Raw genomic sequence first — 115,343 nt, forward strand, 5'->3', positions numbered from 1 at the left:
TTTGGTCATGCAAATTATGAGATGTTAACAAAACCGTATATCGGCTTAACCGGAAAATGGCTAGCGCTAGAGATGAGTGCTGAGTTGTTGTCGTTACCATTAAACGTTCAATATCGAATGGTGGACGAAAGACTAGCAAAATATATTAAATCCGGTGCCCTTAACGACAATCAAAAGTTATTCCCGCTGCCATTGTTAGGCGTACCTAACTGGTATTCTGATAATGAACATCCTGATTTTTATTTAAATGAAGATTATTTTCAGCCAAAACGAAAATAATTAATTGCGATTTAAGTAACAGCGGTTGAATGTAGAGTTTATATCATTAGTGTTTGTCTGATAGAGCATAACCGATGGGCACTAATTGGTATTTTTTGTTAGAGTCATATGCCAAACATTGATGAGCTAATTTCATAACTATCTAGGAACCAATATGTTAAAAATGATTTTGAGTATGTTGGCTGTGGTTAGTATTTACAGTCATGCTGAATTCGACTTTAAAGTAGACGTATTAGCCGACGATTTGCAGCGGCCCTGGGGCATAAGTCACATAGGCAGTGGCAAAATGTTAATTACTGAACGAGATGGTGATGTGCGACTCTATGATGGCAAAACTATGCTGCCTGCACTTCAAGGTTTACCCTCCGTTTATAATGTTGGCCAAGGAGGCTTGTTAGATGTATATGCTCACCCTAATTATGCATCAAACAAGTACGTTTACTTTACATTTGGTGAAGGGACGGCGACGAAAAACTACACTAAACTTATCCGAACAAAATTTACGGGATCTGAGTTTGTCGACGTAAAAACACTTTTTATGGCTTCCCCGACTAAAAAACAAGCGTTGCACTACGCAGGGCGAATTAGCTTTTTAGCAGATAATTCAATGGTTTTTGGGGTTGGAGACGGTTACCTCTACAAAGAACAAGCTCAGGAACTAAACTCACACCTTGGTAAAATTATACGGCTTTATGACGATGGTTCTATTCCGGCAGATAATCCGTTTATTGGTAAAAAGAACACACTGCCTGAAATATATTCCTATGGGCACCGTAATCCACAGGGCATGTTTTTTGACAACAAACGCAAAATTCTATTTTCTAACGAACATGGCCCGAAAGGCGGTGATGAAATTAATATCATCCAGGCTGGGAAAAACTATGGCTGGCCTGCAATTACCTATGGTGTTGATTACTCTGGGGATATCATCAGTGATTTAACTCATAAAGCGGGGATGGAACAGCCTTTATTGCAATGGACACCGTCCATCGCGCCGTCATCTATGTTGGTTTATTATGGCGCAATGTTCCCTGATCTAAATGGCCATATATTGGCAACAGCGTTAAAGTTTACGCAGATGAGAGTTGTTAGATTAAACGATAAAAATGGTCAAGTGTCAGTAGTGAAACAAGAAGTGTATTTAAAAGACCGCGGCGAGCGAATTAGAGATATTGAATTGGATGACGTTGGCCGGATATATTTGATCACCGACAGTGGTAAGTTACTTCGCCTGACAAAACCTTAGTTAAATCAGTTTCACTAAACCCCTAGCAGGCAGTGGAACTGACTTTGCGACAAAATGTTCTTGATGATAAAAGGAGCGAATTAGGTAAACTCGCTCCGTTAACTATTAGGTTCTGATTGGAATATTGTTGCTAATTAAATACGATTTTAGCTCTTGAATGTCGATGATTTTTTATGGAATACTGACGCCGCAAGGGCTCCGTCGACACCAGCTTGTTGGTAAACGTCATAGAAATGCGACATTTCACCAGCGCCACCAGAAGCAATGAGAGGGACTTTGCATTTCTCACGAACTTTAGCGAGTTGTTCGATGTCATATCCTTTACGAACGCCATCTTGATTCATGCAATTTAATACAATTTCTCCTGCGCCTCTAGACTGCACTTCTTCTATCCAATCAAGTGTACGATAACCTGCTTTTTGAGTTCGAGATTCATCACCGGTAAATTTGTACACTTCGTACTCACCAGTTTCCGCATTAAAAACGAATCAATCCCGATTACAACGCATTGTTGACCATATCGGTCATGCAGCTCAGTGATTAAACTTGGGTTTAGCAAGGCTGGGGAGTTTATTGAGATTTTGTCTGCACCCATTGCCAAAATTTCACCGGCTTGCTCAACACTCTTAATTCCACCGGCAACACAAAATGGAATATCGATAACCTCAGCAATTCGAGAAACCCAACTTTTATCAACAACGCGAGCGTCACTAGAGGCGGTAATATCATAAAAGACAAGTTCGTCAGCGCCTTCGGCAGCATAACGTTCAGCTAATGGCACTATGTCGCCAATCGTTTCATGGTTTCTGAATTGAACACCTTTAACAACTTTACCGTCTTTAACGTCTAAACAAGGAATGATCCGTTTGGCTAACATATATACTTCAACTATGACAAATTCTGGACCGTAATGGTCGCTGACCACATGTTTAGTGTCAAGACTCTAGAATTTTATTTTCAGGAATTAATTATATTAAATGCTTAACATCCATAAAGTGCATACGTAGTCATCAGTAAATAGGTTCCCAAAACCCCCTGTGATCGGCTAAATTGACGTCACAACAACAGTGGATTTGGCTTTAAATTTATGACAAAACGATATTTAGGTATGAAAATACTTAGCATGGCAGCCGTGACAACTTCTCTTTTAATGTTAAGTGGTTGCGGTAAAAGCTCGATGGAAACATCAATAGACGCAAGCGATAAAATAAGCGCTACGGGCGATATAGAATTTTCAGAACATTATCTGACTCGGGATGTCCGTGATGATGTGTTTTATTTTGTTATGCCAGACAGATTTGATAACGGTGACCCGAGCAATGACTTAGGATCTAAAACCATCAAAATTAGCTCTGGTGGATTCGATCCAAAAAGCACTGGGCATTACCATGGTGGCGACATTAAGGGGCTTACTAAGCGTTTAGATTATTTAAAAGATTTAGGGATTTCGGCAATTTGGCTTACGCCTATCCTCCGTAATCAAGCAGTGCAGGGCGATTCGTCAGGTTATCATGGTTATTGGCCGTTAGATTTTACGGAAATTGACCCTCATTTGGGTACCAATGCGGATCTAAAAGAGTTTATAGACAAAGCCCACGCTAAAAATATAAAAGTGTTTTTTGACATCATCACAAACCACACCGCAGATGTGATTAAATTCAAAGAATGCCATGGCAGTGACCAACCTCAATTTAGTACTTCTACCGCATTATGTGATTATCGTTCAGTCGCCGATACAAAAGCTGGTAAGGGTTATACACCATATTTACCTGAGGGGACCGCTGAGTTAAAAAGCCCTGCATGGTTAAATGACCCTAAGTTTTACCACAATCAAGGTGATAGTACATGGCAGGGGAAAACTCTGTTTACGGTGACTTTATGGGACTTGATGATGTTGATACCGACAACCCTGAAGTTGTAAAAGGCATGATAGAAATATTCAATAATCTCATCAAAGAATTTAAACCAGACGGTTTTCGAATTGATACCGTCAAACACGTGAATATTGAATTTTGGCAGCAATTTACTCCCGCGATAACTGAGTTTGCTCAGTCTATTGGGATCCCACAATTTTTGTGTTTGGTGAAGTTTTCTCTGGTGATACCGACGTATTAAGTCATTACACAACTACAGGTGATATGCCTTCTGTTTTAGATTTTGCATTTCAATATCGAGTTAAGGATGTATTTGCCAGTCAAAAAGGCACTGACAATTTGGCGGACTTATTTAGCCATGATGTAAAATACGAAGATCATAATAGCTCTGCTGATCTGTTGATGAATTTTGTCAGTAACCATGATGTGGGACGACTTGCTTATACGCTTGACCAATCGTTGCCAAATGCAGATGAAGACGAAAAAATACAACGCTTTTTATTGTCCAATGCGATGATGTATTTTGCGCGCGGTATTCCTGTTATTTATTATGGTGATGAGCAGGGATTCACTGGCGACGGTGGGGACCGCGGTGCGCGCGAAGACATGATGCCTTCAGTGACGCCAGAGTATAATGATAATAATCTGTATGGCACGAGTAAAACCACAGCCGATGACAATTTTGACCCTTCGCATCCTATTTACCAGCAGTTTGCTAAATATGCTGAGTTATACCATGGGCACAAAGCACTTCGTCAGGGCAAACAAACGGTTTTACAAACAAGTGATGAACCAGGGATTTTTGCGATCAAACGTTCTTTTGCTAATAACGAAGACTATATCGTTGTTTTTAACTCTGCAACTGAGGAAAAAACTTTACCCAATCAATTGAAGGTCATTCAGCTGAATTAATTTATGGTAAAAAGGCGAATGTGAAAAACAGGGTTATTTCGACGACGTTACCTGCATTAAGTATGAGTATATACCGAATTGGTCGATAGTTTACGCTAACGCAAAAAAGCCCCGGACAAATAAATTGCTCGGGGCTTTTTTGTTTTAAAGGTGTTTTTAACTAAATTAAAATTAATTGCTATTAATACCGCTAAGTCTTTCACAAATGGCTAAAAATTACTAAAATAGGCAGATACCCGACAACAATAATAATTAGGAAAGTAATGATCCAGCCTGAGCCAAAAAGCGCACTGTATATTCACCACTCCGGTCCTGCACTGATTGAAACGCCGTTGTTAAACAAAGGCACAGCATTTAGTAAATTGGAACGAACTAATTTTAACTTGATGGGGTTGCTACCACCTCGTTATGAAACGATAGAAGAACAAGTCGATCGTGCTTACCGCCAGTTTTCAAGTTTTGACGATCCGATCAACAAACACATTTATTTACGTGCAATTCAGGACAATAACGAGACTTTATTTTTTAAATTGTTGCAGCGCAATATTGAAGAAATGATGCCGATTATATACACCCCGACGGTGGGCGATGCCTGTGAGAAATTCTCTGATATTTATCGCAGTAACCGGGGATTGTTTATCTCCTATACCGAACGCGATCAAATGGAAGATATCCTACGCAACGCAACTAAACAAAAAGTTAAGGTTATCGTAGTTACCGACGGCGAACGGATCTTAGGCTTAGGTGACCAAGGTATTGGTGGTATGGGGATCCCAATTGGTAAATTGAGTCTCTATACAGCCTGTGGTGGGATCAGCCCCGCATATACTATGCCTATCACATTAGACGTAGGCACAAATAACGAAAAGCTATTAAACGACCCAATGTATATGGGCGAACGTCACAAACGAGTTTCTCAACAGGAATATGATGCGTTTGTTGAACGGTTTATACGCGCGGCTCAAAAGCGTTGGTCTGGCGTTATGATCCAATTTGAAGATTTTGCACAGCCAAACGCAATGCCATTATTAAAACGTTATCGAGACGAAGTTTGTTGTTTTAATGACGATATTCAGGGAACCGCTGCGGTAACCGTTGGAACCTTGTTAGCCGCATGTCGCAAAAAAGGCGAAAAACTATCTGAACAAAAAGTCGTGTTTGTAGGTGCTGGTTCTGCCGGTTGTGGGATTGCTGAGCAAATCATTATGCAGATGAAGGCAGAGGGGTTGACGACAAAACTGCACGTAGCCAAGTCTTTATGATTGACCGCCACGGTTTGGTTTCAGAAGGTATGACGGACTTACGAGATTTTCAGCAAGTTTTGACTCAAAGTGCAGAAAATCTAAAAGACTGGCAGTACTCAGGTGACTACCCAAGTTTATTGGATGTTATGCATTGTGCCAAACCGGGAATTTTAATCGGGGTGTCTGGCGTACTAGGATTGTTTACCGAAGAAGTTGTTAAAGCCATGTCAAAAGGCACAGAACAACCGATTATATTCCCACTAAGTAATCCAATTAAACAAATAGAAGCCCGTCCGGAAGACATTCTGAAATGGACTAAAGGTCAAGCCATCGTTGCCACTGGCAGCCCATTTAGTAAAGTTGAAGTTGATGGAGAAACGTTTGAAATTGCCCAGTGTAATAATGCTTATATCTTCCTAGGTATTGGGTTAGGTGTGATTGCAGTCGGTGCTAAGTTGATTAGTGATGAAATGTTAATGGCCACAAGTGTTACCTTGGCTGACGCGAGTCCGGTTGTAGAAAATAATGATGGCGCGTTATTACCTAAGCTGGTGGATTTACCAGAGTTAAGTAAAACCATCGCATTTAATGTGGCTAAAGTTGCTATAGAGCAAGGTTTAGCGCTGCCGTTATCCGATGAACAATTACGCGATAAAATTAATAAAAACTTCTGGCAACCAGAATATAGACCGTATAAGCGGGTAAGTGTTTAATCGTACGTTTGTGGTTATAAACGCATTCGGATTTAAAGCTTGTTGCAAGCTCTAGCTGCATTAATGGTCAAGTAACATTCGATAACAAATGATTACATCATGGTGTTACTTGACCTGCTAGATTATGGACTGGATTAAATTAAGGACGAAAGAATGAATAAAATTACCACAATGTGTTTTGTATTGGCTTTGTTAGGAGGCTGTGGTGAAGTGGTTACTGAAAGTGCTGACTCCGATACAGAAATCGTCACAGAGACTCCCGTTGCTGATGGCACAGACAAAACAAGTGTCGATTCTGATGCTTTATGGTCTGGAGAAGTCAGCCCGTCTACCGGTACGGAAACCGAAATTCAAGCCGGCACATTAACGTCTGGCGATTATGACGACTTACTTAATCCTGCACTTTATTCAGATTATATAACCTCTATTTTACAGGGGTCAGAAGAATTTTCTGAATTTCCTACCTTTGATATTACTAATGCAATTAAATTGTCTGTTGTTGATATGGATGACAAACCATTCGGTGGTGCAACGATTTCAATACAGTCTAGTGATACTGGGTATTCACTTTCAACACCTAGCGCTGGTTGGGTTCACCTTTATCCTGCATTAGATAGCCTATCAGATACGGTTGATATTACGGTTACTTATGATACTTATTCAGTTTCAAAAACAATAAAAATTAGCGAATTAGGCGACCAACGTACTGTTGATTTCAAAATAGAAGACTTTGCAAATTCGCCGTCAATGTTAGACTTGATGGTGGTAATTGATACAACAGGAAGTATGGGGGACGAACTGGCTTATCTTAAAGTTGAACTGGCTTCGATACTGAATGAACTCTCAGTTTCATTAGGCGGCATTGACCTTAATTTAGGATTGGTTATGTACCGTGATGATGGCGATCTTTATGTTACTCGAGTCTTTGACCTATCAAGTGATGTCGACCAAATTCTCGATGACTTGTCAGAACAGAATTACGATGGTGGTGGTGATTACCCAGAGGCGATGGAACGAGGTATTGGCGAGGCATTACAACAACAATGGCGTGGACAGGCGACCAAAATGATGTTGTTAGTCGCTGACGCGCCACCACACGACGAAGCGTTAATAACAACCTGGGAACTTGGCCAACAGGCACGTGAACAGCAAATTCATATCATCCCGATCGCAGCCAGTGGTGTAGCGTTAAAAGCTGAGTTTGTAATGCGCGGTTTGGCGGCGCTAACACACAGTCGGTATATATTCCTAACCGATGATTCAGGCGTTGGTGGCACCCATGAAGAGCCAACAGCAGACTGTTATGTTGTGACACGTCTCGACAGTAATATCCGCCGAGTGATATTGGATTTGTTCACAGGCGCTCGTACTGAACCAACAGAAAACGAAATTGTTCGAACCAAAGGTAACTATCAAAATGGCATCTGTGGCGAATAGTGCGCAATCATTCATGTGATATCGCACTTTAGGTTTTAACTTTAGGATTAAATGATTAATCTTGGTTATACGATAAAGCGATGTAAAAAAGGCGCCCAATGTGATTGCAATGGGCGCCTTTTATCTAATAGAGACTGATTTTACAGTCGACTATTTTTATTTAACCTCTTCACCAGCTGCTTGTTTGTCCGCATGATAACTAGAGCGTACAAATGGACCAGAGGCCGCATGTTTAAAACCTAGGTTGTCAGCTTCAGCTTTAAAGATATCAAACTCAGCAGGCGGTACATAACGTTCTACTGGTAAGTGATGTTTACTTGGTTGTAAGTACTGGCCAATAGTTAACATGTCTACGTCGTGCTCGCGAAGATCTTTTAGTACTTCAATTATCTCTTCGTTTGTTTCACCAAGTCCAACCATCAGCCCTGATTTAGTATCAACCTCTGGATGTTGTGCTTTGAATTTTTGAAGTAATTCTAGTGACCACTTGTAGTTAGCACCTGGACGAGCTAAACGATACATACGAGGCGCTGTTTCTAAATTGTGGTTAAACACATCCGGTGGTGCGGTCCCTAAAATCTCCAGAGCAGTGTCCATTCTTCCACGGAAATCAGGAACCAAAATTTCAACTTTAATGCTAGGGTTATGTTTACGAATTTCAGTCACACAATCAGCAAAGTGTTGGGCACCGCCGTCACGCAAGTCATCACGGTCAACAGAGGTGATAACAACATATTTAAGGCCCATTTCTTTGATGGTTATGGCGAGCTTTTCTGGCTCTTGAGCACTTGGAGGCAATGGGCGTCCATGAGCAACGTCACAAAATGGACAACGGCGAGTACAAATGTCACCAAGAATCATGAAAGTTGCCGTGCCGTGGGTAAAACATTCTGGCAGGTTAGGGCATGACGCTTCTTCACATACAGAACTTAACCCTTGGCTACGCATCGCTTTTTTGATGTTGTCGATTTTTCGCTCGACTTAGGCAATCTGATCTTCAACCAATCAGGTTTTCTTAACATGGTTTCGCGTTCAGTCGGCATGATCTTTACCGGAATTAGCGCCATTTTGTCTGCATCACGTAATTTAACGCCTGCTTCTAATTGAGATGTTTTAATTCTGCTCATCGTTTTTTCAACTAACCTTTGTTCAAGATCCGTTATGCCTTGTGTGATTTCAATGTCCTTCGCATTAAGCGAAAGCGCCAGTATTTTTGTCAGTCTATCTGCAGCATCAGAAACGTGGGAAGGCCCGCCAATCTGATTAGACTGGACCATTTCAAGTCCAGCGTAGCCACATGGATTAATTCGCAAAAACGGTTCCATATCCATATCTACGTTTAACGCAAGGCCATGAAAACTGCAACCTTTACGAACCCGCAATCCTAGGGATGCGATCTTTTTCTGATCAACATAAACACTAGGAGCGTCTTTTTTGGATATGCTTCAATATCAAATTGTGCCAGTAAGTCGACAATTGATTGTTCAATTTGAGTAACTAATTCACGAACACCTATCTTACGGCGACGTAAATTAAGCAATAAGTAAACAACAAGTTGGCCGGGACCGTGATAAGTGACTTGACCACCACGGTCTACTTTAATGACCGGAATTCCACCGGTATTTAACAAATGTTCTTCTTTACCTGCTTGGCCTTGTGTAAATACCGGGTTGTGCTCGACCACCCATAATTCATCGACGGTGTCGTCGTTTCTGCGGTCAGTAAAGTCCTGCATTTTGTGCCATATTGGCTCGTAATCAGAACGACCAAGTTGACGAATAACAAGCTTGTCATTTAGGTTGGTCATGACGACTAAAGTACCACACGCACAAGTTCAAGTGCACCAAGTTCGTTATAAACAAGTTCCATATGGTCTTTGCTTGTCACAGTTACCGATATAGAAAGTGAATGGTAATTGCCTTTACTGCTCGGCTTTATTTTTGGGACGTAATCACCCGGAGCGAGCCTTTGTAAAACGGTTATGACGTGAACCGGTAAGTCGTCGTGCGCCACGCCCATGATTTTAAACGTTTGCTGACAAGGAAAATCCAATAACTCGTCAAATTTCGTATCTTTTACTGTCATGTTAAAACCTCATGTTTCGTAGGGGTAAGGTTTAATAAAACCGAAAAACCGATCTTTAGACCGGTTTTTTGTTACTCAACGTATTTATTATAGGTCGAGTTTCTTTTTGACGAAGTCTTTTATCTTTTTAAAGACACTGCCTTCATTCACTTCATCGAGTGAAACTAATGGATATTGGGTAATGAGTTCGTCTTCAATTTTTAACGTCAGAGTCCCAACAACAGCGCCTTTATTAATTGGGGCTTCTAACTCTTTATCAAGAGTGAAACTTGCTGTTAATTTTTCTCTATAACCACGAGGGATAGTAATTGGGGTGCTTTGGTTTATACCTAAACGTACTTCATCTTTGTCGCCCATGTAGATTTTTTGCTTGGCAAACTCAGTACCGGCTTCATAAGCGGTTAAAGTTTCAAAGAATCGGAATCCGTAATTTAATAGCTTTTTGCTTTCAACTTTACGCGCTCGCTTACTTGCGGTACCCATAACAACCGCGATAAGGCGCATTTCGCCTTTTGTTGCTGATGATACAAGTGAATAACCAGCAGCGTCTGTATGACCGGTTTTAATACCATCTACATTGAGGCTTTTATCCCATAACAAACTGTTACGATTAATTTGAGAAATGTTGTTAAACGTGAAGTCTTTTTCTTGGTAGATTGCGTATTCTTCAGGAACGTCGCGTATTAAAGCGGCACCAAGTTTAGCCATATCGCGGGCGGTAGTCATGTGGCCATCTGCAGTTAAGCCATGGCTATTCACAAAATGAGAATCATGTAGGCCAATTTTTTCAGCGTACAAGTTCATTAATTGTGCAAACTGATCTTCACTCCCGGCAATATGTTCTGCCATTGCCACACATGCGTCGTTACCTGATTGAATGATAATGCCCCGATTTAAGTCAGAAACAGAAACTTCTTTCCCGACTTCGATGAACATTTTTGATGATTCTGGGAAGTTCTTTGACTAAGGCTTTGTGACTAACAGTTACCATGTCCGTTAATGAAATTGTGCCGTTTTGAATTTCACGACCAATAACATAACTCGTCATCATTTTTGTCAAACTTGCAGGGTTAAGTTGCTCATCCGCATTTTTTTCAGCGAGAACCTTACCAGTGTCAAAGTCAATTAGAATGTAACCCTTGGCATTAACTAAAGGCGGGTTTGGGACTAAAAAGTTGGCGTTAACGTTCAGGGTGAAAACCGTGGCAGATACTAAGATAATTCGAGTTAATAATTTTTTCATGTTTTAAAATTGAATTCCAATAACAGTAGTTAAATACAAAAGGATGAGGCGTGTTATTTAGGGTCGATATTATCCACACGTTAGCTAAGCATGTCTAGCAGACCAGTGAAATAACCGACAATTTGTTTAATCTAATGGTATACCCCTAACAAGTGACAAATTAATGGCTATGGAGTTCAGGGTTTTACGAAATAAATAAGGTTTGAGATAAATTCATGCGGTGGCCTAAATGGACGCAAAAATTTGCCTATTGCCTAGCCCAGAGGAAGATTGCAACACAAATGTCGAGCGAAGGCGTGACTGTTTCTGGTCAAAGTAACTGTTTGTTGGTCGTCAAAGCGAATTTACGACAACGAATACGAAAACTAAAGTGGGTCCGTTTAGCTCTGCGACATGATAAATAGTATGTTCTTATTAAGAGTACTAAAAGTCGAGAACCCAAATGTAAGCAATCTAAAAGTCTGAAATCGGAAATTCGACTATTTTGAATAGGCTTCCAATGTTGCCTCTGGGTAACCAAAGTCATGTACTTTTTGTTTAAGCTGCTTGGCATCTTTTTCTGAGCCAAATGGGCCAATTATCAAGGTTTGGTGATGTGAGTCGTCAATAAACTTTGAGTCAATATGTAACATATGACTAAGCCCTACAGCGGTATCACGGACTTCATCACGAGATTGAAACCCAGAAACTCTTATTTGATACTGTGACGATTCAAGCGCAACAGTAGGCTTTTTAGGTTTGAGAGGGGTGGTAATATCGTTTCGATTTTCACATTGGCAGTACCGGTGTCAAAAACCCCAATTTTCACTGCCGCTGAATAGGATAAGTCAATGATACGACTTTCATGAAATGGCCCTCTGTCATTCACTCGGACCACTACGGTTTTATTATTTGAAAGGTTGGTTACTTTTACATAGCTAGGTAAAGGCAGAGTTTTATGCGCCGCCGACATGGCATACATGTCATAAACTTCGCCATTTGAGGTTAAGTGCCCATGGAATTTTTTGCCATACCAAGAAGCAATGCCTTGCTGTGAATAAGGTTTCCTATCTCGCATTGGTTTGTATTTTTTCCAAAAACGATGTAAGGATTATTGCCACGTCCCACAGGCTCGTGTACTACTTTTGCATCTTCGAGTTCCATTGCCGTTGGCGGGCGAACGGGTGCGCTATCGTGTTTGTGATCATATCGACCACTGGTACAAGACGCCAATAATAAGGCTACAAAGACAAATACAAACTTCATGTTAACTCGCTAATAAACGTTTATTGGTGCTAATTGCCATTAAAATACCAAAACTTGCCATTAACGTCACAATAGAGGTGCCGCCATAACTGACGAGTGGAAGCGGTACACCAACGACAGGGAGAAGGCCGGAAACCATTCCAATATTGACAAAGAGATAAACAAAAAAGGTTAAGATCAAACTGCCAGCCAGCAATTTAGCAAAGCCTTCTTGAGCCCGAGCCGCAATATAAATACCTCGGGCGATAATAAAGGCATATACAGACATCAGCATTAAAACCCCAATAAACCCAAACTCTTCACTAAAGACTGAAAAGATAAAGTCGGTGTGGCGTTCTGGTAAAAATTCCAGTTGCGACTGTGTCCCGTGTAAAAATCCTTTACCATTTGTGCCGCCTGAGCCAATGGCAATTTTTGATTGAATAATATGATAGCCAGAACCGAGTGGATCGCTTTCTGGGTTTAAGAAAGTAAGCACACGTTGCTTTTGATATCCATGCATCAAGAAGTTCCAGAGGATATAAAGGAAGGGCACAGATGCACTGAGCAAACCGATAATTATCCGAAACCTTAAACCCGCCAAAAACAACACAAAAAATCCACTGCTGGCAACTAATATGGCGGTGCCTAAATCAGGCTGTTTGGCAATAAGTAGCGTTGGAATAGCGATTATTATAAAGCTAAATAGCGTATTTTTACTCGAAGGGGGCAAGGTAAATACACTTAAAAACCACGCCATCATCATAGGTAAAGCGAGTTTCATTACTTCAGATGGTTGGAATTTAACGATTTTTAAATCGAGCCAACGTTGGGCTCCTTTACCCATATCGCCAAATAACAATACAGCGAGTAAAAACGCAACGCCAAGGATATACAAGTGGGGTGCCCATTTTTGGTAAGTAAATGGGGATATTTGTGCGACGACAATCATCACAACGATGCCAATGCCAAGTCTAACCGCTTGTCGAATAACCATATCCATGTTTTGACCGCCGGCACTATATACGACACACATACTCAGCGCCATTAGTGTCAATATTCCGAGCAATAACGGAATGTCGATATGAAAGCGAAAAAACAACGAACTACGACGTTTTTCGTGTTCAGTTTTTGCCATCTTATTCTCCGGCCTTAACTGTAGTTGAAACGGGCGCTACGATATCAATTAACGGAGCAACTTTTCGTTTACTCGGAATACCTAGTGCAAAATACAAATCCATCATTTGCCGTGCAATCGGCGCAGCGTTAGAACCACCACCGCCAGCATTCTCGACGGCAACCACGATAACAATTGACGGTGAATCAAAAGGCGCAAAACCAATATACATGGCGTTATCGCGCTGACGTTCAGCAACTTTTTCTACTTCATACTCTTCGTCTTCACCAAGAGAGAAAAGCTGCGCCGTTCCGGTTTTTCCCGCAGAACTATAAACTGACCCTACGAAGGCCGAACGGGCCGTACCGTTATCAGCATTTACAGTATCGTACATGGCCTTTAAAATGAGATCCCAATTTTCAGTTTCTACGTCATCAATTGGCTCACGGATTTTAACGGGGGTTGCTTGATATTCGCCTTGATTAGTGATCCCTGTGACGATCCTAGGCTCGATGACCGTACCTTTGTTGACCATAACCGATGTTGCCATCGCAAGTTGAATTGGCGTTGCTGTCCAATATCCTTGGCCTATACCAATAGAAATTGTATCGCCTTTGTACCAAGGTTGCTTAAATCGTTCTTTTTTCCATTCCCTCGAAGGCATATTGGCTTTGGATTCTTCTTTTAAGTCGATGCCAGTGTAATTGCCAAAGCCAAACCGATGCCCAAATTTACTAATTTCATCGATCCCTAGCCGATAGGCTAAATCATAGTAATAAATATCGCAGGATTGGCGGATAGATAATGACAAGTTAACATGGCCATGACCGGACGGTTTCCAATCTCTAAAACGACGTTTAACATCTAGGTTTGGAAATCGCCAATAGCTAGGGTCCCATATAGTGGTTTCGGGGGTAATCAATTTGTTATGCAAACCAAGTAATGCTAATTGTGGTTTAACGGTTGAAGCCGGTGGATATTGGCCCTGCGTTACCCGGTTTAACATAGGTTTGTCTTTAGAATTAACAATCTTAGAATAAAGTTTTTGGCTTATACCACTAACAAAGTAATTAGGGTTATAACTTGGATTACTGTACAGAGCTAATATTGAACCGTCGCGTGGATCCATTGCGACAATGGCTCCGCGATTCCCGTCTAAAATTTCTGGGCCTTTTTTGCATTTCAACATCAATGGACAAGTGTAAGTCGCTGCTAGGAATAGGCGGCGTGACACTAAGTTGTCTAATCACTCGACTACGGTGGTTAACTTCAACTTCTTCACTGCCAGTTATGCCGTGGAGTTGCGTCTCGTAGAAACGTTCAATTCCTAATTTTCCGATACTCCGTGTTGCGGCATAGTTTTGAATTTGACTGTTTTGTTCTAAGCGATGAATGTCTTTTTTATTTATTTTTCCGACATAACCTACTGCATGGGTCAGAAATGAATCATAGGGATAATAACGCGCTAAACGAGCTTCGATAGAAACACCTAAACTTGTGTTGGTGAACACTAAAGGATGCAACTTCTTTTTCAGTCAATTTTGTCTTAATCGGCATGCCTTTAAAGCGACGCTGGTATTTTATTGATTTTTTAAACGCGCTGATGTGCTCTTCTGAAAGTTCGATAACCTCACTAACCGCAGCGATAGTTTCATCCATATCGTCGACGAGTTCGGGAATGATCTCCAATGAAAACGTCGGCTCATTGGTTGCCAGCACATTGCCATTAATGTCTTTAATTACGCCACGATTAGGTGCAATCGGTTGGACTTTTATTCGATTGTCGTTAGACCGAGTTTGGTAAGATTGGTAAGAAGCGACTTGTAAATAATAGAGATTACCGATTAATACACCCATCATGCAAACCACAAAAACAAACGAGATTATAGCTCGACGCGCAAATAAATTTGCTTCAGCAGAATGGTCTTGGATTTGATAGGAGTTACGGCGCATATGATTGAATTATATAAAAATCATTCTCTATGATAAGGATGATTATTATTTAAACTCCAAGCTCGATATAGACTTTCCGCCACGATAACGCGAACCATCGGATGTGGCAAGGTTAAAGGTGATAGGGACCATTTTTGTTCTGAACGTTGAATACACTCAGGTGACAAACCTTCAGGGCCACCGACAAGTAGACTGACGTCTCTGCCGTCCATCTGCCAACGACTCAGTTGCTTAGACAGTTGGTGAGTATCCCAAGGTTTACCGGTAACTTCTAACGTTACTATGCGATTTGATTGAGGCACAGCCGCTAGCATTTTTTCGCCTTCGGCTTGCAAAATACGAGGTATGTCTGCGTTTTTACCGCGCTTCCCGGCGGCAATTTCGGTGAGGTCAAACTGGCAGTCTTTTGGAAATCGGCGCTGATATTCAGCAAAACCGATTTCTACCCACTTGGGCATTTTGGTGCCAACAGCAACTAACTGAATTTTCATTTGGTCAGTCGCAATTTATTCGTCATTTGAGCTGGAGGCTTGCCAAAGTTTTTCTAATTGGTAGAAGTCTCGAGTGGCATCTTGCATCACATGCAGAACAACGCCGCCTAAATCCACTAAAACCCATTCACCTTCAGTAAATCCTTCAATACCAATCGGTGGATTGTCAGAATGCTTAGCTTCAGTTAATGCGTGGTCTGCAATAGATTGCACATGTTTTTTAGAGTTGCCTGAACAAATTACCATGTAATCGGTAATCGAAGATGTTTTGCTGACATTTATAGTTTGAACATCACGAGCTTTAAGACTGTCTATATTTTCTAAAACAGCATTTAATATTTCTTTATTTAACAAAGTAAGTTTGGCCTATTTATAATTAAGGTTTGTAATTTTACGCGTCACAGCCCGATTTGTAAAAGTGTTCGCGGATTTAATCCCAAATTAATGGCACAAACCTTATTTTGAGGTGGATTTTGGAAGCTTTCCAAATAAAAAGTCTTTTAACATGACCCAATCACCAAGAAAACTATAGAAAGGATAGGTAAAAGTGGCGGGGCGGTTTTTCTCAATAAAAAAATGGGCGATCCAAGCAAAGCCATAACCAAGTAGTGGCAAATACCAAAATACATAATATTGGGATGTGAACAGACCATAAAACAAAGTTAACAGTACCAATGTTGAGCCAACGTAATGAAGGGCTCGGCACATTGGTTTGCTGTGTTCAGCAAGATAAAAAGGATAAAATTCAGCAAATGATGAAAATTTTTGAGGGGGGCATCGTTCATCTATTCATCTCCCTTTGTCGTTGTTACGCTTTTTCACTTTTGTTTCGAATTTACATTCAGTTTATCTAAAACATTATCAGACAATAAGGTTAACTTGTTTGCCGCTAAGTCTGTATTGAATGACGTTTTACTTCTCTCTAAACATGAGCGTACCGCAAACATCGCCGATGGTGATATCTTCTAGTTCTTTATAATTGCCACCGTCAAACAGAGGCTTGTTTTTTCTTTTGTAACAAAAACCGCTACACCTTTAGATAGGCTATTTTCATTAACAATTGAATCAACGGCTTTGATCAAATAATGGCCCAATCCTAAATGTTGATGGTCAGGGTGAACGGCAATAAATGTTAATAAATGATAGTGGTCAAATGGGATAGCAGCGGCGACACGTTTTTCTTTTTCGATCATGTTTTTAGTGCTTAAATAGCCTGCGTTGATCATCATTTTTAAGCGCCAGTGCCAAAAACGTTCTGGTTCCAATCCGGTTTGCGGTTCAATTAAACACGCAACAGCGAGTAAATGTTCATCAGAATAGAGGCCAATCATAGGCTGTTCAGTTTGCCAAAAAGCCGCAAGTTCTTCGCGGATCGCAGCACGAAGACGCTTATCGTAATCTGGACGCTCACTTTCGAAAATATGTTTAAATACAGGATCTTCGTGATAAGCAACATAAAGCAACGAGGCTGCGAGATTAATTTCTTCTGCCGTTAATAAAATTGCTTTAATTCCTAAGTCTTCCGAGTGTTCTTGTGTAGCAGACATTCGTTTACAATCCTTATTCATTTGAGTGAACATAACGTACCAATATATTTTCAAATCGCCAAGTATAAATATTCAACGATTCACTGAATTTACAATTTTTAGTTTAAAACGGCAAAATATTTCTGAAGATTGGTTCACAATATGCTTTCTGATTGATAGATGACTTTGCTCCGTTCTAATTTTTTTATAATGGAATGTTGGGATGTTATTTGGCAGTTACAACGAGGTATAAAGAGGTATAACGAGGGCTAGTGCAAAGGTCGATTTTAGGGCTGGCTTTTACAGGTGTGGCTGTCAAAACAAGAAGTGAGGTCAATTGAAAAGAATTGACCTCACGACTTAATGGTTTCACGCTAACCTAAATTCCTCAGGAGGGGTTAATCAACATAAAATTTTTGGTCAAATTTTAATTTTTCTGACCGGTCACCTAATTTGATATCAATATCAAACTTATAGATTTCTTCATTACTAAATTTCAGTTGTGCTAAATAATAAATAGCGTCTCCCTCTTTCACCTTGCTAAATGATAACGATTTAGTTTGGCCAAGTAGGTTCCTTGCTGTTCCGGTAACATAGACATTTTTTGCAGCGTCATTATTTTGATTGTCTAGAACGGAAATATTTACAACCCCCATATATCGACTACGCTGCAATTCGTAAGTTTTAGCTACCGTTGGGTTTAGAAAGGAGCTTGGAAAGGCGATGTAATGAATATCCCAATCACCTTTTACGACCTTTTGTTCTGCCGATACAGTCCATGACGTAAGGACCATAACGCAGATAAAACACAGTGTTTTTAAATTTATTTGACTGCTCATTAAAATACCATTTTTAACATTTCATTAACTAATATTTGAACAAACTGCAGTCCGATTAAAAATACAATTAGGCTTAAATCCAATCCACCAATTGGTGGAATGATTTTACGAATGGGCGCCAATATAGGGTCTGTTAGTTGGTGTAATAACGCTTCGACCGGATTATAACCCTGTGATATCCAACTCATGATGGCGCGGATAATAGTTACCCAGAAAACAATAGTGAATATTTCTTTAATCACAGTAAATAAACCAGCAATTAAAATTTCAGGAATTGGAAATCCGTTACTAAACAAGGCTTGGATTGCGACTATTTTTAGTGTCGCCACTAAGTAAACAAGTACAACGCCAGCCCAGTCGATACCGGCAACACCGGGAACAACTCGACGTAACGGAACTAAAAGCGGATTTGTCGCTTTAACTACAAATTGGCTAACAGGATTGTAAAAGTCTGCTCGAACCAACTGTAGCCAAACACGCAGAATGGCAACCATGAGATATAAATCAAATAAGGTTGAAATTAAAAAGTGAAACGCTTGCATATATAAAGTACCTTAATAATTATGATAATTGGCTAAGCTCTTTTGCTCTTGCGATATTTGCATCTAAAGCATCGGCAGATATGGCGGACAAATTATTCTGTTCATAACAACGGATCGCCTCTGCGGTTGTGCCACCGGGCGAAGTGACATTTTTCTCAGTTGCTCAACTTCAATCGTGGCTTGTTGCGCCATTGTTGTTGCGCCAATAGCCGTTTGCTTTACCATCAGTTTAGCTTCTTCGTCAGAGAATCCTAGCGATTTAGCTTTTTCAATTAGTCCTTCCATAAACAAGAAAAAATACGCCGGACCGGAGCCCGAAATCGCCGCTACAGCGTCAATTTGTGCTTCTTCATTTAGCCAAACCGTTTCGCCAACACATTTAAATACAGTCTCAGCAACCGCTTTGTCCTGTTCGATTACATCCTGATCAAACGTTGTTATGTCAGACGCTGAATAAATGCCCGTCATGCCAAGGCCTAATACTGACGGCGTATTTGGCATAGTGCGGATAAACCTAACATTGCCAATAATGTCTTTATAGCTTTGACTATTAAGACCTGCAGCAACGGTGACAACAAGTTTTGAACTAAAATCGACGCCGTCTGCCACCAACTCTTTAAGCATTTGCAACATCATTTGCGGTTTGACGCCAAGGATAACAACATCTGAGTGTTCGATAGCCTGACGGTTGCTGCAATTTGTAATAACACCGAGTTCCGCATGCAGTTTTTCGTTTTTCTCTTTGCTTCGATTGGTGGCATAAATTTGTGTGGCTGGGACGCCAGCGTTAACCATACCAGTTAAAATTGCGCCAGACATATTGCCTGCGCCAATAAATGCGAATGTTTGATTTAATGTCATAAATAGTTTCTTGTCTTTTTAGTTTCTTGAGCCAAAGATGGCAGTGCCAATTCTTACCATTGTGCTACCACTCGCGATTGCTAAATCCATATCACCAGACATTCCTAGCGACAAAGTGTCAACTGTAGGATATTGATGTTGCAATTGCATAAAACAAGTGTGCATTTGGATAAATTCATTTTTAAGTTGTTGTTTGTCGTCATGTTGATCGGGAATAGCCATCAGACCTTTTAGTGTCAAGTGCGGTAAATTGTTTATAACGTCTGCTAACTCTTCTACCTTTGTTATTAATACCCCCGACTTTTTGTCAGAGTTTGATATGTTCACCTATGGATCAAAATATTCAAATTTTTTTCCAGTTGTTGTGCGTGATTATTGAGTCGAATTGCGATTTTTTCACGGTCAACACTGTCTACCCAATTAGCGGCTTCTGCTACGATTTGCGTCTTATTACTTTGAATAGGGCCGATATAATGCCATTCAATGTCATTTAGATGTGCCAGAGCCTTACATTTTTCATTTAGTTCTTGGGCATAATTTTCGCCAAATATACGTTGCCCACATTCATATGCCGCTATAATGTTGGATAAGGGTTTGGTTTTACTTACCGCCATAAGTTTTACATTAGTTGCTGATTTTTCAGCTTTTTGAGCCGCCATTTGAATATTGTCGTGGGCAGTTGACAGGCTATTTGCTATGGTATTTATAAGTTCTTTTTCCGACATGATTTTTGACTTTAATTAACTCTAGGTTATTAGTATGGATATTACCGAATTATTAGCGTTTAGTGTGCAACATAAAGCATCCGATTTACATTTGTCAGCTGGCTCACCACCAATGATTAGGGTTGATGGCGACGTGAGGCGCGTAAATATTCCGGCATTGGACTCGAAAGAAGTTCAATCGCTTATTTACGATATTATGAATGATAAGCAACGTAAAGAATACGAAGAAAATTTAGAAACGGATTTTTCGTTTGAAGTTCCAGATCTGGCGCGCTTTCGTGTTAACGCATTTAACATGAATCGTGGTGCTGGTGCGGTATTTAGAACAATTCCGGCAGAAGTGTTGTCATTAGAAGAAGTTGGCGCTCCTGATATTTTCAGAGATATTGCTGATAACCCTCGTGGTCTAGTTCTAGTAACCGGCCCTACCGGCTCGGGTAAATCAACAACGTTAGCAGCAATTATTGATTATATTAATGCTAAACGTCACGACCATATTTTAACAATTGAAGACCCTATCGAATTTGTTCACAACAATAAGAGCAGTTTAATTAGTCAACGAGAAGTACATCGAGATACGCACAGTTTTAGTAATGCATTACGTTCGGCATTGCGTGAAGATCCAGATGTTATTTTAGTTGGTGAATTACGAGATCTTGAAACCATACGATTAGCAATGACTGCAGCAGAAACCGGCCATTTAGTCTTTGGTACTTTGCATACAACATCGGCCCCTAAAACAATAGACCGGATTATTGACGTATTTACAGGTGAAGAAAAAAGCATGGTTAGGTCGATGTTATCTGAATCTCTGCGCGCGGTAATTTCTCAAACCTTATGTAAGAAAGTCGGTGGTGGACGTGCCGCAGCTCATGAAATAATGATTGGTATTCCGGCAATACGTAACTTAATTCGTGAAGACAAAGTCGCGCAAATGTACTCTTCGATTCAGACTGGTGCAGCACATGGCATGCAAACAATGGATCAGTGTTTAATGAATCTCATTAATATGGGCTTGATTACACGAGATGAAGCATTAACAAAAGCGAATGACAAAAATATGTTTAGCCAAGGTTTTGGCGGCGGCGGATTCTAGGACGGAAATTATATGGATTCTATAGATAAAATTTTTGAAAAGATGGCGATGCAAAAAGCGTCAGACCTTTTCATCACGGTAGGTTTGCCAATAAGTGCGAAGATTAATGGCGAATTAACACCACTTGAAAGTGAGCCTTTGTCAAAAGACGAAGCTCAGGAACTTGTTTTTAGTTGCATGAGTAGCAAGCAACAAACTGAGTTTGAAACAACTAAAGAATGCAATTTCGCGGTGGCGAATGATGTCGGTCGATTTCGTATTTCGGCGTTTTGGCAGCGCGATCAAGTTGGTATGGTTGTAAGACGCATCGTAACCAAAATACCTGATGTGGATGAGTTAGGCTTACCACCAATCCTTAAAGACATGATCATGGCTAAACGTGGGTTATTGTTATTTGTCGGCGGCACTGGCACAGGTAAATCAACAAGTCTTGCCGCGTTGTTAGGCTATCGAAACCGTAATTCAAAAGGGCATATTTTAACCATTGAAGACCCAATCGAATTTGTTCATGATCATAAAAAATGCATCGTTACCCAACGCGAAGTTGGTATTGATACACCATCGTTTGAATCCGCACTGAAAAGTTCGTTGCGACAAGCACCTGATGTGATCCTAATTGGTGAAATTCGTTCCCAAGATATTATGGAATATGCACTGTCTTTTGCTGAAACAGGTCATTTATGTGTAGCCACATTACACGCAAACAATGCGAACCAAGCAATTGACCGAATTATGCATTTAGTGCCAAAAGAAAAACACGACAAACTTAAATACGATTTGGCCTTGAACTTAAGAGCAATCGTCGCCCAACAACTTATTCAGACATCTGATGGGTTAGGGCGTGTGGCAGCCATAGAAGTACTACTAAACTCTCCTATGGTTGCTGAGTTGATTAAGAAAGGTGATATTTCTGGACTTAAAGAGGTAATGGCCAAATCCAAAGAAATGGGAATGCAAACTTTTGATCAGGCATTGTTTGAATTGTATCAGCAATCTCGGATCAGTTATGCAGACGCCTTGCATCATGCAGATTCACCAAATGATTTACGATTGATGATTAAATTGAGAAACAATGAGCAGACGGGTTCTGGTTTTCTTCAAGGTGTGACTGTTGACGGCTTAGAGAAAGACGAATAGAAATAGCCTTGTCATTCACAATTGTAATTTAGTTTTATTTACGATGCCGACGCACTGTCGGCATAGTTATTCTAATCGAACTTCAAGCATTATTATCCCTCTTAACTTCGAAACAAAATCCGATGAGTGCTAAATGGAACCTAGTTTGATGTGACTCTCTAGGCCATAGACGCTTAGCTAGCACATTGTGAAAACGTAAATTGCTGTGATAAATGCAATCGATAGGTCATTAAATTAGCTTATAACTAAAAGTGTAAAATAAACACAATATATTAGTGCTTTTATTCTAAAAATTGATTAGAATATACACTCTATTAATTTAGAGCATAAACTCAATCATTAATTTATTTTTAAAGGATAGCAATTATGACTTTCGCAGAACTCGCAACAACATTATTGATCACAGCAACTCCAGTAGATGCAGCGGCAATTGATAAAAATATTATCAAAGTTGAAATTCAAAACTCTTTACAATCAGAACTTAGCTTGATTAATTTTGAACACCAAGTAAAACCTGTATTTGCAGCTAAACTTGACAAACAAACATCAGTTAACGAAAACGCTGAATAATTACACCAGTTTATTAGCATTTCCATATATTATATGGTTCCAAAATGCACAATGGCTGAGTTTTTATCCGCGTTAGTTTTATCCTGATTTACATAAAGAATTATTAAAGAACCGTTTAGTTAAACGGTTTTTTTCGTCTTAAATTTGGTGTTTAGTTGTTAACTTAGTAACTCATCAAAAGTAACTCACCACAAGTAACTCATCACAAGTAAACTTAACTTAATCATCCACACCCGATAGCAATCCCAAATATCACAGTGGCTAGGCGCTATTACAAGTTAAGGAATGACTTTCTTATTCTTGATTTAAAATGTTCATGAGTAAAGCTAAGGAAGTCGTAGTTGTGTGGGGATGGCATATTTTGTCAATATTAAAGCCCAAATTTTGGACATAAAAAACCGCTCATCAGAGCGGTTTTTAAACGACTTAACGTTAAAGCGTTTTAGTCGCTTCAGATGTTGCACTGTTGGTTGCATTGGATGCACCAGCAGAGCGGCCTGATACCGTAATTGCAGGACGTGACTCGATAGCCATAGCCACTAAACTTTCACCAGTACCTGCTACTACAGGCGTTGGTTTTGTCATCGGCGCGCTAGCGAAGCCAATCGTTGCTGATTTTGGTTTAACAATTTCAGTTTCGACCTTAGTCTCAGCTTTTACAACTTCAGCTTTCAATTCGGTTTTAGCAGGTTCTTTTACTTCTTCAGCCGGTTTAGGCTCTTCCGTAATTGGTGCTTCAACTTGATCTACTTCAGCTTTAGGCGTATCGACAACGTCAGTTTTCACCTCAGGAGCCGCTTCAGCTTCAGGGACAGATACCGGAGCATCGACGCTTTGAACTTCTTCAATCGTTTTGGCAGCCGGTGTCAAATGTTCATGCGTTTGATCAAATGTTGCATCAGACTCAGGATAACGACTTTCAACTTCAGCAGCTGTTTTGACAGATGCGAGTTGTTTAATCAATAAACGTTGTGCTTTAGTAACAAAGACTTTATCTGTTCTTAGTGGGCGTTTAAACCTATCTAAACCCGTCACTTTAACAACCGCTTTTTCTACAACTGGTTTAGCTGCTTCTGGCTGTTTTGTCGGTGCTTTTTTAGCAACGTCAGTTTTAGCAACTTCAGTTTTAGCAGGCTCTGCTACGTTGGTCGCCTTTTGTTCGTTTTGAACTTTAGGTTTAACGTTTTGTTTCGCCGCTACTGCCGAGTCGTCTTTTTGAACTCGAACACGCTTACGATTGTTACGACGCTGACGACGTTCAGCGAGCTTCTCTTCTTTCTTAGGAGCAGGCGCTGCTGTTTTGGTTGTCGTTGCATCTTCGTTTTCATTAGTACGAGGCGCATTCTTTTGACGATTGTCATTCTTAGGCTTATTCGTGCGTTCCTGTGGTTTTCTACCACGCGGTTGTTCTGCACGTTTGTCATCGCGGTCTTCGTTATCGCGTTTGTTGTTACGATTACGATTACGGTTGCCATCAGCATTTTGGTTGCGATTGCGACTGCGATTTTTGTTGTTATTACGACGATTGTCTTCACGTGGCCCATTGTTGGTATTACGTGATTTATTTTGCGTCTTCTTAGTCGTTTCTTCTTCAGATTTGAATAAGTCAGTAACAAACTTAACAAGTTTACTAAATAAGCTTGGACCAGCTGGCTTAGCCTGTTCTGCTGCTTTTGCTGGAGCCGCAGTCGGCGCCGGAGCAACAGGTGCTGCAAAACCTTTTAATACCGGTTGTTCAATCTCTTTTTCATCGGAATAACGATTTCTTGAGTTGATTCTGCAGTTTCAGGTTTGGTCACAAGTTTAAAGCTTGAGTCAGCAATGTCTTCATCAATACGAACACGCACAACATCATAATGTGGTGTATCCATATGGATGTTAGGGATGATCATTACGTTAACTTTATTGTTAATTTCGATGTGGCGAATAGAGTCACGTTTCTCATTTAACAAATAAGACGATACAGGAACAGGCACTTGCGCTTGAATTTGAGCTGTATTTTCTTTAATAGCCTCTTCTTCAATAATACGAAGAATAGAAAGTGCTAAAGACTCATTACTACGGATTGTGCCTTGGCCATCACAACGAGGGCAAGTATGTTGGCTTGCATCACCTAATGAAGGACGTAAACGTTGACGTGACATTTCAAGCAAACCAAAACGACTGATTTTACCAATTTGCACGCGTGCACGGTCTTGTTTAACACTGTCTTTTAGACGGTTTTCAACTTCGCGTTGATGTTTTGGTGGTGTCATGTCAATAAAGTCAATAACCAACAAACCACCTAAATCTCTAAGGCGCAGTTGACGGGCAACTTCTTCAGCGGCTTCTAAATTGGTATTTAGGGCCGTTTCTTCGATGTCGCCACCTTTAGTTGCTTTTGAAGAGTTAATATCAATTGATACTAGGGCTTCAGTTGGGTCGATAACAATTGAGCCACCAGACGGAAGACGAACTTCACGTTGGAATGCCGATTCAATTTGCGACTCAATTTGGTAATGAGTAAATAAAGGTACGTCGCCTTTATAAAGCTTAACGCGTTCAACAAAGTCAGGTCTAAATAGTTCGATATGACCTTTTGCCTCATTAAATACGTTTTGGCTGTCGATTAGAATCTCGCCTACATCACGCTTAAGATAGTCACGTATCGCACGGAATACGACGTTACTTTCTTGGTGAATTAGGAATGGAGCAGGGCGACCGCCAGCAGCTTGTTGGATTTTATCCCAATGTAATAGTAGTGCACGTAAGTCGTATTCAAGTTCTTCATACGATTTACCAACACCAGCAGTACGAACAATTAGACCCATGCCTTTAGGCAATTCTAATTTGTTTAGCGCTGTTTTAAGTTGTGTGCGTTCGTCACCTTCGATACGACGTGAAATACCGCCTGCGCGTGGGTTATTTGGCATTAATACCAAATAGCTTCCAGCTACAGAGATAAACGTCGTAAGGGCTGCGCCTTTTTGACCGCGTTCTTCTTTTTCAATCTGAATGATAACTTCTTGACCTTCTTTCACCACTTCTTTGATGTTAGGTCGGCCTTGAAATTTATAATCGTCAGGGAAGTAATTGCGGGCAATTTCTTTGAGAGGTAAGAATCCGTGTCTATCCGCACCATAGTCGACAAATGCCGCCTCTAGGCTCGGTTCAACTCGAGTGATAGTTCCTTTGTAGATGTTGGCCTTCTTTTGTTCATGACCTTGGACTTTCGATGTCAAGGTCATACAAACGCTGACCATCAACCAACGCGACACGCATTTCTTCTTGTTGCGTGGCATTAATTAACATGCGTTTCATATATATAGTAGCTCTTTATTTTTTAGGGCCACGTTTCACACATTTTTACCTGCACTATTGAACACACCTAGGCGCTGTATAGTTTCTCAACTAGTTATTGCTTCATTTCAATCGTCTCGATTGTAATCAAGGGTTTCAAATTCTATTTGTCAGAATACTTCATGTGCCAATTGCTAAAAATGCTTTTGGAATACGTGGCACTGGTTAAATTAACGCCTCTTTTAGTTGACAGGTCTGAACGGTTAAAGAAGAGGGTAATATGTTACACGCATTACCGTACTTAAGTGGCGTGGAGGTTTGAGATTATGTTCCTAGCACCGATTATAGATGTGCGCTGTGGAAGTTTTCTGATATTATCGAGTTCTCAAACCCTGCTCCGTTACATGACTCTTACGTCCATTGAGTGAGGCAGTTCAATCAGTTGCTCAACTGAGCGCGGCCATTATCAGTCGCATTGCCAGATATAGCAACATAATTAAAGCAGTTTTTCATATAATTGTTGAAAAAATGACAGGTAATGACGTTTTTATGACCGAACAAACCACAGAATTCCCGAAAGTTCAATTTGTCGAAATTGACGAGGTTCATGAAGGGCAACGAATAGACAACTTTCTCATTACCAAATTGAAAGGGGTTCCTAAATCAGTTATTTACCGAATTTTGCGAAAAGGCGAAGTTCGAGTTAACAAGGGCCGTATTAAACAGACATACAAATTGTTAAATGGCGATGTTGTCCGAATTCCCCCGTTAGAGTAAAAAGTGACCAAGAGTCAAATATATCTAGTGGTCTGAAATCTGTACAAAAATTGGAACAAGCGATCATTTATGAAGACAAGTCTCTTATCGTATTAAATAAGCCATCTGGTATTGCTGTTCACGGGGGAGCGGATTAAGTTTTGGGGTTATCGAAGGGTTGCGTGCACTTAGACCTAAAGAAAAGATGCTTGAACTTGTGCATCGATTAGATCGCGACACGTCAGGTATTTTATTGATTGCTAAAAAACGTTCTACTTTAGTGGCGCTACATGAGCAACTAAGAAGCAAGTCGATGAACAAAATCTACTGGGCATTGGTTGAAGGCGAATGGGATAAGTCAGTACGTTCAGTGCAAGAGCCCCTGTTAAAAATCAATACAAAATCTGGTGAGCGCATCGTTGTTGTTGATAGAGAACAAGGCAAAAGCTCATGCACTATGTTTGATGTTGTCGAACCGCTCGACGGCGCAACATTGATAGAAGCAAGACCGCAAACCGGTCGTACTCATCAAATTCGAGTGCATACCGCGTGTAAAGGTCATGCTATTGCGTGTGACGATAAATATGGTGACAAAGCATTTGCGGCTCGAGCGAATTCACTGGGGTTAAAACGATTGTTTTTACATGCCAAGGAAATTTCGTTTTACCACCCTGTGTCTGAAACCACTGTGCGATTTGAAGCCGAATTGGAACCTGCTCTACTAAATGCAATTGAAGCGTTTAGGATTAAGTCGGATTAACCAGCGCTATAAACCAGTTGAGTAGCTAATACAAACGCGGTTCAAAAACGATATGATGAAAGTGCTAATAAAAGTGCTAATAGAAGTGCTAATAGAAGTGCTAATAGAAGTAAAGTTTAGTGGGTATAACAATTGAATCATTTCGTTTGGCGATTGCGATAACGTAATTAAAAAGAATAGCCATTAAAAAGCCACATCTTCATTTATTGAATGTGGCTTTTGTGATTTTATGTGGCTTGTTGTTCTAATACATGAAATCCAAACTGCGACAATATTTCAGTTAATTTAATTAAAGGTAGCCCAATTAATGTATTTGGATCGTCGCCAACCAGTTTTTCAAATAAGCAAATGCCCAACGCTTCACTTTTAAAACTGCCTGCACAATTATATGGTTTTTCTGCTAGCAGGTAGTTTTCTATTTGATCACGACTCAACGCTTTAAAATGAACTTCAAATGGTTCTACAATAGCCGTTGTTTTGCCAGTAGCAGAGCATGTAACCGCTAAACCCGTTAGAAAGGTGACTTTATTACCCGAGAACTCTGAAAGCTGTTTGACGGCATTTTCGTGGGTATGTGGCTTTCCTAAAATACGATTATCGAAAACCGCAACTTGATCTGAACCAATAATAAGGGCATCTTGATGACGTACTGCAACAGCATTCGCTTTTAAAATCGCTAAACGTTCAACAAGCTGCTGTGGTGTTTCGTTTAATAGAGGTGTTTCATCTACTTCTGGTTTATCCGTAACAAATTTGATATTAAGTTTATCGAGAATTTGTTTGCGAAATGGCGATGTTGAACCAAGTACTATTGTGGGTGTTTTAATTTTAGTCATGTTTTGCTCAGAAAATTAGCAATTTGTTAATTAATAGTGGATTATGTCCGGAGTTTAGCTTTTTTCGTGTTTCGTACTATTTTCTTTTGACTATAGAGAACACTAACTATATTATGCGCGCCCTATGCAAATGGTAAAAATTCCTATCTCGATCGCACCAGCAAGAGCTGCGCTTAAACGAATGACTTATGACGGTATTATCGTTAAGAGTGAGTTTGTTCGTATTAAAGAAGTGGCAACTGTTTTAGACGATCACATAAACGTGACTATTGAATGTGGTATTGATGCCCAGAATTTAGTTGTGATTAAAGGCAACGCGGCTGCTAATTTAGAATTAGTATGTCAACGATGTGGAACGGGTTTAAAACCCACATTTCTACAGAGTTCGCATTTACTCCGGTAAATGTGTCGGCTGAAGAGAGTGACGAACGGATACCAGATGCGTACGAAGAAATCGAACTAAATGAATTTGGTGAGGTCAGCCTCGTTGAATTAATCGAAGACGAATTAATGTTGGCGCTACCTATTGTAGCAATGCATGAGCTAAAAGATTGTCAACTCAAAGAGACTGACATGACATTTGGTGAATTGGCGCCAGAAGCGACGGAAGAGAAAAATCGAATCCGTTTGATGTATTGAAAAAACTTAAGAACTAGGAGACGGCAATGGCAGTTCAAAAAGTAAGAAATCCCGTGCTAGACGTGGCATGCGTCGTTCACATGATGCATTAACTGCAGAGAATCTTTCTGTAGATCAAACGACTGGTGAAACTCACCGTCGTCATCATATGACTGCAGACGGCTATTTCAAAGGCCGTAAAATTAAGTAAGCGAAAGTAGACTTAATTATGCGTGATATTCGCATCGCGCTAGATATGATGGGGGCGATTATGGCCCCCGAGCTACTATTCCAGCAGCCATACGCGCTGTTGAAAAATACCCCTATTTACATCTATATCTTTGTGGTCATTCGCAAAGTATTCACACGTTTTTAAATAAGCATAATGCGTTAAATCATCCTCGCTTGACGGTTGTCCATACGGAACAAGTTGTTAATCAAGATGAACGACCTGATATTGCTTTACGTCGTAAAAATCGTTCATCAATGCGCAAAGCCCTCGATCTTGTTGAGCAAGACCAAGCGGATGCCTGCGTTTCCGCCGGAAACACCGGTGCCTTATTGGCGATGGCGCGATATGTACTTAAAACGTTGCCGTTAATCAAACGTCCCGCGTTAATTAGTTCACTACCTACTTATGAAAACGAAAAAGTCTATTTGCTGGATTTAGGTGCAAACATACACCAATGCCCAGAGACCTTGTTTCAGTTTGCCGTAATGGGTTCTGTGATGGCAAACGAAGTTGAAGGTATCGAAAACCCTAGGGTAGCCTTGCTAAACGTTGGTGAAGAAGAGATCAAAGGCAGTGACCATTTAAAGCAAGCTGCTGAAATGTTGTCCAAATGTAAACACATTAATTATGTTGGGTTTGCTGAAGGTAACGATATTTTTTCAGGAAAAGCCGATGTTATTGTCTGTGACGGTTTTGTCGGCAATGTGGCATTAAAAACCATTGAAGGCGTTGCAAAGCTTATTATATCTAAGCTTAGAGCCTTAAGTGAAAAGTCTTTGTTTACCAAAATAATGATTGGTATCTTAATGCCAGGGATCAGAAAACTGTTTTCAAAGATGAACCCCGACCACTACAACGGTGCGAGTCTGGTAGGATTGCGCGGAATTGTGGTTAAGAGCCATGGTAATGCGTCTGCTAAAGCTTTTTATAGCGCGATTAAAGAAGCGGTAAAAGAAGCGCAGCGTCAAGTTCCACATAAAATTAAAGATAGAGTGGAACAGGTCCTCAAAGACGAGGAATAATAACAAAAAGTCTTAGCGACATTGAGAGGATTCATGTTTTCAAGAATTATAGGCACAGGTAGTTATTTCCCGCCTCATATACGTACCAATTCAGATTTAGAAAAAATGGTCGACACTAGTGATGAGTGGATCCAAGAGCGTACTGGCATGAAAGAACGCCGCATCATTGGTGAAGGTGAAACATTGGCATCAATGGCTGTTGAAGCGTCTAAAAAGGCGATTGAAGCGGCTGGTATAGACGCTGATGAAATAGATTTTGTTATTGTTGGTACTACGAGTCATTACCGCTCGTTGCCAAGTGCAGCATGTGAAGTGCAACGAGATTTAGGTCTAAAGTCAGGTGTTCCAGCTATGGATGTATCAGCAGCCTGTTCCGGTTTTGTTTATGCACTTAGCGTGGCAGATGCCTATGTTAAAACTGGGCAAGCAAAAAAGCCTTAGTCATTGGCGCTGATTGTTTAAGTCGATTAATGAGTCCTGAAGACCGTTCAATGGTCATTTTGTTTGGTGATGCTGCTGGAGCTGTTATTGTTGAAGCATCAGAAGAGCCTCAGCGTGTTGTCCACACACATCCATTCAGACGGCAACTACACAGAATTACTCCAAGTTGGAATTCCGACACGTGGTGATGAAGCATCAGTTCATACGAACTGGGGTTCTATGGAAGGCAATAAAGTATTTAAAGTTGCGGTTTCAAAATTAACAGAAGTCGTAGACGAAACGCTTGAACACAATGGTATTGATAAGTCACAAATTGACTGGTTAGTGCCTCATCAAGCGAACTTAAGAATTATTTCTGCGGTAGCCAAAAAGCTCGATATGTCAATGGATCAGGTTGTTATCAACTTAGACCGTTACGGCAATACATCAGCCGCAACTGTACCAACCGCGCTAGATGAAGCAATTCGAGATGGCCGAATTCAACGTGGACACAACCTAATGTTTAATGCATTTGGTGGTGGATTCATATGAGCATCAGCACTGATTAAATATTAAGAAAGAGATTTAGATGACAAAAGCAATCATTTTCCCATGGTCAGGGTTCACAGTCTGTAGGCATGTTAGCAGACCTCTATGACAAGTTTGATGTTGTACAATCAACGTTTAATCAAGCATCAGATGCCCTTGGTTACGATTTATGGGCGTTAGTTAAAGACGATGCTGAAGGTAAACTTAGCCAAACCGAATTTACTCAGCCAGCTTTATTAACAGCGTCAGTTGCGGTTTGGCGTGCTTACGTTGCTGAAGGCGGTTCTGTTCCTCGTTATTTAGCAGGCCACAGTTTAGGTGAGTACTCAGCTTTAGTTTGCGCTGGGGTACTAAGCCTTGAAGATGCGGTTAAACTTGTTGAGAAGCGTGGTCAATATATGCAACAGGCGGTTCCCGCAGGAACCGGAGCAATGGCCGCCATTATAGGTTTGGCTGACGATTTAATTGCTAAGGCCTGTAGTGAAGCCGCTCAGGGTGAAGTCGTTTCACCGGTGAACTTCAATTCACTAAGGTCAAATTGTAATTGCGGGCAATAAAGCTGCCGTTGAACGTGCAATGGAATTGTGTAAAGAAGCAGGCGCTAAACGTGCCTTGCCATTACCAGTTTCTGTACCGTCTCATTGTGCACTTATGAAACCTGCGGCTGATATGTTGGCAGCGGATTTGGTTAATTTAGAATTTAATACACCAGAAATTTCAGTGGTTAATAATGTTGATGTCAAAGTTGAATCGGACCCTGAAGCGATAAAACAAGCATTAATTAAGCAGTTATATAGTCCTGTACGTTGGACAGAAACCATTCAGTTTTTTGCAGCTGAAGGGATCACAGACAGCTTTGAATTTGGCCTAGGAAAGTACTTTCTGGTCTAGCAAAACGTATCGATAAGTCAGTAAGTTGTGTGTCTGTTTCAGACAGCGATAGCTTGTTGGCAATAGTTAAATAAGAGGGATATAGATGTCTTTATTTAGTTTAGAAGGCAAAGTGGTATTAGTTACCGGCGCGTCTCGTGGTATTGGTAAAGCAGTTGCAGAGCAACTTGTTGCCCAAGGTGCGAAAGTTGCAGGTACGGCTACATCAGAAAGTGGTGCAGCGAATATCTCAGAATATTTGGGTGAAAATGGTAAAGGTTACGCGTTAAATGTAACGGATATCGATTCAGTTAACGAAACGTTAGCAGCAATTAAAGCTGATATGGGTGACGTTGACGTATTAGTGAATAATGCTGGTATTACCCGCGACAATCTTTTGATGCGCATGAAAGAGTCTGAATGGGATGAAATTATTCAAACCAATTTGACCTCAATCTTCCGTTTGTCGAAAGCGGTATTACGTCCTATGATGAAAAAACGTCATGGTCGTATCATTAATATCGGCTCTGTCGTTGGTACTATGGGGAATGGCGGTCAGGCTAATTATGCAGCAGCGAAAGCGGGTGTTATTGGTTTTTCTAAGTCATTGGCGCGAGAAGTTGCCTCACGTGGCATTACGGTTAACGTAATTGCACCTTGGTTTTATCGATACAGATATGACTAAAGCGTTGGGAGATGACCAAAGAAAAGCGATTTCAGATCAGGTTCCAGCCGACAGGTTAGGTGATCCGAAAGAAATTGCGGCGACGGTTGCATTCCTTGCAAGCAGTGAATCTGGCTACATTACGGGTGAAACAATCCACGTAAATGGTGGCATGTATATGGTATAGCTATTGAAATTGTTTGATTTTGATAGCAAAAGGGTCGAAACTGTCATCAGGTTTGACCACCGCAATAAATAAAATTATAACTTGAATACGACGTAGTCATTCTTTTAAACTACGCGCATTCAAACATTATCTTATAAAATGATAAGGAAAATAAAAATGAGTATTGAAGATCGCGTAGCAAAGATCGTTATTGAGCAATTAGGTGTTAAAGAAGAAGAAGTTAAATCTGAGTCTTCTTTCGTAGATGATCTTGGCGCTGATTCTCTAGATACTGTTGAGTTGGTTATGGCTCTTGAAGAAGAATTCGACACAGAGATCCCAGACGAAGAAGCAGAGAAAATCACAACTGTTCAATCTGCAATTGACTATATCAAAGCACACGCTGAATAATCGATTTTGTATTTGAAATTGGGCAGCACACGCTGCCCTTTTTTCGCCTCAATATAAATTCCGCTTGAGTTTTAAACTTAGAATACAATCAGAATCAATATTCTTGGCAGTTTCCGGAGAAAGAACGTGACGAAACGTAGGATAGTTATAACGGGTATGGGCATGTTGTCACCATTAGGTAATGATGTGGCAACATCCTGGAATAATATGTTAGCGGGTAAAAGTGGCGCGCAGTTTATCGATCACTTTGATACGACTAATTACGGTACTAAATTTGCCGCCATGGTTAAAGGCTTAGAAACGACGGATTTTATTCCGCGTAAAGAAGCTAAAAAAATGGACCTTTTTATTCAGTACGGGATCATTGCTGCACAGCAAGCAATAAAAGATTCGGGTATTGAAATTACTGAACAAAACGCACACCGCATAGGTGCTGCAATTGGTTCTGGAATTGGTGGCTTAGGTCTTATTGAAGAAAATCATACTAAAATGCTTGCTTCAGGACCACGTAAACTATCTCCATTTTTTGTGCCATCGACCATTATTAATATGATTGCTGGTCATTTGTCGATTATGTACGGACTTAAAGGTCCTAATATCTCGATTACGACCGCATGTACCTCTGGTGTACATAACATCGGCCATGCAGCCCGAATGATTGCCTACGGCGATGCGGATGTGATGGTAGCCGGTGGGGCAGAAAAAGCTTCTACTGAAATGGGCATTGGCGGATTTGGTGCGGCTCGTGCGTTATCAACACGCAATGACGATCCATCAAGGGCTAGCCGCCCTTGGGATAAAGACCGTGATGGATTTATGCTTGGAGATGGTGCCGGGATTATGGTTGTTGAAGAATACGAACACGCAAAAGCCCGTGGTGCTAAGATTTATGCAGAATTAGTCGGATTTGGCATGAGCGGTGATGCTTATCATATGACGTCACCGCCTGAAAACGGTGAAGGCGCAGGTCGTGCAATGGAAAATGCACTAAACGACGCAAAAGTGAATGCTGAACAAGTGGGATATATTAATGCTCACGGTACTTCAACAGCGGCAGGCGATAAAGCTGAGACTCAAGCGGTTAAACGTGTCTTTGGTAATAGTGCGTCATCTGTGATGGTGAGTTCGTCTAAGTCGATGATAGGGCACCTATTAGGTGCAGCAGGCGCTGTTGAGTCTATTGTGACAGTAATGAGTTTATTGGAGCAGAAAATAACACCAACAATTAATTTGGATAACCCAGATGTTGATTGTGACTTAGATTATGTTCCACACGTAGCCCGCGACGCAGCAATTGAGTACGCGTTATGTAACTCTTTTGGTTTTGGTGGTACAAACGGTTCATTGCTTTTCAAAAAGATGTAACCGCTAAGTATTAACAAAACGACTAAATAAATACAGAGTTTAGTGAATTTTGCGCTAAATTTTGGTACAAAAGCCCAATGGATCTATTGGGCTTTTTTTATGTCATTTTTTGCTTTAATTCAGACGGATATAAAGTCGACCTATCGGACGACTGGTTTAAGCAACGTTCATTTTTGTACGGCGATGGCCACTTCACAACTGCATCTGTAGTTAATGGTTCTGTTACCATGCTTGATCAGCATATTGAACGACTGCAACAGGCAAACCAACGACTTAAATTTAATGCACTTAACTGGACTCAGTTAATCCATAATATTAGTGAGTTAGTCCAGAACACCCCTTGCGGTGTGCTTAAAATTCAAATTGACCGTGGTTCAGCGGTGCGGGGCTATGGTAATACGACTGAAACTAAGCCAACGGTTTTTGTGTGGTTAACACCGATGGCAGATTTTTCGGCGTTCCAACAGCCTGTGGATAATCTTGACCTAGTGGAAACTCCGCTAAGTCATAATAGGATGTTAGCCGGACTTAAACACATCAATCGGCTTGAACAAGTGATGATTGCTGTTGAACTTGAACGCACTCAATGTCTTGATGGGCTCGTTGTTGATATTGACGGTAATTTGATTGAAACAAATAAAGCGAATGTATTTTGGTGTGAAGACGGTAAGTGGTTTACCCCCGATCTCGAATTGTGCGGCGTAGCCGGTACGGTAAGGGAAAACCTGCTGGCGCAGCGTCAAGGTATAAAGATCACAAAAAGACTCGGCCAAGACGTTTTGGCGAATGCTGACGCGCTAGTTTTATCTAATGCGTTAATTAAGTTGCAACCGGTTCTCCATTTGGCTGGTAGGCGACTAGACTTAGAGATTGCCCAGGCCTTTATTAAGAAGTTTACAATATGACCTTGTTCTCCAATTTATCTAAACGACTGACAATTAAACATCGCCCAAGAACAATAAAAGTCTTAATGTTCGTCGTCGCAGTGTGCGCAATTTTACTATTAGTGTTAAGTTCAAGAGTTATTAGCTCCAAAGAACAACGTTTGCAAAATTCTCAACCAATATTATTCACAATCCAAAAAGGTGAATCTTTCAGTAAAGTATGTAAAAACCTTGTAAAACAAACGTTAATTACCGATTGTTTTGGCCATAAACTAGAGAACAAGCTATTTGGAACCGGTCTCAAAGTTAAATCCGGGACTTATAAAATCGAGCTTGAGCAGCATTTCGACGCTGTAGTTCAGCAGTTTATTGCAGGCAAAGAAGCACAGTTCAGTTTTATTATTTTGGAAGGTGAGAATGTTTATCAGGTGCTAGATAAGGTCGGTGCTCAAGAATACTTAACAGATGATGTATCAACACTTGACCTTAATTCGTTAGCTCAAAAGCTTGATTTACCAGAGCCACACCCGGAAGGATTTTTGTATCCAGACACGTATTTTTATACTAAAGGTACAACGGCCAGTGCGTTATTAAAACGAGCAGCATTAAAACAACAACAAACCTTGATTCAATTATGGAATGAAAATAATCACCAACAGATCCTAACAACACCTTATGAGGTGTTAATTCTTACATCAATAATCGAAAAAGAATCTGCGTTAAAATCGGAACGCGATATTATCGCTTCGGTATTTTTTAACCGACTAGAAAAAATATGCGACTGCAGACTGACCCAACTGTTATTTATGGTGTTTGGGACGAATACAAAGGCGATATTACTCGTCGACATTTAAAACAAAAAACAGCGTATAATACCTATCGAATTAATGGTTTGCCGCCAACACCAATCGCAAACCCAAGTGCCGAATCGATTAAAGCTGCGTTAGATCCGGCAGCCACCGATTATTTTTATTTTGTTTCCTCCGGCGATGGAGCCCATGTGTTTAGTCAAACACTTAAAGAACACAACCTTGCTGTAAAGCGCTATTTAGAAAAAACGAGAAGTTAATATGTCATCAGTTATTCCAGGAAATTTATTGTAATCGAAGGACTTGAGGGCGCAGGTAAATCAACAGCAATTAGCCAAATTAGCCAACAATTATTAGATCAAGGTATTCACTTTGTTAATACACGCGAACCTTAGTGGCACCCCGCTAGCAGAGAAAATGCGTGAAATTGTTAAGGCTGAAACTGACGAACTATTAACCCCAGAAGCCGAATTGTTAATGATGTATGCCAGTCGCATACAGCTCATTGAGAACGTAATAAAACCCGCGTTAGCAAAAGGCCTGTGGGTCATTGGCGACCGCCACGACTTGTCATCACTAGCTTACCAAGGCGGCGGTAGACAACTTCCGGATGACTTAATCTTACCTATTCGAAACGCAGTATTAAAAGGTTTTGAACCTGATCTCACAATTTTAATGGACATAGATCCGCGCATTGGACTCGGTCGCGCAGCAGAACGTGGCGCCCTTGATAGGATTGAACGTGAGCAAATTGAGTTTTTGACCGCACTCGAAGTGTCTATTTGCATCACGCGAACACTAATCCGCGAATAGTCACGGTAGATGCCTCTAAAGCGCTTGAAGACGTTCAACAGCAACTACAAGCCGTGTTGTCGACATGGTTAAAGAGTCTAAGCTGATGAATTTAAAGCAGCTTGCCCTGCAACCGCAACAATTGGCCCATGCCCATATTATTGAAGGTGCCGACTTACCAAAGGTTGTTGAATCTTGTTTACAGTTTACTGCTTTAATGCTTTGTTCAAAGCGGCCATTAAGTTCAGATACGCCCTGCGGCCAATGTCAAAGTTGTAAACTGTTTGCAGCCAACAACCACCCAGATCTTTTGTCAATTGGACAAGAAGGGTTAAGTGTTGGTGTGGATGAGGTTAGGTCTATCGCCACGTTTTTCTCACAAAAACCCCATATTGCAGGTCGGCAAATCGTACTTATCTATAATGCTGATAAAATGACTGAAAGTGCGGCCAACGCGGTATTAAAAACGTTGGAAGAGCCAACAGACAACAGTTTCATTTTATTAATGAGCGAAAATAGACATAATCAAGTGGCGACAATATTAAGTCGTTGCCAAGTGTGGGCCATTGATATTGATCAAAATACTGATTTGAAAGTCAAGTTTAGCGACATACCAGACTATGTAGTTGGTTATGCCGCTGGTGTTGAAAGCAAGTTAGAACGTTGGCGTGAAGATGGCGATATCGAACATTTTACCGCGATGTATCAAATCTTTATTCGATGGCTTAAAGGACAAGCAACAGCAGATGAATTTGTTGAAGTCTCCGGGAAACATGCTGAATTAAATACGTTTTTATTGTATTTAATCGAACGCAGAATTAGACAACTTATGTTGAAAAATGTCGGACAAAAGGCAATTGACGGGCATACTAAATTAACGCAATATCGACTATCTCGTAAAGAGTTTCATAACCTCGGTGCACAAGTCGCCTTAATTACTTTTATTCAAGAATTGGAATATTTGATTAGATAACTATGAACAGACTGACAATAGAAATAGAAGACGTAAAGGAATTGTTTCAGAGCTACATGCCTTTTATTAAAGGGGGGCTTGTTTGTTAAGAGCAATCAGCCTTTTAAAATAGGGGATGAAGTTAATTTGGTCGTTACTTTACCAGACGCATTAGAACCTGAAATGTTTACAAGTCAGATAGTTTGGATGAACCCGCAGGGCGCTCAAAATGAAAACCCAACCGGTGTTGGCTGTTCGCTTAATAATCACGACAATAAGATGCAGTTAAAGATAGAAAAGCTATTAGGGCCAATGCTTAATTCGCCTGAGCCCACTTATACAATGTAGCTACAAATAAGCGACGAACAAAGTAATTATGCCCCGAGTAGTTGTGAATTGAGCGAAGTGTTTGCATGTTGTAACGCGCAAACACCCGCTAATTAACAGTCCCATTACTATTCTCAAATGGCGAGTGTTAAGTAGTCTTAGCTATTTTGTAATACGTCGTCCGTTTATTTTCACTATCGCTTTATGTACCGCTTCAATATCCATTGGTTCGTTGACATTTTTATTGGTTGAAAACGTTTTATTAGAAACCAACTGACCTTTAGAAAACAACATGGATTTGTCTTTATAAATTAAGTGGAAATAACCATCACTATAATTACTCGCTACATCCGTAAATTGGACGTCCTCTAATGTTGAATCTAATAAGTTGTCACGAACAAATTCTGGACAATTTAGTCCTTTGTCTATGTAGGACGCCACAATGTTTTGCGCGCTAATAGGGACATCGCCAAATGATTCAAAACCGACAAAAATTGCCGTTGTTCGATAAAACAATTGCTCAGATTTAGACTGGTAAAACAAAAATACTCTGTGGTCTGACAATTTTCCGAAGTCTTGTTCAATATCAAAGGTTTGTTGATGAATTTGAATGGTCAGTTTTTGCTGATCAAACAGTTTATTTATTTCAAGCGGTGTATCTGAATTGGCATAACGGTAAATACCCGGTAAGCCCGTATTCAAATTAAAGAGGTTGGTATCCATGTCGGTGCTAAAACTTAGCTGATGGCTGTGACTAGAAGCGATGTTGTTCGCCTGTAACCAACTTTTAACCTTTGGTTCTATCGATGCGTCCAGTAAATAAATGTGTAGGTTAGGTTTGTCTGTGACGTCACACGATGGCGCAATCGTCGGGCGCATTTCAAACTCCCGATTTGAAACAAACGCAAATTTACTTTTGTTTTGATTGTATTCATTAATATCGATTAGGCCATGACGAACCAATAAGCTTTTTGCTGTAAGGGGTAACTTGCTGGGAACATTGCGCTTTGTTTTGCGATATCGGTATTTACCGTGGCATCACCCCATAAATGCATGGCGTGACTCAAACCAAAACAAATCACTAGGCCCGTTGCGATTTGATTTTTAAATCTATAATTTTGCAGTTGATTAATGCGTTTCAGATCAAGTTACTCACTAAAAATTGGTAACACAATATCCCGATAAACATGACTAAAAGTAGCACCCAATATCCGCCGCCTAAGCTAGCAAGATAAACGTCTTCTACTTCACTGAGTTGGTCAACTGAACTGGTGGATAAATGATAACCTAAACCACGATAGGCAAGGACATCTAAAAATAAAAAAGCTGAAAAAACGCAGCCATAATCGCGCTAACACCACGAATATGCCGTTTATAAGGAAACAAGGTGATTACTGGAAATATCGTTAGAATAAAACAACTAAGCGATATAAACGCAAAATGACCCACCCAAGTGATCAGTAAATAAAACCAACCAATGAAGGTTTCTGGTAGTGGGGAGCCAGAAAAATAAAAAACGAAACGACCAATGCTAAAATTAAATTAGCAAATGTAAACCAGTGACCCCACGCCAGTAAATTAAACGAGCGTTCAGTGTCGTGTTGCCCTTGAAGGTTTATAACCATAACCCAACCGTATTAGTGTTTCGTTAACTTTCTTTTTGTATTAGTGCTGTTTGCCGCCAACCGACGCAAGTAGCGCCTCTGAAAAGCTTTTTGCGATATCCGCTTTTGCTTTTGCAGGCACATTTGAGTCGATGACATTACTAACCGCGTTGCCCAAAGCAATTAATGCCAAGTCTACAGAAGGTTTTTGAGTTTGTATTACAGATAATAATTCTTCTACTAAATTATTAATCTCTTCGTTTGAGTATTTTGATATGATTGGCATATTAAAGTCTGTGCTTTGTTCAAAGATGATAAAAAGCAATGCTAACACAACAAAATGATTAGGAAAAATCATGTCTTTAGAAGTAAATCAATTTTCTATCGCATTTTACGAAAAAAGAAAATACCGACTTTTCCACGAAGTGGGCGGTAATGACAGATAATAGTCTCGGCAAATCAGAATCGTTTGTCGAACAGTTGCATAATATCTATACCGCAAAGCCAAGTAAAAGCTTTGCGGCGTTCAATGAGGAAAAAACACAGCGTTTTCTCAACGCTTGCACAGCTATCTGGCTAACGACGTAGCCTTTGATCATTTATCAAAAGATACGTTGCAATTATTCCAAGCTGAGTTAGAAAAATACGAATTTGAAGAGACGGGATATTTGTTGTTAATCGACTATGAATATGTTGCAAGTCGTTACTTTTTAGTTGGTGTGGTTAATTTGACGGATCATTATTCAGTAGACAGTGAATTTGGGATCAATCGCTCTCGTCATCTGGATTTAAATAAAATACAACTCGCTGCTCGCATTGATGTAAGCAATTTGTTGCACGCAAAAGATGACTTAAAAACGATTTCATTTATAAAAGGTCGTGCCGGTCGTCAAGTAAATGACTTCTTTATGGACTTACTTGGTTGCTCTGAAACAGTCAATGCTAAAGCACAAAGTAAAGAGTTACTTACTGCGATTGACGACTTTATGGCATCGGAGTCACTTGATCCAAAAGAAAAAGCCGAAACCCGTGAAAAAGTATACGAATATTGTAACGAACGTATTGCCAGTGGCGAAGATGCAGAAATGTCTGAACTAAACGACACATTATCGACACTAAGTAACAGTGAATTTAATGATTTTGTCGCAACCAAAGAATACAAATTTGACGATAATTTACCGTTAGATAAAAGTACCGTACGGAAACTGGTTAAATTGTCTGGTGCCGGTGGTGGTGTGTCCGTTTCCTTTGACCGCATCTTATTAGGTGACCGAGTTAACTATCAACCGCAAACCGATACGTTAACGATTAAAGGTGTTCCTGCGTCTCTTAAAGCGCATTTACTAAACGAATTTGGACTTGAGTGAGAAATTTAGAATGTTAAATGTTAAAGCAAAGATTGCTCGAAAAATTCGCGATAAAGCGATTATGCGCGCCAATACACGGATCATATTAGCGGGTAAAACCGCTAATGACTTTGATGAAGAACAACTTGAAGTGATCGTAAGGGAAGAAGAAGACAAGATCAAAGGCAATGCGAAAGAGCGTGGTCTTATGGCTTTGGCGGCGATGTTAGGACTATCGCTCTGGGGATAGTGGTCGTTTTAGGTTGTTTTTGACCCCATTGGTCTGGGTTAACCTTAGGTAAAGTTGCACGTTGATTAAGTTCAGATTTGGCAGATTAGTAAATGGTAGGGTAAGCATAATATGTTTCAACAAATGGTTAGGTTAACGTTAGCAGCAACAATTTGGCGTAAGTACCGCAATTATATTGTCGGTATTTTATCTCTAGTCGCATTTTGGTTATTGCTCAATTTTATTCATCAAGATTATTTGTCTTATGCGCAACTTGATGTTGAAGCTAATCAGTCAATCATCGCATATTCATATGTACTTAAATGGGGATTAATTTTACTGTCTGCTGGGGTATTTATTCGTTACGTGAAAAAGCCACTGAGCAGTGACAAAAACAAAACCCTGCAACGCGAGATGGAAAAGTCACATAAGATCAACAAAGAATCGCCGGTATCGGCGAGTTCCGAGACATTAGAAAATGATCCGTTTGCAAATATTCGAACAAAAAAGTCGTTACGTTCAGAGGCTGATTTTGTTCTTGAAAAAGGTGCAGACAAGAAAAAATAGATAGCTGTAGAACGACTATTTAATGTTTAGTCATAAACCATAATCGATTTGTCGACCGACGATTATGGTAAACAAAAATGTCTTGTTTGAAGAGAACCGGGCACAAGAATAGCCCATACGCAGAATAATATCAGGCCTAGTAGTATTCCAGCTCGCTCATTATCATCAACTTACTAATTCTATCTTTAGACATGCCAACTTCGCATTCTTTTAACCGAGCGGATGCCATCATTACGTCGGGCAAAAGGCTAAGTATTGCCACTGGCAATTGATCTTTTTGAAATTTTGAAAATATTTTATCGATTTTTTAAAACCAGCAATGGCGTCTTTGCGGCCACTTGATTCACTCGCTTCCTCAAGTTTAAAAATAATGCTGTTTTCCCATAAGTCATTTCTCGCTCAAATTGATTGTCGGCAGCATCTAAACAACGAAGATATTTTTTTCGTCCTGTTTATGCTTACTCTGACAATTTTTGATTTCTACAATCGCAGTATCATTAGCGCGAGTGTCCGTCGATATGGTCAATAATAATCCAACACAAACTTGGAGCATGACAATTGATTTCGTAAGCATAAATTAAAACCTCAAATCAGTTATGGTAATACTATTTTATAAGGTTTAACGATGGAGTGGTCGTAAACACCTGCTTTGATATATGGATCTTCATCAGCCCACGCCTTAGCATCGGCTAAAGAATCAAATTCTGCAACAACTAATGAACCTGTAAATCCGGCTTCACCTGGATTTTCGTTATCAATCGCCGGGAACGGGCCAGCAACAAAAAGTCTATTTTGTTGTTTTAAGTCGTTTAAGCGTTTTAAGTGAAGTTCGCGAACGGATAGACGTTTTTCCAAACTGTTTTCTACATCCTGCGAGCAGATCATGTAATACATATAAAAATTCCAATTATTTGAGAAGTACGGATCTTGCTACAAATGACATAAAAATCAAGTCGGATGGGAAGACAGTTGCTAAATTAGTTGATAGCATGCTTCGCAATGGTGATCTTAGTTAACTTAAGGTCAACCTAAAATAATAATTATAATGATAATAAAAGGTAGTCTGTATGAGTGCGGATAGAGAGCATTTTTCGTCAAAACTCGGTTTTATACTTGCCGCGGCCGGCTCGGCTGTTGGTATCGGAAATTTAGTTGGTTTTCCTGTGGCTGCTGCTAAAAATGGTGGTGGTGCGTTTTTGTTTATTTATGCAATTTTTGTCATCGTTATCTGTTTGCCAGTCATGATGGCCGAAATGGCCTTGGGTCGAAGCACAAATAAAGACCCGTTAGGTGCCTATACTGAAATATCTGAAGGCGATAAGAAATGGAAGGTTGCTGGCTTAATCGGTGTCATAACGCCGTTTATGATTGGGGTATTCTATCTCGTAATAACAGTTTGGATATTTGGTTATTTGGCAGGTGCGATTACCGGAGATCTCGATTTACTCGCTAATCCAAACACCTTTGGTGAATTTATTACCGGTAAGTCATTGTTTGGTTACATGGTTGGTGTAGTTGCTTTGACGGGATTCATTCTGATGAGCGGGGTTAAGCAGGGCATAGAACGTGCTGCCAAAATTCTTATGCCGACACTATTTATGCTGTTGGTCATGTTAGTCATCTATGTTTTGACTCTAGATAATGCGATGGCCGGAGTGAAGTTTTATATCTTGCCTGACTTTTCGAAAATAACAGCAAGTGTAGTAAGTGGTGCCTTGTCTCAGGCATTTTTCTCATTATCTCTCGGTATGGGTATATTAATTACCTATGGGTCATATATGAATCGCAATCAAGACATTGCTGATTCTTCTAAGCTAGTCGCTCTAACAGACACAGGTGTCGCTTTTGTTGCTGGTTTAATGATAATGCCAGCGATATTTAGTTTTGACCCTCAAATCGACCCGTCGTCGCTTTCTGAGTCATCCATCTCACTTATCTTCGTATTAATTCCTAAAATATTTTTGTCGCTGCAAACCGACATAGGTTATTTTGGCGCAAGCGCTATCGCATCGGTGTTTTTCTTATTGGTATTTTTTGCGGCGATTACGTCACTTGTATCGATAATAGAAGTACCAAATGCGGCATTAATGGAACAACAATGTATTAGCCGTAAGAAGTCGTTGGTGATTTTAGGACTAATGGTTGTTGTACTAAGTGTATTTGCATCTATGTCGTTTGGAATGTCAGAATTTTTTACCAAGTTTGTTTGGTATGCCGGGGCTGATAAATCCTTATTTGATGTCATTTACGATGTATTTTACGATACTATTTTGCCACTTAACGGCTTGTTAATTTGTTTGTTTGTTTCTATGAGATGGAAAAAACACAACTTTAACAACGCACTTAAAGAAGGGGCTGCAGCTGGTAAACATAGCTTTTTGTTTAAGTATTCAGATGTTGCGTTATCGACCGTCATTCCACTGATCTTATTTGTTATCTTTGCAAATACCGTGGCGTTGAAGTTTTTTGGGGTAAATTTACTCTTCTAACATTAAAGTGAACTCGATGATGTTAGTTATCGACTAGACATTAAAAAAGCCGCTATGATGAAATATGTCCAAGGTTATGGGAGATTTCATCTTAGCGGCTTTTTTGAAGCGTTATTTGGCATCCAAATGAACTGTCGTTAGTAATGTGAGCGTTTAGGTATAAGAATCTTCTTCTAAGTCTTCTTCTGACTCATCATCTTCACCCATATAAACACCCCAACCATCTGAATAACCGTTGTGTTTTTCTGCGATACGTTTGTAGTCTTGTTCAAACTCGCTGATTGCTTCATATGTGACTGGGAGTTCTTTAGAAATTTGCAATTCTATTGCGTCACTCTCTTTACCGCCGTGGTCGTATTTTCTGTTTTCAACCTTAACAATGGCTTCTTGTTCGTCAATTCGTCTTAAGAATATTTTTGCTACAGCATCAGCGTCTTCTTCTTTATGAAAAAGCGCAAAAAAATCGACAACATATTCTTCACTGAAATCAAATCCGGCGTCAAACATCTCTTGTAAAATTTGACCAGTTTCATCTTTGGGAAATTGCATAATATTCCATTTCTAACGTGTTAATTCGTAATAGGGCGATTGTAAGGCAATTTGCCGATAGGTGAAATGTATTCCACCTATCTGACGTAATTATTGCCTGTGGGTTCTTATATTGTGTTCAATAGGTTGACTTGAGCTGCTTCTAAAGGGATTAATATCTAATCCGCCTCTTCTGGTATAACGGGCATAAACCGATAGTTGGCTTGGATTACATGCGTCAATAATGTCACAGTAAATCCGTTCAACACATTGTTCGTGAAACTCATTGTGCATCCGAAACGAGATCAGATAGCGCAATAAGGATTCATGGCAAATTTTAGAACCAGTATAACTAATGATGATGCTTGCCCAATCTGGTTGATTGGTGATCAAACAGTTAGACTTTAATAAGTTGCTGTTGATGGTTTCAGTCACAACTTTTGGACTGCTGTCGCTACTGTCTTCGACGTCGTCTTTGGCAGCAGAGTCCGCTAGTGATAATAACTGGTCATTGTATTGGTAATCAGTAACTGTTATATCAAGTCCGTCGATATTGGTGCCTTAAGCAGTTGTTGAATTTGGAACTTATTAGGATCAGTGACATCAAACAATTCAACATTAACGGGCGCTCCCGCACACAAACTTAAGTCTTTGGCCATGGTTTCTTTAACCATTTCCCAGTCCGAAAACTGAGTTTGATTAAAGCTATTTAAGTATAACTTAAAGGATTTACTCTCAATTAAATTAGGACTTATGGCTGGCACCAAAAACTCTGCGATGGCAACAATAGGTTTGCCATTTGGGTTTAACCAACTTAGCTCATAACCGGTCCATAAGTCGTGGCCGTAAAATGGCATGGCAGCCGGAATGGTGAGTTGATCACGATTTAAGCTCCTTGGCACCGGTTGCAGTAACTTTGCATCGTACTGGTCGTGGTATTTGGTTGTTTTACCTAAAGTTAGCTCGTTTAAAATATCAGATTCGTTATACTTGTCGTTCATGTTTTCCATGTCGTTCATGTCGATTGGGCCAAGAGTTTATATACCGCTGGTATATTTGATATGGCTATTGTACTTAGGTTTAACTAGAAGTGAAAATTTTATGGACCAAGATTTAATTCAAAATTTGACGTCGTTAGTAACAAAGGCGCAGGTGTTGACAGCTGCACGAGGATATAACGACTTTGAACGAGACGAACAATGGCCGTCTCCTTGCGAAACCGAAGTTGACGGACAGTGGCAATGGGCACCGGTATTGCAAACCGAAGCCGGATTTGAGGGGACTTTAGCAATGTCGAATCGGCCTTAAACATTAAAATAGATCAACAATTTCAAGCGTTTTTTTCCACTTACTTTAGTTCAAATATCCTTGCTAAACATAAAGATGGTGATTTGGAGTTATTGCAAGCTTGGTCTGAAGAGGATTATGCTCGTTTGCAACAAAACTTGATCGGTCACTTAATGATGAAACAGCGCCTAAAACAATTGCCAACTTTGTTTTTTGCGGTAACCGACGAAGAAGATCTAAATTTAGTTGTTAACAACTTAACGGGTGAAGTGTGTTTAGAATATGTTGGTAAAGAACCACATACCGTATTGAGTCGAAATTTGGCGACGTTTTTAGCCGAGTGTGAACCAGTTTAGTAAACTGGTTCACGGTAGAGCTATTTATTCGGCTTCTTGCACCATTGGCCAGCCGCCAAGTGCTTTATAACGATTTACCATCATACAAAATAAGTCTGCGGTTTTTTCAGTATCATATAAAGCTGAGTGGGCAGACGCGTTGTCAAAGCCTAACCCGGCTCGTTTACATGCTTCGGCCAAAACGGTATGGCCAAGAGTAAGCGCTGCAAATGAGGTGGTATCGAACGTTACAAATGGGTGAAAGGGTACCCGTTTATAATTTACCCGCTCTACTGCAGACATTAAAAATCCGTGGTCAAATGCCGCGTTATGTGCAACAACTACAGAGCGGTTACATCCTGCCGCTTTCTGGCCTTTTCTGACCATTTTGCAAAGTTCTTTGATCATAGTTGCTTCATCGACTGCGCCACGAAGCGGATTAAATGGGTCGATACCATTAAACTCTATAGCGGCTTTTTCGATGTTTGCGCCTTCAAAAGGTTCAACGTGAAAATGAATTGTTTCATCTTTAACTAGGTTTCCGTCGTCATCCATTTTTAAGGTAACAGCTGCAATTTCTAATAATGCGTCAGTTGTTTTATTAAAACCGGCGGTTTCAACATCAATAACAACAGGATAAAACCCACGGAAACGGGACGCCAATGTATTTGTTATTTGTGGCTCAGCTGGCGAAGTGGCGCTTGGTTGGTTTGGTGATAATTCGTCATTACTCAAGATTTTGGTCTCTTTTTATTGCAGTTTAGATTCAGCGAGAGATTGAAATTATCCCATTTTAGCGCTGGCATTAACACTCAATATTAAATAATCTTTTTATTCAAATTGAAGAATAAAAATAGTGGCTAAAAGTGAGTGTTCGGCCGATATAAATAAGTAACTATTGGCAAAGTGGCGTGGAACGTAAAACTGGAACGTTTTTAGCATGTCCACAGAGGTAATGTCTTATCGTGGTGAAGTGTATGACAAATTCAGCCAGTGCAAATTAGCTCGCTAGAACATTTTCATACGCGTTTTTGAATAATACAAATGATTAGACGACGCAAAATGCGATAACACATTAATTACAATGTGACATGTTGATAAAGGTTTTTTAAATGAACAAGATACTTAAGCAACTGCTCCTTGTTGTGCCATTTTTACTTAGTAGCTTTGTGTCCTCAGCGGGCATGCGCAGCTATAGTGGCACCTTAGAAAACTCCAAATGGCAAGTTTCACAAAAAAGTCGGTTGCAATGCCAACTCACACATAACATTCCAAATTACGGGGAAGCCTTGTTTGTTAGTGAAGCCAATAAAATCTCAAATATGGGTTTTGAGCTTGACCTTAAACGATTACCGGCTGATTATTCGTTAGCGCAGGTGATGTCTGTGCCACCACGGTGGATGCTAAGGTAAGGGCGCAACACCTATTGCAGAACTTCAATGGCATCGTCAATTTAATGGCGACTTAGATGAAAAATCTGCATGGGTCATGTTAACTGAATTAGAAAAAGGGTATTTTCCAACGCTTTATTATGCCGATTGGCACAATAAACGCGACAGAGTGTCAGTGGCATTGTCGGCAACTAATTTTAAAGATAACTATTATCAATTTTTGGACTGCATAGACAATCTTTTGCCGTACAGTTTTGATGATATTTCATATGCGCAATTGCATTTTGAAAAAACAGTTCAAAGCTCGATAAAGCCTCGCGCAATAAATTGGCACAAATCGAAGAATACTTAAAACACGACAAAGACATTGAATTTATTTCTGTCAAAGCTTACAGCTCGTCGTGGGGCGGCAGGTATACCAATTTAAAAATGTCAGAAAAACGAGCCATGATGTTAAAACAATTTTTTGTCGATTTAGGTGTTGTCCAAGACAAAATTGAAACCGAAGGTTTTGGTGAGAAACGCCACATTGCGTCAAACCAAAATGAACTTGGCCGTGGTGAAAACCGCAGAGTTGTTATCGAGCTTATCAAGCCATAACCTCCCAACTCTCCTAAATAAACGGAGCTATCCCGTGACATAGCTCCGCTATCAATTACTAGGATTATAGAGCTTAATTCATAGCTCAAAAGTCAAAAGTCATCCAAATTAAATTTAGATATAAAGTACAGTTGGATTATTCGCTTGAGTAAAGTAATGTATTTAATTAGATAAAACTTGGCAGTAACCAATTAATTGTTGCGACAGTTCATTTGCAGGTGTTCGGGTTGTAAGAGTGTTTGGTCGAACGGATTTAAATAGCGTTTAACATCTTAACGGAGTAAGTGGTGAAGGATTTTGTGGAGTTAGGTTTACCTGACAAAATGGATATTAAGCGTCAATATAACGCGATGACAATCACTAGGAAATGGTTTGGTTGGCAAGTGATTTTTCTAACTGTATTTGCTGTTGTTTGGAATGGTATTATTTTTAACAACTATTTGAGTGTTGAAGCTTACAGTGAGTTGCCTTGGATACATATTATCGCAGGTATTGCTGTAACCTATTACGCCATTACTGGCTGGTGTAATGTCACCAACATTCATGTTACGAAGCAGCAAATTCAAATTAGCCACAAACCATTACCTTGGATTGGCAATAAAACCATAGACTCCCATGACATTAAGCAGTTGTACGTAAAAGAAAAAACCTCTAGAAACCGGAATCACAACTCGTACTCTGTTAGTTATGAAGTCCATACCATTACAAATAGTGGCAAAGTGACGAGATTACTTAGCGGATTGTCAACAAGTGAACAGGCGTTATTTGTTGAGCAAGAAATAGAAAAATACTTGGGAATAGAAAATAAACTAGTTCGTGGTGAGTTAAGTTAATGAGCTGTTTATTACGTTATTAGGTTTTCGTAGCCGATATTGAAATAACAGCGGCGCCAAATTAGACACAATGTGCCTGCGAAATTAGCGCAGGTAAAAGAATACAAGGATGGTTTTATGAAATGTTTTACCCACCAAGTTGATTCCGTTGGAATATGTAAGTCGTGCAATAAAGCAGTATGTTCAGAATGTGCTGTTGATACTGGAAGAGGGCTTGCCTGTAGCGATTTTTGTGTTGAAGAACTGAACGATATAAATGTCATCATGGATAAAAGTAAACAAATTTATGGCATAGGCAATGACAGTAAATTACCGCCTACCGGGATCCTGATGTATATGTTTTTTGCCGCAGCTTTTATAGGTTTTGGCGTTTATCAAACAATATTGAAAGGACGCCCTGACTACTTTTTATTTGTAATGGGAACGGGTTTCTTAGTGGTAGGCGGATTAGCCTGGTACCGTAATAGAAAGTTAAATATCAACTGTTAGTTTTTATCAATTGTTGTATGGATTTGGTAACGAAATGGAATTTTGAAAAATGGAATATAGAAAAGAAAGCGTGATCTCAAGAGTGTTGAAACACTACTTATTGCCCTCAATTTTACTAATATACTGCCTAGTTGGTGCTTTTTGGGCCGGAGTCCCAATGTATAAAAAAAGTGGAACTGTTGAATTGATGGGTACAGAAGCCTTATTTTTGTCAATTGCCCCGCACTATGGTTAATTAGTGATTTAGTTATGTATGAGCCTATTTTAAACCTAAGCAAGAAGCAAAGATTAGTATGGGGTACGTTGATATTCATACCAGCGGTCTATGTGTTTTGTAGTACGATTTTTTCTGATCCCAACTGAAGACGTTAAAAATAAGTTTTTGTGGTAACTCCGGTCATAGTAACGCACTCATTTGACTTTGGAACAGCCTTCAGAATAGACTTGGTTAACAGTTAGTTATTTAAATGTCTGGGATTGAAATTGGTGTAAGTAATGAGCTTTATATTGTTTTTGGCGATTGTTATTGGCTTCACTGTATTGCCGATAATGATTTCGGCCAAGATATTAAAGGCGAACAAAACGTCGTTTAAAGCTTGTTTAATTAGTGCTGTTGGGGCTGTTTCGGTTGAGCATTTCACCCGCACAGCAATTGAAAATCAGGGCTTTGCTGGATTAGCTGCGTTAATCATAAACGGTATACTTTTTTCTTTGGTGCTTGGCACTGGCTTTTGGAAAGGTTTAACTATTTCATTGTTAGCTTTGGGCGTACAAATACTAATTGGGTACATTTTTGTGGGTATAGGGTTATCTACCGGTACTATTTAGGTTACACCATTATAAGAAACTGCAATTTACGAAGTTACTAGCTTGCTTTTTATCTAAAGGATTATCGTGATATCTAAATTACCTCGTTGGGTGGAATATGGCTCTTTTGTTCTTGCATTAGTTGCAGGACTTGTTAATTCCATAGGACTGTTGGGGTTTAAACACCAATCAATATCTCATTTGTCGGGCACTGCGACCCTTTTAGGCACCGGGATTATTAACTCAACGTATTCTGATGTTTTTCATTTGCTTGTGGTACTTATTAGTTTTTTAGTGGGCGCGGCGGTTTCTGGATATTTCCTAAGTAGTGGCGTTGTAAAATTGGGACGTAATTACAGTCGATTGCTTTATTTTGAAGCAATTTTGTTGCTTTGCTCGATTTATTTTTTAACAAATGACACGTTACAAGGACACTATTTAGCCTCTGCCGCATGTGGACTTCAGAACGCATTGGTAACTACTTATAGTGGCGCAGTCATCAGAACGACTCATGTCACTGGCCTATTTACCGACTTAGGGATCATGTTGGGTGCAAAACTAAGAGGCGACGAATTTGATAAACGTAAAGCACTATTGTTTCTGATCATCATTGTCGGGTTTATTTTAGGGGCGCATTAGGGGCTTATTTTTTTGTAATGTTCAGGTTTAACGCATTATTTATCCCAGCGATTATTTGTGCGCTACTGGCTTTGGCATACTCAATTTACAATGCAAAAATAAGTCATTCAGCGGTCGAAATAAACGATTAAGGTTCAATCGCTAACGGGTATTGGTTTATAAAAGGGTTGCAGTAGGGTGTTCAATGGTGGAACTCAGAAAAGTGAACATTGATCATGTCAGAACTTAAGCATGTATATGCTCAAATGTGGGCGGACTCCATAGACAAATTTAGTCATAATGAATGTGAGTTAGATCCTCTAATTAACAATAACTCCGATATGCGACGTGGCATAACGGTATTATCTTATTTCGACAAGGTCGTTGGAAATAATATATTGAGTTTTCTCGATGAATTAAGAACTATTGAACCTGAGCAATATTATTACCCCGCAAGCGATCTCCATTTAACGATTTTGTCGATTATTAGCTGCATAGATGGATTTAACTATTCGGATATTGACGCCGATGCTTATTCAAATGTGTTTAAAGCAGCAGTAAAAGACACCGGTCCATTTAAGGTGCATTTTAAAGGCATTACCGTTTCACCATCGTGTATTTTAGTTCAAGGCTACCCTGATTTTGAACCGTTAACCAAACTCAGAGATTCATTGAGACAAAGGTTCAAAAAGCTTTTATTGAAACGACTATTGATTCTAGATACAAAATTTCTACAGCCCATACGACGGTTGTACGTTGTATCTCCCCTTTAATAATAGTGCGGCTATGATCAATTTATTACACAAGTACAAGGATTATGATTTTGGGACATTAGAAGTCGAGTCAGTCGAACTTGTTTTTAATAACTGGTATCAAAATTCTTCAATAACAAAATCGATTTCGAGCGTAAAACTAAAATAAAATTTGAGCGTTGGGCTATTAATTAGCGACGGACACGTGATAGTTTGCCACAACGGTGCTCTGCCTAAGCAGAACATATGTATTGTTGATAAAAAGCTTTTGTACAGGAAGTTAACACTCAACATGGCCATAACTGCCTAAATTGAAAAACAATTAGAGAGCGTCGTTTAATGTCGACTGAGAGGGTAAACTACATTCAAATTGAGTTTAAGACAGTCGAGTTTATGGGTAGGTTACTCCGTTGAGAATGGTCAGTTTTAATTAAAATTTAAAGGAAATAAGAAAAAGTAAATGGATGAGATTAAAAACGTATTACTCGTTATTGTTGGCTCGTTAGTTTTAATTCTGTGGGCTAATCTTTCTGGGGCGAGTACCTTAAAAAACGCTTTTGACAAACAAAAAAGTAATATTCAGGTTAAAGGCAGTGGCAAGGTTATTCATATTTTACCCGACGACAATAAAGGCTCGCGTCACCAAAAGTTTATCTTAAAATTAGACACTGGCCTGACAATATTAATAGCGCACAATATAGATCTTGCTCCTAGGATAAAATCAATATCTAAAGGGGATACAGTAAAGTTCTATGGTGAATATGAGTGGAACAGTAAAGGTGGCGTTGTGCATTGGACACATTTAGATCCAAATAATCGCCATGTGCATGGTTGGCTCAAGCATAAAGGCAAAACATATCAATAATTCAAAAACGGTTTCGTTTTAAAGGATGCGCTTTATGGATAGTTCGACAATGATGCTTTGGGGTGTTGTTTTTAGTGGCTTAGGCCTTGGCTATTTTTCATATGGAAAGAAGCAAAAGTCGTTAGTTCCTTTGTGCTGTGGTTTATCACTTATCATTTATCCCTATTTTATGACGAGCTTATCAAGCTTACTGATTGTTGGCGTTATTTTGCTGGTGGCCCCATATTTTATAAAGTTTTAACTCAATTAGTCGTTTTTGAGACATGTTGGAGGGCGCCCAATAAAACTTCTCCAAAAGCTGAAACTGAATGTTCGACTCAAAAGACAAATTAATTAACCTATAAGAAGTAAATTAAATGTTTAGCGGTGTTTCTTTTGGTGTTCGTGTTGAATATATTGTGATGGACTAACGATGGGATATGGTTTTTATATTGAGGTCGCTGTTATATCAGTAACTTAGTTTTAGAGCATATATTTGTAAAATTGACTAGCGGGTGTTGTTACGTATATTTTTAATAGGTTAGAAAAGTAATTATTAATGGGAAAAGTTTAAACTTAAAATGCCTATAGTTAATTTAGATAATGTTAAAACCTTTCAGACACCTGAGTTATTTGCAACTTGGCTGGAACAGAACCACGATACAAAGACTGAGTTGTGGTTAAAAATTTTTAAAAAATCCTCCAAAATACCAACAATTACTTGGGGTGAAGCGGTAATTGAAGGATTATGTTGGGGCTGGATTGATGGCGTTAAAAAGTCGTTAGACGATGACGCTTATCTTCAAAGGTTCACGCCAAGACGACAGGGCAGTAATTGGTCAAAGCGGAACACGGAACATGTAGAGAAGTTAATTCGTGACGGTCGTATGCAAGAGTCAGGATTAATCCATGTCCGTTTAGCAAAAGCAAATGGAAGGTGGCAGGCGGCTTACGCGCCACAAAGCGAAATGGTCATCCCCGATGATTTTTTAGCCGCACTTGATGGTAATAGTAAAGCAAAACAATGCTTTGAAACGTTAACAAGATCTCAAAAATTCACAATATCGACGGGTTTACAGACCGCTAAAAAACCAGAAACAAGGCTTAAACGATTTAACCAATTCTTGTTAATGCTAGAGCGTAATACAAAGCCATCTTAAATTATTAAAGGGGATATTATTCGTTGCGAATTATGTTTTTTATTTGGATACAGGGATTAGATAATTGCCAAACAATTCATCACTTAAAAATTTAGTTGTCTCAACCACGAGATTAACAATGTTTAATGTCACCGAACTTTCTGATTTTGCTTGGTCAGAATCAGAATTAACCTCATCTATTTTGACATTGTTGACCCCAAACGTAGTGAAGTCGTTACCGCCGAATTTTCAAAATATTAAAACCACAACAGCAGCAAAAAATTGGTTAGACGAAATGGTGTCACAAAGTCATCTTTTTACCGTATGTTTACGAGATACAAAGACAATTATTGGTTTTGTATTTTTGTCAGAGTGGGACAACCAAAACGTACATTTAGGTTATTTGCTGGGTGAGTTGTTTTGGCAACAAGGCTATGCCAGTGAGTTTTTATCGGGATTTATCACTGATTGCCGCGATAATCACTTAGTTAAATCGTTAATCGGAGGGGTTGAGGCCGCCAATGTTCCATCCGCTAAGTTATTACTTAAACTCGGATTTGAACAAAGTCATACGACCGAAAACGGAGTTACTTTTTATCAAAGACAACTTTACTAACTTGCAATTAAAGTAAGGGGAGTTCGTTGTTTAATCTTCAAGATGGAGTTACCCCTCAATTTGTTTTTTAACGTTAAACTTATTTACGTAACGTTTATTGGCAAATATTGGCAACATCAGTCCATTTGTATTTTTAAATGACCTCTGTGCCAAATCAAATTCTAATTGTTATTCATAACTGTTTCATTTTCATAATATAAACATATTTCATTCGATTCAAATTACGTTACATAAAATACCTGCTAAGCTTTGTTAACAAGAAGTTGTCTTAACTGAAGGGACAATTGGTTAAGTGTTACGGTCGTTTTGTTGCAAATGCGATGAAGGTAATCGGCTTTGTTTCCATTTGTTTTATTATCAGAGTTGTTAATGCTATGCCCTTTAAAATTGAAAGTGTTCGCCATTTAGGTGTTCTAAAAGTTATCTATAGTGGCGCTGTTACGTTGGATGAAAGGATCAATGTCGTTCACTCTTTGTGTGTTGATCACTATGATTCGACTCGATTTAGAATTTACATTGACGCTAGGTTAGTCGACTACCAAATCTCAGTTGCGGAACAAGAAGTTTTTGGCGCTTATATAGCGTCACGAGAAGAATTTAAAGACGCACTCGTCGCTGTCGTTGTTAATGATGGGCAAGTAAAAACAAAAATATTATTACCAAATCATCTAAATCTGGCCAAATAATTAATATTTTTGATAATGAAGATGATGCATTGCAGTGGTTAGTATCACAATCTGTTTAATTTGAATACGTTTACCTAACTAACTTCACTATTCTTACATCCTCATTAAGCTGAAAAATTTCCTATTTTGCACTGAATATCACGCTGCAATTATTTAATATTGCAGTCTTACGTTATATAGTCACTACAATATTAGTTGTTGATTAGGAGTGGTGAAAACTGTGAATGTATTGTTAGTTTTTTCTGGCATTTTGAGCGCAGTTGCCGCGTTGTTGCATTTAGGGTGTATCTATTTTGGAGCACCTTGGTATCGAATTTTTGGTGCCGGGGAACAAATGGCACAATTGGCCGAACAGGGCAGTTTGCAACCCACAATTATAACATCAGGTATCACAATGGTATTGGCGATATGGTCTCTGTATGCTTTCTCTGCTGCGGGCATCATTGGTAAATTACCCTTTATGCGTTTAGCTCTCGTAACGATTACTGCTTTATATTTATGTCGAGGAATTGTTGGACTCTTTTTGATCTTTTACCCAATTGGCCGAACCCCACAGTTTTGGTTATGGAGCTCCGCAATTTGTTTATTGATCGGAGTGGTTCATCTTTTAGGCGTGAAACAGCAATGGCGTTTGCTAGAACCCCAGTTGTAATGTTAAACGCACGTTTAATTATGCTCATTACATCAAATCAATTAGGACATTCATGGATTCTCTATTTACCGTCATTTGGGTAACGTTAGTTGCCGGACTTGCAATGCCTTTTGGTGCTTTTATTGCGAATATAGAAAATGTAAAACCACAATGGTTAGAAGATGAGATCAGACATTTGGTTATGGCATTTGGAGCTGGCGCATTATTGTCAGCGGTGAGTTTGGTTTTGGTTCCAGAGGGGATAGTTGAATTAAAACCTTTGACCGCAGCCGCATTTTTCTGGCCGGCGGCCTAAGCTTTATGGCACTGGATATTTTATTAACAAAAATAGCAACACCAGCCAGTCAGCTAGCCGCCATGCTTGCCGATTTTATTCCAGAATCAATCGCATTAGGCGCGGCATTTGTAACCGGGAGTAGTAGTGCTTATTTATTGGCGGGATTAATCGCATTACAAAATTTACCAGAGGGATTTAATGCGTTTCGAGAGCTCAAAGAGTCATCGTCATATAAACCATTCAAAATTATACTGCTTTTTGCCACCATGGCTTTATTGGGGCCGGTTGCAGGGAGCATTGGTTATCTCTATTTAGCCGATTCAATTACGACGATATCAGCGATAATGTTATTTGCATCGGGCGGAATTTTGTATTCAATTTTTCAAGATATTGCCCCGCAAGTTAAACTGGAAAAACATTGGTTACCTTCAATGGGAGCTGTACTTGGTTTTATGTTTGGAATGGTAGGGCAAATGCTCGTTTAATGGTTTACGACTAGAACAAGTGTTATTGCCACATCTGCTCTATTCTGTCTTTATCTCGTTTTAGCTGTCTTATTTGAAATCGCATAGGGAAATAGCCGAAATTAATTCGGTGGGTAAACTCGCTGAAATGCTAGTCAAAGTTGAACTCGATTGATTATTTTCTGCGGTCATGATGCTCGCGACATACTTCGCCATCAGTGGTCCAGTCGTTAATCCCCGGGCACCTAAACCGGTAATGGTATAGAGGCCTTTGGTTGGGTTAGTATGATAACCGTCCGGATCAACGAGGTTGTTGGGCGCTAACTTATCTTTGCGCATTAATTTTCCATTGTTTTTATCAATATTTTTTAGTACCCAATTATTTGGAAAAACTTCACCAGCAATGGGTAAATGATCAATGGACGTTGCTCTAATACATGCACGGTCGGCGATAACATCATTTTTAGACAGCGAGTGTGCCCAATGTTGCTGCTCGTATACCTGTTTAACTTGCAACACATTATGGTCAGTTTCGGTTTCCCTTACTTCAGTATTGGCATCGTTGTGACGGTAAGTCGCACCAAAACATTGATACTCGCCCTGTGACGGTGTGACGTAGCCTTTGTGACATAAGGTTGTTTTTAGTTTATTAAGTGGCGTAGTTGTCGTTAGTTGACTGACTTGACCTCGTATAGGGTCGATTGAAATGTGCTTGGTTTGTTCAAACTTTGACGACAAGTGACCTGCGCAAATCGCAACCGCATCGTATTTTTGTGCGATTGAGTGGTCATCACACCCTAAGCCCCATCGAGCACTATGGGGGTCAACTATTGTGGTTAACTTATCTCCTTTGCCGTTTGACGTCCTGGTTGCAGTTTCGTTGCTTAATGTTGTAATTCGATGATTTAAATGGACATTAACTTTGTGTTTAGAAGTCAAATAAGACAATGCATTCTGGCAAAAGAAAATGGTTCTAGCCACCCCCTTTAGCAAACCATAAGGACGAATAAGGCAACTCTAAGCCAGCTAATCGAGATGACTCAATGTCGTCTACGAACGTACACACCTTTGGGAAAAATTCGGTTATTTGTTGGTATCTCGATTGCAAATCTTCAGTGAATGCCTGTTGCAACACCCCAGTTTGGTAAAAATGTTTAGTATTGGTGTGTTGTTCCATTTGCAAATAAAAATCCAAAGCATATTGATAAGCAGCGCAATTTAACGCTGCAAGCGGGCTGTTTTTACCTTGCAATAATGGATAAACCGCACCTTGACGATTGCCCGATGCACCCTGAGCAATTGCGTTATCAGCACAATAAATGTCTATTAAGAGTTTTGGGTTTTGCTGCAATAACTCATATGTGAGACAAACCGTAGCAATACCGCCGCCAATAATGGCCACATGTTCTAGATTGGAAATGACGCTGTGTCGGTGTTCTGGTTTAAGCATGAGCTATTTCTGACAATTCCTGCTACAAAATAATTAATAAATTGAAATTACTAAATGCCAGCCAGTATAAAGATTTTTAATCAAAATATTCACGATTTATTGGTCGTTTATGGATGATGATTTACGAAACCGATTTTGAGCGCTTTTTGTTAACGAATTATTTAGTTTTTAAATTGTCATTTAAACAACCTTTCAAATAAACGTGGGGACTGTTTGGCCCGACTTTATTTTCCTAATTCTAATTTATATTTAGAAAAACTGACCTTTGATATTAGACGTGGTCAATTTACGCAAAAAAATGAATATCGTATGAAACTGGAGTAACTAGATGAAGTGACATACTAGACATAAATACAGCCCAAAAAACGTGTTTTAACGAAATGGAATAGGTTATTTAAAAATAATACATGGGCATTGAAAAAATATTTAGGTGTCACAAAGTCGTGTTCAAATTGTCATAAAGCCGTTATATCATTGTCACTTGGACAATTTTGTATAAAAGTTTTTACAGTTGATTTAGGTAAAAATACAAAAAAAGTTTCAGCTAACACTTGTTCGCTGAAATAAGACCAGTTAACATTAAAAACAACGTAATATACCGCAAAATTATTAAAGTTATAAATTGGATTAAATATGAAAAGAGCAGTCATCACTGGCTTGGGCATTGTTTCTAGTATTGGTAATAACAAACAAGAAGTATTGGAAAGCTTAAAGATTGGAAAATCTGGCATAAGTGCATCAGAGCAATTTAAAGAATATAAACTTCGCTCCCAAGTATGGGGAAATATCGATATTGATATTTCTGAACATATTGACCGTAAAACAATTCGTTTTATGGGTGAAGGCTCAGCATACGCTTATATCGCTATGCAAGAAGCTATCACGGATGCGGGATTATCAGATGAGCATGTATCTAACCCTCGTACTGGCTTAGTGGCAGGTTCTGGTGGCGCATCTTCAAAAATCAAATTTTAGCGTGTGATACTTTAAGAGAACGCGGTGTTAAGCGTGTTGGTCCTTACCAAGTTCCTCGTACAATGAGCTCGACCTGTTCTGCAACATTAGCGACGCCTTTTAAAATCAAAGGGATTAACTATTCAATTAGTTCTGCTTGTGCAACATCGGCGCACTGTATTGGACACGCTTTAGAGCAAATTCAACTTGGCAAGCAAGATATTGTTTTTGCTGGTGGCGGCGAAGAAGTCGATTGGACGTTAGCGGGTTTATTTGACGGCATGGGTGCATTGTCTACTAAATACAACGATACACCTGAGCATGCATCTAGAACATACGATGCAGACCGTGACGGATTTGTCATCTCAGGCGGCGGCGGTATGGTCGTTGTTGAAGAGTATGAACACGCTATTGCACGTGGTGCAAAAATTTACGCTGAAATCGTAGGTTATGGCGCAACTTCTGACGGTTTTGACATGGTTGCTCCGTCAGGTGAAGGTGCAGAACGTTGTATGCAAATGGCATTATCAACGGTTGACCAACCAATTGACTACTTAAACACACACGGAACAAGTACACCGGTTGGTGATGTTAAAGAACTTGGCGCAATCCAAAACGTATTTGGTGGAAAATCCCCACTTATCAGTGCGACAAAAGCGATGACGGGTCATGCGTTAGGCGCGGCTGGTGTTCACGAAGCTATCTACAGTATATTGATGATGGAAAACAGCTTTGTTGCACCATCTATTAATATCAGCAACTTAGACGAAAAAGCAGAAGGCTTGAACATTATTACTGAATTCACAGAAGCAAATATTACGACAGCAATGTCAAATAGCTTCGGTTTTGGTGGTACAAACGCGACGTTAGTATTCAAAAAAGTATAGTAATTAAGTTAAAATTTTTGACTATATAAAATAGCGCAAAGCACTGAATTAAAAACCCGAAACAAGGTAAACTGTTTCGGGTTTTTAGTATTAGCGAACTGGTAATTGCATAAATGAAATTTTTGATAGACGAAAACATTCCCTACGCCGAAGCGTTTTTTCATCCTTGGGCACCATTGAACGATTTGCAGGGCGCGAGCTCAAAGCAGAACAACTAAAAGATGTTGATGTTTTACTCGTTAGGTCAATTACCAAAGTAAATGACGAACTATTGAGTAAGGCCAACAAACTTAAATTTGTTGGCACCGCCACGATAGGTGAAGACCATATTGATAAACCATTATTAAAGCAGCGTGGTATTGAATTTAGTTCTGCTCCAGGTTGCAATGCGACCTCAGTTGCTGAATTTGTGATCAGTGCGTTGTTAGTGCTCCACGACCGCTATAATCTAGACTTTATTAATAAAACCATTGCTATTGTCGGAGTCGGAAATATTGGCAAACGACTATTGCAGAGATTAAATACACTTAATGTTGATGTATTATTGTGTGACCCTGTTCGCCAAGACAACGAATCGGACGCAGCGCATTTTATTGACCTAAATGATGCATTAGCACGTGCCGACATTATTTCGTTTCATACCCCATTAACTCGTGATGGTGCACATCCCACGTTTCATTTATTAAACGAAAATAATTTACCGCTACTTAAAGACGACGTCGTTTTAATTAATTCTTGCCGTGGTGAAGTTATCGACAACCAAGCGCTCTATAACCACATTATTTGGCGCGAAGAATCGTCTAAGCCTGCAATAAAACTTGTGTTGGATGTCTGGGAAGGTGAACCTAACCCAATGCCGGCGCTGATTGAAAAGGCCGAATTGGCGACGGCACATATTGCTGGGTACAGTCTAGAAGGGAAGGCACGTGGTACTGAAATGTTGTATCAAAAAGTATGCGCTTTGGTAGCCGTGCCGTCGACAATCAAATTATCTACGTTATTGCCAATTGCTGATGTTGCTTCAACAAAGTTAGCTCAGGATGTTACTACGACAGAGGAATTAAAAAAATTGGTACATTTAGTATTTGACGTACGCCGAGATGATGGCTTATTTCGAGAGTTGCTAAATTCCAATGGCTTTGATTGGCTTAGAAAAAATTATCCAACGCGGCGTGAATGGTCATCGCTGCAAGTTGAAATTGAAAAAGATCAACAAATTCTATCGATTTATCGAAAATAGGGTTTGCTATTTAGCCGTCTAGACGGTAATTTTAGTGCAAATACACTAAGGTGTGTTTATCAATGTTAGGTGAACCCAATGGGTGGCGAATAAATGGTTTTTACCAAGGTATTTGATTTATTTGGCAGAATAGCGAAATGTAATTACATTATCTTGTAGGAGAACGATTTTGAGTTAATGACCCTGCATTGAACAATACGCTTTAGACAATAAACACGGTTGTAATAAGCCGAATAACTGGAAGTACAGAGAACACCATGTCACAGCAAAAATATAATGTCGCGATATTAGGTGCGACTGGCACTTAGTTGGTCAGCATCTAATAGAGATCCTTGAACAAAGAAATTTCCCTGTGGGCGAATTATTCCCACTCGCAAGCGCACGCAGCGCAGGCAAGACCGTAAGCTTTAAGGGCAAGGATGTTGACGTTATCAATGTTGACGAATTTGACTGGTCAAAAGCTCAAATTGGTTTGTTTTCTGCTGGTGGTAATGCATCTGCTAAATACGCTCCAATTGCCGCTGAAGCGGGTGTTGTGGTTATCGACAATACATCGCATTTCCGTTACGAACCGGATATTCCACTGGTGATCCCAGAAGTAAATCCTCATGCAATTGCAGATTTCCGTAACCGTAATATTATTGCGAATCCAAATTGTTCAACGATTCAAATGTTAGTTGCGTTAAAACCAATTCATGATGCATACGGAATTGATCGTATTAACGTATGTACTTATCAGTCGGTAAGCGGTGCGGGTAAAGAAGCGGTCGATGAACTTGTTGCCCAAACTGGCCAGTTGATGAATGGTCGTCCTGTAGAAAACGACGTATTCCCAATGCAAATGGCGTTTAACGTAATTCCACAAATCGATGTTTTCCAAGACAACGACTACACCAAAGAAGAAATGAAAATGGTGTGGGAAACGCATAAAATTTTGGGCGACGAGTCGATTGGTGTTAACCCGACAGCGGTTCGAGTACCTGTTTTTTATGGTCACGCTGAGGCAATTCATATTGAATTACGTCAACCAGTTTCTGCTGAAGATGTCAAAAACGTCCTTGAAGATGCACCAAAGGTGTTACTTTGATGGCCGACAGCACAACTTACCCAACTCAGGTGACTCACGGTAGTGGTCAAGATCAAACATTTGTTGGCCGAGTACGCGAAGACATCTCACATCCAAACGGCATAAACCTCTGGGTTGTTGCGGACAATATCCGTAAGGGTGCGGCAACAAATAGTATTCAAATTGCAGAAGTACTGATTGCTGATTACTTATAAATTGTAATTAAATGAATTAAAACAGCCCTTTGATTTTCAAAGGGCTTTTTTTGGCTATTTGTCAGCGGGATGGCCTGAATGCATTGTTTTTGTTTGGTTAATCGATATATTAGATAGATTCATTTAAACCTCGTTATTTAGTCCAAAGCATAAAATGGATATAACTATTAGAGTGAATTCAAATTGTTGGCACTGTACTTAAGGCAATTAAAATAACTTGCTGATTAATAGGTGTTATTTAAACGAAAGGCCATTAGAATAGATATATTCTTAACGTCTAGTGTCGTTAAATAGCCTTTATCTATTGGCATAACAAAGCCGAAGCATTGGTTTTAAACAACGTTTTACCGTTTTGTTAATGTATTGTTGGTATAAGGTTTGCTACAAAAATTGTATATCGCGTTAATTTTTGATGGACGTCAATTTAATGCGAATTTGGAAACGTGTATTTTGTCGCGTTTGGTCTAACATAAAACAAAGGTAATTGTTTTGTGTAGGTTTTGATTGATTTGGATATTATCGATGCGTTCTAGTCTTAAAATTTTACTTTTTATCGCGCTAACTTTTTTAGTCGCCAATCTCTCTGTCGCGAAGCCTGAGTCACGCTTAAAAGGCCCTAAGGGGGTCGACTATGGTGCGATGGGGAAATTTATGGCCCTGTGTCAAGTCGCGATACCATGTGGAAATTGGGCAATAAATTCCGAGTCAAAAATGATGTATCGGTTTACTAAGGTTATGGTGGCGGTATTAAAGAAAAACCCTCAAGCATTTGAATTTGATAACTTAAATGGCCTTAAAGACGGCGAATATCTAAAGATCCCAAGTCATGCAGAAGTTAAAGGTATAGACCGAAAATACGCTAAGCAGCGTGCGGACGCAGATGATAAATTATGGGCCGACAAATTGGCCGGTAAATTTACTGAAAATAAACGTGAAACTTTACTGTCACCAATCGAAGGTGCAAAACAGATTGACGTCAAAGTCGCTAAGCAAGAAATAGAAAAGAAACTTGAAGCAGCTCAAGTAGAAAACATCGAAAAACTTAATTCTATACAAGTTCAATTCGACTCGTCTAAACAGACGGTAGAAAATGTTTTATCAGAAAATAAATTATTACAGGACAAAATTACCGCATTAGGTGAACAGCTGCTCCGTATGCAGGAAGAGTTGCTAAAAGAGCGCGAAATTCGCCAAGCGGAGTTAGCGCTTTTAGAACAGGTAAGGATAACGTCAGAGCAAAATCTAACGAACACAACGGCATTAGTTGAAGAAACAACGGTGTGGGAAGAGTTTGTTGCTTTTGCAAAAACGACCTTAGGAATGATCATTATTTCGAGTTCTATTCTTATTTTGTTGTTGGTTTTAGTCGCAATGAAACTGCGTAATCGCAACAAACCTAAAGCATCAGAACAAGAATCCCTGACGTCTTAGCGCCAATTGCTGCGACAGCGGCCGCAGCAACGATGGCGGATCTTGACCTGTCTGAGCCGGTTGATGAATTAGACGAGGGGTTAGATAATTTAGATTTAGGCGATGATCTACTGCACGATGATGACATTCAACTTGACGTAGAAGATGAGCTAGATATAACTGACACCTTAGACATTGGTGACGATTTAGACCTCGGCGATGATCTTGATTTAGGTGGAGATGACTTTGATGATGACCTACTCGCTGATGACCTATTAAGTGACGATTCGGAAGAAATTTTATTGGATGACGAGTCTGATAACGACGATTTATTGAGTGCTGATGATGGCTTGTTACAGGCATCAGATATTGATGAATTGTTATCGGAAGATGACGATTTAGATGGCGACGATTTAGATGTCGATAACTTATTAAGTTCGGACGATATTGACCAGTTAATGGCTGAAGATGATGGTTCAGAAATCGACGAAGACACTATGCTTGATACTGGCGTTGATGATGTCGATGAGATTATGGACGAGTTGGGCATTGGTGACGATCTAGATGATCTCGATACCGAAGAAGAATTTAGTGGTGTTACAGATGACGATGACGATTTTGACATCGATGATTTAATTGACCAAGCGTCGGAGCAAGAAACTGCAGATGAATCCGAAACAGAGCCTGAATCTGAAGTTGAAGCGGATGATGAATTTGATGTTGATCAACTCATTGATGAAGCTGGTATCGATTCAGCAACGGTTGAACCAGAGGCTACCCCAGAGCAAGAAAACCCTGTAGATGATGATGAATTTGATATTGACGCACTCATAGATAGCGCCAATTTGGCTGAGGGCGATGAAGAAAAAGGGCAAGCATCGACTGATTCTGATGATGAAATGGATGATATTGACGCTCTGCTTGCTGAAACTCAGGCTGAGCCATTAGAAGCGCACATTGAACCTGAAATCGGTGATGTTGACGATTCACTATTTGATGGTGATGAGACTGATCCGACAATAGAAGAAGATGAGACTGAACAGGAAACTAGCGAAGTAGAGTCTGACGAATTGATCGCAGATTTACTCGATGAACCGGTTGCAGAACCAGCGCCGGATGAAACACCGTCGCAGGAAGATGCTCTCGTTGACGAGGCAATTGATGAAGAATTAGATCTTGAAGAAGCAAGTGAACTTGCCGAAATCGAATCTGAAATTGATGACTTAGAAGAAAGTGAACTTGATGCAATAGATGAGTTAGATGCCCTCAATCTAGACGATGAGCAATTAGATACAGAATTGCTTGACGAAACGCTAGAAGAACCAGAACTAGAATTAGAAGAACCAGCGCTAGAAGAACCAGCGCTTGAAGAACCAGAGCTAGAAGAACCAGAGCTTGAAGAACCAGAGCTAGAAGAACCAGAGCTAGAAGAACCAGAGCTAGAAGAACCAGAACTAGAAGAGCCAGAGCTAGAAGAGCCAGAACTAGAAGAACCAGAACTAGAAGAACCAGAACTAGAAGAACCAGAACTAGAAGAACCAGAGCTAGAAGAGCCTGTGCTAGAAGAGCCAGAGTTCGATGAGTCAGAACTTGATGAATTTGACTTAGAGCAATCCGATTTAGAAACTGAAGAGCTTGATGCAGAAGACGAAGAAGACGACGATTCATTTGATGAACTTGCAGACGAGTCAGAATTAGACGACATAGATTTAGATGAAAATGAAGAAGAAAGCGACCAGCCTATTAGAGATGTTGAAGCGAGTGCTGAACTTGACGTTTACCCCGAATTAAATCTTGATGAGTCGTTAGATGACGATTCTATGGATGATGAAGACAATGATTTTGATCCAGACTCGTTACCAAGCCTTGACGGAGAAGACGAATCCGAAGAATCAGATGAAGATAATTTAATCGACGCAGATATCGAAAGTTTACTGTCGGATCCTGAATTATCCTCAGAAGAATTAATGTCTGATGCTGATTTGATGAATGCCGGTTTTGGTGACTCTGATATTGAGAATTTACTGAATGAAGAATTTGGTGAAGAAGACATCGATTTAGATTCAGCGGCTGATCCAACAGACAGCGATGATAATGGGTCGGCTAAAAACACTGAAGAATCCTTTAGTATCGATGAATTGGAACAGGCTGATTTTGACGATTTATTATCGGAATTGTCGGATGATTTTGGCACTGCAGAGCTTGAACCAGATGTAACTGAACAAAAATTACCGAGCGGAGATGATACAGCTAGTAATGTTGCTGAACCTGCGTTAGATATTGCGGATGAACTCGGAGACGATTTAGCCGCTGATGTTGATTTGACAGCGGAAGAATTAGATTTTGTCAGTGTTGATAATTTAATCGACGAGCTTGGTGATGGTGACGAAACGAATGTGCCAGACGATTTTGATATCGATGTTGGATTAGATGATTTTGACGAATTAGATGGCGAACGTGGCTCAGTTGACGTTGACTTAGAAGATGGTGGAATGGCATCGCAACTGGATTTGGCGCGAACTTACCTTGAAATGGACGATGAAGAAAACGCACAATTGCTATTAAATGAAATTCGAGAAACTGGTCATGCGGACGCAATTGAACAGGCTGATCTGCTATTAAAAGAATTTATTAACAAATAAGATTGAATAAATCTGCCAGTTTTTTATAATTTTGCACCTTTTTAGATATTAAGTTAGGTCTTATGAGAATTGCCTTAGGCGTAGAGTATGACGGTGCAAAGTTTTGTGGTTGGCAAAGGCAAAATGATGTTGAGACAGTACAAGAAGTTTTAGAAGCCGCTTTATCGAAAGTCGCTAATCACAAAGTTAATGTATTTTGTGCTGGTCGCACCGATACAGGCGTACATGGTACTGGGCAAGTTGTGCATTTTGAAACAGACTCTGTTCGCGGTGAGCGGGGCTGGACTCTCGGGGTCAATACCAATTTGCCTGACGCTGTTGCAGTCCGTTGGATGAAAGTTGTTCCTGACGATTTCCATGCTCGCTTTTCTGCCACAGCACGGCGATATCGCTATATTATCTACAATGGCAAACTTCGTCCTTAAGCATACTCAATCATGGTTTGAGCCATTATCACATGCCACTTGATGAAAAAAGATGCATATCGCAGCACAGGCATTGTTAGGCGAAAATGATTTTAGTTCTTTTCGGGCTTCACAATGCCAATCTAAATCACCAGTTCGCTTTATGCACTTTATTAAAGTGACCCGCCATAACGAATTTATAGTTATAGATATAAAAGCCAATGCATTTGTCCACCATATGGTTCGTAATATTGCAGGAAGTCTTATTGCGGTAGGTCGCGGCGATAAACCTATTGAGTGGGTAGGTGAGTTGTTGGCAGTTAAAGATAGAAGACAGGCCGGTGAAACTGCAAAGCCAAACGGTCTTTATTTAATTGAAGTGGAATATCCAGAAATTTTTGACTTGCCAAAATCAAGTGCCGGACCACTGTTTTTACCAGAATAGAATTCAAATTAGTGGTTTTTAGAAGGTCATTATCGACAAATAAGACCAGTTTAATGAGTTCTTTTCATAAACATTGTGGTTTAATAGGGCCAATTTTGACGTCGGTCTAAATATTTGATGGAGTTCAAGTCGTTTAAACGCCTTGCCCATCTAGATAAATGGCCCATATTGACCACAGCATTACACAGGTAGCAATCACATGAGCTGGATAGAAAAGATCCTTCCAAGAACAAATACATCAACTAAACGCAACATCCCAGAAGGGATTTGGACAAAGTGTACAAGTTGTGACTCTATTTTATATAAAAATGATTTAGAGAAAGAACAAGGCGTTTGCCCTAAATGTGACCATCATATGCGTTTGACTGGTCGCAAGCGTTTAGAATTATTTTTAGACTCAGGTGAAAAAGTAGAGATAGCTGCGGATCTTGAACCTCAAGACGTATTGTCTTTCAGAGACACCAAAAAGTATAAAGACCGTATTTCAGCGGCGCAAAAACAAAGTAACGAAAAAGACGCAATGATAGTAATGAAAGGTCGTGTAAAAGGCGTGCCTTGCGTTGCTGCTTCGTTTGAATTTTCTTTTATGGGCGGGTCAATGGCTACGGTTGTTGGCGAAAAGTTTGTGCAAGCGATAAATGTTTGTTTGAATGAAAACATTCCATTTATTTGTTTTTCTGCCTCAGGTGGCGCACGTATGCAAGAAGCCTTATTTTCTTTAATGCAAATGGCAAAAACAAGTGCGGCGTTGGCTAAGTTAAGCGAAAAAGGCATCCCTTACATCTCAGTATTAACCGATCCTACTATGGGTGGTGTTTCTGCAAGTTTGGCGATGTTAGGCGATGTTAATATTGGTGAACCTAAAGCATTGATTGGTTTTGCGGGCCCTCGAGTTATCGAACAAACGGTTCGTGAAAAATTACCTGAAGGTTTCCAACGCAGTGAGTTTTTATTAGAGCATGGTGCAATTGATATGATTGTTGACCGACGCGAAATGCGAAATACTGTTGCACGTTTGTTCGCAAAAATGTGTAAACTACCGTCATTGGAAAAAGAACACAGAATGGCGTAATGACAACACAAAAGACAATTCAAACTTGTCCTACAAGCCAGTCTCTTAATGACTGGCTTTTTTATTTAGAGTCTCAACATCCAGCAGAGATTGAATTGGGATTACAACGGGTTAGAGCCGTTGCGGAACAAGGCCAACTGACAACCTTTGGTAAATCGAAAATTGTTCTAGTTGCCGGAACTAATGGCAAAGGCACGACGATTCGTTTTATGGAGCAGTATTTGCTCGATAAAGGTTTTTCGGTCGGTGTCTATAGTTCCCCGCATATGCACGTTTACCATGAGCGCGTGCGTATTAATGATTCTTTGCTTGGCGATGAGCAGCATGTTGCAGCATTTCAATATATAGAGAAAATTCGCGGTACGACACCACTGACGTATTTTGAATACGGTACATTGGCCGCGTTTTCTATTTTTAAGCAAGCAGAATTAGATTACGTATTAGTTGAAGTTGGCCTAGGTGGTCGACTAGATGCAACAAATATTCTCCCCATGACTTATCGATAGTGACGTCATTAGGACTTGATCATACTGATTGGTTAGGCGACACAATTGAATTAATTGGTTTTGAAAAAGCCGGTATTTTCCGCGCCGATAAACCGGCACTGGTGGGAATGATAGAGCCACCAGTTACGGTGTTTGAACAAGCTGGAAATTTAAACGTCAGTGACTTGATAGTTGCAGGACGCGATTATCAGGTGAGTTATTCAAAAGACCAAACACACTGGCAGTTGTCCTGTAACACATTTAACTTTGCAAACTTACCTAGACCTCTGATCCCTATTCAAAACGTGGCTACCGCAATTGTAGGGCTAAATTTGTTAGGTATCGAGCTCGACTTAAGCTCGTTACAGTCTTTATGTTCAACAATCTCATTGTATGGCCGCATGCAATTGATATCGATTGATGATGAAGCCCAATCCGTAAATGCAGCGAGCATCACACCTGACAGTGTCATTGAAGCTCAGCCCAAAGTACCAACCGGTTTGGCTATGGTCGATGTCGGGCACAACGCCCATGCGTTAAATTATTTAATTGATACTATAAAAACGCACCCAAAGTTTGCACAGATCAAACAAATCGATGTGGTTCTTGCCATGATGGCAGATAAAGATATTGAAGCTTCACTAAAATGTTTAGCACCACATGTCCGGAACTGGTATTTAGGTTCACTTAAAGACAACAAAAGGGCTGCAACCAAAGATGTCATCAAGCAGCAATTGGCTAAAATAGGTGAAACAAATATTGTAATACACGACGATGTTAAGTCAGCGTGGAGAAGTGCATCGACAAAAATAGATGCGGATACGCTTTTACTTGGCGTTGGTTCGTTTTACACTGTGGCTGAAATTTTGTCGTGTAATGATGTAAAAGGTTAGGGATTTTTGTGAGTGAAATAATTAAGCAACGTTTAGTTGGTATGTTGATCATCGTAATCGCAGGTGTTGTTTTTTGCCAGACCTACTCGACGGTGAAAAACAACTGACAAAAGAAGAGTTTAAAAAGTCCCAGCGAAACCGGAAATTAATGAACAGCCGATTTTGACCGAATTTCCAGCGCAGCAAATATCTGATGCAATGTTAAACGCGCCAGTAAATAATACAAAGCCAAGTGACCCTGATAATGAATCAGAAAAGCAGTCTGTTAATCAAGACGGCAGTGTGAATGTTGCGGCTGCTGATATTATTGAAAAAGGGGATTCGACCCAAGTATCGACTTTAAAAGAAGAAACATCGAATTTCCAATCAGCATCAACACCAACGCCGGTTAGTAATCAAGTCAAATTTAAAGAACCAGCTTGGATATTGCAGCTTGGTAGTTTTAAGCACAAAGAGAATGTCAATGTATTGCGACAAAAGCTAGCAGATGCAGGGCTAAAAACGTTTACCAAACCTGTGCAGACCAAGGGGGCGTCTTGTCTAAGGTCTATTTAGGTCCAGAGTTAAATAAAGATGTCCTTATTTTAGCGCAAGCCAAGATAAAAGAAATTGCCGATGTAGAGGGGAAAATAACCCGCTACGATCCGATAAAGTAGTGGCTTGTGAATTTGGCTTCTGTTAGAATTCGCGCCGAAATTTACCCAGCAGGTTAAACGAAATTTTAATGGTTTGGATCGATTACGCGATTATCGCTATTGTTGCTATTTCGGCGTTAATAAGCTTAGTTCGTGGATTTATAAAAGAAGCGGTGTCTCTTGCCGTCTGGGTTTCTGCCTTCTTCATAGCAAGTCGCTTCTATGCCGATCTTGCTGTTTATCTAACGGGTATCGAAAAAGAACTCGTGCGCAATGGCGCTGCTATCGCAATTCTATTTGTAATTACTCTCATTTTAGGTGCTCTGATTAATCATTTGTTATCAGAGATTGTCCATTACACAGGTTTAAGTGGCACTGACAAAATGCTCGGCATGGTGTTCGGTGGGTTACGTGGCGTATTAATCGTTGCGGCTACATTATTATTTCTAGACACTATGACGCCCGCTAACGGTGCTGATTGGTGGAAAACATCTGTACTGATTCCAGAATTTACAATCGTAGTTGATTGGTTCTTCGAATTGTTACAACAAAATTCAAGTTTATTGTCGACACAACATTGATGGAGAGCTAATCATGTGTGGTATTGTGGGAATTGTTGGAAAATCTTCTGTTAATCAAATTATTTATGATGGATTAACAGTATTACAACATCGTGGGCAAGACGCCGCTGGTATTGTGACTATTGATGATGGTCATTTTCGATTGAGAAAAGGCAACGGTTTTGTTCGTGACGTGTTCCAAGAACGTCATATGCAACGCTTACAAGGCAACATGGGGATTGGCCATGTTCGTTACCCAACTGCGGGTAGCTCTAGTTCTTCTGAAGCTCAACCGTTCTATGTTAACTCACCTTTTGGTATTGCTCTTGCTCATAACGGCAATTTGACCAATGCTGCTGAGTTACGTGAATTGTTGTTCAAAGAAGCTCGCCGTCATATCAATACAACTTCCGATTCTGAATTGTTGCTTAACATTTTGGCACATGAATTATGTGAATCTAAATTGTTAGAGTTAAAACCGGATGATATTTTTAACGCGGTTTCTCGAGTTCATCAAGTTATCCGTGGTGCTTATGCTGTTGTTTCAGTCATTATTGGTCATGGTTTATTAGCATTTAGAGATCCTAACGGTATTCGCCCACTTGTACTGGGTCAACGTGAAACCGAAGATGGTATCGAATATATGGTTGCCTCTGAAAGTGTTGCACTTGATATCGATGGTTTTAAGTTGGTGCGAGATGTTGCGCCTTGATGAAGCAATTTATATTTCTGAGTCAGGTGAGTTGTTTACTCAACAGTGCTTTGACAACGCTAAATGTGTTCCGTGTATATTTGAATACGTTTATTTTGCTCGTCCAGATTCGCGACTTAATGATGTTTCAGTCTATGGTTCTCGTGTCAAGATGGGTGAATATTTAGGCCGTAAGATCAAGCGTGAATGGGCTGACTTAGACATCGACGTCGTTGTGCCTGTACCAGAAACAAGTTGCGATATTGCACTACAGATCGCCCACGAACTTGATTTACCGTATCGCCAAGGATTTGTAAAAACAGATATGTTGGCCGAACGTTTATCATGCCGGGTCAAGCAGAGCGTAAAAAGTCTGTACGCCGTAAATTAAATACCATTGAAGTTGAATTCAAAGGTAAAAATGTATTGTTAGTTGATGACTCGATTGTACGTGGTACCACATCGGAGCAAATTATCGACATGGCTCGAGAAGCGGGCGCGGCAAAAGTTTACTTTGCCTCTGCGGCTCCGGAAATTCGTTTTCCAAATGTGTATGGTATCGATATGCCGTCGGCTAATGAACTAATTGCCCACGGGCGTGATGTTGAAGAAATTGCTGAGATGATTGGTGCCGATGAACTTATTTTCCAATCGCTTGAAGATTTAGAATCTGCAGTACGAGAAGAAAATGATTCATTAGTGTCATTTGAAACTTCGGTTTTCAACGGTAACTACATTACTAACGATATTGACCAAAATTATCTTGAGTCATTAGAAACGACGCGTAATGATAATGCCAAAGCAAATCGTCCAGAGCCATTAGATAATGGTTTGGAAATGCATAACGAAGAGAATTAATTGTCTTTGTTGTGACTCAAACTAAAAAGGCCAGATTTAATCTGGCCTTTTTAATTCTAGCTTTTGAAAATGTTAATTTCTCAAAATAGCGTCTACTCAATTATTTGCTGTGGAACTTTTCACAGGCTTCTAACGTATTTTCTACTAGTGAAGCCACTGTCATTGGTCCAACACCATCAGGGACAGGTGTTATCCAACTTGCACGCTCAACTGCGTCGTCAAATTTAATATCACCAACTAATTTTCCTGATTCTAATCGATTTATACCAACATCAATAACGACCGCACCTTCTTTAACCCAAGTACCTTGGAATAAATTCTGGTTTACCTACAGCAATAACCAAAATTTCCGCGCGACGTACTTGTTGTTCTAAATCTTTTGTGAATTTATGACAAACAGTTGTTGTACAACCCGCCAGTAATAATTCTAAGGACATCGGGCGACCGACAATATTAGACGCGCCAACAACAACGGCATGTTTACCTTTAAATTCTGTACTGGTATTAGCCAGCAATGTCATTATGCCTTTTGGCGTGCAAGGGCGAAGGGCAGGGACACGTTGCGCTAAACGGCCAATATTATATGGATGAAAACCGTCAACATCTTTATGTGGATGTATACGTTCCAAAATGGTCTCTACGTTTAAGCCATGAGGTAAAGGAAGTTGCACTAAAATGCCATCTATCTCATTATCTTCATTTAATTCGTCTATTAACGTCAATAACTCTTGTTCAGTTGATTCACTTGGCAGGTCAAAAGACTTAGAAACTAAGCCCACTTCTTCGCAGGCGCGTTTTTGTTGCCTACATAGACCTGTGACGCCGGATCGTGTCCAACGAGTATCACAGCAAGCCTAGGCGCTCGTTTACCGGCTTTGACGCGTGCAGCGACGCCAGTTTTAACTTTATCCCTTACTGTTTTGGCAATTGCTTTGCCATCAATTAATTTTGCAGTCATACCGCTCTCTAAAATAAATGCTAAAAACTGAGTGAATTGTAAACCTTTTAAAGAACGTTCGCATTTATAAATAGAGACAATGTTGAGGTTTATCTTAAATTTGCATGTGTTTTAGACAAAACTTGGTTAAAGTTAACTCATTTGCTGTAAAAATCGCCAAACGATAAAAATCTTTCAAAAAGTGTTTGACTGCAAAAGGGGTTATCCGTAATATGCCGCCCTGTCGCGAGGAAGCAATTTCTCAAAGATTTAAAGTCGGTGTTTAGCGCAGCTTGGTAGCGCACTTCGTTTGGGTCGAAGGGGTCGCAGGTTCGAATCCTGCAACACCGACCACTTTAAATTTTTGAAATATTTCCCGTAGGTTATGCGCCCGTAGCTCAGCTGGATAGAGCAACGCCCTTCTAAGGCGTCGGTCGTAGGTTCGAATCCTACCGGGTGCGCCATTTCTCGTTGACACGTCCTATAGCGGTGATTGTAGCTCAGTTGGTAGAGCCCCGGATTGTGATTCCGGTTGTCGTGGGTTCAAGTCCCATCAGTCACCCCATCTTTTGCGGAAGTGGCGGAATTGGTAGACGCGCTGGATTTAGGTTCCAGTATCGCAAGGTGTGAGAGTTCAAGTCTCTCCTTCCGCACCAATACTTTTATTTGTCGGTGTTTAGCGCAGCTTGGTAGCGCACTTCGTTTGGGTCGAAGGGGTCGCAGGTTCGAATCCTGCAACACCGACCATTAAATCCATTTTAAAGTCCACATTTCTCCGTAAAGTCAAAAAAATCAAATTAATTTACTCGTTTGCTCATTATTTAAGTCATTTGGCTGTGTTTTGGATGGACGATTAATAAAGACATGGCTATAATGCGCCGTCATTTTAAGAACATGAATTCGGGCCGTTGTCTATGATTTACAACTTCCGGCCATCAAGATAAAAATAATTGAGGTAGAAAATGCAAGTTTCATTAGAAACGACTCAAGGTTTAGAGCGTCGTCTTACAATTACGCTTCCTTCAGGTTCAATCGAAGAACTAGTTAAAAAACGTTTACGTGAAGTTGGTAAAACTGCGCGTATCGATGGTTTCCGTAAAGGAAAGGTTCCTGTTACTGTAATTGAAAAACGTTACGGTCAATCAGTTTTTGCTGAAGTTGCTCAAGAGCAAATGCAACAAAACTACATCCAAGCTGTAATTCAAGAAAAAGTAAATCCAGCTGGCGCGCCTTATTTCGAACCTAAAAACATGAAACGTGGCGAAGACTTAGTATTCGTTGCAACGTTTGAAATATTCCCAGAAGTTGAAGTGCAAGCGGTTGAAGAAATTGAAATTGAACGTCTAGTTGCTGAAGTAACTGACGAAGATCTTGCTAAAATGATGGAAACATTGCGTAAGCAACAAGCATCATGGGAAGAAACAGCTGAAGCGGCAACTGACGGTAGCCGAGTTACAATTAACTTTGTTGGTAAAGTTGACGGTGAAGAATTTGAAGGCGGCAAAGCTGAAGACTTTAGTCTTGAGTTAGGCCAAGGCCGTATGATCGCTGGTTTCGAAGATGATATCATCGGTAAGAAAGCAGGCGAAGAAGTAACAGTAAACGTTACATTCCCTGAAGAGTACCACGCTGAAAACCTTAAAGGTAAAGACGCTGAGTTTGCTGTAACGGTTAATAAAGTTGAAGTTCAAGTACTTCCTGAATTAAACGACGAATTTGTTGTTAAATTTGGTATCGAAGAGGGCGGCGTTGACGCACTTAAAGAAGAAGTTAAAAACAACATGACTCGTGAACTTTCTCAAGCACTTAAAGCGAAAGTAAAAGAATCAACTATCAAAGGCTTATTGGCGAAAAATGAAATTGACGTGCCTAAAGCGTTAATCGACCAAGAAGTTGAAACTTTGCGCAAGCAAGCTATGGAACGTTTCGGTGGTCAAATGGACCCAGCAAACATGCCAGACCTTCCTGCAGAGTTGTTTGAACAGCAAGCTAAAGATCGCGTTCGTACTGGTCTTTTACTTGGTGAGTTCATCAAAACTAACGAAATTAAAGCCGACGAAGACCGTGTTAAAGAAATTATTAACACTCAAGCGTCTGCTTATGAAGCACCTGAAGAAGTTATTGAACATTACTACTCAAACGAGCAGTTATTACAAAACATCCGTAGCCTAGCAACTGAAGATCAAGCCATTGACTTGATTTTAGAAAAAGCAAAAGTAACGGACAAAACTGTAAGCTTTGATGAAATAATGAACCCTCAACAAGCTTAATGTGAAATCCCGATTGACTTAGGGGTTGAACACAAGGTTAAATGGCTCGATATACTAAATGTATTTCGAGCCATTTTTGTTTTTAAGGAAGGTCTATGTTTAACCACACAAATACTGTGGCTGGCGGTAACCCTGCTGATGTACTAAGTGCATTAGTTCCTATGGTTGTTGAACAAACAGCCAAAGGCGAACGTTCGTACGATATCTACAGCCGCTTGTTAAAAGAGCGCATTATATTTCTTACTGGTCAAGTTGAAGACCACATGGCGAATTTAATCTGTGCGCAATTATTGTTTTTAGAGTCTGAAAATCCTGATAAAGATATTTATCTTTATATTAATTCTCCAGGCGGTAGTGTCACAGCGGGTATGTCTATCTATGATACGATGAATTTCATCAAACCTGACATCGCAACGATATGTATGGGACAAGCAGCAAGTATGGGCGCGTTCTTACTATCTGGTGGCGCAAAAGGTAAACGTCATTGTTTGCCAAACTCACGGGTGATGATCCATCAACCTTTGGGTGGTTTTCAAGGCCAAGCGTCTGATTTTGAAATCCATGCAAAAGAGATTTTAACCATTAAAGAACGTTTAAACCGTTTAATGGCAGATCACTCTGGTCAACCTTTTGAAAAGGTATGTAAAGATACAGACCGTGATAACTTCTTAAACCCTCAAGAAGCCCTTGATTATGGTTTAATTGATTCTATTTTAACTAGCCGTGAAACTAAATAATATTTACTATTGACCGATATAGGTAAATATAATTTTATTGACTACGCTTAAGTAGTGTTTTGTAGCTAGCAAAGTGAGGTGACTTTATGTCAGAGCATACAGATAACGACAGCAAACTACTGTATTGTTCATTTTGCGGCAAGAGCCAGCATGAAGTAAGAAAACTGATTGCGGGCCCTTCTGTTTATGTTTGTGACGAATGCGTTGATTTATGCAACGACATTATTCGCGAAGAAATAAAAGAGATATCACCAAAGCGTGATAACTCAGCTTTACCGACTCCGATGGATATCTGTAAGCATTTAGACGACTACGTTATTGGCCAACAACATGCCAAAAAAGTATTGTCTGTAGCCGTTTATAATCACTATAAACGTCTTAAAAATGCCGGAACCGAATTAGACGTTGAATTAGGTAAAAGTAATATCTTGCTAATCGGACCGACTGGTAGTGGTAAAACATTATTGGCAGAGACATTAGCTCGCTTATTGGATGTTCCGTTTACAATGGCTGATGCTACGACATTAACCGAAGCCGGTTATGTTGGTGAAGACGTTGAAAACATTATTCAAAAGCTTTTGCAAAAATGCGATTACGATGTGGAGAAAGCCCAACGCGGTATTGTTTACATTGACGAAATCGACAAAATCTCTCGCAAGGCTGACAATCCGTCAATCACTCGTGATGTGTCGGGTGAAGGTGTTCAACAAGCGTTGTTAAAACTGATTGAAGGTACAGTTGCATCTATACCGCCTCAAGGTGGTCGAAAGCATCCGCAGCAGGAATTTTTGCAGGTTGATACTTCGAAGATTTTATTTATCTGTGGTGGTGCATTTGCAGGCCTAGATAAAGTGATTGAAGCTCGCTCAGAAACGGGCACCGCAATTGGTTTTGGCGCTGAAGTGAAATCGATGGCTGACGCTAAAACGTTAACCGAACATTTCCAAAATGTTGAACCAGAAGACCTAGTAAAATATGGTTTGATACCAGAGTTTATTGGTCGATTGCCAGTTGTTGCGACATTAGGTGAGCTAGACCAAGATGCCTTGGTACAAATTTTAAGCGAACCTAAGAATGCGCTAACAAAACAATATGGTGCGTTATTTAAATTAGAAGACGTCGAACTTGAATTCCGTGAAGATGCTTTAGCTGCAATTGCGGCAAAAGCAATGCAACGTAAAACCGGTGCGCGTGGACTTCGTTCAATTATTGAAGGTGTATTGTTAAATACAATGTATGAATTGCCTTCAATGGACGATGTTTCTAAAGTTGTTGTGGACGCTTCTGTAATAGACGGGGATTCAGATCCCATTCTTATTTACGATAATTCACAATCAAAAGCGGTACCTGAATAGCAGGAACGATTAAAAAGGAGTCAATTGACTCCTTTTTTGTTTTAGCAATTGAACTTTTTCTCCTCCGCCCCATATACTTAGTAATTAACAGAATCCAGAGAATTCATTGATATGACCCATGATCCCGCAAATTCTAATATCCCCGTTTTAGCCTTAAGGGATGTTGTTGTCTACCCACATATGGTTATTCCACTTTTTGTTGGGCGTGAAAAGTCCATTGCCTGTTTAGAACAAGCTATGGAAAAAGACAAAAAGATTTTTCTCGTTGCTCAAAAAGACCCAACGACTGATGACCCAACTGTTGAAGAGTTGTTTACCGTTGGAACAGTAGCCACTATTTTGCAGATGCTAAAATTACCTGACGGCACCGTTAAAGTTCTTGTCGAAGGAAACTATCGCGCAAAAATTAGTGAATATACTGAAACTGGCGAATATTTCGAAGCGAACATTAAGCAAATTCAAGTGTTTGAAGCTGATGAACGCGAGCAAGAAGTATTGATCCGCTCAGCGATTAATCAGTTTGAAGGCTATATTAAGCTTAATAAAAAGATCCCGCCTGAAGTATTAACATCTGTTTCTGGTATCGACGATGCAGACCGCTTAGCCGATACCATGGCATCCCATATGCCGTTAAAAGTTGAAGAGAAACAAAAAGCATTAGAAATTGAAGATGTTCGTGAACGTCTCGAATATTTAATGGCATTGATGGAAGGCGAAATAGACTTGTTGCAAGTGGAGAAAAAATCCGCGGCCGAGTTAAAAAGCAGATGGAAAAAAGTCAGCGTGAATATTATTTGAATGAGCAAATGAAAGCCATTCAGAAAGAATTAGGCGAGACTGAAGACGGCGTTGACGAGTTTGATTCATTAGAACAAAAAATCGTTGAAGCTGAAATGCCAGAAGAGGCTGAGCTTAAAACACGCTCAGAACTTAAGAAATTAAAAATGATGTCAGCTATGTCTGCGGAAGCCACTGTGGTTCGTGGATACATTGAATGGATGACAAACGTACCTTGGAAAGCAAAGTCACGTGTCAAAAAAGACTTAAATAAAGCGCAGGATATTCTAGATTCTGACCATTACGGATTAGATAAAGTTAAAGAACGTATTGTCGAGTATCTCGCGGTGCAGCAACGAACAAGTAAATTAAAAGGGCCAATCTTATGTTTAGTTGGTCCTCCAGGTGTTGGTAAAACATCTCTTGGTCAATCAATTGCTAAAGCGACTGGACGTAAATATGTTCGCATGGCATTAGGTGGTGTGCGTGATGAAGCTGAAATACGTGGTCATAGAAGAACGTATATTGGCTCTATGCCGGGTAAAATTGTGCAAAAAATGTCGAAAGTTGGGGTTAAAAACCCACTGTTTCTATTAGACGAAATCGATAAAATGAGTTCGGACATGCGTGGCGACCCATCGTCTGCATTGTTGGAAGTTTTAGACCCAGAGCAAAACTCAGCGTTTAATGACCACTACTTAGAAGTTGATTATGATTTGTCTGACATCATGTTTGTCGCCACATCAAACAGCATGGATATACTAAGGCCCATTATTAGACCGTATGGAAGTTATTCGTTTGGCTGGTTATACCGAAGACGAAAAAGTAAATATTGCGCTGGAACATTTATTAAGTAAGCAGAAAAAGCGTAATGGCCTTAAAGACGGTGAATTTGACTTAACGGAAGATGCAATTGTAGATATTGTTCGCTATTACACGCGTGAAGCTGGCGTGCGTAGTTTAGAACGTGAAATTTCAAAAATTTGCCGCAAGGTCGTAACTGAAATATTAACGCAGAAAGACACAACATCAGTGACTGTCAACGCCGCAAATTTAAATAATTATTTGGGTGTTCGTCGTTACGATTATGGAAAAGTTGAAGGCGACGACAGAATAGGGCAGGTAACTGGCCTAGCATGGACTCAGGTTGGCGGTGACTTGTTAACTATTGAATGTGCCACTGTCCTAGGCAAAGGCAAGCTCGTCTATACGGGCTCGTTAGGTGATGTAATGAAAGAATCGATTCAAGCGGCATTAACAGTAGTTAAAAGCCGTGCCGAATCGCTTCGTATTAACACTGACTTTTCTGAGAAACGCGATATTCATATTCACGTACCAGAAGGTGCAACTCCAAAAGATGGCCCAAGTGCCGGTGTTGGTATGGTAACTTCGTTAGTGTCTAGTTTAACAGGAAATCCAGTGAAAGCTGATGTTGCAATGACTGGTGAAATTACATTGCGGGGCGAAGTCCTAGCAATTGGTGGTCTGAAAGAAAAATTACTTGCGGCACATCGCGGTGGCATTAAAACGGTTCTAATCCCTCACGAAAACGAAAGAGACCTCGAAGAGATCCCTGATAACGTGAAAAAGACCTTACGATTATTCCTGTTAAATGGATTGATGAGGTGCTCAATGTGGCATTAAGTCAGCCTGTAGAACGAATTTCGACCGAAAATTGCGCATAAAATCAAAAAAGGTGAAAAAAGCAATTTTTTACTAAAAAGGCTTTTCAAAACCTCGGACTGTGCTAGTTTATTGCCTCTAGGGGGATTAGGAGACTAATTTTCCAGACCTTAAATATACAGTCCGATGATACTCATAATGGACTACAGCCTGAGTGATAAACCTAGCTGTTAATAAAAAAATTAAAAAATTTAAAAATTATAGGGGATGATATTGTGAACAAATCTCAACTGATCGAAAAAATGGCTGAAGGCGCTGACATTTCAAAAGCTTCTGCTGGTCGTGCATTAGATTCATTCATTGAAGCCGTAACTGGCGCATTAGCGGAAGGCGATTCTGTCGCTCTTGTTGGTTTTGGTACTTTTACAGTTCGTGATCGAGCTGCAAGAACTGGACGCAACCCGCAAACAGGCGCAGCAATTGAAATTGCAGCAGCAAAAGTTCCAGCGTTTAAAGCTGGTAAAGCGTTAAAAGACGCTTGTAACTAATTAAAACTCTTTAATTAAACGGAAACGCATTAAAGTCTCTATAATCATTGACTGTTGTGCTGGAACACACATTGTTATTCAGGTCGTGTTTCCACTGTTCTACTAATTAAAGGTTCAAGCATTAAAGCGCATCTGGTAAGATGCGCTTTTTTATAATAGGCTAGGGATTGAGGTCAACAATATTGACCCTATATTGTTAGTTTGATTTGAATTCCAGTTCAGCTAAGAGAAGTGAAAATGCTAGAAAGAATTAGAGAAGGTTCTCAAGGAATCGTTGCCAAATCCGTATTGGGTTTAGTTATTTTTACCTTTGCCATTAGTGGTATCGGTAGTTATATAAATAGTACATCGGATAGCACAGTTATTTCAGTTAATGGTGTTGAAATCACCAAATCTGAAGTTGATCAGGCATATCAAAATGGTCGTCAACAATTGCAATCACAATATGGTGAAATGGTAGAGCAATTATTTGCCGACGAAGCCTATGTTGCAACTTACCGCGAACAAATTATTGATAACTTAGTTGTTGAAGAGCTACAAAAACAACAAGCTAAAGAAATTGGCGTACGCGTTAGCGACGAACAAATTCGTAAAGCAATTATCGAAATGCCAGCTTTCCAACTCGCTGGTGAATTTAGCAATGATATTTACTTGGCAAAAATACGCCAAGCGGGATATTCAGCTAGTCAATTCCGTGAAATGTTACGTCAACAATTGAGCCGTACGCAATTTGCAGGCTCTGTAATGGGCTCTGAATTTGTATTACCGTCAGAGAAGCAACAATTTGCCGCTTTGTTTAATCAAACTCGTTCATTTGACTTAGTCAAATTTGATGCAAAAGCATTAGAAGCGTCAATTACGCTTGAAGAAGCAGACATCAAAAATTATTTTGAATTAAATGCATCTCGCTACCAGACGCAGGAAAAAATCTCTTTTGAATATATTTTGATCGACAGCGAAAAACTTGCAAGTAAAGTTGTTGTCTCAGAAGAAGAGTTGAAAACGTATTACACAAATAATATTGCTGAGTTTACAACAGCTGAAAAACGTCGTATTTCACATATTCTAGTTGAATCTGGCGATGCAGCTAAGGTTGCTGAAATTCAAGCTAAGCTAGATGCGGGCGAAAATTTCGCTGACGTAGCTAAGTCTTTATCTGAAGATTCATTCAGTGCTGAAAACGGTGGTGACTTAGAATATTTCGAATCTGGCGTATTTGGTGACGCATTTGACTCAGCAGTAACGTCATTATCTACAGTTGGTGAAGTTTCACCATTAGTAGAAACAGACGGCGGTCAGCATTTCATTACGTTAACAGAGTTAACACCTGAAGTTGTTAAGCCATTTGCTGAAGTAAAAGAAACTATTGCTGAAGAAGCACGTCAATCTAAAGTTACTGAATTGTATATTGAAGCACAAACTAAAGTGACAGAAGTGGCCTTTGAAGTACCGGACGATCTTACTGACGCAGCTAAAGAAGCTGGTTTAGAATTAAGCACTCAAAAATTAGCGAGTCGTTATCAATTAACGGGTGACTTAAGCAATCCTCTATTAGTGAACAAAGTCTTTGATGTCGACTTTATTTCTGAAGGCCTAAATAGTGACCTGATTGAATTGAGTGATACCAAGTCAATCGTTGTTCGTGCCCTAGAGCATGAAGCCTCGCGTCCACAGACGTTAGAAGAAGTTAAAGGGTTAGTGACAAGCGCATTAACTAAACAAAAGCGTCAGAACTTGCTCAGGAGCAAGCTAAAGCGCTATTAGCTAAAATCTCTGAAGGGTTTGATTATACAACGGACTCATCATTGGCTGCGGAAACGTTTACTCGTGTAGATCGTAACAATACTGCTGTTGATAGAGCGGTTAAAGAACATGTGTTTACAATGCCTAAACCAGCAACTGACGCTACGAGCTCAGACTGGGTTGATATGGCCAATGGCAGCGCAGCTGTTGTTGTTTTAAAAGCCGTAGATGTCAATGTTAATGGCGATAAAAATGCTGGTGAACAAGTTGCCGGCATTTTATCTCAAGCGACAAACAAAGCATTTATTGAGTCGGCTAGACTAAGTGCAGAAATTGAACGTTAATACCGCTTTGGTATAAAAAACAAAAAACCTCGATTTATTCGAGGTTTTTTATGTCAAAAATTTATCGTCAACTACAGACGGTTTCGATTCAAATTATTGCTAGGAATCTGGAAATTTACCCTTAAGTAAATAACTAAAGGCGATAAGTTCAGCGATGACGACGTACATATTTGGAGGGATTTTGTCACCTACCGCCATTGTTTCTAACCGTTTAAACAATACCTCATCTTTATGTATCAATATATTATGGGCACGTGCGTGTTCAATAATTTGATCAGCGAGTTCGTTGTAACCTTTACTGACGATTTCAGGTGCACTAAAACCATCGTAAACTAAAGACAGTGCTTCGGTATTTTTATGATGATGATTTTTCATATCTTAATATCTATTAAACCAGTAGATTTAGCCGGCGACGGTTGAATTAACGCACTGTCGACTGCGAAGTTGGCTTGGCATTCAAACCCTAATGCGGTAAATCTATTTTGTAAAAGGGGCCAACAGCTGTTCACACGCTCAAGCATGACCGCAGACGAACACGTATTGGTGAATTGCAAATTTTGATTACGTAAACGGACATTACAACGCGCAATTCCAATACTTTCTAAGGTGATTTGAAAGTCGAATGAAAGTAATTGTTGTTCTATCTTCTGATCGTTATTTGAACTCGATTGCTGTTTTATTGAAATAAGTGATTTGGCTTTTTCGTCTAACAAAATAATTAAATTTAGAAGTGACGAACTACTGTCTTGGTTTGTTTGTCCAATTTGCCTTTTACTGGCGCTTATTTCCGTTATCGGGTCATCCATGAATAGTAAGGCGGTTAGTTGGTTGTTTCTCAGTTCCAGTTGAGTAAGCCGATGATCAAGTTTAGATGAGCTAACCCCGTTAATTGCGATAAAAGTTTATTTATTTCCTTTGGCACTGAAACATTTTTATCATTTTGTTGTCTACTGAGGTACTGCGTCATCAGCACCGTCATTGCCGGATTGAGAGTTAAGTTCGCTGGTCGAAGAGAGGAGGGTAGATAAACTTCTAATCGAGTCGTCGCTTGCATTAATAATACGGTTTGAGAATCTAATAATTGACGTTGGTTAATGGAAACCCGTTTTGGCGAGATATCGATGTTTGTCAATTGAGGCATATTCTGGACCGTGAGGAGCAGATGTTGATCTACTTTAGCGACAGCCCGTATAGGTGACGATACTAATGCAATAGATACATCAGCAGCACGGTTTTGGGTAACTTGTCCTAATTGTGAAGAACTTGGAATATGCGACACAATAAATACCTTATGAGCGTGTTCTTAAAGTACCAAAAAGTGGCAAATTTAGTGATCAGTTTGCCTGAATATCTAGGTAGCGGCAAATTCATTATGTTACAATGCCGCGTTTTATTTCGGATCTTCAGGCATTTATCGAAGACTACGAAAAATTAAAATACCACTGGTCGTAACGACCAGACTCATAATAGACGGCAAAAAGCTGTTTATAAAGTTTACAAAGTTAACTAGTAGAAAGTATTAATATGATCCCAGAGTTAGGTAATTTTGCGCTTTATATCGCATTCGGATTTAGTTTACTGTTATCCATACTGCCGTTTATCGGTCTTCGTAAGTCAAATATGGGGTTAATGCAAACAGCCCCTAATTTAGCGGTTGGCCTTTTTGTTTTCACCTTGTTTGCATTTTTATGCCTTGTTTTCGCGTTTGTTACCGACGACTTTACGGTATTAAATGTCGCTCAAAACTCCAACTCTGCATTGCCGGTTCAGTATAAGTTTGCCGCATCTTTTGGTAGTCACGAAGGTTCGTTCCTGTTGTGGTTGTTAATGCAGTCTGGCTGGGCCTGCGCAGTGGCCGTGTGGTCTAAATCGTTACCTACGACAATGCGTACGCGTGTATTGATGGTGATTGGCTGGATTTGTGTTGGGTTTTACGCTTATATCATTACGGTTTCTAATCCGTTTGACCGTACATTACCGTTTTTTCCGGTCGATGGCGCTGACTTAAATCCGCTATTACAAGATATTGGTATGATCATACACCCACCTTTGTTGTACATGGGTTATGTTGGAATGAGTATTTGTTTCTCTTTTGCAATTGCGGCTTTGTTAAGTGGCGATCTTGACTCTACGTGGGCTAAATGGTCACGTCCATGGACTGCTGTTGCTTATGGGCTTTTTAACACTCGGCATCACCATTGGTTCTTGGTGGGCTTATTCTGAGCTCGGCTGGGGCGGTTGGTGGTTCTGGGACCCAGTAGAAAACGCTTCTTTAATGCCTTGGCTTGTTGCAACGGCTTTGTTGCACTCATTAGCTGTTGCCGAAAAACGAAATGCCTTTAAAAGTTGGACTGTATTTTTAGCCATTGCATCGTTTTCGTTAAGTCTATTGGGCACATTTTTAGTTCGTTCTGGCGTCATTGTTTCGGTTCATGCTTTCGCAACGGACCCTGCACGAGGTGTGTTTATTCTTGTTTTGCTGGCGATTGTGATTGGCGGCAGTTTGTTGTTGTATAGCTTAAAAGCAGGATTAATTAAAAGTGTTGGCAAGTTTTCTATTTTTTCTCGTGAATCTAGCCTTTGGCTTAACAATGTCTTTTTAGTTGCTGCGACCATCATTGTTTTATTAGGTACCTTGCTACCTCTTGTGCATAAAGAAATTGGTCTTGGTACCATTTCAATAGGCGAACCTTTCTTTAATCAGATGTTTACTTATCTCATTGTGCCATTTGCATTATTAATCGGTATTGCGCCACACATTCGATGGAAACAAGACAAACCGAATAAATTTGTGGCTACTCCGTTGATTATTTGTTTGGCGTCGGTCGCTCTGTCTTACCTTTGGTTAGTTGTCGAATTTGGTGAGGTTAAAGGGCTTGCTTGGTTATCGACAAGTTTATTCTGGTGGATCATACTTTTCACCGCCGTTGAGCTGGTAAAGACGACTCAAAAAGTTCGCATAACCAAGTTGCCTTTAAGTCATTTTGCTATGGTCTTAGGGCATGTCGGTTTGGCCTTTGTTATTGCAGGAGTTGGCTTAACGAGTCAATATTCTACAGAACGGGATGTGAAAATGTTTGTGGGTGGCAGCGAATCGTTTTCTGGTTTTGACTTTAAATTTGTAAAACTACAAGATGTTAAAGGTCCAAATTATGATGGATGGGCGGCGCAAATTGATATCACACAACAAGGACAAGAAGTATCCACTTTGTTGGCTGAAAAGCGTTTTTATCCTGTACAACGCAATACTATGACAGAAGCAGCGATAGACGCGACATTTTTCCGCGACATTTATATTTCACTAGGCGAGCAGCTTCCTGATAAAGGATGGGCTTTACGTTTGCATCTTAAGCCTTATGTCAGATGGTTTTGGTTTGGTGGTATTGTTGTCGCATTTGCAGGAGCATTGATAGTCGCTGACAAGCGGTACCGCCAGCAAAAGCCGTCTGTTCGAATGCGTAGTTCTGCCGCCGCGGAGATTGTGTAATGAAGTATAAATTAAGCTTGTTTCTCCCCTTGATTATTTTTGTGATCTTAGTTGGCTTTTTACTAAAAGGCTTATTTAGCGATCCTCGTCAACGCGACTCCGCAGTGGTTGGTAAGTCGTTCCCTGAATTTCAATTACCCGATTTAATGAATGAAGAAAAAGTTCACTCATTACAAACACTAAGAGGTGAAAAAGTGCTCCTTAATGTTTGGGAGTACCTGGTGCATTACTTGTAAATATGAACTGCCTTTTTTGACAAAAATTAAAACGGAATATGGCGTTAAGGTTGTCGGTATTTATTACGATCAAAATCACGCGCCTGAGTTTGGTCAATTTGCAAATATTCCTCAGATCCAAATTGAAGTTAAACAATTGCTAGCTCAACTTGGTGACCCTTATCAATTTCATATATTAGATCTCGACCGCACTTTGTCTTTAGATTTGGGTGTCACGGGCGCTCCTGAAACCTTTCTGATGGATTCAAATGGGGTAATCAAAGCCCACCATATGGGAGATGTTAATGAGCGAGTTTGGCGCGATAAATTGGCACCAATTTGGAATGAAATGCAATGATGAAATCAATTTCAATATTAATCGTGATCCTAGCTTCACTGGTTAGCGTTAAATCTTATGGCTTTGACGAAATGGTGACGTTTGACAATCCTAAGCAAGAAGCCGAATACCGGGAACTTATAAAAGAGTTGCGGTGTCCTAAATGCCAAAACCAGAATATTGCAGACTCAAATGCCATTGTTGCAAAAGATATGCGGGCAAAAGCTTTATTGTTATTACAAGAAGGCAAAAGCAAACAACAAGTTGTTGACTATATGATTAATCGCTACGGACAATTTGCTCATTATCGCCCACCAGTTAATATCGCTACAATTATGTTGTGGGCTATCCCAGTAGGTTTCATCCTTATGTGTATCATTTTATTGTGGCGACGCAGTCGACTGTCAATGCAAGTTGATAATGCCACCGACACCGCGGGATTAAATTCAGAACTTGATAATTTGTTAGATGAAGTTAGTGACCTACAAAACGCAGAAACGACGAGGAACAATCCGTGAGCAGTCTATTTTTTAGTTTTATCGGAATGTGCATTGTCGCGTTAGTGTTTATATGTGTACCGCTATTTCGATTCAGCCAATTTGGCCATAAACGTAATGCTTCGGCGCAGTGGTTTGAACAACGTCTTGCAGAATTAACAGACGAACTAGAACAAGGCCGTTTTACTCAGCAACAATACGAGTTTGCAGTTACCGAATTAAAACTGACCACTAAATTCGAACTGACCAAAGAGAATAAGGTACAACCCACGATTATTAATGAATTTGGTTTCAGTTCAAAAATATTAATATCGGTTCTGTTTGTTGTATTTATCTCTGGGTTTTATTTGTTTTATGGCAATTATACAAAGTTGTCTAATTGGCAGGATTCAATTGATGAGTTACCTGATTTAACTCAAAAAATAATTCAAAATCAAAACCAAGCACCGACCGTTCAAGAATTGCAAAGTTTCGCTTTGGGATTAAGAACAAAATTAGCGGTAAAAGACGAAGCGATTGGATGGATGTTATTAGGTCGTACTTTATTGGCTTTAAACGATATAAACTCTGCGATAGATGCATTCAAAAAATCCTACGATAGAGATCCTAAAAGCGTAACCAATATTGTCAATTACGCACAGGCTCTTTATTTAAAAGGAGAGGACTTTGAACTGGGTAAAGCAGTAAACATATTGCGCGAAGCATTATATTTACAACCAGATAATATGATGGCTTTGATCATTTTTGGTGAAAGTAACCTACTATTAAAACGTTTTGATAATGCGAAAGAAGCATTTGAATTGGCATTGTCTCAGCTTAATGCTGATGACGAGCGCACTGTCGCTTTACGTCAACGAATTGAATTTATTAATCAAAGCACAGGTACACAAACACCTGATACGCAAACTAACGACATACAAAATGGATTAACAATTACAGTGCAACTAGATGACCGCGTTACGGCGTCTGGAACACAATTTCGTTATTTATTTTTATTCGCCAAGTCAGCGTCAAGTCCGGTTCCTGTCGCCGTGAAAAAATTGCCAATAAGCAATTTCCCGTTGACAGTTAATTTATCTGATTCGGATATCATGTTACCAGATGTGAAGTTATCGGATCAGAGTTCAGTTAATATTACAGCTCGTTTGTCGATTGACGAAGCGGCTGGTTTGACCGCAGGGGAGTGGCAAGGAGAGTTACTTGATATTAAGCCCTCAGCAAATGAACCTATTACGATAGTTATTAATAAGGAAACAAAATGAAGTCAACTTGGATTAAACAAGTCGTTTTAATCACTTTCGTATTGTTGTTGTCTGCCTGTGCCAAAACGCCAGAGCCACAACCTGTGGATGCGACCAACACGGAACAAGTGATAGCCCCTATTGTTGATGAACGTGACCCGTTTGAGTCGATGAACCGTTCATTATGGGATTTTAACTGGAATGTTTTAGACAAATACGTATTAAGACCTTTGGCCGTTGGTTATTCAGAATATTTGCCAAGACCAGCTCAAACAGGTGTCCGTAATTTTGTGACGAACCTTGAAGAAGCCAGGTTATGCGGTAAATAGCTTACTGCAAGGTAAAGTAAAACATAGCGGTAAAGCAGTAGGTCGTTTCCTGATTAACTCTACGGTGGGAATTTTTGGCCTGATTGACGTTGCTGACTATATGGGAATAGAACGCCACAAAGAAGATGCAGGGCAGACTATGGGTATTTATGGTGTTGGTAACGGACCTTACGTTATGATCCTAGGTTACGGTCCTACAACTATTCGAGACGGTACGGGGATTTTATTGATGGTCAAATCTTTCCACTGTATTTACTTGATTGGCCAGCAGCCTTGTTAAAAACGGGTATTAAAGCCGTTTACACTCGTGCTGATTTAATCGCGCAAGAGGGTATGATTGAGAATTCTGTAGACTCTTACATTTTTGTCAAAGAGGTTTATTACCAAAACCAGAATTTCAAACTTCACGACGGCAACCCGCCGCTTGAAGAACCTGAAGAGTTTGATGAAGCGTTTTTAGACGAGATAGATTAATAAAATAAATAGTGCTGAAACTGAGTTATACAATCGATTTCAGTCAAATAAAAAGGCCAAATTCAATATTCTTGAATTTGGCCTTTTAGTATGGATTAGTTAATGAAGTGGCTTAAGGTTTTAATGCCTTTTCACCACGACCGATACCAACTACGCCAGAGCGTACGGTTTCAATAATCGTTCCGTTATCTCTCATAACATCGATAAAGGCGTCGACTTTACCAGAAGTACCGAGCATTTGAACGGTGTAAGCACGGCTTGCTACGTCCACAATTTGGCCTCTGAAAATATCGGCACAGCGTTTTATTTCTTCACGTTGTTCGTTTGTGTCAGCTGCTATTTTTACAAGCACGATTTCACGTTCAACATGAGCACTTTCCGTTAGTTCTCGAACCTTTAAAACGTCAACAAGCTTATTGACTTGTTTGGTAATTTGCTCGATAACACGTTGATCGCCTTCCGTTGTAATCGTAATACGCGATAAGCTGTCGTCGTCGGTCTTAGACACAGTTAAACTGTCAATGTTATAGCCACGTTGCGAAAACAATCCAACAATGCGAGAAAGGGCACCAGCTTCATTTTCCAATAAAATAGATAGGATGCGTCTCATTATTCTTTCTCCCCTTGAATTTCCCCTGCGACTTTGCCCTTAGGTGCTAAAACCATATCGTCAATTTTTCCACCTTTGATTTGCATTGGATAAACATGTGCTGACTGGTCAACAACAATATCCATAAAGACTAATTTGTCTTTCATTGCAAAGGCGTCTTCCATGGCTTGATCTAGTTTCGCTGGGTCTGTCACACGGATACCAACATGACCATAGGCCTCTGCTAGTTTGACAAAATCTGGAAGTGAGTCCATATAAGAATGAGAATGACGTCCATCATAAAACATGGTTTGCCATTGTCTAACCATGCCTAAAGCAGAGTTATTGATGTTAATCACTTTAACTGGAATACCGTATTGTAAACACGTCGCTAGTTCTTGAATGTTCATTTGAATTGAACCGTCTCCTGTCACACAGGCGACATGAGCATCAGGAAACGCTAATTTAACCCCCATAGCAGCAGGTAAACCAAAGCCCATTGTGCCTAGACCACCTGAGTTAATCCATTGACGTGGTTTTTTAAACGGATAGTACAATGCAGCAAACATTTGGTGCTGACCGACATCTGACGTAACGTAAGCATCACCATTTGTCACCTTGTAAAGCGATTCAATGACTTGTTGCGGCATAATTTGGTTGTCAATTTTGCTATAAGCCAAACTGTCTTCTGCACGCCAATCGTTAATCGTCTTCCACCAAGTTGACATGGCTTCAGGGTCCGTATTGAGATCATGACTGTCGATGTAAGCAAGTAATTGTTCAATAACTTTTTCGCTTCACCTACCACTGGCACATTCGCTGGAATGGTTTTAGAAATAGACGTTGGGTCTACATCGACGTGAACGATAGTTGCATTGGGACAAAATTTAGCAACGTTGTTGGTTACACGGTCGTCAAATCGGGCACCGATGGCAAAAATCACATCAGCGTTGGACATTGATTTATTTGCCTCATACGTGCCGTGCATACCTAACATGCCAACAAACTGAGGATGAACGCCAGAAATACCGCCTAACCCCATTAAAGTATTTGTTACCGGTACATTTAGTTTTTCTGCAAGCGCAGTGAGTTGTTCAGATGCGTTGGCAATTACAATACCGCCACCGGTGTACAAAATAGGGCGTTTAGCGGCACATAAAATTTCTGCCGCTTTTTTGATTTGCTTTGAATGACCTTTAACCGTTGGGTTATATGACCGCATATTAATTTCAGCAGGCATTACATAAGGCGCTTTAATTTTTGGATTGACGATATCTTTAGGTAAATCGACAACAACAGGGCCCGGTCGACCTGTTTTTGCAATGTAATAGGCTTTAGCGATAGCTTCAGGAATATCCTCAGCTCGTTTCACTAAAAAGCTGTGTTTTACGATAGGGCGAGAACAACCCACCATGTCACATTCTTGGAATGCGTCTTCACCGATAACAGTGGTTGGAACTTGACCAGACAATACAACAAGTGGGATAGAATCCATATATGCTGTTGCGATGCCGGTAATGGTATTGGTTGCGCCTGGACCTGAGGTCACAAGGACAGAACCTACGTCACCTGTAGCACGAGCATAACCGTCTGCAGCGTGAACGGCGGCTTGTTCGTGACGGACAAGAATGTGTTCTATTTTATTATGTTCAAACAAAGCGTCGTATATATCTAATACCGCGCCATAAGGATAACCAAACAGGTGTTTTACCCCGATGTCTTCTAACGCTTGCACTACCATTTCCGCACCGGATAACATGGTTGGCGAATTCTTCTCCATCGTATTTTCTCACTTCAAAACTTATTGATCGTAGCTAGTTACGTTTTTACTCTAATTCGCACACCGATTACAAGGGCAAATCGCCGAATAAGTAAAATAAATTTATCTATGTTAGGACGATTGGTGCGATAACCGTTTATTTACTAAAAAAATAGTGTAATTTTTAACCAATAAGGTGTGGAGATACTTAATTTTGGCGTTTCAATATTACTTAAAAAATAGCCCATCTTAGTTTTAAAAGATTCTAATCTTCGGGTTTTTAAAAGATTGTAATCTTCGGTTTTCTGCAATTGTAACGGATTGTTTTTGATCAGCTATTATCTGGCACACCGCTCGGGAAACCGTATCGGCAGTAATTGGCTTATATTGACTAATAAAAGGTATGAATTGCAACGCAGTTAAAACATATTTCCCAAAAGTTTCACCTATCCGTTTCTCTGGACGAGGGCCGACTAATACACTTGGACGGACGATTAACGAGTGGTCAAAACCAAGTTGCAATAATTGGTGTTCGGTTTCGCCTTTCAAATTTAAATAGAACGATGACGCGCCGACTTTTGCACCAATGGAAGAAATAAAAACCAACCGAGTTGCGCCATTTAATTTAGCTAATGTTGCAAACTCAACTGGGTAGGTTTGGTCAACTCTAATCATTGCCTGTTGACTGCCTGCGTGTTTAATTGTGGTGCCTAAACAACAAAATAACGTGTCGCCAACAATATCTTGAACATGGGCTTCAAGGTGATCAAAGTCTGTTTTTATCTGGACCAATTTATTGTGTGTAAAGTTTGCGGGTAAGTCAGAGCGACTGAAGTTGATAACTTGACAATAGTGTTCGTCGGCCAATAACTGAGTAATTAATGATTGACCGACAAGGCCTGTTGCGCCAATAACTAAAGCGCGTTTGGGGTTAGTAGCAGTTTTCAAAGTAACTTTCTAATATAACTACTGCTGATTGTGAGTCAACATTACCTTTTTTAAGTTACGAAAGCCACCGGATGCAAATAAATCTGCCTTGGCATCAACTGTAGTCAGACGTTCGTCATGGGTTTCTATGGCATAACCAAAGCGACCATGGATCTTGTTGGCGAATTTTTTGCGCGGGCAGTCATCGGTTGTTCTGTACCATCCATATTAAGTGGCAATCCGACAACCACTAGGTCTGGTTCCCAAGTGGTAAGTAGCTTTTCAACTTGGTCCCACTGAGGTACACCATCCTTCGCTCGTAAAGCTTCAAGGGGGATGCCGTACCGGTTAATGATTGTCCTACTGCAAAACCAATGCTAGTTGTGCCGTAGTCGATACCAATAATGGTTTTTGACTTCATTAAGCGTGTCCTGAAATTGCGGACAGTTGACTGATGTCGATGCCCAGTTTTTGGATTGCTCTTTCCCAACGTTTTTCAACTGGGGTATTGAATAAAATATCGTGGTCAGCTTCAATTGTTAATCAGGCATTGTTCGCCATTTCATCTTCCAATTGACCAGCAGTCCATCCTGCATAGCCTAAAGTTAATAAAAATTGATCAGGTGCTTGCTCGGTTGACAAGCTTTGCAATATATCTTTCGACGTTGTTACATTGATGTCGCCCGGAAGCGCTATACTTGAAGTCCAAATTTTGCCCCCTGTGTGCAATACAAAACCACGGTCAGTTTGCACCGGACCACCTGTTAGCACATTTTTTGATGACAATGCCGATGATTCACTGGTTTCAATGTCAATTTCGTTTAACAGTCGACTAACACTGATCTCAGATGATTTGTTAATGACCAAGCCCATTGCGCCCTGATCATCGTGTTCGCAAATGTAGGTCACTGACCGACCAAAAAATGAACCATCTAAAGAAGGCATCGCAATCAATAGTTGGTTCGTTAAATTGGTGATTTCTGTAATTTCTGCCGTCATTAAAACTCCTATTAATTGCGCTTTTGAGAATGTGCTTGTTTTACTATTGCGCGCTTATGCGTTGTTCAATAGCGTCAAACAGTGCGCCTGTAATATCTACGTCAAATGCTGCTTCAATTTCTTTGATGCACGTTGGGCTAGTAACATTTATCTCGGTGACAAAATCACCAATCACATCTAAGCCAACAAATATTAGGCCTTTAGCTTTTAATGTAGGCCCAATTGCATTGGCAATCTTCCAGTCGGTGTCCGACAGTGGACGTGCTTCGCCTCGACCGCCAGCTGCTAAATTACCGCGGGTTTCACCTTTTGCTGGTATGCGAGCAAGGCAATAAGGCATAGGTTCACCGTCTACAATCAGGATCCGTTTATCGCCATTAGAAATATCTGGGATAAACGCTTGGACCATAGCAAATTGAGTACCGTGTGCCGTAAGTGTTTCAATGATCACACCAAGGTTAGGATCACCTGCTTTAACTCTAAAGATAGAGGCTCCACCCATACCATCAAGTGGTTTGAGGATGATATCGCCATGTTTTTCATAAAAAGCCCGGATCTGCTTATCACTGCGAGTTACTAATGTTTGCGGTGTAAACTCTGAGAACCAACTGGTATATAATTTTTCATTAGCATCACGCAGACTTTGAGGTTTGTTAACGATCAAAGTACCTTCGTCTTCTGCACGCTCTAAAATATAGGTGGCGTAAATAAATTCGGTATCAAAAGGAGGATCTTTACGCATTAGTATCACGTCTAGATCAGACAATAATATGTCGTTAGACTCGGCAAGAGTGAAGTGATCGCCCACCACATTTTGTACGGTTAATTGACGCGCTTGACCATATGCTCGACCATTTTCTAAAAATAGGTCGTTCATTTCAAAGTAGTACAATTCATAGCCCCGTGCCTGTGCTTGCAGCAACATTGCAAAGCTCGAATCTTTTTCAAATTAATATCTGCAATGGGATCCATCACAATGCCAAGTTTTTTTGTCATTTTTAATCCTAGTATTAAAAATTAAGCTAAATCACCAAACTGAAATTGCAGTGATGCTAATAAGGTTAACGCGGCGGTTTCAGTGCGTAATACTCTTGGGCCAAGTTGAATGTCTGTGTAATTGGCGTCACCTGCTTGGCGAATTTCTTCGTCACTTAAACCACCTTCTGGGCCGATAATAAAACGGACGCCACTGTCAGGTATTGTAATCGTTTTAATAGAAGTGGAGGCTTTAGGGTGTAAATTCAACTTCAGTTGGTTAGTTTCTTGTTTTAAAAACTCAGACAAACTGATTGGTGGGTGAACAACAGGAATAATAGCGCGACCACTTTGTTCACAGGCCGAGATTGCTATTTTTTGCCACTGCTGGTGTTTTTTCTCTAATCGTTCACCAGCTAATTTAACGCCACAACGTTCAGTAAAAACTGGTGTGATCTCCATAATGCCTAATTCAACGGATTTTTGGATGGTAAAATCCATCTTATCACCGCGGGAAATGCCCTGAGCCAAATGAATATTTAACGGTGACTCATTTTCAATCGCGGCTTTTTCTAGAGGCAATATTTGGACTGACTTTTTGCTCACATCCGTAATTTCGCTAAGGTAATCGTGCCCGTCGCCATTAAACAATATGATTTTGTAACCTTGTTTCAAGCGTAATACTTTAGCGACGTGATTTGCAGCGTCCGAGTCTAACTCGCAGTTGCTATTTAATTGCAATGGTGAAGAATGATAAATTCGAGGTATTCTCATGGCGTTTCTATTTGCTTTTTTTGCAATTTTAGCAGGCTGATTTTGATATGCCTATGGTTATCACATAACTATTTTTTTAATGAACAATAATTCGTTAAGCCTCAGTTGCTTTAGTTTATTCCGTCGAACCCAAGTTTTTTGTTACTAATTTTCTATGAAAAATATACCTTGAATTGCTATTATGCGGCACGGCTTTATTTAAGGAGTGCAAATGGATCCTATTATCTCTGTCGAAGGATTAATTAAACAATATAAAGATGTTATTGCCGTCAATAATGTCTCATTTGATATTCAACATGGGACTTGTTTTGGTTTGTTGGGCCCAAATGGCGCTGGAAAGACAACAACTATAGAAATGATGGAAGGCTTAACCCCACCGAGTAAAGGCCAAATTAAGTTATTTAGTAAAACGTTGACAAAAGCGGCGTTAGACCAGATAGGCATACAGTTCCAGCAAACTGCTCTACAAGACTTCTTAACGGTCACCGAAACCATTAACTTATTTGCTTCCTTTTATAAAAATACGTTGGCAACGGATACACTCATCACTATGTGTGACTTGGTTGAAGTCAAAGACCGTAATCACCAAAAATTGTCAGGTGGACAAAAGCAACGTTTGCTTCTCGCCTTAGCATTAGTGAATGACCCACAGATCATATTTTTGGACGAGCCAACAACTGGGCTTGATCCCCACGCTAGGCGTAACTTCTGGGATCTGCTTACTGAGATTAAAAACTCGGGTAAAACCATTATCATCACAACGCATTATATGGATGAAGCTCAGTATTTATGTGACGAAATTGCGATTATGGACCGTGGTGAAATCATTGCCCATAACAGCCCAGATAATCTACTACAACAGCATTTTTCAGGGGCGATTATCCGCTTACCAAAACCAAATTTAGAAGGGCACACCTTACCAAGTGGGACTCGCCCTTACGGTGATGGTTTTTATGATATTGATGCCATTAATGTTGAAAAAACCATAACGGAATTACTGTCGCAGGGAATTTCTCTTGATGGCTTGCAAGTTAAATCCGCAAACTTAGATGATCTATTTATTAAACTTACAGGTCATGCGCTTACTGGACCTACTATTGACGTAAAGGCGGGAGAATAACATGTTGGCATTAAAGCGCTTTTGGGCCATTTTAAAAGCCCGCAATTTAGAATTTTTCAGAGACAAATCGTCACTTAGTTGGAGCATTATATTTCCGGTTTTGTTGTTGGCGGGTTTTGCGGTGGTTTTCTCCGACAATGATAAAGACGTTTACAAAGTTGGTGTGATAGATAAGCCCGAAAACTTTAGCGCCTTTAGCGATGTGCGTTTTATCAATTTTGTCGACTATCAAGACATTGACGCTGCGATGACCAAATTGGAGCGTCATCAACTTGATTTAGTGATAGACCACACGAATAAAAAGATTTGGCAAAACGAATCTTCAGCAAACAGCTATATCGTTCAAAAGATGCTGTCTGGTGCTATTGACGAGCGTTGGCAGTCGTCGTTTATTGATGGCCGAGCCATTCGTTATGTCGATTGGGTATTACTAGAATTTTGGGCATGAACATGATGTTCAGTTGTTTATTTGGTGTAGGTTATGTCATCGTACGTTACCGTAAAAATATGGTGTTAAAACGACTTAATGCCACGCCTGTTAAAGCCATCGAGTTTTTAGCGGCGCAGATCACCTCGCGTCTATGGATAGTCATTGCTATTTCGGGTTCAGTATTTGCCGGATGTGATTTTATATTCGATTTCTATATGTTGGGCTCGTTTTGGAACTTATTACTTGTCGCTGTTTTAGGGGCGATGTCGTTAATTTCATTAGGTCTGTTGTTGTCTTCTCGCAGTCGCAGTGAAGAATTAACCGGTGGGTTGCTAAATTTGGTCACCTGACCAATGATGATCTTATCCGGTGTTTGGTTTTCATTGGAGGGGAGCCCTGAGTTTATTAGACAAATATCCTACTTTTTGCCATTAACTCATCTGGTGGAAGGGGCTCGAGCCGTGATGATAGAAGGCGCTGACTTTGTTGCATTGTCCACGCACACTATTCCATTAGCGGTGATGACATTTGTTTTTCTGACAATTGGCGCGCTTATGTTTCGCTGGGACGGTGACGGTCGTTAAGCGACTTGCTGAGTTATGATAACAGCTCACTATTGCAAAAAGGCACTTATTGCAATAGTGAGCATTGGATAAAACGGTAGCAATAAAAAAGCCCCAGTGACCATTTATTAGACGGTTATCTGGGGCTTTTTTAATTTTGCTTTTTACCAACCAACAGACGCTTTAAGCGCTTCAACTTTGTCGGTTTTTTCCCAAGGGAATTCTTCACGACCGAAGTGCCCATAGGCTGCGGTCGCTTTATATATTGGACGTTCTAAGTCAAGCATTTGAATCAAACCGTATGGACGTAAATCAAAGTGTTCACGAACAAGTTGGATAATTCTATCTTCTTCAAATTTACCCGTGCCAAATGTTTCAATACTGATTGACGTTGGCTCAGCAACACCAATTGCATATGAAACTTGAAGTTCGGCTTTGTCAGCTAAACCAGCAGCAACTAAATTCTTGGCAACATAACGAGCCGCATAAGCAGCAGAACGGTCAACTTTTGATGGATCTTTACCAGAGAATGCGCCACCACCGTGACGAGCCATGCCGCCATAGGTATCAACGATGATCTTACGACCCGTTAAACCACAATCACCCATTGGTCCACCGATGACAAAACGACCTGTTGGATTAATGAAAAATTTAGTTTCTTTCGTTAACCATTGAGCCGGTAATGTTGGCTTTATGATAGTTTCCATAACCGCTTCAACAAGATCTGATTGGGTAATAGAGTCACAATGTTGAGTCGATAAAACAACGGCGTCGATCCCAACTGGCTTGCCATTTTCGTAGGCAAAGGTAACTTGTGATTTAGCGTCTGGACGCAACCACGGTAGTGTCCCGTCTTTACGCACTTGCGCTTGACGTTTAACTAAACGATGAGAATATTCAATTGGCGCAGGCATTAAAACTTCAGTTTCATTACATGCATAACCAAACATTAAGCCTTGGTCGCCGGCACCTTGTTCACTAGGGTCTGCTCTATCAACACCTTGGTTAATGTCTGGCGATTGTTTGCCGATGGTATTTAAAATGGCACATGAATCTGCATCAAAACCCATATCTGAATGCACATAACCAATTTCTTTTACGGTATTGCGAGTTAATTCTTCGATATCAACCCAAGCGCTAGTAGTTACTTCACCACCAACCATGACCATACCGGTTTTAACGTATGTTTCGCAGGCAACTCGAGCTTTAGGATCTTGCGCTAATATTGCGTCAAGTACAGCGTCAGATATTTGATCCGCGATTTTATCCGGGTGTCCTTCAGAAACAGATTCTGATGTAAATAAATGTTTTGCCATGAATAATTTCTCTCAGATGAAAACTTATTTTGAAAATTAGTGTGTTTAGCTATTTTGATTATTAGCCAAAGTTACGTAATTTTAATCCAAAAACAGTGCTAACACCTAATACTTTTTTACATCTAGACGTCTATACGTATCTAATGTTGCTTTCAATGCACCTATTTAGAGGGGCTGGTTTGATTTAAAAAATAAATAATTTGATGATAAAACGACCTTTGTTTATTAACAAAAAGCACGTAAAGCGAGGAGACAAGTTGATAACAGGCACTATTTTGTGCCATTGCTCACAATTGATAAGTCAATCGGCCAGAATTAAACACAATAAAAAGTGCGTTAATTTTGTTGAATTTCGACCACATTAAGAAGTTAAGCAAAGCGACTCAGGAGACAAATCCGATAAATATGGTACTTAAATAAAATGGGCTTATTGTCCAATGCCTAATGAATATATCGACAGGCTTGTTAAGGCTTAGAATTGGGATAAGGCGTTGTTTTACTCAGTTTGGCCATAAAACTTGCACGTTTTTACGAAAGGATAAAAATCTTTACAAAGTTCAGCTTGTAAAATAGGTCGTTGAACACGCAAACCCTTGCAGGTAGGTGTTGCCTCTGATTATATGTTTGTAACAATAACAAAAGGTTAATCTAATGAAAAAATCGATAAAACTTGCAGTTGCGGTCGCTCTGCTTGGTGGCTTAACAGCTTGTGGCGGCAGTGATGTTAAATCACCTGTTGCTGAGGTATCTGCAGCGCAAAATACCACAAACACTATTTTGAAACCATGGACAGGTCCATTTGAAGGTGTACCAGCGTTTGACACTGTAAAACTTGACGATTTGATACCGGCTTTTAAAATCGCAATGAAATCGCATTTAGCTGAAGTTGAAGCAATTGCTAATAATAAAGCGCCGGCTACTTTCGAAAATACTATCGTTGCATTAGAAGCCGTTGGTGAAGATTTAGATCGCGTATGGACATACTACGGAATTTGGCGTTCAAACATGTCGTCACCGGAAGTACGCGAAGTGGGTAAAGAGTTATCACCATTAATTTCTAAGCATTATTCTCAGATTAGCCAGAACGAAACATTATTTGCTCGGATCAAAGCCGTTTACGAAAGCAAAGAAATGAAGACGTTACGTAAAGATCAACAACGTTTAGTTGAAAACAGCTACAAAGGTTTAGTCCGCAGTGGCGCTAAATTATCTGCTGAAGATAAAGAACGTTTTGCTGCTATTAACCTAGCTTTGGCAGAGCTACACACTAACTTTGGTAATAACGTATTAGCCGACGAAGAAAACTATGTTACCTATTTAAATGAGTCACAACTTGGTGGGTTACCGCAGTCGGTAATCACAGCGGCTGCATCTGCTGCAGCAGCGCTGGGTAAAGAAGGTCAATACGCAATTACCAACACGCGTTCTTCGATGGACCCGTTTTTAACGTATTCAGACGAGCGTGAGTTACGTAAAGAAGTATGGAACAAATACTATAGTCGTGGCGATAACGGTGATGAATTTGATAACAATAAAAATATCGCTGAAATCCTAAAGTTACGCCATGAACGTGTTCAATTACTCGGTTATAAAAATTACGCTGAATGGCGTCTTGAAGACCGTATGGCGAAAAATCCTGAAAACGCATTTAATCTCATGAATGCTGTTTGGCCTGCCGCGATCGCTCGCGTAAAAGAAGAAGTTGCGGATATGCAAGCCGTAGCAGATGCTGAAAAAGCAAATATCAAAATTGAACCATGGGACTACCGTTTTTACGCCGAAAAAGTGCGTAAAGCTAAATACGACCTAGATTCAGATGAAGTGAAACAATACCTACAACTTGATAACTTACGTGAAGCGATGTTCTATGTTGCTGGTAAGTTGTTTGACTTTAAATTTGACGCGGTCAAAGAGGGCTCTGTTCCTGTCTTCCATGAAGATGTAAAAGTATGGGAAGTCACTAAGCTATCTACTGGCGAACATGTCGGTGTCTGGTATCTAGACCCATACGCTCGTAAAGGCAAACGCTCTGGTGCATGGGCAACCTCATACCGCAGCTTTACAACTTTCCAGGGTAAAACCAATGTATTGGCGTCAAATAACTCTAACTTCATCAAGGGTGAGGCGGGCAAACCAACACTTATTTCTTGGTCTGATGCAGAAACCTTATTCCACGAGTTTGGTCATGCTTTGCATTCACTGTCGTCTCAAGTTGAATACCCATCGCAAAATGGTGGTGTTCGTGACTACACTGAATTCCAGTCACAATTGCTAGAACGTTGGTTAACAACGGATCCGGTTATTGATAACTACTTAACGCATCAAAAAACAGGTAAGCCAATTCCTGCTGATCTAGTGGCTAAAATCAAAAAAGCAGCAACATTTAACGAAGGGTTTAAAACCACGGAGTATCTTGCGTCTGCAATAATTGATCTTAAATTACACAGCATGGACCCGGCAGGTTTAGATGCAGATAAATTTGAACGTGAAACACTCGCTGAAATGGGTATGCCGTCTGAATTAGTTATGCGTCATAGAACGCCACATTTTGGGCATATATTCTCAGGTGAAGGTTATTCTGCTGGTTACTACGGTTATATGTGGGCAGAAGTATTAACGTCTGACGCAGCTGAAGCATTTGAAGGCTCACCAAGGTGGTTATTACGACAAGGGTATGGCGAAGAAGTTGGTCGACCATTTGTTCTCTGTACGCAACGCTATTGACCCTGCAGAGGCGTATCGTTTGTTTAGAGGACGTGATGCTAAAGTTGAAGCACTAATGCGTGACAGAGGCTTCCCAGTGCCAAAATAGGTATTGGCTTACTCTGAAGTATTAAAAAAGGTTAGCAATTTTGCTAACCTTTTTTGTTTTTAACCCAATTATATACGCCAAAAACTATCCGATATGCGACTGCAACCAACGCGTTAAGTCTTGTGGTGGCAATGCCCCAGAGACTCTATCTACTTCTTTTCCTTGCTTAAATACGATTAAGGTTGGAATACTACGAATATTAAACATGCCTGCGCTCGATTGAGCGTTTTGAGTATTTAATTTGCCAAAGCGATAGGTGTGTTTAAAGGCCATGGCGGCTTGCTGAAAATGTGGCGCAAAAGACTTACATGGACCGCACCAGTCAGCCCAAAAGTCGATTACGACAGGTAGGTCATTGTTCTGGATAAATTTAAAGACGTTGGCGTCTGTCAGTTCAATTGGTGCGCCCAAAAGTAATTTGTTTTTACATTTGCCGCAAATGCCATCCGCTTCAATTTTATCTTCAGGTACGCGATTTTTAGCAAAACAGGTGGAGCAAGTTATAAACATTGATGTGGTCACGGTTTTTCCTAAATACATTTAGCTGGTTTTGGTAGCCCTGCAATTCGAGTCGCTTGTTTTGCAGGCCCTTTTGGGAACAATCGATAAAGATAAATACTGTTACCTTTATCTGCCCCGAGTTCTTTTGCCATCGCTTTGACTAATAGACGTATAGCCGGGCTTGTTTTAAATTCGATATAAAAATTTCGGACAAAATTAACCACTTCCCAGTGATTATCTGTCATTGTGATGTTTTCTAATTCTGCGATATGATTGGCTAGTTCTATACTCCAATCGTCTAAATTGATCAGGTATTCATGTTTGTCTGTTTCATAAGAAGTGCCGTTAAATTCGATCATGGTGCTTATTTACCAACTTAATATATTATTTGCGCTTTCACAAAACTCGACCCACTGCGGGTCGTTAATCATTTCAAAGTGTTCATTTTCCCTTATATGTCGGGCGTTACAGTCAAGTTCTCGAGCGAAAAAACTGATGTTATCTATGGGTTTTATCGTAGGCAGCCTATACACAGCGTCCTGAGTAAATAGCACTTTGTCGCCACTGGACAAGAGTTGTTTCACGTTGTTCCATTGTTCGGACGTAAATAAGATGTGCAAGCTATTTGTTGTGGTCATGATTATTTCAACTTAAATAACGTAAATGTGTTTGGCGTTTTGTTTTAACTGAATAATGCCGCCGGGGTCTAATGTCAGTACGCTTGGCATCACATTTTTTTATGGAACCCCAACTTGTTTAATGACTTTTGGCAAACGAATGTTTCTTCTATATCGTACATTTCAAGTAATTTAAAGGTGCTCAAATAGTCTTTCTGACCTATCAGTTCGGGGTTTGCTCAATTAAACACTGAGTCACGCCTAATCCTAAAAATAACACACTGACCCGTTGGTCAAATGCGCCAAAAATCAAAGACAAATCCAATGCTTCTTTACCAGCTAAAGCATTCAACGCACTTTGTGTATGGATGATTAATATGTCGTTTATGACTTGGTCATTCATTTAAACTGCACCATTTTGTCAGACTCAGTGGTGAGCTCAGCAAATTCAGCTAGGCCGGAAAGGGTAAAGCTCGGGTGCAGTGCATCGGCATTAACACCGCGTTTTTCCGCCGCAGTCACGCACATCAATAGCGGGATATTATGTTGTGAATTTAAGTTAACTAATTGCGATTGACCATTGAGTTCATCAGAGGGGATATCCAAATTATTAGACCCGTTTAATACTGCGTCTTGATACAAAAAAACCGCTGTAATTGAATTTCCACGGTCAATGGCCGCTTGAGCAAATTGGCAGGCCGTCGCCACACTCTGGTGAGACCAAGGCGGGCAATGTAATACGAGAATAAAGCGATTCATAAAACACTCAATAAGGAATTCAAAACACAATGTAAGGGTAGTGCCGTCATTGTATTACATCTACCACAACTTGCTAATACTTTACGTTAAAAAAGAATACTGAATTAAATCTGAAATTAGGGCACGGAAGAAAGCGGCGACAAACAATAAACAAGCTATAGAGTAAATCATTTAAGTGATTGGTCAGGTGTGAAAAACAATGGCGAAAAAGTGGCAAAAAAAGCCTCACTATGTGAGGCTTTTAATGATTAAGTAAGGTAACGAAATTAATCGTCACTACCACCAAATGCAGTTAGTAACTGAATAAGGCTTAGGAAGATGTTGTAAATCGATACAAACAACGTCACTGTTGCTAAGATGTAGTTTGTTTCACCACCACGCACAATTGCTTGAGTTTGAAGCAAAATTGCACCAGATGAGAATAAAATAAACATCGAGCTAATGACTAACGATAACGCTGGAAGGTTTAGGAAAATGTTTGCAACTACTGCTGCAATAATAACCCAGAATCCTGCCATCATCATGCCGTTTAAGAATGACAAGTCACGTTTAGTCGTCAACGCATAAGCCGAAACACCGAAGAAGGTTAGGGCTGTGCCACCAAGCGCAGTCATAACAATCTCGCCGCCGCCTGCGCCGATAACCATATTTAGTATTGGTCCAAGGCTATAACCAAGGAAGCCTGTAAAAGCAAATACTGCAATTAAGCCAGTAGATGAATTCGCCGCTTTATGAACCCAAAACAACAAGCCATAAAATCCAACCAACATTAGGATTAATCCTAGGTGTGGTAAATTCAATGCCATTGCTGCACCAGCGACGATAGCAGCGAAGGCAAGCGTCATCGCGAGTAATGAGTAAGTATTGCGTAATACCTTATTCGTCTGTAATACAGATGCTTCAGTACTTTGATACGCTGTTCTGCTGTCCATTGTGAACTCCTGTTATTCAACAAAATAATTATGACAAACTAAACGTAGTTTTCACCAAATTACGTCTCTGGTCAATACATTGGGGTAAAGAAATTTTATTCAAGTTTATTAATAAATATTAATTATGTATTTTAATTGTGTCTTATTGGTAACTTATGTGCCTGTAAGTGTTGTGTGGCAGCGCTTCCCAGCAATTTAGTTTTTTAACATTATCACTTACGATAATTATTGCCGCTTAATATTCGAACTAAATTTGTTTTTTACTGCAACTAGTCGCTAAGTTTTTGGAATTTTTAGGCTAGCGTTAAAATTTTTATTCGATGATAACAGCAATGATAACAGCAATCATTTTGGTGTTTGAAATTTGGCCGCTTATTTCTTTGTTTTTGGGGTTTTTGATGAATATTCAACCTCAGTGGTTTAAAAAGCACCATTCAACTCACTTTTTACGTTTTTTTAGATTTACACTTTACATCAGGCGATTAGGTCACTAATATGCGCCCCATCAAGTGGAGAGGTGGCAGAGCTCGGTCGAATGCACCTGACTTGAAATCAGGCGAAGGGTTAAACCTTCCGGGGTTCGAATCCCTCCCTCTCCGCCACTTATTTTTACATCGAGTTGTTACAACTCGATTACATCGACTAATGGAAAGCTGGCAGAGCTCGGTCGAATGCACCTGACTTGAAATCAGGCGAAGGGTTAAACCTTCCGGGGTTCGAATCCCTCGCTTTCCGCCATATAAACAACCCTAGTGATTAATATCACTGGGGTTTTTATTGCCTGTAATATACGCCTAAATATCGGCTTATTGAGCCCATTAAAAGCCTGCACACCTTTGCTACTTATCGATAAAGCTCTTTATACATTAGGTTTATTTGATGTTTAGTATAAATCATCGTTTACGCTAAATTATTGTCTTAATCAGAATCCAGAAACCGAGTCTAAAATCCATCACACTCATTATTGTCAGTCGCTTTTGTCGAGACTGTTACAAAAATTAAGTTTTACTGTTGAAATTCAGTTGTTGTTAAAATTTTGGCGGGTAGTGGAAAATAAATGTCTTTGAAGAAGCTGTATTGGACCAAATGCAAACACCACTTGGTCCGAGGCTTTTCTTAAAGTAAAAGTAGATCTTCGAGCGCGTCAGCTAAAACTGGATATTTAAATTCAAATTTATTGTCGAGTAATTTAGTAGGAACAGCGTTTTGGCCAAATATTATAAGGTCAGCTCTTTCGCCCAATGTCATTCGCAATACAAACCTAGGGACTCTTAAGATCGCCGGGCGATGCAAGACAGTTGCTAGGGCATGAGTAAATTCTTTGTTCGAAACTGGGGTTGGAGCTGACAAATTAATCGGACCACTAATGTTTTTATTCTCCAGAACAAACTTCACAGCGCTAGCCCAGTCTTTTACGTGGATCCAAGGCATATATTGCTTGCCATTAGAAATTTTTCCACCAAATCCAGCCCAAAATGGCGGGATCATTTTTTCTAAAGCGCCACCTTGGTTAGACAGGACAATGCCTGTCCGAAGCAAGGTGACATTAGCGTGTTTTGCCGTGGTAGCAATTTCTTCCCATTGCTGACATAACTTACTACCGAAGTCATTGCCAAATGAGCTAAATGTTTCGTCTATAGACTCTGCACCTTGTGGGCCATAAATACCCACAGCACTTGCACTAATAAATTGGATTTTTTATCTGCACTGCATTCCGAGTTTATTTTAGCAACGAGAGCCTTTGTTGTATCAAACCGGCTGCTCATTATTTGCTTCTTACGCTTAGCGGTCCATTTTTATCAACTATGGGTTCACCAGCTAAGTTAATAATTGCGTCAAAATCGACTAAGTTTATTTCATCAAATGAGTCAATAACGGTAATTGAAGCATGCAGGTTTCTGCAGGCCTTTGCGTAGTTACGAGTAAAAACAGTCAATTTGTGAACTTCATTATCAAATCTGAGGAGCCTTATAAGCGCTGCTCCCAATAATCCTGTTCCACCGGTAATTAGAATATTCATTAACCTGCCAATTTATTTTTTAATTTCAGTAAAATAGCTTTACTATAGGTTTTTGTTAGTTTTGTGGCTCAAAAGAGCTGTAATTTGGTTTAAAAGCCTAACATTACCTTTAGGCTCCCAATTTAAATGGGACAATGAACCAAATCAACCATTTAGTTTATTATTTTTGGTAACAACAAATTTTAGATTAGCAATTTAGTAAAATTGCTAAAATTGTTCAGTTGCAATAAGTGAACGCAAATATCCTTAAAGGAAAAGTAGATGTCTAAGCTCGAAATGAACTTTGCCACAAGATTTTTATTTACGATGGCCTGTTTAATTATTTTATTGGCAGGAATAAAAGCGGCGAGCGCCATTTTAGTTCCATTTTTGTTATCCATGTTTATCGCCATTATTGCCAATCCACTAGTTAATAAACTAATTGCACTTCGGATCCCTCGAGTCTTTGCTGTGCTCATTATTTTGAGTCTATTAGTCGGTGCTGGAATGTCCATCGCTGGCGTTGTTGGGCAATCGTTTAATGACTTTTCACAGTCGCTGCCTGTTTACCAAGCAAAGTTATCTAATGAGCTCGAGTGGATAGTGAACAAACTTGCGTTATTTGATATTCATGTAGATCAATCGTTACTGACTCAATACTTTAATCCGAGTATTGCTATGCAAATGGTTGGCAATTTATTAAGTGGATTTGGCGGTGTTATGGCCAATTTATTTTTAATCATTCTTACCGTTGTTTTTATGTTGTTTGAAGCGCCGGATGTATCTAAGAAGGTTCATATTGCATTAGACGATCCTACAATGAAAATGCGTCATGTAGACCGCTTTTTAGAGTCTGTAAATAGTTATCTCGCGATTAAATCTCTAGTCAGTTTAGGAACCGCAACAGCGGTTGGCGTCTTATTGTGGATATTAGATATTGATTACGTATTGCTTTGGTCTGTGTTGGCATTTTTGTTTAATTTCATTCCTAACATAGGATCAATTATTGCTGCTGTGCCAGCGGTACTGCTTGCCATTGTTGTCCAAAGTCCAGCGGTTGCGGGCATTTTGGCGTTAGGCTATATTGCGATTAACACGATTTTTGGCAATGTCATTGAACCTAAATTTATGGGCCGTGGTTTAGGTTTATCAACCTTGGTTGTATTTTTATCTTTGATATTTTGGGGATGGTTATTAGGCACTGTCGGAATGTTACTTTCTGTACCCCTTACGATGATAGTAAAAATTGCGCTTGAGGCAAATGCCGACAGTCGTTGGTTAGCTTTGTTATTGAGTAATGTTGATGATACTGAGCTCAAAAATTCATAACAGTGTAAGAGTGACTCAGGTTCAAAGTACGCTCAAATTCAACGGCGTTGGAGGATAGGCTGATTGGCATTGATTAGACTGAGGCGTTTATGCTGTACTTACAAAAGTATTGTGGCTTTTGGCAAGTACAGCGCAATTTAGACGTTTAGTGGCTTAAGAATGAAGCAAGTTGTCTAACAATCCTGTTACTTTATTTGAAGCCTGTTCCATTTTATTGAGCGTATTTATTGCCTCTGCTTTATCACCTTTTTCAAGTTGTTTTAACGCCTCTAGTCCGAACTTATGCACTTGGCGGTGAGGTTCATCAATATGCATAAAGGTTGTGTTACTGCCAAATTTACTCTTACCTTCAGTTACATACCATTGACCAAGACGACACGACGAGTGGTCGGCAAATTCGTTAATTGATTTCGAACTAAGCCCTGCAGCGACCGCATATACATCACCTTTCCAAACCACATGATCTAACTTAACGGTTTGAATAAACGATTGCATTGTGGCGGACTCAATTGTTGATTTCATTTGATTACAAACACCAATGATGTTGCTGTAATCTTCATTTAATGTATTTACGCCGTTAGACAAGTCTCGGTTGCTTAATTGAATTCGATCAACTGAGGTAACAGTTTCATTGGTCGAGCGGATAATTTCATTTACGAGATCAGACACTTCGTTTGCAGATTCATTCGTGTTGTTCGCCAACGCACGAACTTCATCGGCAACAACAGAGAAGCCGCGACCCGCTTCCCCGCACGCGCAGCTTCAATGGCTGCATTAAGTGCTAATAAATTGGTTTGGTCCGAAATTTTCGAAATAGTGGATACAAAGGTATTAATTTTATCAGCCATTTCAGATAAGCCTGAAATATTGGTTGTCATCGAACCCATTTGGTCGCCAAGACCCGCCATGCCACCAACGATTGAATTTAGTGCATTTGATGAGGTATCAAACAGTTCATTAATCAATGCGATAGAGCGACTTTCTTCCTCTATTTGTTGAAATGATACTGCAACCGCTTCTCGAACCGATTTTATTTGCTCGAACGAGTCAACCGTACAGGCTAATAACTGTGCGTCAAATTCATTAAACGACTGATCAAACGCATTTTTTCATTTTGTAACTCCAAAATAAGTTCGTCTGCATTGGTTACCGTTTGGTTTAACGATACAATTTCAGCCTTAAGCCGAGTATTCTCTGATGACAAAGCGTCATATCTAGATTTTGAAACAAACATATGAATGATCTTCTTTTAATTAATTATTTTGGTTTATCGGCCTTTTATCGCTAATATTTAACTTTATATTAATTAAAGTAATTTTCTATCAGCAGACATGTGTTATTAATTATAGACAGGTTTTAAATAAAAAGGAGAGGTTGTGTTTACCCTAATAGCCAAATTATTAAATGTACTTAATTCAGATTCAGAGCCGAAACATCTGGCACTCGCCATTGTGTTAGCAATGTTAGCAGGTTTTAATTCCATCATGAGCGTTTTTGGTGTTTTTATTTTATTATTACTGATTGTTTTGCGAGCGAATTTGACCGTTTTCATTGCAATGCTCGCGGTGTTTAGTGGCTTGAAGTTGTTATTCATTACGTTTATTTCAGATTTTGGTGGTTATTTATTGCAACTTCCATCGTTAGTTTCAACTTGGACAGAGCTATATCAGGCTACCTGGTTTAGATTTTCGGAACTTTATAATAGTGCCGTTATGGGACAATTAGTGAGTTCGATTATATTAATCGTTCCAATTTATGCGTTGTCGTTTTGGTTAATTGTTAAGTATCGCTTAGCAATGAAACACTTTGTCGAGCGTTTTAAAATTGTTCAAAGTTTAAAAGCAAGTAAGTTTTACCAAATCTATCTAAGCGTTCAATCTGCGTAGTCGAATAGGGAAATAAGTTTCATGAGTAAAAAGAAGTAGCGAAAAAAGCGCAGAAGTGGAAGGCCAAGTCGACGAGAATAAAGAGGCTGACGCTAAAGCAAAGGCGAAACCAAAAGGGTTACTCAGAGTTGGTGGGATAGGTGGCGTTGCCGTCATAGCAGCGGCTGTTTATTTTGGTATTAATCCAGCCGCAAAATTTGGGCTACAAATGGCGTTAGAGTCGACTTTTGGCACGGAAACAGAAATAGAAGCAGTCAATGTTAGTTGGTCTCCATTTGGGTTAACAATAGAAAACCTACAACAAACCGATCCTGATAACTTAAACCGTAATCTGTTCCAGTTTGACCAAGCAGAAGTACAAGTCAGACCCCTAGATTATTTGATGGGTAATACAGTAATCGACAGTTTAAAAGTAGTTGAATTACAATTTGACGGTGCAAGAGCAGAACCCGGTGTCCGTATAGTTAAAGATGACCAATCAGCAGATACGTCACAAGAGACTGATTCTGATACAACGGAAAATGACCAACATGAAGGGATGTCATTCCCAAGTTCTAAAGAACTCTTAGCCAAAGCAGATCTACAAACCGAAATTAAAGCGAAAAATTTTCAACAGGTTTGGAAAACACAAAGCAGCGAGTTAAAGTCGGTTTATAAGGACCTCCCGGATAAAGGTTCGGTGAAAAGTTATGAACAACAATGGCAAGAAATTGAAGATACCGAAATATCATCATTAGATGATTTAAAAGTTTTGAAGGAAAAAGTTGCCAAACTCAAAGCTGAAATAAATGCGGATAGGCTAAAAATTAAGACCGCGAAAGCAAAATACAAAACTAGCAAAGCCGAAATAGATCAAGCTTATAATGAGTTAAAAGACGCACCTATGGACAAGACTGGGAGTCGATTAAAAAAACATTGCCTATTGATGATCCAAATACTCTAGCGATAAGCCAATTGTTGTTTGGTGATAAAATCACTTCTTATTTAGAGCAGGGTATGGGGTTCTATACCACCGCTAAACCGTATTTGGATAACTACCTTAAAAATAAAAAAGCGGAAGAGGCTGAGCCAGAGGTTATAGTCGGTGAAAACATTGTCTTTCCTTTAAACGACCCATTGCCAACGTGGTTGATAGTTGATGCGGAAATTAGCCTAACATTAAGTGGTAAATCTTGGTTGGTAACTGCAAGTGAGATTACGAGTGAATCTTATGTGCGTAATATTCCGGGTGAATATGTTATGTCGCACGTTGCAAAACAAGGCGGCAGCATAAATATCGAAGGGACATTTTTTGCGGCACAAGATGCTAAGTTCACCACAGACGGTAAATGGAATATGTCGGAGCTAGCCGTAAATAATTACTCAATCGCTGGTGATTCAGACTTGTCATTAGAGTTGGAACACGGAAAACTGCTGGGTTCGGGTACATTCGAATATGAGAACGAATTAAATTCAGAGCATCTATTAGCGTTCAGTGAAACAATATTTTCGGGCAATGGGACTGGAGATTTTGCTGAAATTTTATTGGATTCATTATCGAGTGTAGACCAGTTTAATATCAATATGAACGTCAGTGGTAAATTGAAATCACCTGATTTAGCCGTAGATTCTGACCTTGATAATAAAGTAAATAGTGCCTTTAGAGCGGCTGTCAAAAAGAGTTTAAAAAAGTTGAAAGCGAAACCAAAGCTGAATTGAGTCAAAAGGTTGAGCAAAACCTGACGGAAAAAGCCCCTGAGTTACAAAAGCTTAGAGACTTTGGCAAAGATTTAGATGAATGGGAGTCAACTCTCAAAAATAAAGCGGAAGACAAAATTGATGCGCTGATAGACAACAAAAAACAGCAATTCGAAGATAAAATAAAAAAGAAGCCGAAGACAAAATTAAAGATAAATTAGAAGACAAAGTTAAGGACAAACTTAAAGGATTTAAGTGTTGTGAATAATATGGTGTTCAGCCTTTAAAACGGTGAAATTTACTGAGCGTAAAAGCGTCTAATATTGTCATTAGGCGCTTTTTATTATCAATAGATTTAACTTGCTCTTTTGTTTTGCATTTTTTACAAAATCACTAAACTGGTCTTACCTTGCTCATCTTACCAGTTGCCTTATGTCAATCGAATCAATACTAAACAAAATGTCCGAAAAGCAGGACAGCTATGAATTAACCATTCCCGTCACCTATGGGGCCAAGGTCGTACTGCATTTGGTGGGATATCCGCTGCTGTTTGTTTTCAAGCGGCACAAAATCTTATTGTAGACCAACGCACACCGCGTTCGTTTCATTGTAATTTTATTGGTCCGGTCACCTGTGGTGAGCCACTGAAAGTCACGGCAGAAATATTAAGAACCGGCAAGAATGTGACTCAGATAGTGGCCTCAGTTTTACAAAACGACCGAGTTTGTGTCATGGCTCAGATCTGTTTTGGTATCAGTCGTGGATCAATATTGCATAAACCCGATACAACTAAACACGCCTTAACGGTTCCCAAAAAGGTAACTTCCTACCTCAAATTCCAAAGCTTGTTCCTAAGTTTATACAACATTTTGAACTCGCGGTGGAGAAGGGCAGTTTATCCCTAGGTAAATCCGATGACCCTGTGTTACACGGATGGTCCAAATTAAAACACCCACCGGCTCAAATGACATATGCGTGCTTAATTGCAGTAATGGATGCATGGCCACCAACGATGTATCAAATGAAACGGATCCCAGCTCCGGCAAGCACCATGAGTTGGGATGTTGAATTTATTGCACCAATCGATGATTTAAATGGTGAAGAATGGATTGCGAGTGTAAATGAAGCCCGCCACATTGAAGATGGCTATGGTCATGAAGAGTCAACGTTTTGGGCCCCAGATGGCAGGGTCCTAGCGTATTCTCGACAGGTTGTGGCGATATTTGCGTAAATTTATTGCTCTGTAGCGCCCTTATCTGTCTTGCATGCAGGCTTTTCTAAGAACTGCAGACGGCTATTTCATTTAAAGGCGATTTACTTTTATCAGCATGGTTTTAAATTTTGATTATAATCTTCACCGGCTACTGCATAGTGATGGGCTGAGGCTTTCAATAACTCAACTTGTTGGTCCGATACGCTTTTGATTACTTTACTAGGACTACCCACGACCAGTGAATTGTCTGCGATTTGTGTGTTTTCGGTAATTAACGCGCCTGCACCAATTATGCAGTTTTTACCAATGTTCGCGCCATTTAAGATTATGGCGCCAATACCAATTAAGCTTCTATCACCTATAGTACAACCATGTAACATGGCTTTGTGGCCGACGGTAACAGAGTGTCCAACATTTACAGGGTGTCCCTCATCGACATGTACAATGCAACCATCTTGAATATTGGTGTTGTCGCCAATGTGGATTGAGTCGGAATCAGCTCGCAAAACAGCATGAAACCAGATGCTGACACCAGTACCCATATGGACATCACCAATAACGTCGGCAGAGGGGCGATAAAGATATTTTGGCCTTGCTTGGTCGGGCGTTTGTTGTTTATTTCAAATTCCATAATAAAACCGTTAACAATGAAGACATTGATAATTATACTAGCGGTAAATCGACGAACTGTCTTTAACAATGGTGTAGATATGGATTTAAGTAGTTTAAGACGTGAGTATTGCCTAGATAACCTGAATGAAAATGACGTATTGCCAGATCCAATGGCTCAGTTTGAAGTTTGGTTACAGCAAGTCATTAGCGCAGGGTTAAATGACCCAACGGCTATGGTTGTTGCCACAGTCGATGAGGCAGGGCAACCGTCGCAACGTATTGTATTGTTAAAGCAATCAGACCAAGATGGGTTTGTCTTTTTCACCAATTTGGGCAGTCGTAAAGCGCAGGAAATAAAGCAAAATTCTAAAGTTTGTTTGCATTTTCCTTGGCATAGTTTAGAACGACAGGTCATTGTTTATGGCGAAGCACAAAGATTGAGCTTAAAGCAAGACATGAGCTATTTTCTTTCTCGACCTAAAGCGAGCCAACTTGCTGCATGGGCATCACACCAGTCTCATCCGGTTAAGTCTCGTGATGTATTGATGAGTACGTTTGAGCAAATGAAAAATAAGTTTAAAACCGGTGATATCTCAGCGCCAACTTTTTGGGGGGATTTCGAATAGTGCCAACCAAAGTGGAATTTTGGCAAGGTGGCGAACATCGTTTACACGATAGGATCTTCTACCAAAAAATCGACAATAATTGGACCATATCGAGACTTGCTCCATAACTCAATGATATTGAGTTTAAACAAGAACCTCCTTCAAAAAGGACACATTGTTGATAGACAGCCATTGTCATTTAGATTTTAGCCGATTTGATCAAGACCGAGACGCGGTATTAGAACGTGCTGCACTTGTTGGGGTTACTGACTTTATTATTCCGGGGTAACTCGTCGCCATTGGCAACGTCAGATTGACTTGTGCCGACGGACCGAAGGTTTTCACTTTGCATTGGGTTGTCATCCGTATTACATAAATGAGTTTGATGAAACTGATTTAGACCTACTATGTCAGCTTGCTAAGCAACGGGATTGCATTGCAATAGGGGAATGTGGGGTCGATAGCACTATCGTGGGTATTGAGAAGCAAATCGACATTTTTATTCAACATATTAAAATAGCCAATCAATTACAATTGCCCTTAATCGTTCATCACCGGCAGTCTCACCATCATATTTTCTCAGCATTTAAAATCTGTAAACCGAAATTTGGGGGCGTTATCCATGCTTTTAGTGGCAGTTTACAAGATAGCCTGAAATACATAGAACTGGGTTTTAAGTTGGGTATTGGCGGCACAATAACTTATCCGCGGGCAACAAAAACGCTGAAAGTGCTCAAAGAAATTATGCT

General features: G+C 39.9%; 104 protein-coding genes, 7 tRNA genes and 38 pseudogenes (2 of these 149 cut by a window edge). 95 read left to right on the top strand and 54 right to left on the bottom strand.

All coding sequences use genetic code 11. The features are described from left to right. Together PN838_RS24975 and PN838_RS24980 are read left to right on the top strand one after the other, a co-directional pair. A pseudogene (locus tag PN838_RS24975) lies at positions 1–279 on the top strand (DUF3025 domain-containing protein); it begins 542 nt to the left of the window's first position. A gap of 154 nt (positions 280–433) precedes the next feature. Further along, a complete protein-coding gene (locus PN838_RS24980) occupies positions 434–1,525 on the top strand; it encodes a PQQ-dependent sugar dehydrogenase (RefSeq protein ID WP_272182391.1) in 1,092 nt (363 codons plus the stop codon). A 105-nt stretch (positions 1,526–1,630) separates the two neighbouring features. Here the strand turns inward: PN838_RS24980 and hisF are convergent. Then, positions 1,631–2,402: pseudogene (gene hisF, locus PN838_RS24985) on the bottom strand (imidazole glycerol phosphate synthase subunit HisF). A gap of 210 nt (positions 2,403–2,612) precedes the next feature. On the opposite strand from hisF, the gene PN838_RS24990 reads away from it, so the two are divergent. The 5 genes and pseudogenes from PN838_RS24990 to PN838_RS25010 all read left to right on the top strand — a co-directional run bounded on the left by PN838_RS24990 (position 2,613) and on the right by PN838_RS25010 (position 7,705). Then, complete coding sequence (locus tag PN838_RS24990; protein ID WP_272182392.1) at positions 2,613–3,446, top strand: alpha-amylase family glycosyl hydrolase; 834 nt, start codon at positions 2,613–2,615, stop codon at positions 3,444–3,446. Next, entirely contained in the window at positions 3,404–3,640 is a 237-nt protein-coding gene (locus PN838_RS24995; RefSeq protein ID WP_272182393.1) for an alpha-amylase family glycosyl hydrolase, read from the top strand. Before PN838_RS24990 ends, PN838_RS24995 begins: the two co-directional genes overlap by 43 nt. Next, positions 3,601–4,311 (top strand): alpha-amylase family glycosyl hydrolase, encoded by a 711-nt coding sequence (locus PN838_RS25000; RefSeq protein ID WP_272182394.1) that lies wholly within the window; start codon positions 3,601–3,603, stop codon positions 4,309–4,311. The genes PN838_RS24995 and PN838_RS25000 overlap by 40 nt, the downstream gene beginning before the upstream one ends. Positions 4,312–4,574: 263 nt before the next feature. Continuing rightward, positions 4,575–6,268, top strand: a pseudogene (locus PN838_RS25005) (NAD-dependent malic enzyme). A gap of 153 nt (positions 6,269–6,421) precedes the next feature. Further along, positions 6,422–7,705 (top strand): vWA domain-containing protein, encoded by a 1,284-nt coding sequence (locus PN838_RS25010; RefSeq protein ID WP_272182395.1) that lies wholly within the window; start codon positions 6,422–6,424, stop codon positions 7,703–7,705. A 156-nt stretch (positions 7,706–7,861) separates the two neighbouring features. Here the strand turns inward: PN838_RS25010 and lipA are convergent. From lipA to PN838_RS27745, 16 genes and pseudogenes are all read right to left on the bottom strand, one after another. Further along, positions 7,862–8,832, bottom strand: a pseudogene (gene lipA, locus PN838_RS25015) (lipoyl synthase). A gap of 110 nt (positions 8,833–8,942) precedes the next feature. Further along, positions 8,943–9,512: pseudogene (gene lipB / locus PN838_RS25020) on the bottom strand (lipoyl(octanoyl) transferase LipB); the annotation flags it as partial. Positions 9,513–9,517: 5 nt separating this feature from the next. Next, positions 9,518–9,790: a DUF493 family protein YbeD gene (gene ybeD, locus PN838_RS25025; protein ID WP_215964757.1), complete on the bottom strand. Its 273-nt coding sequence runs from the start codon at positions 9,788–9,790 to the stop codon at positions 9,518–9,520. Between the two features lie 87 nt (positions 9,791–9,877). After that, positions 9,878–11,033 (bottom strand): annotated as a pseudogene (locus PN838_RS25030) (serine hydrolase). Between the two features lie 479 nt (positions 11,034–11,512). Then, positions 11,513–11,665 (bottom strand): hypothetical protein, encoded by a 153-nt coding sequence (locus PN838_RS25035; protein ID WP_272182396.1) that lies wholly within the window; start codon positions 11,663–11,665, stop codon positions 11,513–11,515. Between the two features lie 122 nt (positions 11,666–11,787). After that, positions 11,788–12,278 (bottom strand): annotated as a pseudogene (locus PN838_RS25040) (septal ring lytic transglycosylase RlpA family protein); the annotation flags it as partial. Position 12,279: 1 nt separating this feature from the next. Continuing rightward, a complete protein-coding gene (gene rodA / locus PN838_RS25045) occupies positions 12,280–13,395 on the bottom strand; it encodes a rod shape-determining protein RodA (RefSeq protein ID WP_272182397.1) in 1,116 nt (371 codons plus the stop codon). 1 nt (position 13,396) lies between these two features. Next, positions 13,397–15,327, bottom strand: a pseudogene (gene mrdA, locus PN838_RS25050) (penicillin-binding protein 2). 20 nt (positions 15,328–15,347) lie between these two features. Next, a complete protein-coding gene (gene rlmH, locus PN838_RS25055) occupies positions 15,348–15,818 on the bottom strand; it encodes a 23S rRNA (pseudouridine(1915)-N(3))-methyltransferase RlmH (RefSeq protein ID WP_272182398.1) in 471 nt (156 codons plus the stop codon). A gap of 15 nt (positions 15,819–15,833) precedes the next feature. Then, positions 15,834–16,172: a ribosome silencing factor gene (rsfS, locus tag PN838_RS25060; protein WP_215964763.1), complete on the bottom strand. Its 339-nt coding sequence runs from the start codon at positions 16,170–16,172 to the stop codon at positions 15,834–15,836. A 102-nt stretch (positions 16,173–16,274) separates the two neighbouring features. After that, positions 16,275–16,607, bottom strand: coding sequence for an Mpo1-like protein (locus PN838_RS25065; protein WP_272182706.1), 333 nt, complete (start codon positions 16,605–16,607; stop codon positions 16,275–16,277). A 176-nt stretch (positions 16,608–16,783) separates the two neighbouring features. After that, positions 16,784–17,365, bottom strand: a complete 582-nt coding sequence (locus PN838_RS25070; protein ID WP_334313450.1) for a GNAT family N-acetyltransferase — start codon at positions 17,363–17,365, stop codon at positions 16,784–16,786. 377 nt (positions 17,366–17,742) lie between these two features. Further along, positions 17,743–18,183: a DUF4426 domain-containing protein gene (locus PN838_RS25075; protein WP_252736568.1), complete on the bottom strand. Its 441-nt coding sequence runs from the start codon at positions 18,181–18,183 to the stop codon at positions 17,743–17,745. Further along, positions 18,183–18,725, bottom strand: a complete 543-nt coding sequence (locus tag PN838_RS25080; protein WP_215964766.1) for a YggT family protein — start codon at positions 18,723–18,725, stop codon at positions 18,183–18,185. Before PN838_RS25080 ends, PN838_RS25075 begins: the two co-directional genes overlap by 1 nt. A 19-nt stretch (positions 18,726–18,744) precedes the next feature. Then, positions 18,745–19,586 (bottom strand): annotated as a pseudogene (proC, locus tag PN838_RS25085) (pyrroline-5-carboxylate reductase). Between the two features lie 18 nt (positions 19,587–19,604). Continuing rightward, a pseudogene (locus tag PN838_RS27745) lies at positions 19,605–20,293 on the bottom strand (YggS family pyridoxal phosphate-dependent enzyme). Between the two features lie 52 nt (positions 20,294–20,345). Here PN838_RS27745 and PN838_RS25095 point away from each other — a divergent pair. From PN838_RS25095 to PN838_RS25105, 3 genes are all read left to right on the top strand, one after another. After that, positions 20,346–21,407, top strand: a complete 1,062-nt coding sequence (locus PN838_RS25095; protein WP_272182400.1) for a type IV pilus twitching motility protein PilT — start codon at positions 20,346–20,348, stop codon at positions 21,405–21,407. Between the two features lie 12 nt (positions 21,408–21,419). Beyond that, entirely contained in the window at positions 21,420–22,544 is a 1,125-nt protein-coding gene (locus tag PN838_RS25100; protein ID WP_215964770.1) for a PilT/PilU family type 4a pilus ATPase, read from the top strand. 366 nt (positions 22,545–22,910) lie between these two features. After that, positions 22,911–23,114, top strand: coding sequence for a hypothetical protein (locus PN838_RS25105; protein ID WP_215964771.1), 204 nt, complete (start codon positions 22,911–22,913; stop codon positions 23,112–23,114). A 432-nt stretch (positions 23,115–23,546) separates the two neighbouring features. Here PN838_RS25105 and PN838_RS27750 read toward each other — a convergent pair whose 3' ends face one another. Continuing rightward, positions 23,547–24,149 (bottom strand): hypothetical protein, encoded by a 603-nt coding sequence (locus PN838_RS27750; protein ID WP_370661070.1) that lies wholly within the window; start codon positions 24,147–24,149, stop codon positions 23,547–23,549. Between the two features lie 312 nt (positions 24,150–24,461). Here PN838_RS27750 and PN838_RS27755 point away from each other — a divergent pair, with 312 nt between their 5' ends. Beyond that, positions 24,462–24,674, top strand: a complete 213-nt coding sequence (locus PN838_RS27755) for a hypothetical protein (protein ID WP_370661071.1) — start codon at positions 24,462–24,464, stop codon at positions 24,672–24,674. Between the two features lie 65 nt (positions 24,675–24,739). On the opposite strand, the pseudogene rne reads toward PN838_RS27755, so the two are convergent. Then, positions 24,740–26,414: pseudogene (rne, locus tag PN838_RS27760) on the bottom strand (ribonuclease E); the annotation flags it as partial. Between the two features lie 528 nt (positions 26,415–26,942). Here rne and rluC point away from each other — a divergent pair. Next, positions 26,943–27,909: pseudogene (gene rluC / locus PN838_RS25115) on the top strand (23S rRNA pseudouridine(955/2504/2580) synthase RluC). Positions 27,910–28,136: 227 nt separating this feature from the next. On the opposite strand, the gene PN838_RS25120 reads toward rluC, so the two are convergent. Further along, positions 28,137–28,745, bottom strand: coding sequence for a Maf family protein (locus tag PN838_RS25120; RefSeq protein WP_272182401.1), 609 nt, complete (start codon positions 28,743–28,745; stop codon positions 28,137–28,139). A 124-nt stretch (positions 28,746–28,869) separates the two neighbouring features. Here PN838_RS25120 and PN838_RS25125 point away from each other — a divergent pair, with 124 nt between their 5' ends. The 14 genes and pseudogenes from PN838_RS25125 (at position 28,870) to PN838_RS25190 (ending at position 38,847) form a co-directional block, all read left to right on the top strand. Next, positions 28,870–29,148 carry a DUF177 domain-containing protein gene (locus PN838_RS25125; protein ID WP_272182402.1) on the top strand — a complete coding sequence of 93 codons (279 nt, stop codon included), beginning with the start codon at positions 28,870–28,872 and terminating at the stop codon, positions 29,146–29,148. Between the two features lie 2 nt (positions 29,149–29,150). Next, entirely contained in the window at positions 29,151–29,384 is a 234-nt protein-coding gene (locus PN838_RS25130) for a DUF177 domain-containing protein (RefSeq protein ID WP_272182403.1), read from the top strand. A gap of 37 nt (positions 29,385–29,421) precedes the next feature. After that, a pseudogene (rpmF, locus tag PN838_RS25135) lies at positions 29,422–29,574 on the top strand (50S ribosomal protein L32); the annotation flags it as partial. Positions 29,575–29,589: 15 nt separating this feature from the next. Further along, positions 29,590–30,617: pseudogene (plsX, locus tag PN838_RS25140) on the top strand (phosphate acyltransferase PlsX). Between the two features lie 33 nt (positions 30,618–30,650). Further along, positions 30,651–31,589: pseudogene (locus PN838_RS25145) on the top strand (beta-ketoacyl-ACP synthase III). 86 nt (positions 31,590–31,675) lie between these two features. Then, positions 31,676–32,551: pseudogene (gene fabD / locus PN838_RS25150) on the top strand (ACP S-malonyltransferase). Between the two features lie 11 nt (positions 32,552–32,562). Next, positions 32,563–33,307: pseudogene (fabG, locus tag PN838_RS25155) on the top strand (3-oxoacyl-ACP reductase FabG). 156 nt (positions 33,308–33,463) lie between these two features. Next, a complete protein-coding gene (gene acpP / locus PN838_RS25160) occupies positions 33,464–33,697 on the top strand; it encodes an acyl carrier protein (RefSeq protein WP_215964780.1) in 234 nt (77 codons plus the stop codon). A 126-nt stretch (positions 33,698–33,823) separates the two neighbouring features. Further along, complete coding sequence (fabF, locus tag PN838_RS25165) at positions 33,824–35,062, top strand: beta-ketoacyl-ACP synthase II (RefSeq protein WP_272182404.1); 1,239 nt, start codon at positions 33,824–33,826, stop codon at positions 35,060–35,062. Between the two features lie 77 nt (positions 35,063–35,139). After that, entirely contained in the window at positions 35,140–35,967 is an 828-nt protein-coding gene (gene pabC, locus PN838_RS25170; RefSeq protein WP_272182405.1) for an aminodeoxychorismate lyase, read from the top strand. A 65-nt stretch (positions 35,968–36,032) separates the two neighbouring features. Then, positions 36,033–37,015, top strand: a pseudogene (mltG, locus tag PN838_RS25175) (endolytic transglycosylase MltG). 6 nt (positions 37,016–37,021) lie between these two features. Further along, positions 37,022–37,654, top strand: a pseudogene (tmk, locus tag PN838_RS25180) (dTMP kinase). Beyond that, a complete protein-coding gene (locus PN838_RS25185) occupies positions 37,633–38,520 on the top strand; it encodes a DNA polymerase III delta subunit-related protein (protein ID WP_272182406.1) in 888 nt (295 codons plus the stop codon). Before tmk ends, PN838_RS25185 begins: the two are co-directional and overlap by 22 nt. Positions 38,521–38,646: 126 nt before the next feature. Then, the gene (locus PN838_RS25190) at positions 38,647–38,847 is read left to right on the top strand and encodes a PilZ domain-containing protein (RefSeq protein WP_272182407.1); all 201 of its coding nucleotides are present in this window, start codon (positions 38,647–38,649) and stop codon (positions 38,845–38,847) included. A gap of 141 nt (positions 38,848–38,988) precedes the next feature. Here PN838_RS25190 and PN838_RS25195 read toward each other — a convergent pair whose 3' ends face one another. From PN838_RS25195 to PN838_RS25205, 4 genes are all read right to left on the bottom strand, one after another. Beyond that, positions 38,989–39,789 (bottom strand): hypothetical protein, encoded by an 801-nt coding sequence (locus tag PN838_RS25195; protein WP_272182408.1) that lies wholly within the window; start codon positions 39,787–39,789, stop codon positions 38,989–38,991. After that, positions 39,771–39,968 (bottom strand): DUF3413 domain-containing protein, encoded by a 198-nt coding sequence (locus tag PN838_RS25200; protein ID WP_334313562.1) that lies wholly within the window; start codon positions 39,966–39,968, stop codon positions 39,771–39,773. The genes PN838_RS25195 and PN838_RS25200 overlap by 19 nt, the downstream gene beginning before the upstream one ends. A gap of 169 nt (positions 39,969–40,137) precedes the next feature. Continuing rightward, positions 40,138–40,356: a DUF3413 domain-containing protein gene (locus PN838_RS27765; protein ID WP_370661134.1), complete on the bottom strand. Its 219-nt coding sequence runs from the start codon at positions 40,354–40,356 to the stop codon at positions 40,138–40,140. 135 nt (positions 40,357–40,491) lie between these two features. Beyond that, entirely contained in the window at positions 40,492–40,788 is a 297-nt protein-coding gene (locus tag PN838_RS25205; protein ID WP_272182409.1) for a YejL family protein, read from the bottom strand. A 202-nt stretch (positions 40,789–40,990) separates the two neighbouring features. On the opposite strand from PN838_RS25205, the gene PN838_RS25210 reads away from it, so the two are divergent. The 3 genes from PN838_RS25210 to PN838_RS25220 all read left to right on the top strand — a co-directional run bounded on the left by PN838_RS25210 (position 40,991) and on the right by PN838_RS25220 (position 42,572). Next, positions 40,991–41,797 (top strand): nucleoid-associated protein, encoded by an 807-nt coding sequence (locus PN838_RS25210; RefSeq protein WP_272182410.1) that lies wholly within the window; start codon positions 40,991–40,993, stop codon positions 41,795–41,797. Beyond that, positions 41,790–42,026, top strand: a complete 237-nt coding sequence (locus PN838_RS25215) for a hypothetical protein (RefSeq protein WP_272182411.1) — start codon at positions 41,790–41,792, stop codon at positions 42,024–42,026. The genes PN838_RS25210 and PN838_RS25215 overlap by 8 nt, the downstream gene beginning before the upstream one ends. Before the next feature lie 111 nt (positions 42,027–42,137). Next, on the top strand, positions 42,138–42,572 hold the full coding sequence (locus tag PN838_RS25220) for a hypothetical protein (protein ID WP_272182412.1): 435 nt from the start codon (positions 42,138–42,140) through the stop codon (positions 42,570–42,572). Between the two features lie 594 nt (positions 42,573–43,166). On the opposite strand, the gene PN838_RS25225 is transcribed toward PN838_RS25220, so the two are convergent. Next, positions 43,167–43,466, bottom strand: a complete 300-nt coding sequence (locus PN838_RS25225) for a YciI family protein (RefSeq protein WP_215964792.1) — start codon at positions 43,464–43,466, stop codon at positions 43,167–43,169. Between the two features lie 173 nt (positions 43,467–43,639). Here PN838_RS25225 and PN838_RS25230 point away from each other — a divergent pair, with 173 nt between their 5' ends. Next, positions 43,640–45,061 carry a sodium-dependent transporter gene (locus tag PN838_RS25230; RefSeq protein ID WP_215964793.1) on the top strand — a complete coding sequence of 474 codons (1,422 nt, stop codon included), beginning with the start codon at positions 43,640–43,642 and terminating at the stop codon, positions 45,059–45,061. Positions 45,062–45,214: 153 nt separating this feature from the next. On the opposite strand, the gene PN838_RS25235 is transcribed toward PN838_RS25230, so the two are convergent. After that, a complete protein-coding gene (locus tag PN838_RS25235) occupies positions 45,215–45,610 on the bottom strand; it encodes a ribonuclease E inhibitor RraB (protein ID WP_215964794.1) in 396 nt (131 codons plus the stop codon). 90 nt (positions 45,611–45,700) lie between these two features. Continuing rightward, positions 45,701–46,599 (bottom strand): annotated as a pseudogene (gene queF / locus PN838_RS25240) (NADPH-dependent 7-cyano-7-deazaguanine reductase QueF). Between the two features lie 91 nt (positions 46,600–46,690). On the opposite strand from queF, the gene PN838_RS25245 reads away from it, so the two are divergent. Together PN838_RS25245 and PN838_RS25250 are read left to right on the top strand one after the other, a co-directional pair. Further along, the gene (locus tag PN838_RS25245; RefSeq protein WP_272182413.1) at positions 46,691–46,897 is read left to right on the top strand and encodes a hypothetical protein; all 207 of its coding nucleotides are present in this window, start codon (positions 46,691–46,693) and stop codon (positions 46,895–46,897) included. A gap of 8 nt (positions 46,898–46,905) precedes the next feature. Next, positions 46,906–47,232 (top strand): SecY-interacting protein Syd, encoded by a 327-nt coding sequence (locus tag PN838_RS25250; RefSeq protein WP_272182708.1) that lies wholly within the window; start codon positions 46,906–46,908, stop codon positions 47,230–47,232. 24 nt (positions 47,233–47,256) lie between these two features. Here the strand turns inward: PN838_RS25250 and rnt are convergent, their stop codons facing one another. Next, complete coding sequence (gene rnt / locus PN838_RS25255) at positions 47,257–47,886, bottom strand: ribonuclease T (protein WP_215964936.1); 630 nt, start codon at positions 47,884–47,886, stop codon at positions 47,257–47,259. A gap of 437 nt (positions 47,887–48,323) precedes the next feature. Between rnt and PN838_RS25260 the strand changes: the two genes are divergently transcribed. From PN838_RS25260 to PN838_RS25330, 15 genes and pseudogenes are all read left to right on the top strand, one after another. Continuing rightward, positions 48,324–48,623, top strand: a complete 300-nt coding sequence (locus tag PN838_RS25260; protein ID WP_272182414.1) for a hypothetical protein — start codon at positions 48,324–48,326, stop codon at positions 48,621–48,623. A gap of 13 nt (positions 48,624–48,636) precedes the next feature. After that, the gene (locus tag PN838_RS25265) at positions 48,637–48,954 is read left to right on the top strand and encodes a hypothetical protein (RefSeq protein WP_272182709.1); all 318 of its coding nucleotides are present in this window, start codon (positions 48,637–48,639) and stop codon (positions 48,952–48,954) included. After that, positions 48,930–49,202: an OmpA family protein gene (locus tag PN838_RS25270; RefSeq protein ID WP_272182415.1), complete on the top strand. Its 273-nt coding sequence runs from the start codon at positions 48,930–48,932 to the stop codon at positions 49,200–49,202. The genes PN838_RS25265 and PN838_RS25270 overlap by 25 nt, the downstream gene beginning before the upstream one ends. Before the next feature lie 287 nt (positions 49,203–49,489). Then, positions 49,490–50,035 (top strand): hypothetical protein, encoded by a 546-nt coding sequence (locus PN838_RS25275; RefSeq protein WP_215964797.1) that lies wholly within the window; start codon positions 49,490–49,492, stop codon positions 50,033–50,035. Positions 50,036–50,152: 117 nt separating this feature from the next. Beyond that, on the top strand, positions 50,153–50,524 hold the full coding sequence (locus PN838_RS25280) for a hypothetical protein (protein ID WP_215964798.1): 372 nt from the start codon (positions 50,153–50,155) through the stop codon (positions 50,522–50,524). A 495-nt stretch (positions 50,525–51,019) separates the two neighbouring features. Continuing rightward, positions 51,020–51,352, top strand: coding sequence for a hypothetical protein (locus PN838_RS25285; protein WP_272182416.1), 333 nt, complete (start codon positions 51,020–51,022; stop codon positions 51,350–51,352). Between the two features lie 66 nt (positions 51,353–51,418). Beyond that, positions 51,419–52,101 (top strand): annotated as a pseudogene (locus tag PN838_RS25290) (YoaK family protein). A gap of 84 nt (positions 52,102–52,185) precedes the next feature. Further along, positions 52,186–52,722 carry a 2'-5' RNA ligase family protein gene (locus tag PN838_RS25295; protein ID WP_272182417.1) on the top strand — a complete coding sequence of 179 codons (537 nt, stop codon included), beginning with the start codon at positions 52,186–52,188 and terminating at the stop codon, positions 52,720–52,722. A gap of 439 nt (positions 52,723–53,161) precedes the next feature. Then, entirely contained in the window at positions 53,162–53,566 is a 405-nt protein-coding gene (locus tag PN838_RS25300; protein WP_215964802.1) for a DUF3465 domain-containing protein, read from the top strand. A gap of 34 nt (positions 53,567–53,600) precedes the next feature. Next, positions 53,601–53,807: a hypothetical protein gene (locus PN838_RS25305; protein ID WP_215964803.1), complete on the top strand. Its 207-nt coding sequence runs from the start codon at positions 53,601–53,603 to the stop codon at positions 53,805–53,807. Positions 53,808–54,126: 319 nt separating this feature from the next. Beyond that, positions 54,127–54,705 carry a YdeI/OmpD-associated family protein gene (locus PN838_RS25310; protein WP_272182418.1) on the top strand — a complete coding sequence of 193 codons (579 nt, stop codon included), beginning with the start codon at positions 54,127–54,129 and terminating at the stop codon, positions 54,703–54,705. A gap of 118 nt (positions 54,706–54,823) precedes the next feature. Beyond that, positions 54,824–55,300 (top strand): GNAT family N-acetyltransferase, encoded by a 477-nt coding sequence (locus PN838_RS25315; RefSeq protein WP_272182419.1) that lies wholly within the window; start codon positions 54,824–54,826, stop codon positions 55,298–55,300. Positions 55,301–55,584: 284 nt separating this feature from the next. Then, a complete protein-coding gene (locus PN838_RS25320; RefSeq protein ID WP_272182420.1) occupies positions 55,585–55,986 on the top strand; it encodes a hypothetical protein in 402 nt (133 codons plus the stop codon). Positions 55,987–56,206: 220 nt separating this feature from the next. After that, positions 56,207–56,638 (top strand): hypothetical protein, encoded by a 432-nt coding sequence (locus PN838_RS25325; RefSeq protein WP_272182421.1) that lies wholly within the window; start codon positions 56,207–56,209, stop codon positions 56,636–56,638. Between the two features lie 52 nt (positions 56,639–56,690). After that, a pseudogene (locus PN838_RS25330) lies at positions 56,691–57,400 on the top strand (ZIP family metal transporter). Between the two features lie 69 nt (positions 57,401–57,469). On the opposite strand, the gene PN838_RS25335 reads toward PN838_RS25330, so the two are convergent. Both PN838_RS25335 and PN838_RS25340 read right to left on the bottom strand, forming a co-directional pair. Further along, the gene (locus PN838_RS25335) at positions 57,470–58,327 is read right to left on the bottom strand and encodes an FAD-dependent oxidoreductase (protein WP_272182422.1); all 858 of its coding nucleotides are present in this window, start codon (positions 58,325–58,327) and stop codon (positions 57,470–57,472) included. A gap of 25 nt (positions 58,328–58,352) precedes the next feature. Continuing rightward, positions 58,353–58,829: an FAD-dependent oxidoreductase gene (locus tag PN838_RS25340; RefSeq protein ID WP_272182423.1), complete on the bottom strand. Its 477-nt coding sequence runs from the start codon at positions 58,827–58,829 to the stop codon at positions 58,353–58,355. A gap of 633 nt (positions 58,830–59,462) precedes the next feature. Between PN838_RS25340 and fabB the strand changes: the two are divergent. The 13 genes and pseudogenes from fabB (at position 59,463) to purF (ending at position 73,286) form a co-directional block, all read left to right on the top strand. After that, positions 59,463–60,670 (top strand): annotated as a pseudogene (gene fabB / locus PN838_RS25345) (beta-ketoacyl-ACP synthase I). Between the two features lie 166 nt (positions 60,671–60,836). Further along, positions 60,837–61,910: a 4-phosphoerythronate dehydrogenase gene (locus PN838_RS25350; RefSeq protein WP_272182424.1), complete on the top strand. Its 1,074-nt coding sequence runs from the start codon at positions 60,837–60,839 to the stop codon at positions 61,908–61,910. A 257-nt stretch (positions 61,911–62,167) separates the two neighbouring features. Next, positions 62,168–63,191, top strand: a pseudogene (locus PN838_RS25355) (aspartate-semialdehyde dehydrogenase). 522 nt (positions 63,192–63,713) lie between these two features. After that, positions 63,714–64,622 carry a FimV/HubP family polar landmark protein gene (locus tag PN838_RS25360; protein WP_272182425.1) on the top strand — a complete coding sequence of 303 codons (909 nt, stop codon included), beginning with the start codon at positions 63,714–63,716 and terminating at the stop codon, positions 64,620–64,622. 32 nt (positions 64,623–64,654) lie between these two features. Beyond that, a complete protein-coding gene (locus PN838_RS25365; RefSeq protein WP_272182426.1) occupies positions 64,655–67,243 on the top strand; it encodes a FimV/HubP family polar landmark protein in 2,589 nt (862 codons plus the stop codon). Between the two features lie 62 nt (positions 67,244–67,305). Continuing rightward, positions 67,306–68,092, top strand: a pseudogene (gene truA / locus PN838_RS25370) (tRNA pseudouridine(38-40) synthase TruA). A 199-nt stretch (positions 68,093–68,291) separates the two neighbouring features. Further along, complete coding sequence (gene accD / locus PN838_RS25375; RefSeq protein WP_215964815.1) at positions 68,292–69,164, top strand: acetyl-CoA carboxylase, carboxyltransferase subunit beta; 873 nt, start codon at positions 68,292–68,294, stop codon at positions 69,162–69,164. Further along, positions 69,164–69,670 carry a hypothetical protein gene (locus tag PN838_RS25380; protein WP_272182427.1) on the top strand — a complete coding sequence of 169 codons (507 nt, stop codon included), beginning with the start codon at positions 69,164–69,166 and terminating at the stop codon, positions 69,668–69,670. Before accD ends, PN838_RS25380 begins: the two co-directional genes overlap by 1 nt. Further along, on the top strand, positions 69,670–70,542 hold the full coding sequence (locus PN838_RS25385) for a glutamate ligase domain-containing protein (protein ID WP_272182428.1): 873 nt from the start codon (positions 69,670–69,672) through the stop codon (positions 70,540–70,542). Before PN838_RS25380 ends, PN838_RS25385 begins: the two co-directional genes overlap by 1 nt. Before the next feature lie 162 nt (positions 70,543–70,704). After that, positions 70,705–71,097 carry an SPOR domain-containing protein gene (locus PN838_RS25390; RefSeq protein WP_272182429.1) on the top strand — a complete coding sequence of 131 codons (393 nt, stop codon included), beginning with the start codon at positions 70,705–70,707 and terminating at the stop codon, positions 71,095–71,097. After that, entirely contained in the window at positions 71,079–71,198 is a 120-nt protein-coding gene (locus PN838_RS27770) for an SPOR domain-containing protein (RefSeq protein WP_370661072.1), read from the top strand. Before PN838_RS25390 ends, PN838_RS27770 begins: the two co-directional genes overlap by 19 nt. Before the next feature lie 68 nt (positions 71,199–71,266). Then, positions 71,267–71,758: a CvpA family protein gene (locus tag PN838_RS25395; protein ID WP_215964818.1), complete on the top strand. Its 492-nt coding sequence runs from the start codon at positions 71,267–71,269 to the stop codon at positions 71,756–71,758. Positions 71,759–71,771: 13 nt separating this feature from the next. Further along, a pseudogene (gene purF, locus PN838_RS25400) lies at positions 71,772–73,286 on the top strand (amidophosphoribosyltransferase). Positions 73,287–73,386: 100 nt separating this feature from the next. Here the strand turns inward: purF and folD are convergent. Beyond that, positions 73,387–74,244, bottom strand: a pseudogene (gene folD / locus PN838_RS27775) (bifunctional methylenetetrahydrofolate dehydrogenase/methenyltetrahydrofolate cyclohydrolase FolD). A 256-nt stretch (positions 74,245–74,500) separates the two neighbouring features. Between folD and PN838_RS25420 the strand changes: the two are divergent. From PN838_RS25420 to PN838_RS25475, 12 genes and pseudogenes are all read left to right on the top strand, one after another. Next, positions 74,501–74,577 (top strand) — tRNA-Pro (locus PN838_RS25420). A 33-nt stretch (positions 74,578–74,610) separates the two neighbouring features. Next, positions 74,611–74,687 (top strand) — tRNA-Arg (locus tag PN838_RS25425). A gap of 25 nt (positions 74,688–74,712) precedes the next feature. Then, positions 74,713–74,788, top strand: a tRNA-His gene (locus tag PN838_RS25430). A 6-nt stretch (positions 74,789–74,794) separates the two neighbouring features. Beyond that, positions 74,795–74,879, top strand: a tRNA-Leu gene (locus tag PN838_RS25435). 14 nt (positions 74,880–74,893) lie between these two features. After that, a tRNA-Pro gene (locus PN838_RS25440) sits at positions 74,894–74,970 on the top strand. Positions 74,971–75,185: 215 nt separating this feature from the next. Further along, positions 75,186–76,493, top strand: coding sequence for a trigger factor (gene tig, locus PN838_RS25445; protein ID WP_215964821.1), 1,308 nt, complete (start codon positions 75,186–75,188; stop codon positions 76,491–76,493). A 95-nt stretch (positions 76,494–76,588) separates the two neighbouring features. Next, positions 76,589–77,230, top strand: coding sequence for an ATP-dependent Clp endopeptidase proteolytic subunit ClpP (gene clpP / locus PN838_RS25450; protein WP_215964822.1), 642 nt, complete (start codon positions 76,589–76,591; stop codon positions 77,228–77,230). 86 nt (positions 77,231–77,316) lie between these two features. Next, on the top strand, positions 77,317–78,585 hold the full coding sequence (gene clpX, locus PN838_RS25455; protein WP_215964823.1) for an ATP-dependent protease ATP-binding subunit ClpX: 1,269 nt from the start codon (positions 77,317–77,319) through the stop codon (positions 78,583–78,585). Between the two features lie 111 nt (positions 78,586–78,696). Further along, positions 78,697–81,047: pseudogene (gene lon / locus PN838_RS25460) on the top strand (endopeptidase La). A 213-nt stretch (positions 81,048–81,260) separates the two neighbouring features. Then, on the top strand, positions 81,261–81,533 hold the full coding sequence (locus PN838_RS25465; protein WP_215964825.1) for an HU family DNA-binding protein: 273 nt from the start codon (positions 81,261–81,263) through the stop codon (positions 81,531–81,533). A gap of 237 nt (positions 81,534–81,770) precedes the next feature. Then, positions 81,771–83,297 (top strand): SurA N-terminal domain-containing protein, encoded by a 1,527-nt coding sequence (locus PN838_RS25470; RefSeq protein WP_272182432.1) that lies wholly within the window; start codon positions 81,771–81,773, stop codon positions 83,295–83,297. Between the two features lie 41 nt (positions 83,298–83,338). Continuing rightward, positions 83,339–83,620 (top strand): hypothetical protein, encoded by a 282-nt coding sequence (locus PN838_RS25475; RefSeq protein ID WP_272182433.1) that lies wholly within the window; start codon positions 83,339–83,341, stop codon positions 83,618–83,620. Positions 83,621–83,719: 99 nt separating this feature from the next. Here PN838_RS25475 and PN838_RS25480 read toward each other — a convergent pair whose 3' ends face one another. Genes PN838_RS25480 through PN838_RS25490 form a run of 3 tightly spaced genes read right to left on the bottom strand, consistent with a single transcriptional unit; the run spans position 83,720 to position 84,899 of the window. Next, positions 83,720–83,995 (bottom strand): EscU/YscU/HrcU family type III secretion system export apparatus switch protein, encoded by a 276-nt coding sequence (locus PN838_RS25480; protein WP_272182434.1) that lies wholly within the window; start codon positions 83,993–83,995, stop codon positions 83,720–83,722. Further along, positions 83,992–84,426 (bottom strand): hypothetical protein, encoded by a 435-nt coding sequence (locus PN838_RS25485; protein ID WP_272182435.1) that lies wholly within the window; start codon positions 84,424–84,426, stop codon positions 83,992–83,994. The genes PN838_RS25480 and PN838_RS25485 overlap by 4 nt, the downstream gene beginning before the upstream one ends. A 29-nt stretch (positions 84,427–84,455) precedes the next feature. Then, the gene (locus PN838_RS25490) at positions 84,456–84,899 is read right to left on the bottom strand and encodes a hypothetical protein (protein WP_272182436.1); all 444 of its coding nucleotides are present in this window, start codon (positions 84,897–84,899) and stop codon (positions 84,456–84,458) included. A 245-nt stretch (positions 84,900–85,144) separates the two neighbouring features. Here PN838_RS25490 and PN838_RS25495 point away from each other — a divergent pair. The 7 genes and pseudogenes from PN838_RS25495 to PN838_RS25520 all read left to right on the top strand — a co-directional run bounded on the left by PN838_RS25495 (position 85,145) and on the right by PN838_RS25520 (position 90,200). Next, positions 85,145–87,107: pseudogene (locus PN838_RS25495) on the top strand (heme lyase CcmF/NrfE family subunit). Continuing rightward, on the top strand, positions 87,107–87,343 hold the full coding sequence (locus tag PN838_RS26810; protein ID WP_334313453.1) for a thioredoxin domain-containing protein: 237 nt from the start codon (positions 87,107–87,109) through the stop codon (positions 87,341–87,343). The pseudogene PN838_RS25495 and the gene PN838_RS26810 overlap by 1 nt, the downstream one beginning before the upstream one ends. Positions 87,344–87,359: 16 nt before the next feature. Next, a complete protein-coding gene (locus PN838_RS26815; protein ID WP_334313454.1) occupies positions 87,360–87,680 on the top strand; it encodes a thioredoxin domain-containing protein in 321 nt (106 codons plus the stop codon). Beyond that, positions 87,677–88,177, top strand: a complete 501-nt coding sequence (locus PN838_RS25505; RefSeq protein ID WP_272182437.1) for a cytochrome c-type biogenesis protein — start codon at positions 87,677–87,679, stop codon at positions 88,175–88,177. Before PN838_RS26815 ends, PN838_RS25505 begins: the two co-directional genes overlap by 4 nt. Continuing rightward, positions 88,174–89,418 (top strand): c-type cytochrome biogenesis protein CcmI, encoded by a 1,245-nt coding sequence (gene ccmI / locus PN838_RS25510; RefSeq protein WP_272182438.1) that lies wholly within the window; start codon positions 88,174–88,176, stop codon positions 89,416–89,418. The genes PN838_RS25505 and ccmI overlap by 4 nt, the downstream gene beginning before the upstream one ends. Beyond that, the gene (locus tag PN838_RS25515; RefSeq protein ID WP_272182439.1) at positions 89,415–89,726 is read left to right on the top strand and encodes an MlaA family lipoprotein; all 312 of its coding nucleotides are present in this window, start codon (positions 89,415–89,417) and stop codon (positions 89,724–89,726) included. The genes ccmI and PN838_RS25515 overlap by 4 nt, the downstream gene beginning before the upstream one ends. Beyond that, a pseudogene (locus PN838_RS25520) lies at positions 89,698–90,200 on the top strand (MlaA family lipoprotein). Before PN838_RS25515 ends, PN838_RS25520 begins: the two are co-directional and overlap by 29 nt. A 112-nt stretch (positions 90,201–90,312) precedes the next feature. Here the strand turns inward: PN838_RS25520 and ilvN are convergent. From ilvN to rsmE, 7 genes and pseudogenes are all read right to left on the bottom strand, one after another. After that, complete coding sequence (ilvN, locus tag PN838_RS25525; protein WP_215964833.1) at positions 90,313–90,810, bottom strand: acetolactate synthase small subunit; 498 nt, start codon at positions 90,808–90,810, stop codon at positions 90,313–90,315. After that, positions 90,810–92,548: pseudogene (locus tag PN838_RS25530) on the bottom strand (acetolactate synthase 3 large subunit). Before PN838_RS25530 ends, ilvN begins: the two are co-directional and overlap by 1 nt. A 255-nt stretch (positions 92,549–92,803) precedes the next feature. After that, the gene (locus PN838_RS25535; protein ID WP_272182440.1) at positions 92,804–93,496 is read right to left on the bottom strand and encodes an NAD(P)H-binding protein; all 693 of its coding nucleotides are present in this window, start codon (positions 93,494–93,496) and stop codon (positions 92,804–92,806) included. Further along, positions 93,480–93,896, bottom strand: a pseudogene (gene ruvX / locus PN838_RS25540) (Holliday junction resolvase RuvX). Before ruvX ends, PN838_RS25535 begins: the two are co-directional and overlap by 17 nt. Next, positions 93,896–94,453: pseudogene (locus PN838_RS25545) on the bottom strand (YqgE/AlgH family protein). The pseudogenes ruvX and PN838_RS25545 overlap by 1 nt, the downstream one beginning before the upstream one ends. Before the next feature lie 64 nt (positions 94,454–94,517). Then, a pseudogene (gene gshB / locus PN838_RS25550) lies at positions 94,518–95,470 on the bottom strand (glutathione synthase). A 21-nt stretch (positions 95,471–95,491) separates the two neighbouring features. After that, entirely contained in the window at positions 95,492–96,223 is a 732-nt protein-coding gene (gene rsmE, locus PN838_RS25555) for a 16S rRNA (uracil(1498)-N(3))-methyltransferase (protein ID WP_215964837.1), read from the bottom strand. A gap of 211 nt (positions 96,224–96,434) precedes the next feature. Here rsmE and PN838_RS25560 point away from each other — a divergent pair, with 211 nt between their 5' ends. From PN838_RS25560 to PN838_RS25575, 4 genes are read left to right on the top strand one after another with little or no spacing between them, the layout of a single operon-like run. Further along, the gene (locus tag PN838_RS25560) at positions 96,435–97,343 is read left to right on the top strand and encodes an ABC transporter ATP-binding protein (RefSeq protein WP_272182441.1); all 909 of its coding nucleotides are present in this window, start codon (positions 96,435–96,437) and stop codon (positions 97,341–97,343) included. Position 97,344: 1 nt separating this feature from the next. Next, a complete protein-coding gene (locus PN838_RS25565) occupies positions 97,345–97,791 on the top strand; it encodes an ABC transporter permease family protein (RefSeq protein WP_272182442.1) in 447 nt (148 codons plus the stop codon). A 2-nt stretch (positions 97,792–97,793) separates the two neighbouring features. Beyond that, positions 97,794–98,123: an ABC transporter permease gene (locus PN838_RS25570; RefSeq protein WP_272182443.1), complete on the top strand. Its 330-nt coding sequence runs from the start codon at positions 97,794–97,796 to the stop codon at positions 98,121–98,123. Between the two features lie 3 nt (positions 98,124–98,126). Next, a complete protein-coding gene (locus PN838_RS25575) occupies positions 98,127–98,357 on the top strand; it encodes an ABC transporter permease (protein WP_272182444.1) in 231 nt (76 codons plus the stop codon). A gap of 143 nt (positions 98,358–98,500) precedes the next feature. Here the strand turns inward: PN838_RS25575 and metK are convergent, their stop codons facing one another. Beyond that, entirely contained in the window at positions 98,501–99,652 is a 1,152-nt protein-coding gene (metK, locus tag PN838_RS25580; protein WP_215964839.1) for a methionine adenosyltransferase, read from the bottom strand. 651 nt (positions 99,653–100,303) lie between these two features. Here metK and PN838_RS25585 point away from each other — a divergent pair. Then, positions 100,304–102,464 (top strand): annotated as a pseudogene (locus PN838_RS25585) (M3 family metallopeptidase). 84 nt (positions 102,465–102,548) lie between these two features. Here the strand turns inward: PN838_RS25585 and trxC are convergent. From trxC to PN838_RS25610, 6 genes are all read right to left on the bottom strand, one after another. Beyond that, entirely contained in the window at positions 102,549–102,974 is a 426-nt protein-coding gene (gene trxC / locus PN838_RS25590; protein ID WP_215964941.1) for a thioredoxin TrxC, read from the bottom strand. Positions 102,975–102,994: 20 nt separating this feature from the next. Next, the gene (locus PN838_RS25595; RefSeq protein ID WP_272182445.1) at positions 102,995–103,324 is read right to left on the bottom strand and encodes a TusE/DsrC/DsvC family sulfur relay protein; all 330 of its coding nucleotides are present in this window, start codon (positions 103,322–103,324) and stop codon (positions 102,995–102,997) included. A 9-nt stretch (positions 103,325–103,333) separates the two neighbouring features. After that, positions 103,334–103,603, bottom strand: a complete 270-nt coding sequence (locus PN838_RS27780) for a DsrH/TusB family sulfur metabolism protein (protein WP_370661073.1) — start codon at positions 103,601–103,603, stop codon at positions 103,334–103,336. Between the two features lie 202 nt (positions 103,604–103,805). Further along, positions 103,806–103,985 carry a hypothetical protein gene (locus tag PN838_RS25600; protein WP_272182446.1) on the bottom strand — a complete coding sequence of 60 codons (180 nt, stop codon included), beginning with the start codon at positions 103,983–103,985 and terminating at the stop codon, positions 103,806–103,808. After that, positions 103,982–104,341 carry a sulfurtransferase complex subunit TusD gene (gene tusD / locus PN838_RS25605; RefSeq protein WP_272182447.1) on the bottom strand — a complete coding sequence of 120 codons (360 nt, stop codon included), beginning with the start codon at positions 104,339–104,341 and terminating at the stop codon, positions 103,982–103,984. Before tusD ends, PN838_RS25600 begins: the two co-directional genes overlap by 4 nt. Before the next feature lie 266 nt (positions 104,342–104,607). Beyond that, on the bottom strand, positions 104,608–105,273 hold the full coding sequence (locus tag PN838_RS25610) for a Bax inhibitor-1/YccA family protein (protein WP_272182448.1): 666 nt from the start codon (positions 105,271–105,273) through the stop codon (positions 104,608–104,610). 511 nt (positions 105,274–105,784) lie between these two features. Between PN838_RS25610 and PN838_RS25615 the strand changes: the two genes are divergently transcribed. Together PN838_RS25615 and PN838_RS25620 are read left to right on the top strand one after the other, a co-directional pair. Then, positions 105,785–105,875: transfer RNA gene (locus tag PN838_RS25615), tRNA-Ser, on the top strand. Between the two features lie 45 nt (positions 105,876–105,920). Next, positions 105,921–106,011 (top strand) — tRNA-Ser (locus PN838_RS25620). Between the two features lie 378 nt (positions 106,012–106,389). On the opposite strand, the gene PN838_RS25625 is transcribed toward PN838_RS25620, so the two are convergent. Both PN838_RS25625 and PN838_RS25630 read right to left on the bottom strand, forming a co-directional pair. Continuing rightward, the gene (locus PN838_RS25625; protein ID WP_370661136.1) at positions 106,390–106,968 is read right to left on the bottom strand and encodes a TIGR01777 family oxidoreductase; all 579 of its coding nucleotides are present in this window, start codon (positions 106,966–106,968) and stop codon (positions 106,390–106,392) included. Between the two features lie 70 nt (positions 106,969–107,038). Continuing rightward, on the bottom strand, positions 107,039–107,293 hold the full coding sequence (locus PN838_RS25630) for an NAD-dependent epimerase/dehydratase family protein (RefSeq protein ID WP_272182450.1): 255 nt from the start codon (positions 107,291–107,293) through the stop codon (positions 107,039–107,041). A gap of 261 nt (positions 107,294–107,554) precedes the next feature. Here PN838_RS25630 and PN838_RS25635 point away from each other — a divergent pair, with 261 nt between their 5' ends. Continuing rightward, complete coding sequence (locus PN838_RS25635; RefSeq protein ID WP_215964847.1) at positions 107,555–108,601, top strand: AI-2E family transporter; 1,047 nt, start codon at positions 107,555–107,557, stop codon at positions 108,599–108,601. A 153-nt stretch (positions 108,602–108,754) separates the two neighbouring features. Here the strand turns inward: PN838_RS25635 and PN838_RS26820 are convergent, their stop codons facing one another. The 3 genes and pseudogenes from PN838_RS26820 to PN838_RS26830 all read right to left on the bottom strand — a co-directional run bounded on the left by PN838_RS26820 (position 108,755) and on the right by PN838_RS26830 (position 109,835). Then, a complete protein-coding gene (locus PN838_RS26820; RefSeq protein ID WP_370661137.1) occupies positions 108,755–109,123 on the bottom strand; it encodes a CZB domain-containing protein in 369 nt (122 codons plus the stop codon). Positions 109,124–109,165: 42 nt separating this feature from the next. Continuing rightward, positions 109,166–109,509 (bottom strand): annotated as a pseudogene (locus tag PN838_RS26825) (methyl-accepting chemotaxis protein); the annotation flags it as partial. 152 nt (positions 109,510–109,661) lie between these two features. Then, a complete protein-coding gene (locus PN838_RS26830) occupies positions 109,662–109,835 on the bottom strand; it encodes a hypothetical protein (protein ID WP_334313457.1) in 174 nt (57 codons plus the stop codon). Positions 109,836–109,977: 142 nt separating this feature from the next. Here PN838_RS26830 and PN838_RS25645 point away from each other — a divergent pair, with 142 nt between their 5' ends. The 6 genes from PN838_RS25645 (at position 109,978) to PN838_RS25665 (ending at position 113,395) form a co-directional block, all read left to right on the top strand. Then, on the top strand, positions 109,978–110,487 hold the full coding sequence (locus PN838_RS25645; RefSeq protein WP_272182451.1) for a TIGR03546 family protein: 510 nt from the start codon (positions 109,978–109,980) through the stop codon (positions 110,485–110,487). Between the two features lie 55 nt (positions 110,488–110,542). Continuing rightward, a complete protein-coding gene (locus tag PN838_RS25650; protein ID WP_272182452.1) occupies positions 110,543–111,430 on the top strand; it encodes a hypothetical protein in 888 nt (295 codons plus the stop codon). Then, complete coding sequence (locus PN838_RS25655; protein WP_272182453.1) at positions 111,403–112,185, top strand: hypothetical protein; 783 nt, start codon at positions 111,403–111,405, stop codon at positions 112,183–112,185. Before PN838_RS25650 ends, PN838_RS25655 begins: the two co-directional genes overlap by 28 nt. After that, positions 112,182–112,385, top strand: coding sequence for a hypothetical protein (locus tag PN838_RS25660; protein WP_272182454.1), 204 nt, complete (start codon positions 112,182–112,184; stop codon positions 112,383–112,385). The genes PN838_RS25655 and PN838_RS25660 overlap by 4 nt, the downstream gene beginning before the upstream one ends. A 264-nt stretch (positions 112,386–112,649) precedes the next feature. Beyond that, the gene (locus PN838_RS27790) at positions 112,650–113,069 is read left to right on the top strand and encodes an acyl-CoA thioesterase (RefSeq protein WP_370661138.1); all 420 of its coding nucleotides are present in this window, start codon (positions 112,650–112,652) and stop codon (positions 113,067–113,069) included. Then, complete coding sequence (locus PN838_RS25665) at positions 113,000–113,395, top strand: thioesterase family protein (RefSeq protein WP_272182711.1); 396 nt, start codon at positions 113,000–113,002, stop codon at positions 113,393–113,395. Before PN838_RS27790 ends, PN838_RS25665 begins: the two co-directional genes overlap by 70 nt. Positions 113,396–113,487: 92 nt before the next feature. Here PN838_RS25665 and PN838_RS25670 read toward each other — a convergent pair whose 3' ends face one another. Then, entirely contained in the window at positions 113,488–113,919 is a 432-nt protein-coding gene (locus tag PN838_RS25670) for a gamma carbonic anhydrase family protein (RefSeq protein WP_272182455.1), read from the bottom strand. Positions 113,920–114,087: 168 nt separating this feature from the next. On the opposite strand from PN838_RS25670, the pseudogene pdxH reads away from it, so the two are divergent. Beyond that, positions 114,088–114,722 (top strand): annotated as a pseudogene (pdxH, locus tag PN838_RS25675) (pyridoxamine 5'-phosphate oxidase). A gap of 50 nt (positions 114,723–114,772) precedes the next feature. Beyond that, positions 114,773–115,343: pseudogene (locus tag PN838_RS25680) on the top strand (TatD family hydrolase); it runs 190 nt beyond the window's last position.

The sequence above is a fragment of the Psychrosphaera algicola genome, from assembly GCF_028401425.1.
Taxonomy (GTDB): domain Bacteria; phylum Pseudomonadota; class Gammaproteobacteria; order Enterobacterales; family Alteromonadaceae; genus Psychrosphaera; species Psychrosphaera algicola.

What these genes read in the sequence shown, in the direction of transcription:
- PN838_RS24980 (WP_272182391.1), top strand. Translation starts at nt 434, where the DNA reads ATGTTAAAAATGATTTTGAGTATGTTGGCTGTGGTTAGTATTTACAGT.
- PN838_RS24990 (WP_272182392.1), top strand. Translation starts at nt 2,613, where the DNA reads ATGACAAAACGATATTTAGGTATGAAAATACTTAGCATGGCAGCCGTG.
- PN838_RS24995 (WP_272182393.1), top strand. Translation starts at nt 3,404, where the DNA reads ATGGGACTTGATGATGTTGATACCGACAACCCTGAAGTTGTAAAAGGC.
- PN838_RS25010 (WP_272182395.1), top strand. Translation starts at nt 6,422, where the DNA reads ATGAATAAAATTACCACAATGTGTTTTGTATTGGCTTTGTTAGGAGGC.
- ybeD (WP_215964757.1), bottom strand. Translation starts at nt 9,790, where the DNA reads ATGACAGTAAAAGATACGAAATTTGACGAGTTATTGGATTTTCCTTGT.
- PN838_RS25035 (WP_272182396.1), bottom strand. Translation starts at nt 11,665, where the DNA reads ATGTTACATATTGACTCAAAGTTTATTGACGACTCACATCACCAAACC.
- rodA (WP_272182397.1), bottom strand. Translation starts at nt 13,395, where the DNA reads ATGGCAAAAACTGAACACGAAAAACGTCGTAGTTCGTTGTTTTTTCGC.
- rlmH (WP_272182398.1), bottom strand. Translation starts at nt 15,818, where the DNA reads ATGAAAATTCAGTTAGTTGCTGTTGGCACCAAAATGCCCAAGTGGGTA.
- PN838_RS25070 (WP_334313450.1), bottom strand. Translation starts at nt 17,365, where the DNA reads ATGTCTGCTACACAAGAACACTCGGAAGACTTAGGAATTAAAGCAATT.
- PN838_RS25075 (WP_252736568.1), bottom strand. Translation starts at nt 18,183, where the DNA reads ATGAGCAGTCAAATAAATTTAAAAACACTGTGTTTTATCTGCGTTATG.
- PN838_RS25080 (WP_215964766.1), bottom strand. Translation starts at nt 18,725, where the DNA reads ATGCAAGCGTTTCACTTTTTAATTTCAACCTTATTTGATTTATATCTC.
- PN838_RS25095 (WP_272182400.1), top strand. Translation starts at nt 20,346, where the DNA reads ATGGATATTACCGAATTATTAGCGTTTAGTGTGCAACATAAAGCATCC.
- PN838_RS25100 (WP_215964770.1), top strand. Translation starts at nt 21,420, where the DNA reads ATGGATTCTATAGATAAAATTTTTGAAAAGATGGCGATGCAAAAAGCG.
- PN838_RS25105 (WP_215964771.1), top strand. Translation starts at nt 22,911, where the DNA reads ATGACTTTCGCAGAACTCGCAACAACATTATTGATCACAGCAACTCCA.
- PN838_RS25120 (WP_272182401.1), bottom strand. Translation starts at nt 28,745, where the DNA reads ATGACTAAAATTAAAACACCCACAATAGTACTTGGTTCAACATCGCCA.
- PN838_RS25125 (WP_272182402.1), top strand. Translation starts at nt 28,870, where the DNA reads ATGCAAATGGTAAAAATTCCTATCTCGATCGCACCAGCAAGAGCTGCG.
- acpP (WP_215964780.1), top strand. Translation starts at nt 33,464, where the DNA reads ATGAGTATTGAAGATCGCGTAGCAAAGATCGTTATTGAGCAATTAGGT.
- pabC (WP_272182405.1), top strand. Translation starts at nt 35,140, where the DNA reads ATGGATCTATTGGGCTTTTTTTATGTCATTTTTTGCTTTAATTCAGAC.
- PN838_RS25185 (WP_272182406.1), top strand. Translation starts at nt 37,633, where the DNA reads ATGGTTAAAGAGTCTAAGCTGATGAATTTAAAGCAGCTTGCCCTGCAA.
- PN838_RS25205 (WP_272182409.1), bottom strand. Translation starts at nt 40,788, where the DNA reads ATGATTTTTCCTAATCATTTTGTTGTGTTAGCATTGCTTTTTATCATC.
- PN838_RS25220 (WP_272182412.1), top strand. Translation starts at nt 42,138, where the DNA reads ATGTTTCAACAAATGGTTAGGTTAACGTTAGCAGCAACAATTTGGCGT.
- PN838_RS25225 (WP_215964792.1), bottom strand. Translation starts at nt 43,466, where the DNA reads ATGTATTACATGATCTGCTCGCAGGATGTAGAAAACAGTTTGGAAAAA.
- PN838_RS25230 (WP_215964793.1), top strand. Translation starts at nt 43,640, where the DNA reads ATGAGTGCGGATAGAGAGCATTTTTCGTCAAAACTCGGTTTTATACTT.
- PN838_RS25235 (WP_215964794.1), bottom strand. Translation starts at nt 45,610, where the DNA reads ATGCAATTTCCCAAAGATGAAACTGGTCAAATTTTACAAGAGATGTTT.
- PN838_RS25245 (WP_272182413.1), top strand. Translation starts at nt 46,691, where the DNA reads ATGGACCAAGATTTAATTCAAAATTTGACGTCGTTAGTAACAAAGGCG.
- PN838_RS25260 (WP_272182414.1), top strand. Translation starts at nt 48,324, where the DNA reads ATGAACAAGATACTTAAGCAACTGCTCCTTGTTGTGCCATTTTTACTT.
- PN838_RS25280 (WP_215964798.1), top strand. Translation starts at nt 50,153, where the DNA reads ATGAAATGTTTTACCCACCAAGTTGATTCCGTTGGAATATGTAAGTCG.
- PN838_RS25285 (WP_272182416.1), top strand. Translation starts at nt 51,020, where the DNA reads ATGAGCTTTATATTGTTTTTGGCGATTGTTATTGGCTTCACTGTATTG.
- PN838_RS25295 (WP_272182417.1), top strand. Translation starts at nt 52,186, where the DNA reads ATGTCAGAACTTAAGCATGTATATGCTCAAATGTGGGCGGACTCCATA.
- PN838_RS25300 (WP_215964802.1), top strand. Translation starts at nt 53,162, where the DNA reads ATGGATGAGATTAAAAACGTATTACTCGTTATTGTTGGCTCGTTAGTT.
- PN838_RS25305 (WP_215964803.1), top strand. Translation starts at nt 53,601, where the DNA reads ATGGATAGTTCGACAATGATGCTTTGGGGTGTTGTTTTTAGTGGCTTA.
- PN838_RS25310 (WP_272182418.1), top strand. Translation starts at nt 54,127, where the DNA reads ATGCCTATAGTTAATTTAGATAATGTTAAAACCTTTCAGACACCTGAG.
- PN838_RS25315 (WP_272182419.1), top strand. Translation starts at nt 54,824, where the DNA reads ATGTTTAATGTCACCGAACTTTCTGATTTTGCTTGGTCAGAATCAGAA.
- PN838_RS25340 (WP_272182423.1), bottom strand. Translation starts at nt 58,829, where the DNA reads ATGCTTAAACCAGAACACCGACACAGCGTCATTTCCAATCTAGAACAT.
- PN838_RS25360 (WP_272182425.1), top strand. Translation starts at nt 63,714, where the DNA reads ATGCGTTCTAGTCTTAAAATTTTACTTTTTATCGCGCTAACTTTTTTA.
- PN838_RS25365 (WP_272182426.1), top strand. Translation starts at nt 64,655, where the DNA reads ATGGCGGATCTTGACCTGTCTGAGCCGGTTGATGAATTAGACGAGGGG.
- accD (WP_215964815.1), top strand. Translation starts at nt 68,292, where the DNA reads ATGAGCTGGATAGAAAAGATCCTTCCAAGAACAAATACATCAACTAAA.
- PN838_RS25380 (WP_272182427.1), top strand. Translation starts at nt 69,164, where the DNA reads ATGACAACACAAAAGACAATTCAAACTTGTCCTACAAGCCAGTCTCTT.
- PN838_RS25395 (WP_215964818.1), top strand. Translation starts at nt 71,267, where the DNA reads ATGGTTTGGATCGATTACGCGATTATCGCTATTGTTGCTATTTCGGCG.
- tig (WP_215964821.1), top strand. Translation starts at nt 75,186, where the DNA reads ATGCAAGTTTCATTAGAAACGACTCAAGGTTTAGAGCGTCGTCTTACA.
- clpP (WP_215964822.1), top strand. Translation starts at nt 76,589, where the DNA reads ATGTTTAACCACACAAATACTGTGGCTGGCGGTAACCCTGCTGATGTA.
- clpX (WP_215964823.1), top strand. Translation starts at nt 77,317, where the DNA reads ATGTCAGAGCATACAGATAACGACAGCAAACTACTGTATTGTTCATTT.
- PN838_RS25470 (WP_272182432.1), top strand. Translation starts at nt 81,771, where the DNA reads ATGCTAGAAAGAATTAGAGAAGGTTCTCAAGGAATCGTTGCCAAATCC.
- PN838_RS25480 (WP_272182434.1), bottom strand. Translation starts at nt 83,995, where the DNA reads ATGAAAAATCATCATCATAAAAATACCGAAGCACTGTCTTTAGTTTAC.
- PN838_RS25485 (WP_272182435.1), bottom strand. Translation starts at nt 84,426, where the DNA reads ATGGATGACCCGATAACGGAAATAAGCGCCAGTAAAAGGCAAATTGGA.
- PN838_RS26810 (WP_334313453.1), top strand. Translation starts at nt 87,107, where the DNA reads ATGAAGTATAAATTAAGCTTGTTTCTCCCCTTGATTATTTTTGTGATC.
- PN838_RS25505 (WP_272182437.1), top strand. Translation starts at nt 87,677, where the DNA reads ATGATGAAATCAATTTCAATATTAATCGTGATCCTAGCTTCACTGGTT.
- PN838_RS25515 (WP_272182439.1), top strand. Translation starts at nt 89,415, where the DNA reads ATGAAGTCAACTTGGATTAAACAAGTCGTTTTAATCACTTTCGTATTG.
- ilvN (WP_215964833.1), bottom strand. Translation starts at nt 90,810, where the DNA reads ATGAGACGCATCCTATCTATTTTATTGGAAAATGAAGCTGGTGCCCTT.
- rsmE (WP_215964837.1), bottom strand. Translation starts at nt 96,223, where the DNA reads ATGAGAATACCTCGAATTTATCATTCTTCACCATTGCAATTAAATAGC.
- PN838_RS25560 (WP_272182441.1), top strand. Translation starts at nt 96,435, where the DNA reads ATGGATCCTATTATCTCTGTCGAAGGATTAATTAAACAATATAAAGAT.
- PN838_RS25565 (WP_272182442.1), top strand. Translation starts at nt 97,345, where the DNA reads ATGTTGGCATTAAAGCGCTTTTGGGCCATTTTAAAAGCCCGCAATTTA.
- PN838_RS25570 (WP_272182443.1), top strand. Translation starts at nt 97,794, where the DNA reads ATGATGTTCAGTTGTTTATTTGGTGTAGGTTATGTCATCGTACGTTAC.
- PN838_RS25575 (WP_272182444.1), top strand. Translation starts at nt 98,127, where the DNA reads ATGATGATCTTATCCGGTGTTTGGTTTTCATTGGAGGGGAGCCCTGAG.
- metK (WP_215964839.1), bottom strand. Translation starts at nt 99,652, where the DNA reads ATGGCAAAACATTTATTTACATCAGAATCTGTTTCTGAAGGACACCCG.
- trxC (WP_215964941.1), bottom strand. Translation starts at nt 102,974, where the DNA reads ATGTTTATAACTTGCTCCACCTGTTTTGCTAAAAATCGCGTACCTGAA.
- PN838_RS25595 (WP_272182445.1), bottom strand. Translation starts at nt 103,324, where the DNA reads ATGATCGAATTTAACGGCACTTCTTATGAAACAGACAAACATGAATAC.
- PN838_RS27780 (WP_370661073.1), bottom strand. Translation starts at nt 103,603, where the DNA reads ATGACCACAACAAATAGCTTGCACATCTTATTTACGTCCGAACAATGG.
- PN838_RS25600 (WP_272182446.1), bottom strand. Translation starts at nt 103,985, where the DNA reads ATGAATGACCAAGTCATAAACGACATATTAATCATCCATACACAAAGT.
- tusD (WP_272182447.1), bottom strand. Translation starts at nt 104,341, where the DNA reads ATGAATCGCTTTATTCTCGTATTACATTGCCCGCCTTGGTCTCACCAG.
- PN838_RS25610 (WP_272182448.1), bottom strand. Translation starts at nt 105,273, where the DNA reads ATGGACAGCAGAACAGCGTATCAAAGTACTGAAGCATCTGTATTACAG.
- PN838_RS25630 (WP_272182450.1), bottom strand. Translation starts at nt 107,293, where the DNA reads ATGAATATTCTAATTACCGGTGGAACAGGATTATTGGGAGCAGCGCTT.
- PN838_RS25635 (WP_215964847.1), top strand. Translation starts at nt 107,555, where the DNA reads ATGTCTAAGCTCGAAATGAACTTTGCCACAAGATTTTTATTTACGATG.
- PN838_RS26820 (WP_370661137.1), bottom strand. Translation starts at nt 109,123, where the DNA reads ATGAAATCAACAATTGAGTCCGCCACAATGCAATCGTTTATTCAAACC.
- PN838_RS26830 (WP_334313457.1), bottom strand. Translation starts at nt 109,835, where the DNA reads ATGTTTGTTTCAAAATCTAGATATGACGCTTTGTCATCAGAGAATACT.
- PN838_RS25670 (WP_272182455.1), bottom strand. Translation starts at nt 113,919, where the DNA reads ATGGGTACTGGTGTCAGCATCTGGTTTCATGCTGTTTTGCGAGCTGAT.